This window comes from Halomonas sp. HMF6819 (genome assembly GCF_044335525.1).
Lineage (GTDB): Bacteria > Pseudomonadota > Gammaproteobacteria > Pseudomonadales > Halomonadaceae > Vreelandella.
On the sequence record NZ_JBIQVY010000001.1, the window covers coordinates 453,032 to 565,578 of the forward strand.

The 112,547-nt window shown below is 62.9% G+C and carries 107 protein-coding genes (1 of these 107 cut by a window edge); 43 read left to right on the top strand and 64 right to left on the bottom strand.

What is annotated here, in order from left to right; genetic code table 11:
* Window positions 1–599, bottom strand: partial view of a cell division protein ZapE gene (gene zapE, locus ACGLWX_RS02125; RefSeq protein WP_396236916.1) — the 5' portion only. The gene continues 583 nt to the left of window position 1, outside the view; only the first 599 of its 1,182 coding nucleotides appear in the window; it begins with the start codon at window positions 597–599; its stop codon lies off the left edge, out of view.
* 222 nt (window positions 600–821) lie between these two features.
* Here zapE and ACGLWX_RS02130 point away from each other — a divergent pair, with 222 nt between their 5' ends.
* Entirely contained in the window at window positions 822–1,337 is a 516-nt protein-coding gene (locus ACGLWX_RS02130; protein ID WP_396236918.1) for a ZapG family protein, read from the top strand.
* Between the two features lie 68 nt (window positions 1,338–1,405).
* On the opposite strand, the gene ACGLWX_RS02135 is transcribed toward ACGLWX_RS02130, so the two are convergent.
* Window positions 1,406–2,167 (bottom strand): Nif3-like dinuclear metal center hexameric protein, encoded by a 762-nt coding sequence (locus tag ACGLWX_RS02135; RefSeq protein ID WP_396236919.1) that lies wholly within the window; start codon window positions 2,165–2,167, stop codon window positions 1,406–1,408.
* Between the two features lie 198 nt (window positions 2,168–2,365).
* Between ACGLWX_RS02135 and ACGLWX_RS02140 the strand changes: the two genes are divergently transcribed.
* Window positions 2,366–3,607: a S1C family serine protease gene (locus ACGLWX_RS02140; RefSeq protein ID WP_396236921.1), complete on the top strand. Its 1,242-nt coding sequence runs from the start codon at window positions 2,366–2,368 to the stop codon at window positions 3,605–3,607.
* Between the two features lie 54 nt (window positions 3,608–3,661).
* Here ACGLWX_RS02140 and hisD read toward each other — a convergent pair whose 3' ends face one another.
* From hisD to ACGLWX_RS02185, 9 genes are all read right to left on the bottom strand, one after another.
* Window positions 3,662–4,975, bottom strand: a complete 1,314-nt coding sequence (gene hisD, locus ACGLWX_RS02145; protein ID WP_396236923.1) for a histidinol dehydrogenase — start codon at window positions 4,973–4,975, stop codon at window positions 3,662–3,664.
* A gap of 10 nt (window positions 4,976–4,985) precedes the next feature.
* Window positions 4,986–5,642: an ATP phosphoribosyltransferase gene (gene hisG, locus ACGLWX_RS02150; RefSeq protein WP_252107526.1), complete on the bottom strand. Its 657-nt coding sequence runs from the start codon at window positions 5,640–5,642 to the stop codon at window positions 4,986–4,988.
* Window positions 5,643–5,669: 27 nt separating this feature from the next.
* The gene (gene murA, locus ACGLWX_RS02155; RefSeq protein ID WP_396236925.1) at window positions 5,670–6,932 is read right to left on the bottom strand and encodes a UDP-N-acetylglucosamine 1-carboxyvinyltransferase; all 1,263 of its coding nucleotides are present in this window, start codon (window positions 6,930–6,932) and stop codon (window positions 5,670–5,672) included.
* 10 nt (window positions 6,933–6,942) lie between these two features.
* Complete coding sequence (locus ACGLWX_RS02160; protein WP_263584305.1) at window positions 6,943–7,194, bottom strand: BolA family protein; 252 nt, start codon at window positions 7,192–7,194, stop codon at window positions 6,943–6,945.
* A gap of 103 nt (window positions 7,195–7,297) precedes the next feature.
* Window positions 7,298–7,636: a lipid asymmetry maintenance protein MlaB gene (locus ACGLWX_RS02165; RefSeq protein ID WP_396236927.1), complete on the bottom strand. Its 339-nt coding sequence runs from the start codon at window positions 7,634–7,636 to the stop codon at window positions 7,298–7,300.
* Window positions 7,633–8,292 carry a phospholipid-binding protein MlaC gene (locus ACGLWX_RS02170; RefSeq protein ID WP_396236929.1) on the bottom strand — a complete coding sequence of 220 codons (660 nt, stop codon included), beginning with the start codon at window positions 8,290–8,292 and terminating at the stop codon, window positions 7,633–7,635. Before ACGLWX_RS02170 ends, ACGLWX_RS02165 begins: the two co-directional genes overlap by 4 nt.
* 62 nt (window positions 8,293–8,354) lie before the next feature.
* Window positions 8,355–8,819, bottom strand: a complete 465-nt coding sequence (gene mlaD, locus ACGLWX_RS02175) for an outer membrane lipid asymmetry maintenance protein MlaD (protein WP_396236931.1) — start codon at window positions 8,817–8,819, stop codon at window positions 8,355–8,357.
* 15 nt (window positions 8,820–8,834) lie between these two features.
* A complete protein-coding gene (gene mlaE, locus ACGLWX_RS02180) occupies window positions 8,835–9,635 on the bottom strand; it encodes a lipid asymmetry maintenance ABC transporter permease subunit MlaE (RefSeq protein WP_396236933.1) in 801 nt (266 codons plus the stop codon).
* Entirely contained in the window at window positions 9,635–10,456 is an 822-nt protein-coding gene (locus tag ACGLWX_RS02185) for an ABC transporter ATP-binding protein (protein WP_396236935.1), read from the bottom strand. The genes mlaE and ACGLWX_RS02185 overlap by 1 nt, the downstream gene beginning before the upstream one ends.
* Window positions 10,457–10,726: 270 nt before the next feature.
* Here ACGLWX_RS02185 and ACGLWX_RS02190 point away from each other — a divergent pair, with 270 nt between their 5' ends.
* From ACGLWX_RS02190 to ACGLWX_RS02240, 11 genes are all read left to right on the top strand, one after another.
* On the top strand, window positions 10,727–11,713 hold the full coding sequence (locus ACGLWX_RS02190; protein WP_396236937.1) for a KpsF/GutQ family sugar-phosphate isomerase: 987 nt from the start codon (window positions 10,727–10,729) through the stop codon (window positions 11,711–11,713).
* A gap of 36 nt (window positions 11,714–11,749) precedes the next feature.
* Window positions 11,750–12,280: an HAD family hydrolase gene (locus ACGLWX_RS02195; protein WP_252107517.1), complete on the top strand. Its 531-nt coding sequence runs from the start codon at window positions 11,750–11,752 to the stop codon at window positions 12,278–12,280.
* 83 nt (window positions 12,281–12,363) lie between these two features.
* Window positions 12,364–13,002 (top strand): LPS export ABC transporter periplasmic protein LptC, encoded by a 639-nt coding sequence (gene lptC / locus ACGLWX_RS02200; RefSeq protein ID WP_396236939.1) that lies wholly within the window; start codon window positions 12,364–12,366, stop codon window positions 13,000–13,002.
* 2 nt (window positions 13,003–13,004) lie between these two features.
* A complete protein-coding gene (gene lptA, locus ACGLWX_RS02205) occupies window positions 13,005–13,496 on the top strand; it encodes a lipopolysaccharide transport periplasmic protein LptA (RefSeq protein WP_396236941.1) in 492 nt (163 codons plus the stop codon).
* A gap of 10 nt (window positions 13,497–13,506) precedes the next feature.
* On the top strand, window positions 13,507–14,256 hold the full coding sequence (gene lptB, locus ACGLWX_RS02210; protein ID WP_396236943.1) for an LPS export ABC transporter ATP-binding protein: 750 nt from the start codon (window positions 13,507–13,509) through the stop codon (window positions 14,254–14,256).
* Window positions 14,257–14,361: 105 nt separating this feature from the next.
* On the top strand, window positions 14,362–15,774 hold the full coding sequence (locus ACGLWX_RS02215) for an RNA polymerase factor sigma-54 (protein WP_396236945.1): 1,413 nt from the start codon (window positions 14,362–14,364) through the stop codon (window positions 15,772–15,774).
* Between the two features lie 81 nt (window positions 15,775–15,855).
* Window positions 15,856–16,164 (top strand): ribosome hibernation-promoting factor, HPF/YfiA family, encoded by a 309-nt coding sequence (gene hpf, locus ACGLWX_RS02220; protein ID WP_396236947.1) that lies wholly within the window; start codon window positions 15,856–15,858, stop codon window positions 16,162–16,164.
* A gap of 4 nt (window positions 16,165–16,168) precedes the next feature.
* Window positions 16,169–16,639, top strand: coding sequence for a PTS sugar transporter subunit IIA (locus ACGLWX_RS02225; RefSeq protein ID WP_396236949.1), 471 nt, complete (start codon window positions 16,169–16,171; stop codon window positions 16,637–16,639).
* Between the two features lie 85 nt (window positions 16,640–16,724).
* Window positions 16,725–17,672 carry an RNase adapter RapZ gene (gene rapZ / locus ACGLWX_RS02230; protein ID WP_396236951.1) on the top strand — a complete coding sequence of 316 codons (948 nt, stop codon included), beginning with the start codon at window positions 16,725–16,727 and terminating at the stop codon, window positions 17,670–17,672.
* 19 nt (window positions 17,673–17,691) lie between these two features.
* The gene (locus ACGLWX_RS02235; protein WP_396236953.1) at window positions 17,692–17,961 is read left to right on the top strand and encodes an HPr family phosphocarrier protein; all 270 of its coding nucleotides are present in this window, start codon (window positions 17,692–17,694) and stop codon (window positions 17,959–17,961) included.
* Between the two features lie 71 nt (window positions 17,962–18,032).
* The gene (locus ACGLWX_RS02240; protein WP_396236955.1) at window positions 18,033–18,572 is read left to right on the top strand and encodes a hypothetical protein; all 540 of its coding nucleotides are present in this window, start codon (window positions 18,033–18,035) and stop codon (window positions 18,570–18,572) included.
* 68 nt (window positions 18,573–18,640) lie between these two features.
* On the opposite strand, the gene pmbA is transcribed toward ACGLWX_RS02240, so the two are convergent.
* Entirely contained in the window at window positions 18,641–19,981 is a 1,341-nt protein-coding gene (gene pmbA / locus ACGLWX_RS02245) for a metalloprotease PmbA (protein WP_396236957.1), read from the bottom strand.
* Between the two features lie 93 nt (window positions 19,982–20,074).
* Between pmbA and yjgA the strand changes: the two genes are divergently transcribed.
* A complete protein-coding gene (gene yjgA, locus ACGLWX_RS02250; protein ID WP_396236959.1) occupies window positions 20,075–20,605 on the top strand; it encodes a ribosome biogenesis factor YjgA in 531 nt (176 codons plus the stop codon).
* A 21-nt stretch (window positions 20,606–20,626) separates the two neighbouring features.
* Here yjgA and tldD read toward each other — a convergent pair whose 3' ends face one another.
* From tldD to ACGLWX_RS02285, 7 genes are read right to left on the bottom strand one after another with little or no spacing between them, the layout of a single operon-like run.
* Window positions 20,627–22,078: a metalloprotease TldD gene (gene tldD / locus ACGLWX_RS02255; RefSeq protein WP_396236961.1), complete on the bottom strand. Its 1,452-nt coding sequence runs from the start codon at window positions 22,076–22,078 to the stop codon at window positions 20,627–20,629.
* Window positions 22,078–25,920, bottom strand: coding sequence for a YhdP family protein (locus tag ACGLWX_RS02260; RefSeq protein WP_396236963.1), 3,843 nt, complete (start codon window positions 25,918–25,920; stop codon window positions 22,078–22,080). Before ACGLWX_RS02260 ends, tldD begins: the two co-directional genes overlap by 1 nt.
* Window positions 25,920–27,383: a ribonuclease G gene (gene rng / locus ACGLWX_RS02265; protein WP_396236965.1), complete on the bottom strand. Its 1,464-nt coding sequence runs from the start codon at window positions 27,381–27,383 to the stop codon at window positions 25,920–25,922. Before rng ends, ACGLWX_RS02260 begins: the two co-directional genes overlap by 1 nt.
* A gap of 54 nt (window positions 27,384–27,437) precedes the next feature.
* A complete protein-coding gene (locus ACGLWX_RS02270; protein ID WP_396236967.1) occupies window positions 27,438–28,040 on the bottom strand; it encodes a Maf family protein in 603 nt (200 codons plus the stop codon).
* Window positions 28,037–28,531, bottom strand: a complete 495-nt coding sequence (mreD, locus tag ACGLWX_RS02275; protein WP_396236969.1) for a rod shape-determining protein MreD — start codon at window positions 28,529–28,531, stop codon at window positions 28,037–28,039. Before mreD ends, ACGLWX_RS02270 begins: the two co-directional genes overlap by 4 nt.
* Complete coding sequence (gene mreC / locus ACGLWX_RS02280; RefSeq protein ID WP_396236971.1) at window positions 28,524–29,465, bottom strand: rod shape-determining protein MreC; 942 nt, start codon at window positions 29,463–29,465, stop codon at window positions 28,524–28,526. The genes mreD and mreC overlap by 8 nt, the downstream gene beginning before the upstream one ends.
* Before the next feature lie 23 nt (window positions 29,466–29,488).
* Entirely contained in the window at window positions 29,489–30,526 is a 1,038-nt protein-coding gene (locus ACGLWX_RS02285) for a rod shape-determining protein (protein WP_018915723.1), read from the bottom strand.
* A 238-nt stretch (window positions 30,527–30,764) separates the two neighbouring features.
* On the opposite strand from ACGLWX_RS02285, the gene gatC reads away from it, so the two are divergent.
* From gatC to gatB, 3 genes are read left to right on the top strand one after another with little or no spacing between them, the layout of a single operon-like run.
* Window positions 30,765–31,052, top strand: coding sequence for an Asp-tRNA(Asn)/Glu-tRNA(Gln) amidotransferase subunit GatC (gene gatC, locus ACGLWX_RS02290; RefSeq protein WP_252107500.1), 288 nt, complete (start codon window positions 30,765–30,767; stop codon window positions 31,050–31,052).
* 58 nt (window positions 31,053–31,110) lie between these two features.
* Window positions 31,111–32,571 (top strand): Asp-tRNA(Asn)/Glu-tRNA(Gln) amidotransferase subunit GatA, encoded by a 1,461-nt coding sequence (gene gatA / locus ACGLWX_RS02295; protein ID WP_396236973.1) that lies wholly within the window; start codon window positions 31,111–31,113, stop codon window positions 32,569–32,571.
* On the top strand, window positions 32,571–34,025 hold the full coding sequence (gatB, locus tag ACGLWX_RS02300) for an Asp-tRNA(Asn)/Glu-tRNA(Gln) amidotransferase subunit GatB (protein WP_396236975.1): 1,455 nt from the start codon (window positions 32,571–32,573) through the stop codon (window positions 34,023–34,025). The genes gatA and gatB overlap by 1 nt, the downstream gene beginning before the upstream one ends.
* A gap of 75 nt (window positions 34,026–34,100) precedes the next feature.
* On the opposite strand, the gene sixA is transcribed toward gatB, so the two are convergent.
* From sixA to ACGLWX_RS02320, 4 genes are all read right to left on the bottom strand, one after another.
* Window positions 34,101–34,580, bottom strand: a complete 480-nt coding sequence (gene sixA, locus ACGLWX_RS02305; RefSeq protein ID WP_396236977.1) for a phosphohistidine phosphatase SixA — start codon at window positions 34,578–34,580, stop codon at window positions 34,101–34,103.
* Window positions 34,570–35,640, bottom strand: a complete 1,071-nt coding sequence (locus ACGLWX_RS02310) for an NAD(P)H-dependent glycerol-3-phosphate dehydrogenase (protein WP_252107496.1) — start codon at window positions 35,638–35,640, stop codon at window positions 34,570–34,572. The genes sixA and ACGLWX_RS02310 overlap by 11 nt, the downstream gene beginning before the upstream one ends.
* A gap of 136 nt (window positions 35,641–35,776) precedes the next feature.
* Window positions 35,777–37,681, bottom strand: a complete 1,905-nt coding sequence (gene htpG, locus ACGLWX_RS02315; protein ID WP_396236979.1) for a molecular chaperone HtpG — start codon at window positions 37,679–37,681, stop codon at window positions 35,777–35,779.
* Between the two features lie 123 nt (window positions 37,682–37,804).
* Window positions 37,805–38,137 carry a YkvA family protein gene (locus ACGLWX_RS02320; protein ID WP_252107494.1) on the bottom strand — a complete coding sequence of 111 codons (333 nt, stop codon included), beginning with the start codon at window positions 38,135–38,137 and terminating at the stop codon, window positions 37,805–37,807.
* Window positions 38,138–38,272: 135 nt separating this feature from the next.
* Between ACGLWX_RS02320 and ACGLWX_RS02325 the strand changes: the two genes are divergently transcribed.
* Complete coding sequence (locus ACGLWX_RS02325; RefSeq protein ID WP_396236981.1) at window positions 38,273–40,237, top strand: transglycosylase SLT domain-containing protein; 1,965 nt, start codon at window positions 38,273–38,275, stop codon at window positions 40,235–40,237.
* A gap of 30 nt (window positions 40,238–40,267) precedes the next feature.
* Here the strand turns inward: ACGLWX_RS02325 and ACGLWX_RS02330 are convergent, their stop codons facing one another.
* Window positions 40,268–40,936, bottom strand: a complete 669-nt coding sequence (locus ACGLWX_RS02330) for a LysE family translocator (protein ID WP_396236983.1) — start codon at window positions 40,934–40,936, stop codon at window positions 40,268–40,270.
* A gap of 132 nt (window positions 40,937–41,068) precedes the next feature.
* Between ACGLWX_RS02330 and ACGLWX_RS02335 the strand changes: the two genes are divergently transcribed.
* Window positions 41,069–41,272 carry a cold-shock protein gene (locus ACGLWX_RS02335; RefSeq protein ID WP_252107491.1) on the top strand — a complete coding sequence of 68 codons (204 nt, stop codon included), beginning with the start codon at window positions 41,069–41,071 and terminating at the stop codon, window positions 41,270–41,272.
* Between the two features lie 73 nt (window positions 41,273–41,345).
* On the opposite strand, the gene ACGLWX_RS02340 is transcribed toward ACGLWX_RS02335, so the two are convergent.
* From ACGLWX_RS02340 to ACGLWX_RS02355, 4 genes are all read right to left on the bottom strand, one after another.
* Entirely contained in the window at window positions 41,346–42,683 is a 1,338-nt protein-coding gene (locus ACGLWX_RS02340; RefSeq protein ID WP_396236985.1) for a hypothetical protein, read from the bottom strand.
* Between the two features lie 61 nt (window positions 42,684–42,744).
* Window positions 42,745–43,704, bottom strand: a complete 960-nt coding sequence (gene yegS / locus ACGLWX_RS02345; protein WP_396238166.1) for a lipid kinase YegS — start codon at window positions 43,702–43,704, stop codon at window positions 42,745–42,747.
* 33 nt (window positions 43,705–43,737) lie between these two features.
* Window positions 43,738–46,368 carry an aminopeptidase N gene (pepN, locus tag ACGLWX_RS02350; protein ID WP_396236987.1) on the bottom strand — a complete coding sequence of 877 codons (2,631 nt, stop codon included), beginning with the start codon at window positions 46,366–46,368 and terminating at the stop codon, window positions 43,738–43,740.
* A 144-nt stretch (window positions 46,369–46,512) separates the two neighbouring features.
* On the bottom strand, window positions 46,513–46,998 hold the full coding sequence (locus ACGLWX_RS02355) for a YajQ family cyclic di-GMP-binding protein (RefSeq protein ID WP_263584340.1): 486 nt from the start codon (window positions 46,996–46,998) through the stop codon (window positions 46,513–46,515).
* Between the two features lie 174 nt (window positions 46,999–47,172).
* Here ACGLWX_RS02355 and cobO point away from each other — a divergent pair, with 174 nt between their 5' ends.
* Window positions 47,173–47,772, top strand: coding sequence for a cob(I)yrinic acid a,c-diamide adenosyltransferase (cobO, locus tag ACGLWX_RS02360; protein ID WP_396236989.1), 600 nt, complete (start codon window positions 47,173–47,175; stop codon window positions 47,770–47,772).
* 107 nt (window positions 47,773–47,879) lie between these two features.
* Here cobO and ACGLWX_RS02365 read toward each other — a convergent pair whose 3' ends face one another.
* The 11 genes from ACGLWX_RS02365 to ACGLWX_RS02415 all read right to left on the bottom strand — a co-directional run bounded on the left by ACGLWX_RS02365 (window position 47,880) and on the right by ACGLWX_RS02415 (window position 61,081).
* On the bottom strand, window positions 47,880–49,178 hold the full coding sequence (locus tag ACGLWX_RS02365; RefSeq protein WP_396236991.1) for an adenylosuccinate synthase: 1,299 nt from the start codon (window positions 49,176–49,178) through the stop codon (window positions 47,880–47,882).
* Entirely contained in the window at window positions 49,178–50,371 is a 1,194-nt protein-coding gene (locus ACGLWX_RS02370; RefSeq protein WP_396236993.1) for an ATP phosphoribosyltransferase regulatory subunit, read from the bottom strand. The genes ACGLWX_RS02365 and ACGLWX_RS02370 overlap by 1 nt, the downstream gene beginning before the upstream one ends.
* 194 nt (window positions 50,372–50,565) lie before the next feature.
* Window positions 50,566–51,477 carry a protease modulator HflC gene (gene hflC, locus ACGLWX_RS02375; RefSeq protein ID WP_396236995.1) on the bottom strand — a complete coding sequence of 304 codons (912 nt, stop codon included), beginning with the start codon at window positions 51,475–51,477 and terminating at the stop codon, window positions 50,566–50,568.
* Window positions 51,478–52,761 (bottom strand): FtsH protease activity modulator HflK, encoded by a 1,284-nt coding sequence (hflK, locus tag ACGLWX_RS02380; protein ID WP_396236997.1) that lies wholly within the window; start codon window positions 52,759–52,761, stop codon window positions 51,478–51,480.
* A gap of 117 nt (window positions 52,762–52,878) precedes the next feature.
* Window positions 52,879–54,189 carry a ribosome rescue GTPase HflX gene (gene hflX, locus ACGLWX_RS02385; RefSeq protein WP_396236999.1) on the bottom strand — a complete coding sequence of 437 codons (1,311 nt, stop codon included), beginning with the start codon at window positions 54,187–54,189 and terminating at the stop codon, window positions 52,879–52,881.
* Window positions 54,190–54,222: 33 nt separating this feature from the next.
* Complete coding sequence (hfq, locus tag ACGLWX_RS02390) at window positions 54,223–54,471, bottom strand: RNA chaperone Hfq (protein WP_252107481.1); 249 nt, start codon at window positions 54,469–54,471, stop codon at window positions 54,223–54,225.
* Window positions 54,472–54,677: 206 nt separating this feature from the next.
* Window positions 54,678–55,616, bottom strand: a complete 939-nt coding sequence (gene miaA, locus ACGLWX_RS02395) for a tRNA (adenosine(37)-N6)-dimethylallyltransferase MiaA (protein ID WP_396237001.1) — start codon at window positions 55,614–55,616, stop codon at window positions 54,678–54,680.
* 42 nt (window positions 55,617–55,658) lie between these two features.
* Complete coding sequence (mutL, locus tag ACGLWX_RS02400) at window positions 55,659–57,551, bottom strand: DNA mismatch repair endonuclease MutL (protein ID WP_396237003.1); 1,893 nt, start codon at window positions 57,549–57,551, stop codon at window positions 55,659–55,661.
* A 55-nt stretch (window positions 57,552–57,606) separates the two neighbouring features.
* On the bottom strand, window positions 57,607–59,064 hold the full coding sequence (locus ACGLWX_RS02405) for an N-acetylmuramoyl-L-alanine amidase (protein WP_396237005.1): 1,458 nt from the start codon (window positions 59,062–59,064) through the stop codon (window positions 57,607–57,609).
* A gap of 31 nt (window positions 59,065–59,095) precedes the next feature.
* Entirely contained in the window at window positions 59,096–59,554 is a 459-nt protein-coding gene (tsaE, locus tag ACGLWX_RS02410; RefSeq protein WP_396237007.1) for a tRNA (adenosine(37)-N6)-threonylcarbamoyltransferase complex ATPase subunit type 1 TsaE, read from the bottom strand.
* 9 nt (window positions 59,555–59,563) lie between these two features.
* The gene (locus tag ACGLWX_RS02415; protein WP_396237009.1) at window positions 59,564–61,081 is read right to left on the bottom strand and encodes an NAD(P)H-hydrate dehydratase; all 1,518 of its coding nucleotides are present in this window, start codon (window positions 61,079–61,081) and stop codon (window positions 59,564–59,566) included.
* A 162-nt stretch (window positions 61,082–61,243) separates the two neighbouring features.
* On the opposite strand from ACGLWX_RS02415, the gene queG reads away from it, so the two are divergent.
* Window positions 61,244–62,341: a tRNA epoxyqueuosine(34) reductase QueG gene (gene queG, locus ACGLWX_RS02420; protein ID WP_396237011.1), complete on the top strand. Its 1,098-nt coding sequence runs from the start codon at window positions 61,244–61,246 to the stop codon at window positions 62,339–62,341.
* A gap of 10 nt (window positions 62,342–62,351) precedes the next feature.
* Here the strand turns inward: queG and orn are convergent, their stop codons facing one another.
* Complete coding sequence (gene orn / locus ACGLWX_RS02425) at window positions 62,352–62,921, bottom strand: oligoribonuclease (RefSeq protein ID WP_396237013.1); 570 nt, start codon at window positions 62,919–62,921, stop codon at window positions 62,352–62,354.
* 94 nt (window positions 62,922–63,015) lie between these two features.
* On the opposite strand from orn, the gene rsgA reads away from it, so the two are divergent.
* The 3 genes from rsgA to asd are packed head-to-tail and all read left to right on the top strand — an operon-like array spanning window position 63,016 to window position 65,810.
* On the top strand, window positions 63,016–64,047 hold the full coding sequence (gene rsgA, locus ACGLWX_RS02430) for a small ribosomal subunit biogenesis GTPase RsgA (RefSeq protein ID WP_396237015.1): 1,032 nt from the start codon (window positions 63,016–63,018) through the stop codon (window positions 64,045–64,047).
* 12 nt (window positions 64,048–64,059) lie between these two features.
* The gene (locus ACGLWX_RS02435) at window positions 64,060–64,902 is read left to right on the top strand and encodes a sulfurtransferase (protein ID WP_396237017.1); all 843 of its coding nucleotides are present in this window, start codon (window positions 64,060–64,062) and stop codon (window positions 64,900–64,902) included.
* Between the two features lie 50 nt (window positions 64,903–64,952).
* Window positions 64,953–65,810, top strand: coding sequence for an archaetidylserine decarboxylase (gene asd, locus ACGLWX_RS02440; RefSeq protein WP_396237019.1), 858 nt, complete (start codon window positions 64,953–64,955; stop codon window positions 65,808–65,810).
* On the opposite strand, the gene ACGLWX_RS02445 is transcribed toward asd, so the two are convergent.
* Complete coding sequence (locus ACGLWX_RS02445) at window positions 65,800–66,405, bottom strand: TetR/AcrR family transcriptional regulator (RefSeq protein WP_396237021.1); 606 nt, start codon at window positions 66,403–66,405, stop codon at window positions 65,800–65,802. The genes asd and ACGLWX_RS02445 overlap by 11 nt on opposite strands.
* Window positions 66,406–66,613: 208 nt before the next feature.
* On the opposite strand from ACGLWX_RS02445, the gene ACGLWX_RS02450 reads away from it, so the two are divergent.
* On the top strand, window positions 66,614–67,777 hold the full coding sequence (locus ACGLWX_RS02450; RefSeq protein WP_396237023.1) for an efflux RND transporter periplasmic adaptor subunit: 1,164 nt from the start codon (window positions 66,614–66,616) through the stop codon (window positions 67,775–67,777).
* On the top strand, window positions 67,774–69,324 hold the full coding sequence (locus ACGLWX_RS02455) for a DHA2 family efflux MFS transporter permease subunit (RefSeq protein ID WP_396237025.1): 1,551 nt from the start codon (window positions 67,774–67,776) through the stop codon (window positions 69,322–69,324). The genes ACGLWX_RS02450 and ACGLWX_RS02455 overlap by 4 nt, the downstream gene beginning before the upstream one ends.
* 6 nt (window positions 69,325–69,330) lie before the next feature.
* Here the strand turns inward: ACGLWX_RS02455 and epmA are convergent, their stop codons facing one another.
* Window positions 69,331–70,311, bottom strand: coding sequence for an EF-P lysine aminoacylase EpmA (gene epmA / locus ACGLWX_RS02460; protein WP_396237026.1), 981 nt, complete (start codon window positions 70,309–70,311; stop codon window positions 69,331–69,333).
* A gap of 83 nt (window positions 70,312–70,394) precedes the next feature.
* Window positions 70,395–70,961 carry an elongation factor P gene (gene efp, locus ACGLWX_RS02465; protein ID WP_252107466.1) on the bottom strand — a complete coding sequence of 189 codons (567 nt, stop codon included), beginning with the start codon at window positions 70,959–70,961 and terminating at the stop codon, window positions 70,395–70,397.
* Between the two features lie 123 nt (window positions 70,962–71,084).
* On the opposite strand from efp, the gene epmB reads away from it, so the two are divergent.
* On the top strand, window positions 71,085–72,104 hold the full coding sequence (gene epmB, locus ACGLWX_RS02470; RefSeq protein WP_396237028.1) for an EF-P beta-lysylation protein EpmB: 1,020 nt from the start codon (window positions 71,085–71,087) through the stop codon (window positions 72,102–72,104).
* A 58-nt stretch (window positions 72,105–72,162) separates the two neighbouring features.
* On the opposite strand, the gene ACGLWX_RS02475 is transcribed toward epmB, so the two are convergent.
* On the bottom strand, window positions 72,163–73,242 hold the full coding sequence (locus ACGLWX_RS02475) for a hypothetical protein (RefSeq protein ID WP_396237030.1): 1,080 nt from the start codon (window positions 73,240–73,242) through the stop codon (window positions 72,163–72,165).
* A 100-nt stretch (window positions 73,243–73,342) separates the two neighbouring features.
* The gene (locus tag ACGLWX_RS02480) at window positions 73,343–75,499 is read right to left on the bottom strand and encodes a TonB-dependent siderophore receptor (RefSeq protein WP_396237032.1); all 2,157 of its coding nucleotides are present in this window, start codon (window positions 75,497–75,499) and stop codon (window positions 73,343–73,345) included.
* 170 nt (window positions 75,500–75,669) lie between these two features.
* On the opposite strand from ACGLWX_RS02480, the gene ACGLWX_RS02485 reads away from it, so the two are divergent.
* A complete protein-coding gene (locus tag ACGLWX_RS02485; protein WP_396237034.1) occupies window positions 75,670–76,638 on the top strand; it encodes a helix-turn-helix transcriptional regulator in 969 nt (322 codons plus the stop codon).
* 87 nt (window positions 76,639–76,725) lie between these two features.
* On the opposite strand, the gene ACGLWX_RS02490 is transcribed toward ACGLWX_RS02485, so the two are convergent.
* Window positions 76,726–77,583 (bottom strand): ion transporter, encoded by an 858-nt coding sequence (locus ACGLWX_RS02490; protein WP_396237036.1) that lies wholly within the window; start codon window positions 77,581–77,583, stop codon window positions 76,726–76,728.
* A gap of 501 nt (window positions 77,584–78,084) precedes the next feature.
* On the opposite strand from ACGLWX_RS02490, the gene ACGLWX_RS02495 reads away from it, so the two are divergent.
* The 7 genes from ACGLWX_RS02495 (at window position 78,085) to ACGLWX_RS02525 (ending at window position 84,350) form a co-directional block, all read left to right on the top strand.
* Window positions 78,085–78,300 (top strand): hypothetical protein, encoded by a 216-nt coding sequence (locus ACGLWX_RS02495; RefSeq protein WP_252107457.1) that lies wholly within the window; start codon window positions 78,085–78,087, stop codon window positions 78,298–78,300.
* A gap of 207 nt (window positions 78,301–78,507) precedes the next feature.
* Window positions 78,508–81,333: a monovalent cation/H+ antiporter subunit A gene (locus ACGLWX_RS02500; protein ID WP_396237038.1), complete on the top strand. Its 2,826-nt coding sequence runs from the start codon at window positions 78,508–78,510 to the stop codon at window positions 81,331–81,333.
* A gap of 1 nt (window position 81,334) precedes the next feature.
* Window positions 81,335–81,667: a Na+/H+ antiporter subunit C gene (locus ACGLWX_RS02505; RefSeq protein ID WP_252107455.1), complete on the top strand. Its 333-nt coding sequence runs from the start codon at window positions 81,335–81,337 to the stop codon at window positions 81,665–81,667.
* The gene (locus ACGLWX_RS02510; protein WP_396237040.1) at window positions 81,664–83,175 is read left to right on the top strand and encodes a monovalent cation/H+ antiporter subunit D; all 1,512 of its coding nucleotides are present in this window, start codon (window positions 81,664–81,666) and stop codon (window positions 83,173–83,175) included. The genes ACGLWX_RS02505 and ACGLWX_RS02510 overlap by 4 nt, the downstream gene beginning before the upstream one ends.
* A complete protein-coding gene (locus tag ACGLWX_RS02515; protein ID WP_396237042.1) occupies window positions 83,172–83,669 on the top strand; it encodes a Na+/H+ antiporter subunit E in 498 nt (165 codons plus the stop codon). The genes ACGLWX_RS02510 and ACGLWX_RS02515 overlap by 4 nt, the downstream gene beginning before the upstream one ends.
* Window positions 83,663–83,932, top strand: coding sequence for a K+/H+ antiporter subunit F (locus tag ACGLWX_RS02520; protein ID WP_252107452.1), 270 nt, complete (start codon window positions 83,663–83,665; stop codon window positions 83,930–83,932). Before ACGLWX_RS02515 ends, ACGLWX_RS02520 begins: the two co-directional genes overlap by 7 nt.
* A 31-nt stretch (window positions 83,933–83,963) precedes the next feature.
* On the top strand, window positions 83,964–84,350 hold the full coding sequence (locus ACGLWX_RS02525; RefSeq protein WP_396237044.1) for a Na+/H+ antiporter subunit G: 387 nt from the start codon (window positions 83,964–83,966) through the stop codon (window positions 84,348–84,350).
* 74 nt (window positions 84,351–84,424) lie between these two features.
* Here the strand turns inward: ACGLWX_RS02525 and serB are convergent, their stop codons facing one another.
* The 5 genes from serB to pgi form a co-directional block, all read right to left on the bottom strand.
* Window positions 84,425–85,354: a phosphoserine phosphatase SerB gene (gene serB, locus ACGLWX_RS02530; protein ID WP_396237046.1), complete on the bottom strand. Its 930-nt coding sequence runs from the start codon at window positions 85,352–85,354 to the stop codon at window positions 84,425–84,427.
* Between the two features lie 4 nt (window positions 85,355–85,358).
* Complete coding sequence (parC, locus tag ACGLWX_RS02535) at window positions 85,359–87,605, bottom strand: DNA topoisomerase IV subunit A (protein WP_396237048.1); 2,247 nt, start codon at window positions 87,603–87,605, stop codon at window positions 85,359–85,361.
* Between the two features lie 82 nt (window positions 87,606–87,687).
* Complete coding sequence (locus ACGLWX_RS02540) at window positions 87,688–89,658, bottom strand: methyl-accepting chemotaxis protein (RefSeq protein ID WP_396237050.1); 1,971 nt, start codon at window positions 89,656–89,658, stop codon at window positions 87,688–87,690.
* 139 nt (window positions 89,659–89,797) lie between these two features.
* Entirely contained in the window at window positions 89,798–91,693 is a 1,896-nt protein-coding gene (parE, locus tag ACGLWX_RS02545; protein WP_396237052.1) for a DNA topoisomerase IV subunit B, read from the bottom strand.
* A gap of 148 nt (window positions 91,694–91,841) precedes the next feature.
* Window positions 91,842–93,533, bottom strand: coding sequence for a glucose-6-phosphate isomerase (gene pgi, locus ACGLWX_RS02550; RefSeq protein ID WP_396237054.1), 1,692 nt, complete (start codon window positions 93,531–93,533; stop codon window positions 91,842–91,844).
* 104 nt (window positions 93,534–93,637) lie between these two features.
* Here pgi and cmoA point away from each other — a divergent pair, with 104 nt between their 5' ends.
* Together cmoA and cmoB are read left to right on the top strand one after the other, a co-directional pair.
* Window positions 93,638–94,381, top strand: coding sequence for a carboxy-S-adenosyl-L-methionine synthase CmoA (cmoA, locus tag ACGLWX_RS02555; RefSeq protein ID WP_396237056.1), 744 nt, complete (start codon window positions 93,638–93,640; stop codon window positions 94,379–94,381).
* 1 nt (window position 94,382) lies between these two features.
* Window positions 94,383–95,396, top strand: coding sequence for a tRNA 5-methoxyuridine(34)/uridine 5-oxyacetic acid(34) synthase CmoB (gene cmoB / locus ACGLWX_RS02560; RefSeq protein ID WP_396237058.1), 1,014 nt, complete (start codon window positions 94,383–94,385; stop codon window positions 95,394–95,396).
* Window positions 95,397–95,399: 3 nt separating this feature from the next.
* Here cmoB and ACGLWX_RS02565 read toward each other — a convergent pair whose 3' ends face one another.
* The 9 genes from ACGLWX_RS02565 to ACGLWX_RS02605 all read right to left on the bottom strand — a co-directional run bounded on the left by ACGLWX_RS02565 (window position 95,400) and on the right by ACGLWX_RS02605 (window position 103,262).
* Window positions 95,400–96,074, bottom strand: a complete 675-nt coding sequence (locus ACGLWX_RS02565) for a zinc metallopeptidase (protein ID WP_396237060.1) — start codon at window positions 96,072–96,074, stop codon at window positions 95,400–95,402.
* A gap of 112 nt (window positions 96,075–96,186) precedes the next feature.
* The gene (locus ACGLWX_RS02570; protein WP_396237062.1) at window positions 96,187–97,257 is read right to left on the bottom strand and encodes an App1 family protein; all 1,071 of its coding nucleotides are present in this window, start codon (window positions 97,255–97,257) and stop codon (window positions 96,187–96,189) included.
* Between the two features lie 62 nt (window positions 97,258–97,319).
* Window positions 97,320–97,883, bottom strand: coding sequence for a type 1 glutamine amidotransferase domain-containing protein (locus tag ACGLWX_RS02575; protein ID WP_396237064.1), 564 nt, complete (start codon window positions 97,881–97,883; stop codon window positions 97,320–97,322).
* 210 nt (window positions 97,884–98,093) lie between these two features.
* Complete coding sequence (gene cysN, locus ACGLWX_RS02580; protein WP_396237066.1) at window positions 98,094–99,527, bottom strand: sulfate adenylyltransferase subunit CysN; 1,434 nt, start codon at window positions 99,525–99,527, stop codon at window positions 98,094–98,096.
* A 1-nt stretch (window position 99,528) separates the two neighbouring features.
* Window positions 99,529–100,491: a sulfate adenylyltransferase subunit CysD gene (cysD, locus tag ACGLWX_RS02585; RefSeq protein ID WP_396237068.1), complete on the bottom strand. Its 963-nt coding sequence runs from the start codon at window positions 100,489–100,491 to the stop codon at window positions 99,529–99,531.
* A 183-nt stretch (window positions 100,492–100,674) separates the two neighbouring features.
* Entirely contained in the window at window positions 100,675–101,412 is a 738-nt protein-coding gene (locus ACGLWX_RS02590) for a metallophosphoesterase (protein ID WP_396237070.1), read from the bottom strand.
* Entirely contained in the window at window positions 101,412–101,858 is a 447-nt protein-coding gene (locus ACGLWX_RS02595) for a DUF1249 domain-containing protein (RefSeq protein ID WP_252107437.1), read from the bottom strand. Before ACGLWX_RS02595 ends, ACGLWX_RS02590 begins: the two co-directional genes overlap by 1 nt.
* Window positions 101,851–102,540 (bottom strand): NUDIX domain-containing protein, encoded by a 690-nt coding sequence (locus tag ACGLWX_RS02600; protein ID WP_396237072.1) that lies wholly within the window; start codon window positions 102,538–102,540, stop codon window positions 101,851–101,853. Before ACGLWX_RS02600 ends, ACGLWX_RS02595 begins: the two co-directional genes overlap by 8 nt.
* Before the next feature lie 80 nt (window positions 102,541–102,620).
* A complete protein-coding gene (locus tag ACGLWX_RS02605) occupies window positions 102,621–103,262 on the bottom strand; it encodes a TRAP transporter TatT component family protein (RefSeq protein WP_252107435.1) in 642 nt (213 codons plus the stop codon).
* Between the two features lie 185 nt (window positions 103,263–103,447).
* Between ACGLWX_RS02605 and greB the strand changes: the two genes are divergently transcribed.
* The 4 genes from greB (at window position 103,448) to ACGLWX_RS02625 (ending at window position 106,154) form a co-directional block, all read left to right on the top strand.
* Window positions 103,448–103,981 carry a transcription elongation factor GreB gene (gene greB / locus ACGLWX_RS02610; RefSeq protein WP_252107434.1) on the top strand — a complete coding sequence of 178 codons (534 nt, stop codon included), beginning with the start codon at window positions 103,448–103,450 and terminating at the stop codon, window positions 103,979–103,981.
* Window positions 103,982–104,064: 83 nt separating this feature from the next.
* Window positions 104,065–104,424, top strand: coding sequence for a helix-turn-helix transcriptional regulator (locus ACGLWX_RS02615; protein ID WP_252107433.1), 360 nt, complete (start codon window positions 104,065–104,067; stop codon window positions 104,422–104,424).
* On the top strand, window positions 104,421–104,837 hold the full coding sequence (gene arsC, locus ACGLWX_RS02620; protein ID WP_252107432.1) for an arsenate reductase (glutaredoxin): 417 nt from the start codon (window positions 104,421–104,423) through the stop codon (window positions 104,835–104,837). The genes ACGLWX_RS02615 and arsC overlap by 4 nt, the downstream gene beginning before the upstream one ends.
* A gap of 6 nt (window positions 104,838–104,843) precedes the next feature.
* Complete coding sequence (locus ACGLWX_RS02625; RefSeq protein WP_396237074.1) at window positions 104,844–106,154, top strand: arsenic transporter; 1,311 nt, start codon at window positions 104,844–104,846, stop codon at window positions 106,152–106,154.
* Between the two features lie 6 nt (window positions 106,155–106,160).
* On the opposite strand, the gene ACGLWX_RS02630 is transcribed toward ACGLWX_RS02625, so the two are convergent.
* The 4 genes from ACGLWX_RS02630 to ACGLWX_RS02645 all read right to left on the bottom strand — a co-directional run bounded on the left by ACGLWX_RS02630 (window position 106,161) and on the right by ACGLWX_RS02645 (window position 110,376).
* Window positions 106,161–106,886, bottom strand: coding sequence for an SIMPL domain-containing protein (locus ACGLWX_RS02630; protein ID WP_396237076.1), 726 nt, complete (start codon window positions 106,884–106,886; stop codon window positions 106,161–106,163).
* 84 nt (window positions 106,887–106,970) lie between these two features.
* Window positions 106,971–107,957, bottom strand: a complete 987-nt coding sequence (locus tag ACGLWX_RS02635; protein WP_396237078.1) for a methyltransferase — start codon at window positions 107,955–107,957, stop codon at window positions 106,971–106,973.
* Window positions 107,958–107,995: 38 nt separating this feature from the next.
* Window positions 107,996–108,799 carry a methyltransferase domain-containing protein gene (locus tag ACGLWX_RS02640; protein WP_396237080.1) on the bottom strand — a complete coding sequence of 268 codons (804 nt, stop codon included), beginning with the start codon at window positions 108,797–108,799 and terminating at the stop codon, window positions 107,996–107,998.
* Between the two features lie 59 nt (window positions 108,800–108,858).
* A complete protein-coding gene (locus ACGLWX_RS02645) occupies window positions 108,859–110,376 on the bottom strand; it encodes an amidase (protein WP_396237082.1) in 1,518 nt (505 codons plus the stop codon).
* 137 nt (window positions 110,377–110,513) lie between these two features.
* Between ACGLWX_RS02645 and ACGLWX_RS02650 the strand changes: the two genes are divergently transcribed.
* The gene (locus tag ACGLWX_RS02650; RefSeq protein ID WP_396237084.1) at window positions 110,514–111,515 is read left to right on the top strand and encodes a LacI family DNA-binding transcriptional regulator; all 1,002 of its coding nucleotides are present in this window, start codon (window positions 110,514–110,516) and stop codon (window positions 111,513–111,515) included.
* A gap of 18 nt (window positions 111,516–111,533) precedes the next feature.
* Complete coding sequence (locus tag ACGLWX_RS02655; protein ID WP_396237085.1) at window positions 111,534–112,505, top strand: sugar kinase; 972 nt, start codon at window positions 111,534–111,536, stop codon at window positions 112,503–112,505.
* Window positions 112,506–112,547: the final 42 nt, after the last annotated feature.

Below are 112,547 nucleotides of genomic sequence, written 5' to 3' on the forward strand. Positions count from 1 at the left end.
AGATCGTCCGGCACGATATTGGAGGTCGCCACCAGCACGACGCCGCGCTTGAACAGCGCCTCCATCAGGTTGGCCAGAATCATCGCATCGGTGATGTCCTTGACGAAGAACTCGTCAAAGCAGATCACTCGCGCTTCAGAAGCGAACTTACCGGCGATCAGCTCCAGCGGGTTCTTCTCGCCCTTGTAGTGATTGAGCTCGTTGTGTACCCGCTGCATGAAGCGGTGAAAGTGGGTGCGCATCTTCTCGGAAAACGGGAGCGCCTCATAGAAGGTGTCGACCAGATAGGTTTTGCCACGCCCCACCCCGCCCCAGAAGTAGAGTCCGCTGACCCGCGGCATTGGGGCCTCATTCGGGATTTTCTTCTTGCCGACGAACCCGGCCATGCGCGCCTTGAACCCCTTGTTGGCAACCACGGTCTTGGGCGTGGTCGAGGGTGTGGCCAGTAGGTCGTCGTAGAGGCGCTGCAGGTGCTCGACCGCGTTCTGCTGAGCGGCGTCGTACTGAAAATCATCGCGCTCGAGATCGCTTTTGTAGCGCGCCAGGGGCGTGGGCGGATGCGTGGCGGAAACCTTTGCCGAGGCGGCTTTCGATGACATTCAAACACTCTCCCGATTGGAAGCGCGGGCAGTCACGTAACTGCCGCAAGGCGGCTCATTGGATTAGCTCGCGATGCAACGCGCTGTAAATGCGACCTATTATACCCACGATACCCCCTTGGCGCATCGGCGCATTGACCCATAAGGCCTACAGACGCCTATAATGAAGTTTGCGTGAGCACTGCGCTTGAACTAATCCAACCTGGTTTTAGGGAGAAAACTGTGGAAGCAACCTCACCCTTGTTATTCGTACTTATCGGCCTGGTCATTGGTTTTTTGATCGGCCTTTTGTGCTATCGCCTCATGAGCAAAGGAGAACGCCATCGGGCATCACTGAAACAAACGCTTTTGGAGCGTGAACACCAGATTGCCGAGCTGAAAAAGGCCCAAGGACGTCACGTCAGCGAAGTTCGCCAGTGCCTCGATGCGATTCGCAGCCAAACCGAGGAGCTCGAGGACAAACTCGACGCCGGCACCGAGCAGTGGGAGCTGGCCCACACCACGGCCGCCCCCTTCGATGAGACCACCCAAGTGACAAAGCCCGCCGCCCCGGCAAAACCCTTAAAACCCGCCGCGCCGACGCCGGCTGACGCGACGCCAAAGAATCCGCAAGCGTCAGAGACCCCAACAACGCCACGCGACTACGCCGATGGCAAGGGCGGCACGCTCTCCGAGGAGTATGGCCTGAAAGATGCCAAGCCCAAGGAACCTGCCGTGGATCAGCCGCCACGCTATTAACGGTTTATCGCGGGAAAGCAAAAAAAGCGAGGGCGTCGAGCCCTCGCTTTTTTCGTTTCAAGCGGGTATCACGCCGGGTTATCGATATCCACGAAGCGGTGAGTCAGACCGTACTCGTCAGCCAGCCACTCGCCGAGCGCTTGGACGCCGTAGCGTTCGGTGGCGTGGTGGCCGGCAGCAAGGTAGTGAATACCCATTTCCCGAGCCAGATGCGTAGTGCGCTCGGAAATCTCGCCGGAGACGAACGCCTGAGCGCCCGCATCGAACGCCTGAGTGATCATGTCCTGGGCGCCGCCGGTGCACCAGGCGATGCGCTCGATACTCGCCACGCTCGTTGCCTCGATCACCGTAGGTGCGCGCGCGAGTACGGCTCCGACGCTGGCTGCAAGTGTTTGAATCGACTGCGACTCGGGTAGCCGGCCGGACCACAAGAGCCCCTCGCCCAGCTCGCCGTCGAGACACCCTTCCACCTTCCACCCCAGCCGCCGGGCGAGCTCGGCGTTGTTACCAAGTTCCACATGGGCGTCCAGCGGCAGGTGGTAGGCCAGCAGGTTGATGTCGTGATCGAGCAGCGTCTTGATGCGCCGGTACTTCATGCCGGTCAGCGCCACCGGCTCGTTTTTCCAGAAGTAGCCGTGATGCACCAATACCGCGTCCGCCTGCCAGGCCACGGCCTCGTCGAGCAGAGCCAGGCTTGCGGTGACGCCGGTCATGAGGCGGGTGATGGACTCTCGCCCCTGTACTTGAAGGCCGTTGATGGTGTAATCCTTGAAGCGCGAGGCGCGGAGCTGATGATCGAGGGCACTGGCTAGCTGATCGCGATTAACCACGTCGTCTCCTTTTAGAGCTAAGCTACTGAGGAAGGTGGGCAAAAGTGTTACTCTAACGGTTATTGCAGAGCTTCATGTTGTTTCACAACGTTATGTTGCCGCAAAACCTAATAGTGTAAAGCCCGCGCCGCGTTACCGCGAACCGGCACGTGGCTCCCCTCGAGACCCAGAGACCGCCAACGGCTGAGGATGTACCGCATGCACCGCTACGTGCTGCCCTATATATGGCCTATCGTGACCGGCGTCCTTTTGGCGGCGTTTTTACTGTTCCTTTTTCCGGACCACCTTCCCAACCCGTTTCGATCGACACCCGAGCCCGCGCCGCCGCAAGCGATGGTGCCGACCTCGCAGACCAGTACTGAGGCGCCGGAGCGCCCGCGCCCGGAAATTCGCCAGGCCGGCCCGCTTGATCGCAACCAGGGCCCGGCAAGCTACGCCGACGCGGTGGACCAAGCCGCCCCCGCAGTGGTCAACATCTACTCGTCGCGTATCGTCGAGCGCGATCAGCACCCACTGATGTCCGACCCTTTCTTTCAGCAGTTTTTCCGCGGCGATGACCCGACCGCACACCAGCGCATGCTGTCGAGCTTGGGCTCCGGGGTCATCATTAGCCAGGATGGCTACGTGCTGACCAACCACCACGTCATCAACGACGCCGACCAGATCCAGGTGGCACTGCGCGACGGGCGCGAAACTCTGGCCGACGTGGTCGGCACCGATCCGGAAAGCGATCTGGCGGTACTGCGTATCGATCTGGATGACCTGCCAGTGATCGAGCTAAGCGACTCCCAGGAAGTCGCCGTAGGCGACGTAGCGCTGGCCATCGGCAATCCATTCGGCGTGGGCCAAACGGTCACCATGGGCATCATCAGCGCGACCGGCCGAAGTCACTTGGGGCTCAACGCCTACGAGGATTTCATTCAAACCGACGCGGCGATCAACCCGGGCAACTCCGGCGGCGCGCTGGTCAACGCCGAAGGCGCGTTGGTGGGCATCAATACGGCGATTTTTTCGCGCTCAGGCGGTTCCCAAGGCATTGGCTTCGCCATTCCGGCGAATCTGGCCCATAGCATTTTGAACGAGCTGGTAACGCGCGGGCGGGTCATTCGGGGCTGGCTGGGCATCGAAGCACAGGCGCTTTCGCGGGAGCTGGCGGCGTCGTTTGGGCTGAGCACCCCGCAGGGCGTGATCGTGGCTGGCGTGGTAAGCGGTGGCCCTGCAGCCAAAGCAGGCCTTCAGCCTGGCGACGTGCTGCTCTCCATCGATAACCAGGCCATTCTGGATGCCCGCGCAACCATGAGCGACATCGCCTCGATCGCGCCGGGCACCTCGCTGCCGCTGACCGTGGTACGCAACGGCGAGAGCATCGAATTAACGCTGGAAGTGGGCGAGCGCCCCACGCCTACCGAAATGACCCTCGATCGGCGCGGGGAATCCTAGTAAAAGGCAGCGCCTGGCGCTGCCCAAAACTCCCGGGGTAAGCCTGACCGCTGATCAATCACGAATCCGGTATTCCGCCGAGCGGGCGTGCGCGGTGAGCGACTCGCCCCGGGCAAGCACGGACGCCGTTTTCCCCAGCGTCGAGGCGCCGTCGGCGGAGCAGTGGATGATCGACGAGCGCTTTTGAAAATCGAACACGCCCAAAGGCGATGAGAACCGCGCGGTGCCGGAGGTGGGCAGCACGTGATTCGGCCCGGCGCAGTAGTCTCCCAGCGCCTCGGCGGTGTAGCGGCCCATGAAAATCGCGCCAGCGTGGCGCACGTGCTCGACGAGCCGCTCGGGCTCGGCTATTGAGAGCTCCAGATGCTCGGGGGCAACGCGGTTGACCAGCGTCAGCGCCTCCTGCTCGTTTTGACACAGAATCAGCGCGCCGCGCCGAGAGAGCGACTCGCGCACGATCGCTTCGCGCTCGAGCGTTGGCAACAGCCGCTCGATCGCCGCTTGAACCGCATCGAGGTGCTCGGCGTCCCAGCTGACGAGAATCGCCTGCGCGTCCTCGTCGTGCTCGGCCTGGGAGAACAAATCCATCGCCAGCCACTCCGGGTCGGTCTGCCCGTCCGAGACCACGAGAATCTCGGAGGGCCCGGCGATCATGTCGATCCCAACCTGACCAAACACCGCGCGCTTGGCGGTGGCCACGTAAATATTGCCAGGCCCGACGATCTTGTCGACCCGCGGCACGCTTTCGGTACCAAACGCAAGCGCCGCGACCGCCTGGGCGCCGCCGATGGTGAAGACGTAGTCCACGCCTGCCAGGTGCGCCGCCGCCAGCACCAGTTCGTTGAGCACGCCGTCCGGCGTCGGCACGACCATCACGATCTCGCCAACACCCGCTACGTGGGCGGGTATAGCGTTCATCAGTACCGATGACGGATACGCTGCCTTGCCACCGGGCACATAGATGCCGGCGCGGTCGAGCGGCGTCACCTTTTGGCCCAGTACCGTGCCGTCCGGCTCTTCATACTGCCAGCCGCTGGGCTTTTGGTGCTCGTGGTAGCGCCGAATACGCTCGGCGGCGACGTTGAGCGCCTCGCGCTGATCCGGTGGCAGGCCGTCGAAAGCGGCCTTGAGCCGCTCAGGCGAAAGGCACAGCTCGGATATGTGCGAAACGTCAACGCGATCGAACCGGTTGGTCGCCTCGATTACCGCCTGGTCGCCGCGGGTTTTGACATCGGCGAGGATGGCGCTTACCCGCGCCTGGACCTCTTCGTTGGAGACCCCTTCCCAGTCAAGCAGCGCGTCGAGCGCTGCATCGAAGGTGCCGTCGGCGGTAGAGAGCCGATTGATCAAGGCCGCTTTGTCACTCATCGAACACCTCTCAGGATTGGGCAGACGCTGCCTGGCGCTTTGAAACCGCGTCCTGCAGCCGTGAAAGCAAGGGCTTGATACGATCGTGCTTCATCGTCATGGCGGCCTTGTTAACGACCAGCCGCGTGCTGATCTCGGCGATCAGTTCCCGCGGCTCCATGCCGTTGGCACGCAGCGTGTTGCCGGTATCGACGATATCGACGATCTCGTCGGCCAGGTTCATCAGCGGCGCAAGCTCCATGGCGCCGTAGAGCTTGATCACCTCGGCCTGAATACCCTGTTCAGCGTAGTAACGTCTGGCCACGTTGACGAACTTGGTAGCGACCCGGCGACGCGCTTTCAAGGGCGCCTGCCCGGTGACGCCGGCGGTCATTAGCTTACAGCGAGCAATGTCGAGATCGACGGGCTCGTAGAGCCCTTCGGCGCCGTGCTCGAGCAGTACGTCCTTACCGGCAATACCCAAATCCGCGGCGCCGAGCTGCACGTAAGTAGGCACATCTGTGGCGCGAATGACGACCAGCTTGACATCGCTCAAGTTGGTATCGAATAACAGCTTGCGGCTTTTGCCGAGATCCTCCGCCGGCGTAATGCCGGCGTCGGCCAGAAGCGGCAGCGTCTCTTCCAGAATGCGCCCCTTGGAGAGCGCCAGAATCAGTTGCTTACTCATGGTTTAGGCCAGTGGTTGGTCGCGTGGCTAGCCGGGAATGCGGCGAATCTTCGCCCCCAGCAACTGCATTTTTTCTTCGATGCACTCGTAGCCGCGGTCGATATGGTAGATGCGGTCCACCAGCGTCTCGCCTTCGGCCATCATTGCCGCAATCACGAGAGAGGCCGAGGCGCGAAGGTCGGTCGCCATCACCGGCGCGCCGGAGAGCCGGTCGACTCCGGTGATCAGCGCCGCGTTGCCTTCGAGCGCGATGCTCGCGCCCATGCGGTTGAGCTCCTGAACGTGCATGAAGCGATTCTCGAAGATGGTTTCCACCACCCGCGAGTGGCCCTCGGCCACGGCGTTCATGGCCACGAACTGCGCCTGCATGTCGGTGGGAAACGCCGGATACGGCGCGGTGCGAATATTGACCGCCTTCGGGCGCTTGCCGTGCATGTCGAGCTCGATCCAGTCCTCGCCGCAGGTGATATCCGCCCCCGCCTCCTCGAGCTTGGCGAGCACCGCCTCCAGAATATCGGCCCGCGTACGCGTCACTTTCACTCGGCCGCCGGTCATCGCCGCCGCGACCAAAAAGGTGCCGGTTTCGATACGATCCGGCATGACGTCGTGCTCGCAGCCGTGAAGCGACTCGACTCCTTCGATCACGATGGTATCGGTGCCGTGACCCTTGATATTCGCGCCCATTTTGATCAGACACTCGGCCAAATCCACGACTTCCGGCTCGCGGGCGGCGTTTTCCAGCACCGTTTTGCCCTCGGCGAGCGTGGCCGCCATGAGCAGGTTTTCAGTGCCGGTGACGGTGACGGTATCGAAGTAGATCGTCGCGCCTTTAAGACGGCCATCGACGCTTGCACGAATGTAGCCGGCTTCGACGCGGATGTTCGCGCCCATCGCCTCCAGCCCGCGAATGTGCAGATCCACCGGGCGCGAGCCGATCGCGCAGCCACCGGGAAGCGACACGTCGGCCTGACCGAAGTGGGCAAGCAGCGGGCCGAGCACCAAAATAGAGGCGCGCATCTTCTTGACCAGCTCATAAGGCGCGTGACATTCGGTGACCTGGGAGCCGTCGAGCTGGATGCTCAAACGCTCGCCCATCACCGGCTCGACGCCCATGCGGCCCAAAAGCTCGAGGGTGGTAGTGATGTCCTGCAAGTGCGGCAGGTTGCCGATCACGACCGGCCCTTTCGAAAGAAGACTGGCGCAAAGAATGGGAAGTGCGGCGTTTTTCGCGCCGCTCGCCCACACTTCGCCATCAGCGCGGCCGTTGCCGGTAATCAGGAGTTTATCCATGCGCCGCCTCTTATTGGGCGTTTTCCGGCGCGGTTTGCCACTGCGCCGGAGTATAGGTTTTGATACTGATCGCGTGCAGCGCGCCGGAGGCGATTTCGTCGCTCAGCGCCTGATACACCAGCTGCTGGCGCTTGACCGGCGAAAGCCCTTCGAAGGCCTCCCCCACGGCAACTACCTGAAAGTTGCAACCTTCCCCCTGAATATGAAAGTCACATCCGTCGATGCGGGATTCAAGCAGCGCTTTTACCTCGTTGGGTTGCATGAGACAGAAAACTCCTCTGGGGACGTCGGTGAATTGAAAATCGGTCGTGGAAAAACGGAGCCGACATCATAAAGAAAAGCGCCGCGCTTGGCGATGGGCGGGGTCAGGCGGTCAGCGCGTGATGGGGGTGAGCCACCAGTTCGTCGAGCTCGGCCAGAACGGCGAGCCGCATCAAAGGCTCGGAAAGCGTGATCCGCTCTACATCGAGTTCGCGCTCACGACAGGTACGAAGCCATTCGAGCAGCACGCTGATGGCGACGCTCGAGGCCATCTGTACGCCGGAAAAATCGAAGGCGACCCTGGAGGTCGCCTCGTTTTCGAGCCACTGCGTACCCGCGGCGGCCACGCTGGCCGCCACGCTCATGGTCAGGTCGCCTTCAACGACGAGCTCCTCGCTTGATTGGCTGAGCGTGACGCCGCCGTGCTGTAACAGCTGACTCACGCATCGCCTCCACGCTCGAGCTCGTCGACACCCACTTCCGGCGCCCAGTTTTGAATGACCGCGTCGTAGTCGCGGTTTTGCTGACGCATCGCCTGATCGAACTGATTGCGGAACGTCAGCCCCAGGTTGATGCCGTTGACGATGACGTTGACGACCTTCCATTCGCCGTTGGCAAGGCGCAGGCTGTAGCTGACCGGATAGACTTGGCCGTTGGTGGCGATGACTTCCATATCGACACTGGCCTGGTCGTCGTAGCGCTGGCCGCGCTGGTTGTCGAGTACGCGCAGGTCTTCATAGTCGTAGGTGACCAGACCCTTGGCGTAGGTGTTGATCAGCGTTTGACGAAACACCTGGGCGAAGCGGCTGCGCTGATCCGGCGTGGCGTTCTGGAAGTAGCTACCCATAACGCTGGCGCCGATATAGCGAAAATCCGCCACTTCGTCGAGGGTGTCATCGACGACGTCCTTGAGCTCGTCGATGTTGTTGGCGTAGTAGTCCTTGCGCCCTTCCAGGCGCGACATGAAGCTTGTGACGTTGTCACGAATCATGGCCTCTGGCGACTGGCTTTGGGCGCTGGCGGTCAGCGGAAGTGCAAAGACTACCGCCGCCAGCAGCGCGGTTAGCCAGTAACGGAGCGGATGTTGGATCGTTTGCATGGCACTTACCTCTTTGTGAGTGTCGATCTTTTGAGTGTTGATCTGCCTGCACGGTTCAGCCGTTAGCTGCCCGCCATGTTGGAAACGAACTGCTGGATGAGCTCCTCGAGCACCAATGCCGACTGAGTATCGCGGATCACGCCGCCATCCTCGAGCATCTCCGGGGAGCCGCCGACGCTAAGCCCAATGTACTGCTCGCCCAGAAGCCCCGCGGTCAAGATCGCCGCGGTCGAGTCCTGGGAGAGCTGGCCTTCCAGCTCGCTGTTTAAGCTAAGCACCACGCGGGCATCGTACCAGTCGGTATCGAGATCGATGGATTCGACCCGGCCGACGGTCACCCCGGCCATGGTGACGCGGGCCCGCGGTTTTAGACTACCGATATTGGCAAAGTTGGCTTCAAGCTGAAACGTTTGCGTCGGCGCTGACAGCGACAGCCCGCTGACCCGAAGGCCCAGGAACACCAGCCCGACAATGCCCGCAAGCATGAACAGCCCCACGCCGAATTCCATGGTTTTACTGCGTTTCATCAACGTGCTCCGCTATCAAAGGCCGCCGAACATCACGGCGGTAAGTACAAAATCGAGCCCCAACACCGCTAGAGACGAGTACACGACGGTGCGGGTAGTGGCGCGGGAAATCCCCTCGGAGGTGGGCACCAGGTCATACCCCTGGAACACCGCGATCCAGGTCACCACCAGCGCGAACACCAGGCTTTTGATCATGCCGTTGCCTACATCGACGATGAAGGAGACGCTGGCCTGCATGTTGCTCCAGTAGGAGCCCTCGAACACGCCCAGCCACTCGACGCCAACGAGGTAGCCGCCGTAAATGCCCACGACGCTAAACCCAACGGTGAGAATGGGCAGTGCGACGAACCCGGCCCAGAGTCTGGGCGCGACCACGCGCTTGAGCGGGTCGACGCCGATCATCTCCATGCTGGTGAGCTGCTCGGTCGCCTTCATCAGGCCAATTTCGGCGGTCAACGCCGAGCCCGCGCGCCCGGCAAAGAGCAAGGCGGCCACGACCGGGGCCAGTTCGCGCAGTAGTGACAGCGCCACCATCTGCCCCAGCGCCTGCTCGGCGCCGAAATCGACCAGAATAGTATAGCCCTGTAGCGCCAGCACCATGCCGATAAAGAGCCCGGAGACGAGCACGATGGCAAGCGACAGCACGCCCACGAAGTGCATCTGGCGAAGCCATAACGAAAACCCTTCCCTGGAAGGGACGCCGATGCCTGCCTGGGCGAGAAACGTGCCGGCCCGGCCCAATGCCTCGACGGTTTCGCACACCTTGCGGCCGAAGCGCGTGATGCGGCGGCTGGCTTGCGTTAGTAGTGACCGCATCATCCTGTCCTTTTGGGGTGCGACTGCCCCAGCATGTCGCTATAAAATCCCGGCGCCGGGTAGTGAAACGGCACCGGGCCGTCCGGCTGGCCGTGAACGAACTGGCTCACCCGCGGGTCTTCGCTGTTATCGAAGGTGTCCGGCGTGCCCTCGGACACGACCTGGCCGTCGGCGATCAAATAAAGGTAGTCGGCAATGCTCAGCGTCTCCTTGATATCGTGAGACACCACCACCGACGTCAGCGCGAGCGCTTCGTTGAGCCGTTTGATGAGCTGCACCAGCACGCCCATCGAAATCGGGTCCTGGCCAACGAAGGGCTCATCATAGAGCACCAGCTCCGGGTCGAGTGCAATGGCGCGCGCCAGCGCCACGCGCCGGGCCATGCCGCCGGAAAGCTCGGCAGGGGTTAAATTGCGGGCGCCGCGAAGCCCTACGGCCTGCAGCTTCATGAGCACCAGATCGCGAATCATGGCATCCGGCAGGTCCGTGTGAACTCTTAGCGGAAACGCAACGTTTTCGAACACGTTCAGGTCCGAAAACAGCGCCCCGCTTTGAAACAGCATGCCCATGCGCTTTCGCAGTGTAAACAGTGCCTTGCGCGACAGCCGATGCACGTCCTGGCCATCGATCAAAATCCGTCCGCGATCAGGGGTGAGCTGCCCGCCAATGAGCTTTAAAAGCGTTGTCTTGCCCGTGCCGCTTGGCCCCATGATGGCGGTGATCTGACCGTGCGGAATACGAAGATTCACGCCGCGAAAGATGTCGTGGTCACCGCGGGAGAAGTGCAGATTGTCGATTTCAATGAAGGGCGCGGGAGTCATGGGTGGATAAACCCTCCTCTTGGGGCGGATAGCTGACCAACTAACCGCAAACGCAGGAACGCGGGCTCATCAGGACCGGCTTGCTAAAAAAACAGTGTTTTCGAATAGTAGCGAACATTGTACCTTAACGCTACCTGTCGCCGCTTTAGCCAACGCGCAAATCCTTGACGTCAAAGGCGCTAACGCCTTGTTAAAATGGCCGTACCAGTGCGCCAGCGCAAAATGCTATTCTAGAGCGCTGCCCCCGACATCTTTTCTCAAGAGGCCCTCATGCCCGCGTTTCACGGCACCCCCGGCGCTTTACGCGAAAGCGCTCTGCGCACGCTTCAGATCGAGCAGGCCGCCATTGGCGAGCTCCAGGAAAAACTGGACGAACATTTCGACCGGGCCTGCGCCCTGATTCTCGCCTGCCAGGGGCGCGTCGTGGTGACTGGCATGGGTAAATCCGGCCATATCGCCGGCAAACTGGCCGCCACGCTTGCCAGCACCGGAACGCCGGCGTTCTTCGTCCACCCAGGCGAGGCCAGCCATGGCGACTTGGGCATGATTACTCGTGCCGACGTGGTCATCGCGCTGTCCAACTCCGGCGAAACCGCTGAGGTCACGGCATTGCTGCCGCTTTTGAAGCGTCTGGGCGTGCCCTTGATCAGCATGACCGGCCGGCCAGACTCCACGCTTGGCACCCACGCCGACGCCCATCTAAACAGCGGCGTTGCCCGCGAGGCGTGCCCGCTGGACCTCGCCCCGACCAGTTCGACCACCGCCGCCCTTGCGCTGGGCGATGCGTTGGCGGTGGCGCTTTTGGAAGCGCGCGGCTTCACCGCCGAGGATTTCGCGCTGTCCCACCCCGGCGGCAGTCTCGGCAAGCGCCTGCTTCTGCGCGTTAAGGATTTGATGCACAGCGGCGATCGCCTGCCGACAGTGGCGCTCGGCAGCCCGCTGCGCGATGCGCTGCTAGAGATCACCCGCCAAGGGCTCGGTTTTACCTGCGTGGTCGACGACCAGGGGCGCCTTGCCGGCGTCTATACCGATGGTGATCTGCGCCGCACCCTCGACGAGCATCATGATCTTCGCGACGTCAGCGTTGATGAAGTGATGACCCGGCCGGGCAAGCGCGTAGGGCCCAACATGCTCGCCGCCGAAGCGGTGCGCCTGATGGAAGATAGCCGTATCACGGCGCTGGCGGTCGTGGATGAACACGAGCGCCCGATCGGTGCCTTACACATGCACGACCTGCTCTCTAGCGGCGTGATTTGATCGACGCTTTTTTCTACTGATGATAACGGAGTTCCCATGGCCGTACCCGACGCTCTCAACGACCGCCTTCGCAACGTTCGCCTGCTCGCCATCGATGTGGATGGCGTGCTGACCGATGGACGCCTCTATTTCCAGGCCGACGGCATCGAGATCAAGGCGTTTCACACCCAGGATGGGCACGGGCTGAAGCTCTTGAAACGCGCAGGCTTCCACGTCGCGCTGATTACCGGGCGCGACTCTCCCATGGTCAGCCAGCGCGCCGCCGCGCTCGGCATTACCCACGTCCACCAGGGGGTCGAGGACAAGCTCGCCACGCTCAAAGCGCTCTGCTCGCGGCTATCGCTGGATATCGATCAGGTGGCCTACTGCGGCGACGACCTGCCGGATCTCAAGTGCATCAAGCGCTCAGGCGTCGGCATCACCGTTCCCAACGCGCCGGACTACATGCACACCCACGCCGACTGGATCACCGATTCGCTCGGCGGTCACGGCGCGGTACGCGAAATCTGCGACACGCTGCTGATGGCTCAGGGCCATTGGGACGCGGTGATGGATACCTATTTATAATCCTTCGGCAGCGAGTATCACACGCGCCATTCACCGGCTCTCCTCGACGGAGGCCGCCCTTGAAACGACCCTGAGGTAACGCGATGCCGGGCTCGACGGCAAGACGGATCAAAAAGCGCCTTTGGCTTCCCGCCCTGGTCATCGCCTTGGGCGCTTGGCTTGTGTGGCTGGACCCGGGCGGCCCGGCCACCGTCGCGGTCGATCCGGACGTGCAGCGCGAAGAGCCTGGCCACGTGCTCGAAAACGCAAGGCTGACGCTTTTCAACGACACCGGCGGCGTCTCCCAGCGTCTTGACACGCCGCGCCTGGTACACACGCCCCAGCGCGCGCTGACCGAGATCGAGGCGCCGCGGGCAACGCTTTATGACAGCGAGCAGCGCCAGTGGCTTGCCAGCGCCGATCACGGCACGCTGCAAAACGAGCGTCAGACGCTGATCATGGAGGGCAACGCCCGGCTGCTCGCCCCGGACGAAGGCTGGCAGCTCGATACCGAGCGCCTACACTACGAGGGTCTCGAGCGTCACGCCTATACCGAGGCGCCGGCGCTTTTGCAGCAGCCGCCCCAGCGCATGAGCGCAGAGCGCATGGATGTCTGGCTCGATGAAAGCCAAGTACGCATGAGCGACAACGTGCGCGGCACGCATCCGCCGGTTCAAGCGCGACAAGCCGCCGACCCGACACCTCAGGACCCTACCGTTTCGGATTCCACCTTGCAGGAGTAGTTATGCACGCTTATTTACGAATCGCACTGCTGAGTCTGGCCCTGCCGCTGACCGCCCAGGCGCAAACCAGCCAGGCGCCCGTCGAAGTGGAAGCCGACCGGCTCGACCTCGACCAGCGTGCGGGCACCGCGGTCTATTCCGGCAACGTCAATATTCGCCAGGGCGAGATGCAGATTCGCGGCGATCGCGTAGAGATCACGCGCAACGATGCCGGCGAGCTCTCCCAAGCCACCGCCACCGGCGAGCGCGCCTACCTTCGCAACCAGCTCGAAGGCGAGCCGGCGCCAATGGAAGGCTGGGCGCGGCGAATCATTTATCACGTCAGCGAGCGCCGGGTCGAGCTGATCGACCAGGCCGAGCTCACCCAGCGCAGCGACCGCTTTCAGGGCGGGCGGCTCGAGTATTTCATCGATCGCGAAGTGGTTCAGGCGCGCTCTGACGTCAGCGGCGGTGAAAACCAGCGCATTCGCATGACGCTGCAGCCGGCGCAATAGGAGAGTCACCGTGTCGAGCACCCAACCCGAAGCGGTCAAAACGCTTCACGCCCGCCATCTGGCCAAGAGCTACAAACGCCGCCGGGTGGTCAAGGATATCAACCTGGAGATCACTCAGGGCAGCGTCGTGGGGCTGCTCGGCCCCAACGGGGCGGGCAAGACCACCTCGTTTTACATGATCGTCGGGCTGGTCAAGGCGGATGCCGGAAGCGTAGGTATCGACGAGCTGGATTTGACCCGAGCACCGATGCACGAGCGCGCCATCGCCGGTATCGGCTACCTGCCCCAGGAGGCGTCGATCTTTAGAAAGCTCTCGGTGGCCGACAACATCATGGCCATTCTGGAGACGCGCAAGGAGCTGGACCGAGCCGCCCGCCAGGCGCGTTTGGAGCAGCTGCTGGAAGATTTTCACATCACCCATATTCGTGACAATCTGGGTATGAGCCTTTCCGGCGGCGAGCGGCGCCGAGTAGAAATCGCCCGGTCGCTGGCCACCGATCCGGCCTTCATCCTGCTCGACGAACCCTTCGCCGGGGTGGACCCGATTTCGGTCGGCGAGATCAAGTCGATCATCCTCGCGCTCAAGGCGCGCCATATCGGCGTGCTGATCACCGACCACAATGTCCGCGAGACGCTGGATATTTGCGACATCGCCTATATCGTCGGCGACGGCCACATCATTGCAAGCGGTAACGCCGAGGCGATTCTAAACGACCAGAAGGTGCGCGAGGTCTATCTGGGGGCGGATTTTCGTCTCTAACTCGGTGACAACCATAAAGTTCCGGTTAGTGGCATATTTATTGCACTTGCGTCGAACTCCGTCTCGCTCTAGTGTGGAGCTTTACGAGTAACGAGTGGTTCTTCGATGGTCATGAAAGCTTCTCTACAGCTGCGCGTCGGTACGCAGCTGACCATGACACCGCAGTTGCAGCAGGCCATCGCCCTGCTGCAGCTCTCGACGTTGGACCTGCGCCAGGAGATCCAGCAGGCGCTCGACGCCAACCCGCTTTTGGAGCAGGAAGACGAGTTCGGCGAAGAGAAAACCCTGGAAACGCCGGAAACCGAGTGGGAAGAGAGCATCCCCCAGGAGCTTGCCACCGACAGCGAATGGTCCGACACCTACCAGGACATGGCCGCAGGCGGTAGCGGCGAAGGCCCGGATTTCGAGCGCCAGGCCGCAGGGCAAAGCCTCCAGGGGCACCTGTTGTGGCAGTTGGCGATGACGGATACCAGCCCCCGGGACTACGCCATTGCCGAAAGTCTGATCGATGCGCTGGACGCCAACGGCTATCTGACCCAACCGCTTAACGACATTCGCGAAGGCCTCAAGGCCCAGGGTCTCGATGGCCTGAGCCAGCGGGAGGTGGAAAACGTCCTGCTGCGCGTGCAGCAGTTCGAGCCCACTGGCGTGTTCGCCCGCGATTTGCGCGAGTGCCTGTTGCTTCAGCTGGCGGCACTCGCCGACGACACCCCGCTTCTGATGCAGGCGCGGCGCCTGGTGCGTCAGTTTCTAGAGGCACTAGGCAAAAACGACCTGCGCCTATTGAAACGCCGCCTGAGCCTAGACGACGAGCAGCTCGACGACGTCGTCCGGCTAATTCGAAGCCTCGACCCGCGCCCGGGCAGCGCCTTCGGCGCCACCAACCAAAGCTACATCACCCCGGATCTGGTGGTTCGCCACGACCAGGAAGGCTGGCATCTCGAGCTCAACCCGGAGGCGCTGCCCAAACTGCGTGTGCAGCCGGACTACGCCAGCCTCATCAAACGCGCCGACAAGAGTCAGGACAACCAGTTTTTGAAGGAGCACCTGCAGGAGGCGCGCTGGCTGATCAAGAGTCTGTCGAGTCGAAACGACACCTTGCTTCGCGTTGGCCGCGAAATCATCACTCGTCAGATCGGCTTTCTCGAGCGCGGTGAAGAGGCGATGAAGCCGCTGATTCTCGCCGATATCGCCGAAGCGGTGGAGATGCACGAATCGACGATCTCGCGGGTAACGACGCAAAAATATATTCACACGCCCCGCGGCGTGTTCGAACTCAAGTACTTTTTCTCGAGCCAAGTCAGCGGACAGGATGGCGGCGACAGCCATTCCAGCACCGCGATCCGCGCCCGGCTCAAAAAGCTGATTCAAGAGGAAACGCCGGGCAAACCGCTGTCGGACAGCCACCTGGTCACGCTGCTTGAGGCCAACGGCATCAACGTGGCCAGACGTACCGTGGCCAAATACCGCGAAGCGATGGGCATTCCCTCCTCCAGCGAGCGGCGCCGTTTACGTTAAACGGGAAACTTGCCGGCAGGGCTTTGCAATGACGGAAAAAGGGTTACAATCGAAGAACAGTCCTGGATTAGGAGCACGTCGATGCAAGTGAACATTACCGGTCATCACCTGGAACTGACAGACGCCCTGCGTGACTACGTCAACGAGAAACTCGAGCGTATCGAACGCCATTACGACAACATCACCACCGTGCACGTGACGCTGTCGATCGAAAAGGAGCGTCAGCAAGCCGCCTGTACGCTGCACGCTTCCGGCGCCGACGTACACGCCGAAGCTCAGGACAACGACATGTATGCCGCCATCGACGCCCTGGCCGACAAGCTCGACCGCCAACTGGTAAAACACAAGGAAAAAGCACAGGCCCGCGCCCAGGGCGCTGGCGTGCGTTAATTCAATGACCCTGGAAACCATACTCCCCCCGGAGCGCGTGCTGTTCGACGTCCCCGGGGGCAGCAAAAAGCGTGTGCTGGAGTTCTTCAGCACGTTCATCGCCCAAAACACACCGAGCCTGGATAGCCAGGAAGTCTTTAGCCGCTTGATCGGCCGCGAGCGCCTTGGCAGCACCGGCATAGGGAACGGGGTCGCAATCCCCCACGCCCGAAGCCCACACTGCAGCGCGCCGATCGCCGGCTTTTTAAAGCTCGCCGAGCCGGTGGATTTCGACGCCATCGACGGCGACCCGGTCGATTTGGTGTTCGTGCTGCTGGTACCGGAAGAGGCGGACGATACGCATCTGACGCTTTTGGGGCAGGTCGCCACCATCATGAACGACGCCACGACCCGCGCGCAGTTTCGTAAGTGTGAAAGCCAGCGCGAGCTTCTAGAGCTGGTCACCGCCCGCATTCGCGAGCAGGAAAAGCGGTAACCACCGCCCTCGTTTTCCCGGCCCCTTCAATTGTGCTTACGCCCGGCGTGCCGATTAATGCGCTCACTGACCGAAGAGAGACACGATGCAACTTGTGATCATCAGCGGCCGCTCCGGGTCGGGGAAGTCCATTGCGCTGCAAGCGCTGGAAGATTTGGGCTACTACGCCATCGACAACCTGCCGGCAATGCTATTGGGCTCGCTGGTCGAGGAGCTTGGCCAGCAGGGTGAGCGCACGCACTTGGCGGTGAGCATCGATGCACGCAACCTGCCTACCGCACTTGAGCGCTTTCCGGCGCTGCTCCAGGACATCAAAAGCGGCAGCACCCGCGTTCAGGTCATTTACCTGACCACCGATGCGCGCACGCTGCTCGAGCGCTACTCCGCCACCCGGCGGCGCCACCCGCTTACTCGCGACAGCGACATGACCCTGGAAGAGGCGATCTCCCAGGAGGAGCAGACGCTGTTCGGCATTCGCGAGCTGGCCGATCTGATGATCGACACGTCGCGGCTCACGGTCCACGACCTGCGCCGACGCATCACCGACCAGCTCGGGCACCAGCGCCAAAGCCAGCTTACGCTGACGCTTGAGTCCTTTGGCTACAAACGCGGGGTGCCGCTGGACGCCGATATCGTCTTCGACATTCGCTGCCTGCCCAACCCCTACTGGGATCCGACGCTGCGCCCCCACACGGGTCGCGATAGCGAAATCATCGGCTTTCTGGAGACCTACTCGGTGGTCGGCGACATGCGCCAGGACATTCTCGACTGGCTTGAGAAGTGGCTGCCCGCCTACCAGAATAGCCAGCGCAGCTACATGACCGTCGCGATCGGCTGCACCGGCGGCCAGCACCGCTCGGTCTACATGGTCGACCGGCTGGCCGAGGATCTGGTCGCCTCGCGTGGCGGCGTTCAAGTGCGTCACCGCGAGCTGGGGCTTCACTTTAGCCTGAACGACACAATGGATTCGCCCGCGGCCATTGATACCACCTCACCAACATCGCGCCAGGGCCGGACGCCGGGGCGAGAATAAGCAACAAATAGGGAAACAGGTGCCAGAAAGACGTTTGACACTGACCAACCAGCGCGGCCTGCACGCCCGCGCCGCCACCAAACTCGTGACCTGCGCGCAGCGTTTCGAGTCGAAAGTGCACGTCTACCGGCAGACTCAGAAAGCCGACGCCGCCAATATCATGTCGCTTTTGATGCTGGCCGCGCCCTGCGGCACCCAGCTCGTTGTCGAAGCCACCGGTGACGATGCCGAGGCGGCGCTGGACGCACTTCAGGCGCTGTTCGAGGCGCGCTTCGACGAAGACGCCTGATCCCTTCCCTGGGCACCACACCTTTCATCGATCGGTTCGCAGCGGCCGATGCTCATCTATCGGGCCCAATTATGCAGCTCATTCAAACCGGCAAGTACTCACGGGTTTATTTCGACCCGGCCCGCGATCACTTCATCAAGACCTTTCATCCCAAGGCCTTCGACCGGCTGCGCTATCTAACACGCGTTCGCCCTTACCCCGGGCACAACTTCGCCCTGGTTGCCGCGCGTCTGGAGGCGCTGGATATCGCCACGCCGCGCATCGTCGAGGCCAGCTCCTACCGGCTGGTCACTGATAACGTTCACGGCGAGCCACTCAGGGCTCACATTCTCGACTATCCAAATCTACAGGAACAGTATCTCGACGCGCTGGTCGCCTTCGATCGCGAGGGTATTCACTGTCGCGGCCTGCATACCGAGAATTTTTTGGTCCATGAGGGGCGCATAGTGGCCATCGACCTCGACGCCTATAAGCTGCCGCGCTGGCGGCGCTACCCCCGGCGGGAGTATCTGGACTGCCTCAGCCGCTCGCTCGCCGGGCCCGAGTACTTTTTGTTCGAGCGCCTGCTCGAGCGCCTGAACCTCGATGCGCAGTATCGCTCCAAAAGCTGATTTTAAAGGCCGCCCATAAAAAAACCCGCGACACCGCTCGGGCGGTCGCGGGCTATCATTGCCTTTGTCTAGTCGCCGGCGACGGTCATGGCATCGACCAGCCAGCTGCCGGTGTGGATGCTGCCTCGGGTATCGATGTCGTCGCCCAGCGCCTGGAGGCCCTTGAACATCGTCATCAGATTACCGGCGATGGTGAACTCTTCGACCGGGTACTGAATCTGACCGTTCTCGACCCAAAAACCCGCGGCGCCGCGAGAGTAGTCGCCGGTCACGCTGTTCACGCCCTGGCCCATCAGCTCGGTCACCAGTACGCCGCGCCCCATGCGCGAAAGCAGCGCCTCCGGGCTTTCCTGCGGTGCCGCGAGACGGATATTGCGCGCTCCGCCGGCGTTGCCGGTGGTGGTCATACCCAGACGCCGCGCGCTGTAGGACGAGAGCATATAGCTTGCGATGCGCCCGTCTTCGATAAAGCGGTTATGACGGGTTTGCACGCCTTCACCATCAAAAGGTGAGCTTGCCATGGCGCCGACTTCCAGCGGGCGCTCCTCGAGGCTGAACCACTCGGGAAACAGCGGCTCACCGAGCTTATCGCACAAAAAAGACGCTTCGCGGTAGAGCGCGCCGCCGGCCAGCGCCCCCATCAAGTGACCCACCAGCCCTGATGCCAAGGAAGGGTCGAACAGCACTGGGAACGTGCCGGTGGGCGGGCGTTTGGCGCCAAGCCGGCGCAGGGTACGCCGGGCCGCTTCGCGCCCCACGCTTTGCGGGTCTCTCAGCGCGCGCGGGTCGCGGGCACTGGTGTAGTCATAGTCGCGCTGCATGCCGTGCTCGTCCTGGGCGATCAGCATGCAGGAGAGCGAGTGGCTGCTGCCCTTTTGCGTACCCACGAAGCCGTGGCTGTTGGCGTAAACCCGTACGCCCTCGCCGCTTGAAAGCGAAGCGCCTTCGGACTGATGAATACCGGCCACTTCGCTTCCGGCGCGCTCGCAGGCAAGCGCAAGTTCGGTGGCGCGCTCGGTATCCAGCGCCCAGGGGTGGTGCACGTCGAGATCCGGCAGGTGGGTGGCCATCAGCGAGGCCTCGGCGAGTCCCGCCGCCGGGTCCTCGCCAGTATAGCGCGCAATCGACAGCGCCTTCTCGACCGCCGCTTTAATCGAAGCGGAACTTGCGTCACTCGACGACGCGCTACCTTTGCGGCTGCCCACGTAAAGCGTGACCGCGATGCCCTGATCGCGGGAAAGCTCGACGGTTTCGACCTCGCCTTGACGCACGCTCACCGACAGCCCCTGGTCGACGCTGGCGCCTACCTCGGCCTGGTCGGCGCCCAACTTTTTGGCCAGCGCCAAAGCCTCTTCGGCCCGCGCGACGAGCTCTTGCTGCTGCGCGGCCGCGTCGAATGCCTGTGCCATAACGTTCTCCTTATCGCCGCTGTCGCGGGCGGATCAATGTAAGGGTCGCAGCTGGTATACTAGCCGGCGACAAATCTATCAAGTGAGTGACGTATGCCTAAAAAACGCCCTGCGGTCGAGTCTTTCGAGGAGCTCGACGACGCCCCGGAGCGGCCCAGCAAATCCCAGCTCAAGCGCGAAATGCACGAGCTGCAGGCGCTGGGCGAAACGCTGATCGCGATGCGGCCCGCCGAGCGTGCGCGCTTTCCGCTCTCCGACGACATGCTCGCCGCCATCGATGAAACCTCGCGCATTCGCTCCCACGAAGGTCGCCGACGCCACATGCAGTACGTGGGCAAGCTGGTGCGCAAGGAGGATCTCGAGGCGATCCAGGCGGTATTCGACGCCATCGAAGCGGAAAAGAATCAGCGCGATCACGCCTTTCACCGCCTCGAAAAGTGGCGTGACCGGCTGATCGACGAAGGCGACCCGGCGGTCGATGCCTTCATGGCGGAGCACCCCACCGCGGATCGTCAGGTCATTCGCCAGCTCGTTCGCAACGCCCGTAAGGAGCGTGAGCAGGAAAAGCCGCCGGCCAGCGCCCGCAAGCTTTTCAAACACCTTCGCGAAACGCTCGTTCTCTAGCTTCCTCTAAAACCGGGCGCGTCAGGACTGGGTACCGCCCACGGTCAGCTCATCGAGCTTAAGCGTGGGCTGGCCCACACCCACCGGCACGCCCTGGCCTTCCTTGCCGCATACGCCGACGCCGGTATCCATCGCCATATCGTGGCCGATCATCGACACCCGGCCCATCGCCTCGGGGCCGTTGCCGATCAGCGTTGCACCCTTGACCGGCGCGGTCACCTTGCCGTCCTCGATCATGTAGGCCTCGCTTGCCGAGAACACGAACTTGCCCGAGGTGATATCTACTTGGCCGCCGCCAAAGCTCACCGCGTAAATACCGCGCTTGACGCTTTTGATGATCTCTTCCGGGTCGTCCTGGCCTGCCAGCATCACTGTATTGGTCATGCGCGGCATGGGCACATGCGCAAACGACTCGCGCCGGGAGTTGCCGGTCGGCGCCATGCCCATCAGCCGCGCGTTGAGCTTGTCCTGCATGTAGCCGGTGAGAATACCGTCCTCGATCAGCGGCGTGTTCTGGCCAGGCGTGCCTTCGTCGTCGACGCTCAGCGAGCCGCGCCCGTCCATGATCGTCGCATCGTCCACCACGGTCACGCCCTTGGCCGCCACGCGCTCGCCCATGCGCCCGGAAAACGCCGAGCTGCCCTTGCGGTTGAAGTCACCTTCCAAGCCGTGGCCGACGGCTTCGTGGAGCAAAATGCCCGGCCAGCCCGCGCCCAGCACCACCGGCATCTGGCCTGCCGGGGCGTCGATTGCCTCCAGGTTGACCAGCGCCTGGCGTACCGCCTCTTTGGCGTAAATCGCCGGCGCGCCCTGCTCTTTTAACGTTGCCATGGAGTAGCGCCCTCCGCCGCCGGCACCTCCGCGCTCGCGGCGCCCGTTTTTGGCGGCGATCACGCTGACGTTGAAGCGCACCAGCGGGCGAATATCCGCGGCGAGCGTGCCGTCGCTTGCGCGCACCAGCACCACTTCATAGGTGCCGGAAAGCGAGGCGCTGACCTGGCTGACGCTCGGGTCCGCCGCTCGCGCTACGCGGTCGGCCTCCATCAGCATGGCGACCTTCTCTTCGGCGCTAAGCCCTGCCAGCGGATCGATCCCGGCGTAGAAATGCTCGGCGTGAGTGATTGCTACCGGCTGGCCGGCGCGCTTTTGACCGCTGCGCACGATGCCCGCCGCGGTACGCCCGGTATCCAGCAAGGCGCTTTCGTTAATCTGGTTGGAGTAGGCGAAGCCGGTCTTCTCGCCGGCCAAAGACCGTACGCCCACGCCGCCGTCGATGTTGTAGCTGGCCTCTTTTACGCGGCCATCTTCCAGCACCCAGCCCTCCTGCCAGGTGCGCTGAAAGTAGAGATCCGCGTAGTCGATGCCTGCGCCGAGCGCGACGTCGAGCCCGGTGTCCAGCGACTGTAAATCCAGCCCCCCGGGCGTCAACAGGATAGAGGCGGCAAAATCCAAATCACTCGTGTGTGCGGTCATTAGGGGCCTTTTAGCGTAACCCGCGGCGAGGTCCAGGGACCCTGCACGCGAAAATGTAAAGTGGTCGCTCGGTTCAGCGTCTCGCCAAACAGCTGGTCGGCAACGAACAGCGCCGCGCCCGCCACCGGCGCGCCCACCGCGAGCGCAGCGATGGGAAGCGTCTGGCTAACGGGCAGTGTGACGCCAAGCTGCTGGTCGAGTTCACGTTGGAGCAGGTTAACATGTCCATTGAATCTTAACGTGGCGGCCGGCGCCTCGATTTGCAAGGGCTCGCGAAGCGTCAAACGCCCGCCTGCCACCGTGGCGCTGCCGCTAATGTGATCAAACGCCATGCCTTCGCCGGTCACGTCGGTAAAATCGAGCCGTAGCCGCCGCAGCAGGTTGTCGAAATTCAAAAGCCCGACGAGTTTGGCCGAGGGCGAGTTCATCGACACGAAGCGGCCATCGCGAATATCGGTATCGAGCTCGCCGGTCGCGCGGGCCAGATCGACCTGCCAGGGAGCGCCGGGCCACTCGAGCGACGCGTTGGCGCGGGTCACGCGACTAGTCATCGGCACCGGCTGATCGAGTTCCTCGAGCGCGGTGCCAAGGTCCCCGCCGCGCACGGCGATGTCCGCCTGGGTCTGATGTTCCTGCCAGAAAAGCTCGCCGGTCAGCGACAGCTCGCCAAGCGTGAGCCCCACCGGCGACAGCGCAAAGCGCCGCGCTCCGGTTTGCCAGTAGGCGGTGAGAGGGCCGATGCGGTGATCGTTCAGGCTGATGCCGGCAAGCCTCAGGCGCCCGTTGGGCACTTCGGAAAGCCAAGCCGGCGCGCTGAACGCCTCGGGCTGCGAGGTCTCGACCGCCGCAAACCAGGAGTCCGGCGCCGAGACTGGTTCATCATCCTCGAGCGAAAGCCCCATCAGCCGATCGGCGTCGAGCGAGGCCACGGTAATCTCCAAAGGCCGCTCCAGCTCGGGCTGGTACGCCACCCGGCCGGAGACGATATCGCCGCCAACGCGAGCGTCGAGCGCTCGATCGGCCAGCCGCGCCGAGAGGCTCAGCGCCCCCACGCAGCGCTGATCGACACTCAGACACGGGGTATCGAACATCATACTCACCGGGGTATCGAAGCGGGGAATCTCCGGCGGTCCATCGCTTTGCCCACTGCCCTCGGTCAGCGGGGCGAGCGCACGCTGCCAGTCGAGCACGTCGAGCCGCGCAAGATCCGCCTCGAGCGTAAGCCCGTCGCCGGGACGCACCTCGGGCAGCGTCGCCGTGCGGCCAATGGCCACCGCCCCTTCGACGGCGTCGTTCAACAGCAGTCGGGCCTCGAGCACCTCGCCCAGCCGAGCGTGGAGCGCGCCATTCTCGACATCGCCTTCGACTTGGAGCGGCCAGGGCGTACCGCGGGATTTGTTAAACGGTGAGGGTAAGCGGCTTTCGACGCCGATCAGATCGCTTTGAAACCCTAGCCACACGCTGGGCTCCAGACGGATGCGGCCGTTCCAGTCGGCGCGGCCATTCAAAAGCGCTCCGGCGCGCTCGCCATCCACCCCGGCCAAGGTGAAAAGCGCGGCGGTATCGACCGCGCCGCCAAGCGAAATACCGCTTTCCGGCACGTCGAAATCGGCGCGAACGGGCCCATCGAGCAGCCGCCCTTGGGCGCTGCCCAGCAGCGCAAAGCGCTCGCCGCGCTGCTGCCAGTTAAGCTCGCCGCCGATGTCGGTCAGCGGGGCCTGTTCAAAAGCGGCGTGGCTTAGCCGCGAAAGCGATGGACGTGCATCGATGTCGAGCGCGAGCGTGTCGGGTTCGTCGAGCTCGAGGGTAAGCTGCAGGTCGCCATCGATTTCGCCGCTGGCGCGCACGTCGCTTAGAAAAGACGTGTCGACGTCCGGAATGGCCTGAATGAAATCGATCATCGAGGCCGCGCTGCTGGCGAGCTTGCCATCGACCGCCAACCGGTCATCCTCGAACGTCACCTCGCCATCGCGTGCCTGAACCCCCAGGCTCTGGGCGCGGTCGACGCGAGCGCTGAGCGTCTGGCCTTTAAAGCTCAGCCGGCCGGCGGCGTCCTCGATCATCGGCCAGCCCTCACCGATCGGCAAGAAACCCTGCTCGATATCAAATGCCAGCGCCACGGTAGGTGGGTTGCCCGCGCGGTTTTCGCCGATGGGAAGCCCTAGGCGCAGGGAGCCGCTGGGCACGAACCCGCCCACGTCGTTTGAAAGCCACTCCAGAAGGCCCTCGTCCAGCGTTTTGACCGGCAGCCACTGGGGCAGCGGCGTAGCGATGGCGTCGACGTTGGCGAAATCGATGTTGAGGCCGAACTGCCCGCGGCCCTGGCCGTTAATCAAGCCAAAGCCTCCGGTGATCTCGGCGCCGTTCCAGTCGATATCGAGCTCGCGGCCGCTGACCATGGTGTTGGGGCCATCGTAGACCCACTCCACCACGCCCCGGGCGTGGCGAAGCGCCATGGGTTCGGCGAACACCTCGGGAAAATTGAGCTGGCTTTCGCCGTCGCTTGAGAACGTCACCCGGCCGCGCCGGTCCCGCGCCTGTACCCAGGCATCGAGCGGTCCACCCCCCGGCGCCTGCTGCCAGGGCTCGACGCTGACGTCGTTGAGCGCGACGTCTACGCCCCAGTGGCCGTCACGCTGACCGAGGGCAATCCCCTTCACCTGGCCGCTGGGCGATAGCGTTTGCAACACCCGGGTCAGCGACTCGGGCAAAAAGGCGTACTCGCGCCAAGCGGTCAGCGAGGCCAGTTCAAAAGCGCTGGTGCGCATAGCCCAGCGGCCGGGCTGGTGGGTGAAATACCAGTGGCGCGGCAGCGCCGGACCTTCGCTGACGTTGTCCGGCTGCGCCCACTCGACGCTTTTAGCGTCGCCGCTAAGCCAAGCCTCGCCGCCGTCGCCGTCGCGCTCCCACTCGCCGCTGGCCTGAATGTCGCGGAGCACGGCGAACTGCTCCTGCTGTCTGAGCGTCAGTTGGGGAATACCGACGCCGGCGCGCACCCGATCAAGACGTCCCCCGAACCACTCGCCCCAGAGCCGCACGGACCCGCCGGCCTGCTCGATGTAGGGCATGTGATCGGCACGAAACACGTCGCCGAGCGCCACCAGATGATCGAGCTGAAGCTCCAGCTGTACCGCGGCGGAGAAGTCGCTCGGCCCGCCGGGGCCTGGCTGCATTTCCGCCTGCACGATCAGCGCGGGCCGGGCGCTCTGGTCAGACGGCGTCTTCGCATCGAGAATATTGACCGTGCCCTCGAAGCGGGCGAGTTCCTCGCTACCGCCGAGCAGCAAACGCGGCGCGGCCAGTGTCAAGTTGTCATCGCGCCCGTGCAGGGTAAGCTGGCTATCGCGCAACCAAAGCCGCTGCTTGAGCACCAGCTCAGTCCAGCGATCGATCCGGTTGAGATCAACGTTGGGTTCCTGAGCGAACAACAGCGGAAGCGTTGCCGGGTCGGGCCATCCCCAGCTGCCATCATCGAGCTGATAGAGATGAGCGTCGAGTTCGCTTACCCGCACGTCGCTGAAAATCGGCGCCAACGCCTTGAGCGAGGCCCAGGTGTCAAGGCGCAGATAGGCACTCGGCAGCGTCAAAAGCGGCGCCTGATCGGTGCTGGCCGTAAGTCCTTCAAGGCGCAGCACCGGATCGTTTCGCTCGAGCGACAGCGCCAGATGCTCGATGGTCACCGGCGCGCCGATCTTTGCCTCGAGCAGGGATTCGATCGAAGGAATCAGGCTGTCGGCCTGGCTGAACAAAAGCCGCAGCACCAAAAGGGCTACGGCGATCAGGGCAAGGAGCGCGGCTACAAGCATTAGCAGCCCGCGTAGTAGATAAGCCACTGGCGTCATTACATCAGCACGATATCGTACTGTTCCTGGGAGTAGTGCTGCTCGACCTGAAAGCGAATGGTCTTGTCGATGAACGCCTCCAGGTCCGCGACCGCCGCGGACTCTTCGTCGAGCAGCCTATCGACCACCGGCTGGGAGGCCAGCACACGGTAGGTATCGGCGCTATAGGCGCGCTCTTCGCGCAGAATCTCGCGAAAGATTTCGTAGCAGACGGTTTCCGGCGTTTTCAGCGTGCCGCGCCCGCCGCAGGTCGAACACGCCTCACAAAGCGTCTGCTCGAGACTTTCACGGGTGCGTTTGCGAGTCAGCTGCACCAGCCCAAGCTCGGTCACGCCGGTGCACTTGGTCTTGGCGTTATCGCGCTCCAGCGCCTTCTCCAGCACCCTGAGGACCTGGCGCTGGTGCTCGACGTCCATCATGTCGATGAAATCGATGATGATGATGCCGCCCAGATTTCGAAGGCGCAGCTGGCGGGCGATGGCCGTGGCCGCCTCGAGGTTGGTCTTGAAGATGGTCTCTTCGAGGTTACGATGGCCCACGTAGCCGCCGGTGTTGACGTCGATGGTGGTCATCGCCTCGGTCGGGTCGATTACGAGATACCCGCCGGACTTGAGCTGCACCTTGCGCGCCAGCGCTTTTTGAATTTCGTCCTCGACGCTGTAGAGATCAAAAATCGGCCGCTCGCCTGGGTAGTACTCGATGCGATCCACCGCGTAGGGCATGAACTCTTCGGCGAACTCGACCAGCTTGACGAAGTTCTCTCGCGAGTCGATGCGCACCTTCTCGATGTCGTCGCGCATCACGTCGCGCAGAATACGCATGAATAGCGGCAGGTCGTCGTAAATGACGCTTGGCGGCGCCGCACTCACCTTGCGCTCGCTCACCTTGCGCCAGATGCGCAGCAGAAAGTACATGTCGCTTTCGAGCTCATCATCACCCACGCCTTCGGCGGCGGTGCGTACGATGAAGCCGCCGGTGATCTCGAGACTTTGCGCTTCGATGCTTTTGTCGAGCAGGGCCTTGAGCCGCTCACGCTCGCCTTCGTCCTCGATGCGCTGGGAGACGCCGTGGTGGAGCGAGTCCGGCATATAGACCAGATAGCGCGACGGAATGGAGAGATGCGTGGTCAACCGCGCGCCCTTGGTGCCGATCGGGTCCTTGGTGACCTGCACTACCAGCGCTTGGCCCTCGTGCAAAAGCGCGCCGATCGGCGGGTGAGGCTCGCCGGCGCTCGCCTCGGCCATGACTTCGTGGGCGTGAATGAAGGCGGCGCGCTCGAGGCCAATATCGACAAAGGCAGCCTGCATTCCAGGCAGAACACGCACCACCTTGCCTTTGTAGATATTGCCTACGATCCCGCGCCGACGCGAGCGCTCGATGAGCGCCTCTTGCAGCACGCCGTTTTCGACCAGCGCCACGCGGGTTTCCATGGGGGTCAAATTGATCAGGACTTCACCGCTCATGCGCTCTTCCTTATGGGCTCGCTGGCCTCAAGGGGGTTCCATGTCCCAACCACTTTACAGGCGAGCCGACCAAACGGACACACCCTGACGCGAAAGTAACGCCGCCGTCTCAAAAAGCGGAAGCCCGACCACCGCGGAGTGGCTGCCCCGAATTTCCTCGACGAATACGGCGGCCAAACCTTGAATCGCATAGCCCCCCGCCTTGTCCTGGGGCTCACCGGTTTCCCAATAGCGCGCGATTTCAGCATCACTGATCGCTCTCATGCGCACCTCGGTGGTGACTACCTCTGTGAGCGTACCCGCGGGGCCGATCACGGCGACCCCGGTCATGACCTGATGGGTGCGGCAGGAAAGTGCGGCGAGCATCTCGCGACCGTGAGCGGCGCTTTCAGGCTTACCCAGCACTCGGCCATCCAGCACCACGGCGGTGTCGGAGCCGAGCACGGCAAGCGAAGTCGCACCAGCGCATGCCCGGGCCTTGGCGATGGCCAGCCGCTCGACGTAGTCGTGGGCCGACTCGTTTTTCAAAGGCGTTTCGTCGATGTGGCTGGCGCGCACCTCGACCGCCACGCCAATGGATTCCAAAAGCGCCTTGCGCCGGGGCGAGGCGGAGGCCAGGCAAAGCGCTGGGGTGTTGTGAGCGCCGCCAACGCTCACGACGTGCCTCCATCCGCTCGGCGCTCGAGCGCGACGAGCATGGTGGCAAGCCAGGGCCACAGCACGCCGCTGATCAGCGCCGAGATCAAAAACGTGAGGTGGATGGTAAAGTTGCCGTTCAGCACGCGAAGCCACTGCTCGATGAGCTGCACGAGCCCCAGCAGCACCAGCACCAGCACCGCCTGCTGTACCAGCGAGTAGGCGCGAAAGCGCGGATATACCAGGGCGGCCAGAAACGCGAGCGTGGTGTACACCAGCGCGTGCTGACCCAGCACGCTACCCTCGATCAGATCCAGCATCAGCCCGATCACGAAGCCGTGCAGCACGCCCACGCGGTCCCGCACGCGCATGCACCAGTAGATCAGCATCAAACCGATCCAGTCCGGGCGAAAGGCCTGCCAGCCGTCAGCCAGCGGCATGACCTGCAGGCAAAGCGAAAGCAACAGGCTTAACCATACCACCACCAGCGGAATCACCGGCGCTCTAGCCATTGGGCACCTCCGAAGAAGCTGCGTCGCCAAGGCGCTCTGAGGCGTGGATCGCCGCCGGCGAAATCGTCATCGAGGCGTCCCACAACAGTGACTCGTCCTCCTGCTCCAGCGGCGGCGGGAACAGCAGCAAGAAGTGGCGCGAGCGGGTCAACTGCGCCGACGGTACCGCGCTCACTTGGGCAAAAGGCTGGCCCGGGTCGTGATAGACCTCGGTAACTCGCGCCACCGGGTAGCCCGGCGGAAAGCGCCCGGCAAGCCCGGAGGTGGTCAAGAGATCGCCTTCACGGATATCGGCGGTATCCGGCACGTGAAGCACGCTGACACTGTCGTAGCGCCCGGTACCCTGCACGATGAAGCGCAGCCCGTTACGATTCACCTGCACCGGCAAGGCGTGGCTGGCATCGGCCAGCAGCAGCACCCGGCTGGAATAAGCAGAGACCGCCGTGACCTGGCCGACCAGCCCGAAGGCATCGATCACCGGCTGGCCGACGTAGGCGCCGTTGCGGTGGCCGCGGTCGATGACCATTTGGTGGCTGAACGGATCGTTATCTAGCGATAACAGCTCCGCCGACATGTAGGGAATGTCGGTACGTTCGGCGGCGCTCAAAAGCTCGCGCAGCTCGGCATTTTCGGAGGTCAGGTTGGCCAGGCGCTGGCCGCGGTGGGAAAGCGTCAGAATCTGCTCGCGAAGAAGGCGGTTTTCATCCACCAGCGCCTGCTGATCGGAAAGCACTAGGGAACCCCAGTTCAGCAGGTCGCTTGGAAGGCTAACGACCCACTGAACCGGCGCCACGACCATGGTGAGCTGAGCGCGCACGTCTTCCATGCGTGTAAAGCGCTGGTCGACAAACATCAAAGCACTTGCCGCCAGCACGCAAAAGAAGAACCGGTAGCCCGGAATGGGGCCGTGCGAAAATAGCGGTTTAATAGGCAACCCCTCGCAGTAAACCGCTGGAATCAGTCGCTCGAGAGCAGCTCAAAAGTATGCTGATCGATCATTTCCAGCGCTTTACCACCGCCGCGCGCCACGCAAGTCAGCGGGTCTTCGGCGACGATGACGGGAAGACCCGTCTCTTCGGCGATCAGCTTGTCCAGATCGCGCAAGAGCGCCCCACCGCCGGTCAACACCAGACCGCGCTCGGCGATGTCCGAGGCAAGCTCCGGCGGCGACTGCTCGAGCGCGCTTTTGACCGCGGCAACGATCGAGCCCAGCGTCTCCTGCAGCGCCTCAAGAATCTCGTGGGAGTTGAGCGTGAAGCTTCTGGGAATGCCCTCGGCCAGGTTGCGCCCGCGAACGTCGATCTCGCGAAGCTCACCGCCGGGGTAGGCGCAGCCGATCTCTTCCTTGATACGCTCGGCGGTGGCTTCACCGATGAGGCTGCCGTAGTGGCGGCGCACGTACGCGGTGATCGCCTCGTCGAAACGGTCACCGCCTACGCGGATGGACTCCGAATACACCACGCCGTTGAGCGAGATGATCGCGATTTCGGTGGTACCACCGCCGATGTCGACGACCATAGAGCCTTGCGCTTCCTCGACGGGGAGCCCGGCGCCGATCGCGGCGGCCATCGGCTCTTCGATCAGAAACACTTCGCGGGCGCCCGCGCCTTCGGCAGATTCACGAATGGCGCGGCGCTCGACTTGGGTCGACATGCACGGCACGCACACGAGAACGCGGGGGCTGGGAGTCAAAAAGGTGCTTTGATGCACTTTACGAATGAAGTGCTGGAGCATCTGCTCGGTCACGGTGAAGTCGGCGATGACGCCGTCCTTCATCGGACGGATCGCCGTGATGTTGCCCGGCGTGCGGCCCAGCATTCGTTTGGCATCGGCGCCGACGGAGGCGACGCTTCGCATATTGCCCGATTGGCGAATGGCGACAACGGAAGGCTCGTCCAGGACGATGCCACGACCGCGTACATAAATCAGTGTGTTGGCCGTACCCAGATCGATCGACAGATCGCTGGAAAACAGCCCCCTCAAGCGTTTGAACATGGATGTTGTTACCTAGTGCAGACCGGGAACCCTGTGCGGATGCAAACGGTATCACCGCAACCCCTTGGCAGCAAGCACGAGTCGCTCCCCTGCCCGTTGTGCGGATTGTGTGGTACCTTTTGCGGCTATTTTATAGGCGTCGTCGATCGCGCTTGGCTGACCGACGACGTCCTGTTGACCGTACGTATACCGCCCAACGCGAAATACGTTCCATTACGTTTGTGAGGAAACCGCGATCATGGCACTTGAAGAATCTCACGTGCGCCGGGCCGCGCACTTGGCGCGGCTGGCGATCAGCGACGACCAGGCCGGCCGTTTTGTGGACGATCTCAGCCAAATTCTGGACATGGTCGACCAGCTTCAGCAGGTGAATACCGACGGCGTCGCCCCACTCGCGCATCCGCTCGACGCCACCCAGCGCCTGCGCGCCGACGAGGTCACCGATACCAATCAGCGCGACGAGTATCAGCGCTGCGCGCCGGCGGTGGAAGACGGCCTGTACCTGGTGCCCCGCGTGGTGGAATGAGGCCACCCCTCCCGCCCTTTCGACTTTTCATATTCGCCCCGAACGGAGCTTTTGGGTCATGCATAATCAAACCGTAACCCAGCTGGCGGCCGCCTTGAAAAGCGGCGAGCTCTCGAGCCGAGAGATCACCGCCCACTATCTACAGCGGATCGAGCGGCTCGACGGCAAGCTCAACAGCTTTATCAGCGTGACCGCCGAGCAGGCGCTAAACGGCGCCGAGGCCGCGGACAAGGCGCGCGCCGCGGGCGACACCCACGCTCTTACCGGTATTCCGCTGGCGCTCAAGGACATCTTCTGTACGAAAGGCGTGAAAACCAGCTGCGGCTCGAAAATGCTGGATAACTTCGAAGCGCCTTACGATGCGACCGTGGTCGAGAAACTGAGCGCCGCACACACCGTAAGCCTTGGCAAGACCAATATGGATGAGTTCGCCATGGGCTCTTCCAACGAGAACAGCCATTACGGTCCGGTGAAGAACCCCTGGGATCTAACGGCCGTGCCCGGCGGAAGCTCCGGCGGCAGTGCGGCGGCGGTCGCGGCAGGGCTGGTGCCGGCGGCGCTTGGCACCGACACCGGCGGCTCGATTCGTCAGCCCGCGGCGTTTTGCGGCATTACCGGCCTCAAGCCCACCTACGGGCGCGTTTCGCGCTTTGGTATGATCGCCTACGCCTCGAGCCTCGATCAGGCCGGCCCCATGGCGCGCTCGGCCTCCGACTGTGCACATCTTTTAAACGTCATTGCCGGCCACGACGTGCGCGACTCCACCTGCGCCACCCGCGGCGTGCCGGACTACACCGAGCAGCTCGATGCGCCGCTTTCCGGGCTCAAGATCGGCCTGCCGAAGGAGTACTTTGGCGAGGGCCTGAACGCAGACGTCGAGCGCGCGGTGCGTGAGGCGGTGAAGGTGTATGAGTCGCTCGGCGCGACCGTGCGCGAGGTGAGCCTGCCGCACACCCACTACGCCATTCCCGCCTACTACGTGATCGCCCCGGCAGAAGCCTCGTCGAATCTGTCGCGCTACGATGGCGTGCGCTTTGGCCACCGCTGCGAGGATCCGAAGGATCTGATCGACCTTTACACCCGCACCCGCGCTGAAGGCTTCGGTGAAGAAGTGAAGCGGCGCATCCTGATCGGCACGCATACGCTTTCGGAAGGCTTTTTCGACGCCTACTACATCAAGGCGCAGAAAGTCCGCCGCCTCATCCGCCAGGATTTCCTCGATGCGTTTGAAGACGTCGACGTGCTGATGGGTCCGGCCGCGCCGACCACCGCGTTTGACCTAGGCGCGAAAAAGGACCCGGTGTCGATGTATCTGCAGGACATCTACACCATCGCCGTCAACCTGGCAGGCATTCCCGGCATGAGCGTACCGGCTGGCTTCGTCGACGGCCGCCCGGTCGGGCTTCAGATTCTTGGCACCCACTTCGCCGAGGCGCAGCTTCTGAACGTGGCTCATCAGTTCCAGCAGGCCACCGACTGGCACCTTCAACGTCCCGCACTCGCCGAGGAGAACGCCTAATGCAATGGGAAACCGTCATCGGGCTGGAGGTTCACGTTCAGCTCGCCACCCGCTCCAAGATCTTCTCCGGGGCGTCGACCGCGTTCGGCAGTGAACCCAACACTCAGGCAAGCGCGGTGGATTTGGGCCTGCCCGGCTCGCTTCCCGTGCTCAACGAGCAGGCCGTGGCGATGGCCGTTCAGTTCGGCCTGGCCGTGCACGCCGGCATTCCTGAAGTGTCGGTATTCGATCGCAAGAACTACTTCTACCCGGACCTGCCCAAGGGCTACCAGACCAGCCAGATGTATCACCCCATCGTGGGCCCGGGCGAGGTCGAGATTACCCTGGATGACGAGGTGACCAAGCGCATCCGCATCCACCACGCGCACCTGGAAGAGGACGCAGGCAAGTCGCTGCACGAAGATTTTCAGGGCATGACCGGCATCGACCTGAACCGCGCCGGCACACCGCTTTTGGAGATCGTCTCCGAGCCGGACATGCGCAGCGCCAAGGAAGCGGCGGCGTACCTCAAGGCGATCCATTCGATCGTCACGTATCTCGGCATTTCCGATGGCAACATGGCGGAAGGCTCGATGCGCTGCGACGTCAACGTCTCCGTACGGCCCAAGGGTCAGGAGGCGTTTGGCACCCGCGCCGAGATCAAGAACGTCAACTCGTTCCGCTTCGTCGAGCGCGCCATCGCCTTCGAGGTCGAGCGCCAGATCGAGCTGATCGAGGACGGCGGCGAGGTCGTGCAGGAGACGCGCCTGTTCGACCCGGAGCGTGACGAGACGCGCAGCATGCGGACCAAAGAGGAAGCCAACGACTACCGCTACTTCCCCTGCCCGGATCTATTACCGGTGGTGCTCGACCAAGCGTATCTCGACCACCTGAAAGGCCAGCTGCCGGAACTGCCCGCGGACAAGCGCGCGCGTTTTCAAAACGAGCTGGGGCTTTCCGCGTACGACGCCAACGTGCTCTCGGCGAGCCGCGAAATGGCGGAGTTTTTCGAAGAAGCCCATCAGGTCTGCGGTGATGCCAAGCAGGCGGCCAACTGGGTTCAGGGCGAACTCTCCGGGGCTCTCAATCGGGAAAACCTGGGCGTTGTGCAAAGCCCGGTGTCGGCTCAGCAGCTGGGGCAGCTCATCAAGCGCGTGGTCGACGGCACGATCAACGGCAAGGCTGCCAAGGAGGTCTTCCAGGCGCTGTGGAACGGCCAGGGGCGCGACGCCGACGAGGTGATCGAAGCCAAGGGCCTGAAGCAGGTGACCGATACCGGCGCCATCGAGGCGATGATCGACGAAGTGATCGCTGAGAACCCGGCCCAGGTCGCCCAGTACCGCGACGCCGAGCCGGAAAAGCGCGGCAAGATGATCGGCTACTTCGTCGGCCAGGTGATGAAAGCCTCGCGCGGTACCGCCAACCCGCAGCAGGTCAACGGCCTGTTAAAGGAGAAGCTCGACGCGCTGCTTTGATCCTTTTGCGCGGCAGATGCTTAACCCTAAAACGGCGGCCCTCGGGCCGCCGTTTTGGTCTCTGGCGCTGCCGCGCTAAAGCTGGCCGGGCTCAGTAAAGCGAATAAGCCTTGCAAGCCCCGCCGCCCATACCGGCGCCTCGAGCTCGGCGAGCGCGGCGGTGGCAAAGCCGGGGCCACGAGTTTCGAGCCCCTCGACCAGATAGCCGCACAGCGCGCCGACCAGCGGCATGTGGCTTACTAGCATGATCGTCTCGCCTTCCGGCTGCGCCAGCAGCCAGTCGCTGACCGCCCGCGGCGTATCGTCGGGCGTGATGTTTGATAATGTTTCGACCGGCACGCCGAGCGCGTCGCTCACCGCGGCCGCGGTTTGCTGGGCGCGCCGGTAGGGGCTCGCGCAGAGCCTGACCGTGCCTAAATCGTTCTGAGCGGCGAGCCAGCCGGCCATGCGCGCCGCCTCCTGCTCGCCGCGCGCGGTCAGCGTGCGCGCGTGATCGACCCGCCCAACCCCCGCTTCGCCGTGGCGCATGATCAGAAGGCGGCTATCACCGGCCATGGTCGCCTCCGGTTTCGCTATGGGCCTGATGGACGGCCTCGCGGGGCAGCACGAACTCCACGTCGCTGCTGTGTTCGTTCATCATCAGCATGCCGGCCATCTCCTTGGGCGCCACGCCTTCGAACAGCACCCGGTTGAGCCCTTCGGCAAGCGGCATGTAGACGTTCATCTCCCGCGCCTTGTCGCGCACGAGCCTGACCGTGTTGACGCCTTCCGCTACCTGGCCCAGCGCGTCGATCGCCTCCTGTAGCGTGCGCCCTTCGCCCATGGCAAAGCCCACGCGGTAGTTGCGCGAAAGCTTCGACGAGCAGGTCACGATCAGATCACCAACGCCGGCCAGGCCCAGAAAGGTCATCGGGTTCGCCCCCTGGGCGACGGCGAAGCGGCCCATTTCCGCCAGCGCCCGTGTCATCAGCATGCTGCGGGTATTCTCGCCCATGCCAAGCGCAGCCGCCATCCCGGCAGAAATGGCGTAAATGTTTTTCAGCGCCCCGCCAAGCTCCACACCGTGGCGGTCGTTGCTGGCGTAAACGCGAAAGTAGCTGCAGCCCAGCAATTGCTGAACGCGGGTGCGGGTCTGCGGGTCCTGGCTTGCCACCACGGTGGCGGTCAGCTGCTTGTCGGCAATTTCCGAGGCAAGATTGGGGCCGGCGATCACGCCGACATGACCGGAGCCGGTCTCCTCCTCCAGCACCTGGCTCATTAGCAGAAAGCTTTCCTGCTCGATGCCCTTGGTGGTGCTGACGAGAATTTGCTCTTTTTTGAGCCACGGTTTGGCCTGGCGAACGACCTGGCGAAAAGCGCTTGAGGGAATGGCGACCAGCACCAGCGCCGCGCCTTCGACCGTTTCACGAATGTTGGTCGAGGCGGTGACCGCCTCGTTGATCGCGTAGTCGGGCAGGTAACGCCCGTTTCGGTGCTCGGTGTTGATCTGCTCGACCAGCGCCGCGTCGCGCATCCACTGACACACGCGGGCACCGTTGTCGGCGGCGATACTGGCAAGCGCGGTGCCGAAGCTTCCGCCGCCGAGCACCGCAACCTTGATCTGCTCCAAAGCCATGACGTTGTCCTACTCTTTCGGGCGATCCGGCTACTTTATCACTTATCGCTTTGACCGGGACGTTGGATAACGGCCTGTTTTCTACCGCTAAAAAAAACGGCCCGCCAAAAGGCGGGCCGCGTTACGCGAAAGCCGATCAGGCGGTGAGAACGCTGTTCAACCGCTTGACGTAGGCCGCCGGGTCATCGAGATGGCCGCCTTCGGCGATGATCGCCTGGTCGAGTAGAATGTGCGCCAGCTGAGTGAACTGCTCGCCGTCGGCACCTTCCAAACGCGTTACCAGGGCGTGATCCGGGTTAAGCTCGAGAATCGGCTTCACCTCGGGCATCGGCTGGCCAGCGGCTTCCATGATGCGGCGCATCTGGTAGCCCATTTCGTGCTCCGGCAGCACCACGCAGGCCGGGGAGTCGGTCAGGCGGTGGGTGATTTTCACTTCCTGAACGCCGTCGCTCAGCGCTTCTTTTACCCGCTTGACCAGCTCCTCCTTCGACTTGGCAGTCTCTTCTTGGGCCTTCTTCTCCTCTTCGTCTTCCACATCGCCAAGATCGAGCTCGCCCTTGGCCACATCGGCAAACGACTTGCCGTCGAACTCGGTCAAATGGCTCATCAGCCACTCGTCGATTCGATCAGATAGCAGCAGCACTTCGATGCCCTTCTTGCGGAAGATTTCGAGGTGCGGGCTGTTCTTGGCCGCGTTGAAGCTATCGGCGACCACGTAGTAGATCTTCTGCTGGCCTTCCTTCATGCGCTCAATGTAGCCAGCCAGCGACTGATCCTGAGCGGCGGTATCGGTATGGGTCGAGGCGAAGCGCAGCAGTGCCGCGATGTTTTCACGGTTGGAGGGATCTTCGCCCGGGCCTTCCTTCAACACGCTGCCGAAGGTGTTCCAGAACGTCTGGTACTGCTCGCTGTCCTTGGAGAGCTTCTTGAGCATGTCCAGCGCGCGCTTGGTGAGTGCGCCCTTGATCTTCTCGACCTTCGGGTCCTGCTGAAGAATTTCACGCGACACGTTGAGCGACAGATCGCGGGTATCCAGCACGCCCTTGATGAAGCGCAGGTAGAGTGGCAAAAACTGCTCGGCGTCGTCCATGATGAACACGCGCTGCACGTAGAGCTTCACGCCGCGGGCACCGTCGCGCTCGAACATGTCGAAAGGCGCACGGCCGGGCACGTATAGAAGGCTCGTGTACTCGAGCTTGCCTTCGACCTTGTTGTGGCTCCAGGTTAAGGGGTCGCTGAAATCGTGGGCAACGTGCTTGTAGAACGCCTTGTACTCGTCCTCACTCACCTCGGATTTCGGACGCACCCACAACGCGGTGGCTTCGTTGATGGTCTCCCAGGTCGTAACTTCGCTGCCTTCAATCTCGTTGCCTTCATCATCCTTGGCGGTTTCGACCTTGGGCATGCGTACCGGCACTTCGATATGATCCGAGTACTTGCGCACCAGCCCCTTCAGGCGGTAGTCGTCGGCGTACTCCTTGGCATCCTCTTTGAGGTGCAGAGTAATTTCGGTACCGTGGAAGTCGAGCTCAAGATCGGCGACGCTGAACTCGCCTTCGCCTTTGGAGCGCCACTCGACGCCTTCGCCTTTCTCGCTGCCCGCCTTGCGGGTGCGCACGACCACTTCATCGGCGACGATGAAACCGGAGTAGAAGCCGACGCCGAACTGGCCGATCAGCTTGGCGTCCTTTTGCTGCTCGCCGGTGAGCTGCTGCATGAACTCGGCGGTGCCGGAGCGAGCGATAGTACCCAGATTCGAGATCACGTCGTCGCGATTCATGCCGATGCCGTTGTCGCGCAGCGTCACGGTGTTGGCGGCGGTGTCGTGCTCGATTTCGATACGCAGGTCGCTGTCGCCTTCGTACAGCGCGTCGCTGTCGAGCGCGGCATAGCGAAGCTTGTCGCAGGCATCCGCGGCGTTGGAAATCAGCTCGCGGAGAAAGATCTCCCGGTTGGAGTACAGGGAGTTGATCATCAGGTTTAGAAGCTGTTTGACTTCCGTTTGAAAACCAAGCGTTTCTTCTTGGGTTGCCGTGCTCATGCGTAGCCCTCTATTGCCTGTTGCTGCGTTACCAATGCGCTCTGCTCAGCGCGAACGTTTATGTGAAGGTCAATATGGGGCCAGGCCGGATGATTTCAAGAACACATCGATACCAAGCAAGCGCTAGGCGTCCACGGGCTCCGGGTCGCCGTACTTCCACGCTCGGTAGCCGATCAGGCGCCGGTCGATACGATCCAGAAGCCAGCCGATGATCAGCGCGTCATCGACGACGCCGATGAGAAAGAGAAAATCCGGAATCAAATCGAAGGGCATGATCAGATAGCCAATCGCCAGCGCCATCATGCCAAACGCCGACCAGGGCACCGGGCGGTACCGGCCGCTTAGAACATCGCGGGTCATGGGGAAGAACAGTTTCAACGCCCGCGCGATACGCTTAAACGCCCCCACGCGGCCTTTCAAGCGTGCGAGCCACCACCCTTTCATCCATCGTGCCATGTGTATCCATCCCTGTTAAAAATGCAGATCAACGCGTCACGTCCTTTGATTGTAGGGGCAAGCGGCGCCGTTATGGTCCACTATAGACGCTCAATGCCCTAGTAGTCAGCGCCACCCGTTCAAAGAGAGGAAGCCATGCCGGTTTTGCGATTACGTTTTCGCCTTAAAGCGCTGGGCGTCGCCGCGCTCGTCGGTTTAGCCGCCCAGGGAGTTGCCACGCCGAGTCTGGCGGCAACGGACGCCCAAATGAGCGCGGCACTCAACGCCGCCCGCGAGCAGCAGTGGCAGCGCGTCGACGAACGCGCCATCGCCGGCCACGTGCTCGAAGGCTACGTCGAGTATCACCGCCTGCGCGGGCGCCTTCCCAACGTCTCCTCCGGCGAGGTGCAGGCTTTTCTCCAGCGCTACAGCGATTCGCCGCTGTCCGAGTGGATGCGCGGCCAGGCGATCGCCAACTACGGCTACGCCGGGCGCTACAACGACCTGCTGGCTATCGCCGATGGCGTGCCCGACGGCACCGCCCGCCAGTGCTATTACTACACGGCGCTGCTGGACCGGGCGCCGATGGAAGCGCGCGCCGCGGGGCTCGATCTCTGGCGCACCGGCAGTTCCCAGCCCGACGCCTGCGACACGCTGTTCAATCGCCTGCGCGCCGATGGCACCATCGATGACCAGGCGGTATGGGAGCGCAAGATGCTGGCGTGGCAGGCTGGCGATATCGGGCTCTCGAACTATCTCAACGGCCTGCTCGGCGGGCAGTGGCAAAGCGCTATCGACACCGTGGAGGCTACCAACCGCAGCGCCTCGATGATCGCTCAGGCGCCGGCGTGCCTGGGGCCGCAGTGCGCCGGGAGCGCGGCGTTCTATCAGGCCGGCATGCAGCGCTATGTTCAGGAAAACACGCCCGCCGCGCTGAGCGCCTGGCAGAATTTATCGCCCCGGCTGGCGCTCGATAGCGAGGCGCAGCGCGTCATCGAAGAGGAGCTCGCCTTTTACGCGTTGGTTCGAAGCGTGCCCGGCGCGCTTGGCTGGGTGGACAGCGTGTTGCCGTCGCTTGGCAGCGAGCGGGTGCTCGAGCTTCGCGTGCGCCGCGCGCTCGAGGATCGCCAGTGGCAGGACGTCATGCGCTGGATCGCCCAGATGCCGCCGACCCAGCAGGAGAGCAGCCGCTGGCAGTACTGGCTGGCCCGGGCCAACGAGCAGCTGGGTAATAGTGATGCCGCCGAGGCGCGCTATCGCGAGGCAGCCCTGGATCGCAGCTTTTACGGCTTCGCCGCCGCGGAAAAGCTCGGCATTCCCTACCGGCTGAACAACGAGATCAGCTACTTCGACGAGGTTTCGCGCGAGCGCACCGCAAACCTTCCGGTGGTACAGCGCACCGAGGCGCTGCTGCGCATCGGCGAAGACGGGCTGGCCAACAGCGAGTGGCTTTACGCGGCGCGCACATCGACGCCGCTGGAGGCCCGGGCGCTGGCGGACTACGCCGCCCAGCGTCAGTGGTACGCGCGGCTGGTGCAAACCACCATCGCCGGGGAAATGTGGGACGCGCTTGACTGGCGCTTCCCGCCGGCTTACCGCGAAAGTTTCATGCGCTGGGGCAACCAGAACGGGGTCGACCCTTACCTGCTGATGGCGATCACCCGCCGGGAAAGCGCCTACAACCCGGTGGCGCTCTCGCCCGCTGGCGCTCGCGGCTTGATGCAGCTGATGCCGGGCACCGCCGCCCAAGTGGCCCGCCAGCTCGGCCTTGCCGACCCGGGGCCTTATGGCGTGCTCGACCCTGAGCTCAATATTCGCCTGGGAAGCACCTATATTCGCGAGAAGCTCGACCGCTACCGCGGTAACCGCCTGGCAGCGACGGCGGCCTACAATGCTGGCCCCGGCCGGGTCGATCAGTGGCTGGGCAGCGGCGTGGAGTCATTCGACCTGTTCGTTGAGAGCATTCCGTTTCGCGAAACCCGCGACTACGTTCAGGCGGTGCTGAGCTACCGGGTGATTTTCGAAAGCCTGGCCCGGGGCGGCGACAGCCAGGGCGTGACGCTCTTGAGCGATAACGAGCAGCAGATGCGCTACGACCGCGCCTTGCTCACGCTTCGCTAACCGCACCTTTCCCCGTTCTTCAGCGCCCGGTTAGACCGGGCGCTGCTCGAGCGCCAGGCGCAGGCCGAAAATCACCAGCACCGCCCCGGTCGTGGCATTGAGCACCCGCGCAAAACGGGCGCTGGCCAATAGCCGCCCAGCACTTCCCACCAGCAGCACCACGCCAATTTGCCAGACGTTCGCAATCACGAAATGCACGCCGGCAAGCCACAGCGACTTTAAAAGCGCGGGCTCGGTGGGGGCGATGAACTGCGGCAAAAACGCCATATAGAACACCACCGTTTTGGGGTTGAGCACGTTGGACAAGAGCCCTTCGCGAATCGGCTTCCACAGCCTTACTTGCGAGTGCGGTGGTGAGCGCGGCTGATCAAACGCCCCGACGGGCAGCGCCACGCCGCGTTTTGCCGCCAGCAGGCTGCTGATGCCCAGCCACACCAGATACCCGGCGCCAGCGAGCTTGAGCAGGTTGAACGCCATCGCGGACTGCAGCAGGATCAGCGAGATACCGAGCGCGGAAATCGTGGCGTGCACAAAAAGCCCGCAGCAGATCGCAAGGCTGGTGACGACGCCGTCGCGCACGCCGCCGCGGGCGGTATTGCGAATCACCAGCAGCGTGTCCACGCCGGGGGTGATCGAGAGCAGCGTGATCGCGATCAGAAAGGGAATGAATTGGGCATCCACCAGCGTAACAGGGCTCATAAAGCGGCGCTCTTTGCGTTAAAAGAATCCTTGCGTCGTCACTGGACGACCCGTTTTTTTACTTCTACAGTAATTTTTGTAGGCTCTAAAGAAGCCTATCTAATTATTAAAAGCTCGTTAAGGAAACGAAAGATGGCAACTGGTACCGTCAAGTGGTTCAACGACACGAAAGGTTATGGCTTCATCTCCCCGGATGACGGCGGTGACGACCTTTTCGCACACTTCTCAGAAATTCAGGCTGAAGGCTTCAAGACCCTGCAGGACGGTCAAAAAGTCACTTTTGAAGTCACGCAAGGTAAAAAAGGCCTTCAGGCTTCCAACATTCGCGTTTCCTGATCGGCGCGCGAAGAGAAAGGCCCGCTCTTGCGGGCCTTTTTATTGCCTAAATATCGGTTCATGAGCCGCCGCATCACTGCGCGGCGCTTGGCTCTTCAAGCTCGCTTTCGCGCTCGTCACCTTCCGCCTCGGTGTCGTTTGTTTCTCCATCGTCCATTTCGCCGGCTTCATTTGATTCCAGCGCGGCGGCGGCTTCTTCGTTCTCGGCCGCAGTTTGCGTCGCCTCGGCGCCTTCGTTACTGGCAGGCGCTTGCGCCGTGTCGTCGCTTGGCGCGTTCGAGTCACCCTGCTCTTCACCGGCGGCGTCCTGAGCCGTAGTGCCACCCGGGGCCGCCGCGGCTTGCTCGGTTTGCGCCGCGGGGGTATCAGCACTGGCCTCAGTATCGGTTTTACCCGCACCAGGCAGCTCAGTAGGTGCCGGCGCGTTCGCCTCGCTTTCGCTTGACGGGGCGGCATCGCTTGCCGACTCGCTCGAAGAAGCGGCATCGGCGTTGGTGCTCTCTGCCCCGTCGCTCATCGGGGCATTGGATGACGAATCGACATCCGGATCGGACGCCTCGCCTTGAGTCGCGCTTTGCTGCGCGGCGGGTCGGTCGTCGTCATCGTTATCGTCGCCGCCGCGGTTGGTGATGAGCGCGGTAGCTACCGCCGCGGCGCCGGCGATCGCGGCGGTGCTGAGCATCGAGTTGTCGCTACCCGGCTGGCGGGCGCTGCTACCCAACGTCGCAGCGCTCGTTGCGCCGGCGCTACGCTCGCGCTCCATCTCCTGGAACTGCTCGTTCAAGCGCTGCTGCGCCTCTTCGAAACGCCGCTCGGTATCCTCGATCATGACATCGACGTCGGTTGCGTCCAGGTTTTCGCCCTGGCGCTCGCTTTCGGACAGGCTGCTTTCGACTTTCCAATCGCTTGAGAAGCTTTCGCTCTCCATGGGCTCGAGTTCCGGCGTCTGATTTTCCACTTCCTGGAACTGCTGCTCGAGCTGACGCTGAGCCTCCTCGAAGCGGCGCTCGGTTTCGGCGATCACCTCGTCGACATCGGAGCGGGTGGTTTCACCGGGCATAGCGCTCTCTTCATTGAGCGCCTCTTCCGGGTCGGCGGCCAGAGTATCCTCGCCGGCCTGCACCTCTTCGCCGACCGTCGGCTCGGCGCCTTCGGCGTCGAGCGCCTCGGCCTGTTCGAGCTCCTCGGCGGCCTGGCGCGCCTCTAACTCGTCCTCCATTTCGCCGGGGTCGGGCATGTTGGCGGCGTTCTCGGCGGCCTGGGGCGCCTCTTCGTTCTCGATGACCTCGTCATCGGAAACAGCGCTATCCGTCGATTCCGGCTCGACGGTTGGCTCTTCCTGGCTATCACCGCAGGCGCTCAGCACGAGCGCCAAACTTGCCAGCAGCGGAATCCACATGCGATTTACCATCGGGCTACTCTCCTTTGGTGGCCATGCGTGATGGCGCTATTGATAGGCTCAATATGGGTTATCAGGGGTGGTCGTTGGCGGCCAGCAATGTGCAGCCCTCGGGTAACAAAACGCTTAGCGCCAGCGGCACGACCTCGACGCTAAAGCGCTCGTGGTGGCGGGCCTCGCCGTCCAGGGTCAAGGGCCAGGGCGCATCGTCGGCTTTGGTCGTGACCGAGAGCTTCGTCGCGGTGAAGTAGCGCACGTAGCGCCCTTCGGCGGGAAAACTCTGCAGCTCACCGATCAGCGTGGGCAGCTCCCATACCGACGAAAAATCCTTGACCAGCAGCACGTCGAGGCGGCCGTCGTCGAGCCTGGCGCGTGGAGCCAACACCTGGCCACCGCCGGACTGGCGGCCGTTGCACAGCGCCAACAGTAGAAGCGACTCGCTCTGTTCGTGCTCCTGCCAGTGCAGCGTGCCGCGATAGCTCTGGTGGCGCCAGGCCTTGAGCGCCCCCATCAGTGAGTAGGCGCCGCCGCCGAGCATACGCTTGAGCATCTTAGGCGTGGTCGAGGTGATTTCGGCGCCGAAGCCGCCGGTGGTCATATTGATATAGTAGCTGATCTCCGCCTCGCCGCCCTGGCCTGCGGTCATACGCACCACGTCGATCGGTGAGGCGTCAAAAGCGAGCGCTGCCGACAGCGCCGGGCCCGGCTCCAGCGGCAGCCCTACGGAGGTGGCGAAGTCGTTAGCGCTGCCCATCGGCACGATGCCCAGCGCCGGGCGGCGGTCGTGAACCACGCGCATCAGCCCGTTGACCACCTCGTTGACCGTACCGTCACCGCCGGCGGCGATCACGTGGGTCATACCGTCATCGACGGCTTTTTCGGCGAACTCGGCGGCGTCACCGCCTTCCCAGGTCGCGCGCACCGTGATCTCTTTTCCCGCCTTCCGCTCGGCTACGACCGCCTCGCGAAGCATCGGATCACCCGAGGATTTACCGTTCACGATCAGTAAGTAACGCTTTTGCGAGTCTGTCACCGGCGGTTTCCTTTCCATGGTTGGTTCGCCCTTTTAGGCCAGTGCCTTCTCCACCACTTCGAACACGTTGGAGGAGAGCGGCTCCCTGCTGATTCGTTTGAGCTCGTCGCGCATCAGTACCTTGCGCGGCTCGTCGAAACGCTGCCACCGCGTCAGCGGCGTGATCAAACGCGCGGCGATTTCCGGATTCAGGCGGTTGAGCTCGATGACCACGTCGGCCAAAAGCCGGTACCCCTGGCCGTCGAGACGGTGGAAGTTGATCCGGTTCTGGGTAAACGCGCCGATCAGCGCGCGCACCTTGTTGGGATTTTTGATCGAAAACGCCGGGTGGTCCATCAAATAACGTACGCGATCGAGTACATCGGGCTGCGGGCGCGTGACCTGCACCGTGAACCACTGATCCATCACCAGCGAATCGTGCGCCCACTGCTCGCCGAACGCCTTGAGCGCCGGCGTCGCTAGATCGTCGCGGTCGCTGTGTACCAAAAGCGTCAGCGCTTGGCGCACGTCGGTCATATTGAGCCCCGCCTCGAACTGCGCCTGGCAGAGCTTCACGCCCTTCTCATCCTCGATCGACATCAGGTAGGCAAGCGCTACGTTTTTCAGACTGCGCGTGGCAATCTGCTCCGGCGTCGGCGCGTAGGGCTCGTCTTGGGTGTTCGCTTCATAGGTGGCGATGAACTCGTCACGAAGCGCCAGCGCCAGCGACTGGCGCATGAATTCGCGGGCGTTATGGATGGCGTCGACATCGACGATGCGCTGCTGCTCGGCGATATAGGCTTCGGTAGGCAGCGTGAGCATCTCGGCCAGTACCGCCTTGTCGTTCTGCTCCTCGGTCAACAGCGCGCGAAACGCCTCGACCACCCGCGTATCCATGACCTTTTCGACGCCGTTTCGGTGCGCGGCGATCAAATCGTCCAGCGCCAACATCGACAGGCGCTGGCCGGCGTCCCAGCGGTTGAAGCCGTCGCTGTCGTGGGTCAGCAAGAACGCCAGATCCTCTCGGGAGTACGGGTAGTGCAGCGTGACCGGTGCGGAGAAGTTGCGCAAAAGCGACGGCACCGGCGCCTCGGCCACGTGTTCAAACACGAACGTCTGCTCGTCTTCGGTCAGATGCACCACGCCCTGCTTGCCAAGCGACTCGCCTTCAAGAGTCAGCGTCAGATCCTGGCCGGATTTGGTGCCGACCAGGCCCATCAGCACTGGAATATGCAGCGGCTGTTTATCGGTTTGGCCGGGAGTGGCCGGGGTGCGCTGGCGAAGCGTGAGGTGGTACTCGCCGTGAACGTAGTCGTACTCGCCGAACGCGTCGATCTCCGGCGTGCCCGCCTGGCCGTACCAGCGCATGAACTGCGAAAGATCCTGGCCGGAGACCTCGGCCATGCATCCAACGAAGTCTTCGATGGTGGCGGCCTGGCCGTCGAAGCGCTCGAAGTAAAGATCCGAGCCCTGGCGAAACGCCTCTTCGCCGATCAGGTTACACAGCATGCGCACCACTTCCGCGCCCTTCTCGTAGATCGTCAGGGTGTAGAAATTGGTGATCTCGATATAGTGGTCCGGGCGCACCGGGTGGGCGGTGGGGCCGGCGTCCTCAGCGAACTGGGCGGTGCGGAAAAACGATACGTCCTGAATGCGCTTGACCGGCGCGGAGTTGGTGTCCGCGGAGAAGCACTGGTCGCGAAAGACGGTGAAACCCTCTTTGAGCGAGAGCTGAAACCAGTCGCGGCAGGTGACCCGGTTGCCGGACCAGTTGTGAAAGTACTCGTGGGCGACGATGCTTTCGACGGTTTGAAAAGTCGCGTCGGTAGCGGTATCCGGGTGGGTCAACACCGCCGCCGAGTTGAAGATATTGAGGCCCTTGTTCTCCATCGCGCCCATGTTGAAATCGTTCACCGCCACGATCATGAACAGATCCAGGTCGTACTCGCGCCCGTAAGCCTGCTCGTCCCAAGCCATGGCGCGCTTCAGAGAGGCCATGGCGTGCTCGGTCTTGTTCAGGTTCTCTTCTTCCACCCAGATCTCGAGGGCGACTTCGCGACCACTCAGAGTGGTGAAGGTATCGCTCACCTTGTGCAGGTCGCCGGCGACCAGCGCGAACAGATAGCAGGGCTTTGGGTGCGGGTCTTCCCAGACCGCGAAGTGGCGCCCCCCTTCACGCTGGCCCTTCTCGACCGGATTGCCGTTGGCAAGCAGTACCGGCTCGCGGGTTTCATCGCCGATCACGGTGACCTTGAACGTGGCCATGACGTCCGGGCGGTCCGGGTAGAAGGTAATTCGGCGAAAGCCCTGGGCTTCACACTGGGTGCAGTACATGCCGCTGGACTGGTAGAGCCCTTCCAGGGCGGTATTACTTTGCGGGTCGATCTCGACCTCGCTTTGAAGACAAAACCGCGCCGGCACCTGAGCGATTGTGAGTGTTTCGTCTGTCAGCGCGTAGTCGTCAGGCGCAAGGGCGCGGTCGTCGAGCGACAGCGATATCAGCTTGAGGTGTTCACCATCGAGCACCAGCGGCGCGCTTTCAGCGGCGGTAGCGCTTCGCTCGATAAAAAGGCGGGCTTTGACACGGGTAGCAGCAGGGTCAAGATCGAACGTCAGCTCGGTGTGGGTCACGCTGTAATCGGGCGGCTGGTAGTCGCTTAGATAAACCGGCTGCGGATCGGACATGTTGCATAGCTCCTTGCTTGGTCATATCGCTGTTTTTGGAACATCCAGTATAGACGAGACGCGCTTTTGTGTTGGCGCGGCCCGGCCGACCCGGACGCGAATCAATTGCACGGGTCGGGACTTACAAACCCTCTCTCTTGGATGTTAGTCGCGGAAGTTGTCGAACTGAAGCGGCAGGTCCGGGCCCTCTTCGCCACGCAACAACGCCATGACGGCCTGCAGGTCGTCGCGCTTTTTACCGGTGACGCGAACTTTTTCGCCCTGGATTTGCGCCTGCACCTTGAGCTTGCTCGCCTTGATACGCTTGACGATATCCTTGGTTTGCGCCGCGTCCAAACCCTGCTTGAGCGCTACTTCCTGGCGCGCCTTGACGCCGGAGAGCACCGGGTCTTTCTCTTCCATACAGCGGGCGTCGATGCCGCGGGCGATCAGGCGGGCGCGCAGTACGTCGAGCATCTGCTTGAGCTGGAAATCCACTTCGGCTTCCAGCGCCACGTTGTCGCCTTCCAGGGCAAAGCTTGCATCGACGCCCTTGAAGTCGAAGCGCGAGCCCACTTCGCGGTTGGCCTGATCCACCGCGTTGGCGGCTTCGTGGCGATCGAATTCGGAGACGATATCAAATGAAGGCATGGTGCGTTCCTTAACAAGAGGTTGCCCGCCATTCTAGAGCAGCCAGACGCCGGTTGCGATACGCCGGTCACGATCCATTGCCCACGACACACTCGCTTTGAGGCAGCGACCGCCATACCCAACGCCGCCGCGATCCATTACCCTGACCGGGCCTGACTATCGAAGGAAACGAACATGAGCGATCGCGAAAGCCGCCACAAGGCGTCGATGGAGAAACTCAAGGCCCGTGTGGATGAGAAAGTGGCCAGCGCCGATGAGGAGCGCGGCCTGATCCTGGTCAACACCGGCAACGGCAAGGGCAAGACCACCGCGGCCTGGGGCACGGTGACCCGAGCACTGGGCTACGGCTACAAGGTGGGCGTGGTGCAGTTCATCAAGGGGCTCTGGGAGTGCGGCGAACGCAACCGGCTGGAGGACGACCCCAACCTGAGTGTCGCCATCATGGCGACCGGCTTCACCTGGGATACCCAGAACCGCGACACCGATACCCAGGCGTGCCTCGAGGTCTGGGAAGAAGCCGAGCGAATGCTGGCCAACCCCGAGACCTATCTCGTCGTGCTCGACGAGATCACCTACATGCTCAAATTCGGCTATCTGGAGATCGAACGAGTCAAGACGGCGCTCGAGAACCGACCTCGCGAGCAGACCGTGATCATCACCGGGCGCAACGCCCACCGGGAGCTGGTCGCCATGGCGGATACCGTCACCGAGATGCAGGAGACCCGCCACGCCTTCAATAACGGCCTGAAAGCGCGCCGCGGCATCGATTTTTGAGTCCTTGAGTCGGACTCATCGGCTAAACGCAAAACGCCGCCGGAAAACCGGCGGCGTTATCAAGCGGGCCCTGCGGGCCCGCTTTTCTCTGCGCGTCGCTTTAGACGTTACTGCTCATCGAACGGATTACGCAGTACGATGGTCTCGTTACGATCCGGGCCGGTCGAGATGATGTCGATGCTGGTGCCCACCTGCTCTTCCAGGTAGCTGATATAGGCGCGGGCGTTGGCCGGCAGATCCTCGACCTTCTTCGCGCCGAGCGTCGACTCTTTCCAGCCCGGCAAATCGAAGTAAACCGGCTCGACGGCTTCGTAGCCTTCGGAATCGACCGGGTTCTCCAGCACGTCGCCATCCTTGCTGCGATAGCCCACACAAACGCGGATGTTCTCGAGCCCGTCGAGCACGTCGAGTTTGGTCAGGCAGATGCCGGAGACGGAGTTGATCTGCACCGCGTGGCGAAGCGCGACGGCGTCGAACCAGCCGCAGCGGCGCGCCCGGCCGGTGGTGGCGCCGAACTCGTGACCGCGCTCGGCCAGGTGACGGCCGTGGTCGTCGAAGAGCTCGGTGGGGAACGGGCCGGAGCCGACGCGGGTGGTGTAGGCCTTGGTGATGCCCAGCACGTAGTCGAGATACAGCGGGCCGACGCCGGAGCCGGTGGCGGTGCCGCCAGCGGTGGTATTGGAGCTGGTCACGTACGGATAGGTGCCGTGATCGATGTCCAGAAGCGAGCCCTGGGCGCCTTCGAACAGGATGTTCTCGCCGGCCTTGCGCAGATCGTGGACCTGGCTGACGGTATCGCCGACCATCGGGCGTAGCTCGTCGGCCATCTGCATGGCGCTGTCGAGCACTTCCTGGAAGTCGACCGGTGCTTCACCGTGGTAGTTCACCAGCACGAAGTTATGATAATCGAGCACTTCGCCGAGCTTGGAGGCAAAACGTTCGCGGTGGAGCATGTCGCCCAAACGCAGGCCGCGACGTGCGACCTTGTCCTCATACGCCGGGCCGATACCGCGACCGGTGGTGCCGATCTTGGCCACGCCCCGGGCCTTTTCACGGGCCTGATCCAGGCGCACGTGGTAAGGCAAAATCAAGGGGCACGCCGGTGACAGGCGCAGGCGCTCACGCACCGGCACGCCCTTGTCTTCGAGCTCGCGGATTTCCTTGATCAGCGCTTCCGGCGAGAGCACCACGCCGTTACCGATGACGCAGGTCTTGCCCGGGCGCAGCACGCCGGAGGGAATCAGGTGCAGGACGGTTTTTTCACCGTCGATGACCAGCGTATGGCCGGCGTTATGGCCGCCCTGAAAGCGCACGACCGCCGCTGCCGACTCGGTCAGCAGGTCCACGATCTTACCTTTGCCTTCGTCACCCCACTGGGTGCCCAGGACTACGACATTCTTACCCATTATGCACTCGTCTCTTGTGTCAGGGCCGTTGTCTGCCAACGACCGTCGATAAACTCGAGGCGGCGATCACAATCGTGCTCCGCCGGTTCACTGCGCTGTCCGGGCAGCGCTTGGATCACCCGCTCGCCTTGCTGGCGAAGCGACTCGATCGCCGCTTGAAGCGCCTCGTCGTCCGTTGACGGTGCCCAAATCAACCCCGGCTCCTTCGCCGCCGCTGCAAGCGTTGCCAGCTGCTTTAGATCCATCGAGAAGCCGGTCGCCGGGCGGGCCCGCCCAAAGGCGCGGCCGGTGTCGTCGTAGCGCCCGCCCTTGGCCAGGGCGTGGCCGTAGCCTGGCACGTAGGCGGCAAACATCATGCCGGTATGGTACTGGTAGCCTCTGAGTTCCGCCAGATCGAAATAGAGCGCCACGTCGAAGTGAGCGAGCACCGTTTTGTTGAGCGCTTCGAGCTGATCGAGCGCGGCGGTGACCGACGCCGGCGCGCCGGCGAAGCGCTCGCGGGCCTCGGCCAGAATCGCGGCGTCGCCGTGAAGCTCGCCGAGTGCCAGAAACATCTCGGAAAGTACCGGGTCACTTACGTGCGCGCTCACCTGGCGGGAAAGCTCGCTCGGAGATTTGAGCGCCAGGGCGTCGAAAATTGCGCTTTCCTGGTCGCGGTCGAGGGCAGCGGCCTCGACCAGCGCGCGGAAAATGCCGATGTGGCCCAGCGCCAGATGAATTTCGCTCGCCCCGGCAGCGGAAAGACTCGCCAGCGCCAGCCGGATGATCTCGCTGTCCGCCTCGAGCCCGGCGTGGCCAAAGAGTTCGACGCCGACCTGAACCGGGCTGCGCCCGCCCTGATGCTGGTCGGCCTTGGCGCGCAGGACGTTGGTACAGTAGCAAAGGCGCACCGGGCCCTGGCGCTTGAGCGAATGGGCGTCCATGCGCGCGACCTGCGGGGTCACGTCGGCGGAGGCGCCCATCATGCGCCCGGTAAGCTGGTCGGTCAGTTTGAAGGTTTGCAGATCGAGCTCGGTGCCGGTGCCGGTCAACAGCGAGTCCAGAAACTCGACGGGCGGTGGCATCACCTGGTCGTAGCCCCAGACGTAATAGAGATCCAGCAGCGTACGGCGCAGCTCTTCCATACGGCTTGCCTGAGGCGGTAGCACCTCATCCATGCCGTCGGGCAGCAGCCAGCGGTCAGCGATGGTCATGTGAACAATCCTGCAAGACGATGAAGGCCCCGGGACTCGATGAAATCGTCGTTGGCACCCTGGCCAAAAACGCACCCGCGCCAAATGAGGGCCACAAAAAAACCGGGCGAACGCCCGGTTCAATTAAGTCTACCACGTTTGGCGGTCAGGTGAACCCCGCCGGCTATCCGCCGGCAAGGCGCGACCGCTAACGCTTATTCGTCGCCCGTACCGCCGTTTTGGCTCGCGACATTGCCTTGATCCGGGCTTCGCAGATAGCGGAAGAAGTCGCTATCCGGCTCCAGTACCATCATGTTGCCATCGCCGGCAAAGCTTTCGCGGTAAGCGTTCAGGCTGCGCCAGAAGGAGAAGAACTCCTGATTCTGACCGTACGCTTGTGAGAAGATCGCCGCAGCTTCCGCGTCGCCTTCACCGCGTAGCGTTTCGGCGCGCTCGTTGGCCTGGGCGAGCAGCACCTGACGGCGGCGGTCGGCGTTGGCGCGAATACGCTCGGCCTCTTCTTGCCCCTGGGCGCGCCACTCGCGGGCCTCGCGCTCACGCTCGGAGCGCATGCGCTGGAAAACCGCTGCGGAAACGTCGTCGGGCAGATCGATTCGCTTGATGCGAATGTCGCGTATCGCCACGCCCAGCTCTTCACGCATGAGGTTGTCGAGCTCCTCGGTCGGGCCGATCATCAGGTCGTCGCGCCGCTCGGCGATGATTTCCTGAAGGTTCAGCCGGCCGAACTCGTTACGCAGGCTTTCATCCACGCGGGGCTGAATGAGACGAATCGCCATCATCTCGTCGCCGGCAGTCGCCTCGTAGTAGCGGGTCGGATTGACCACCTGCCACTTGACGTAGGAGTCGACGATCACCGCTTTCTGCTCGAGAGTCAGGTAACGGCTGGTGTCGGTGTCCAGCGTCAAAAGCCGCGTATCGAACTTGCGGATCGTCTGGGCGATCGGCATTTTCGCGTGCAGGCCAGGCTGAATGTTCTCTTCGATGACCTCACCAAAGCGCAGCTTCACCGCGCGCTCGGTCTCGTCCACCACGTAGAGCGTGTTACTGGCAAGCCAGGCGATGGCGGCCAGGCCACCAACGATCAGCAGGGATCGGTTGTTAATCATTTAGCGGCCCTCCCTGCGAATGGTGCCATTGTTCGACGACGAACTATTGCTGCTACCTTGCGTGTTGCGTAGGGTTTCGAGCACCGACGGATCGATCTGCTCGTCGTTTTGGTTCGAAGCGTTGGCGCTTCGGTTGCCCGAGCTGCCGCTACCGCCTCGCAGCTGATCCAGCGGCAGGTACATCAAGGGCGCATTGTCGCTGACGTCCAGCAGTACCTTGGGCGTGTTGCCGTAGACTTCTTCGAGAGTGTCCAGATACATACGCTCACGCATAATCTCGGGGGCATTCAGGTACTCGCCCACCAGCGCGGTGAAGCGGTTCGCCTGACCCTGGGCTTCGGCGACCACGGATTCGCGATACCCCTGCCCCTGCTCGACGATACGCTGCGCCTGGCCCTGAGCCGCCGGAATGATGGCATTGGCGTAGGCCATGCCTTCGTTGATCGTACGCTGGCGATCCTCGCGGGCACGAATGACGTCGTCAAAGGCGTCGATGACCGGCGCCGGCGCGGTCGTCGATTCGATGTTGATGGTCTGCAGACGAATACCGGCGCCGTAGGCGTCCAGGTAGGTTTGCAGGCGGCTGGCCACGGAACTGCCGAGAATCTCACGGCCCGAGGTCAGGATATCGATCATATCGGTGCCGCCGACGACGTGACGCAGCGACGAATCCAGCGCGTTTTCGATCGAAAGCGACGGGTTACGCACGTTGAGCACGAAATCGCGCGGATTGGAGACCTGGTACTGCGCTGAGATCTCGACCTCAACGATGTTCTCGTCGCGAGTCAACATCGACTGGGTTTGCGATACCGACCGCACGCGGGTCACGTTGACCATACGCACGTCGTCGATCAAGGGCGGATTCCACTGCAGGCCCGGCTCGACGATGCCCTGATACTCGCCAAAGCGCAGCACAACGCCGCGCTCGGACTGATCCACGAGATAAAAGCCCATGGCCGCCCAGATCGCCAGCGCCAGCACAATCAAAAGCCCCGGCAGCGCTAAGGAGTTGCGCGGCTTGCCGCCGCCGCTATTACCGCCGTTGCCGCTTTTCTTGCCACTTCCGCCCAGCATGCCGTTGAGCTTTTGCTGGAACTTCTTTAGCGCTTCGTCCAAATCCGGCGGTCCCTGGTTGTTTCCGCCATTATTGTTGCCGCCGTTGTTGCCCCCATTATTGCCACCGTTGCCTCCCCCGTTCGGGCCACGGTCATCCTTGCCACCGCGTCGGCCACCGCCGCTCCAAGGGTCATGCTGGTTGCCACCACCAGGCTCATTCCAGGCCATACTTCGTCTCCACTAAGGTGTTCACCTGCACGCGGCCCCGCGTGAGAGCGAGGCCGCCGTGCTTATAATATTATTGCTTTAAAAATCCTTGTGCCGTGCGTGGTGTCTATCAATACGCTACCACTCATCGGTCTCTTGTAGCGACTCAGGCAAGTAGGTATTGGCACGCTCACCAAGCTGCGCCATCAACTGATTAAAATCGCGCCTGGGCAGGCGAACATCCAATACCGAGCGCCCGCTTTCATCAAACGCCTCTTCGCGTACGGCGTTGAGTTCGTGAAGGCCCGCTCTGAGCTTACCCTGCTCTGGCGAAAGCGTCAGCGAAAACCCGATGACATCATCAGCCAAACGCTCCGAGAGCGCTTCGTGCAAAAGATCGAGCCCTTGGCCGTTTTGCGCGGAGAGCCAGACCACTTCCGGGCGGCCACTGTCGTCGCGCTCGATGCGCGGGGCGCTGTCGAAGCGGTCGATCTTGTTCATCACCTTGAGTACCGGCACATCGTCGGCACCGATCTCCTTGAGCACGCGGTCCACCTGCTCGACGCTGAGCTCGCGATCCGGGTCCGCCGCGTCGATCACGTGAATCAACAGTGACGCCTCGGCGGCCTCCTGAAGCGTTGCCTGAAACGCCTCGACCAGCTTGTGCGGCAAATGACGAATGAAGCCTACGGTATCGGCCATCACGATCGGCCCGACGTCGTCGATTTCCAAACGGCGCAGGGTAGGATCGAGCGTGGCGAAAAGCTGATCGGCGGCGTACACCTTAGCATCGGTGAGCACGTTGAAAAGCGTTGACTTGCCGGCGTTGGTATAGCCGACCAGTGAAACGCTGTGAATTTCGGCGCGAGAGCGCGCGCGGCGATTCTGCTCGCGCTGGCTACGCACCTTGTCAAGACGCTTGTGAATCGCCTTGATGCGACCCCGCAGCAGGCGGCGGTCGGTTTCGAGCTGGGTTTCACCCGGGCCGCGAAGACCGATACCGCCCTTTTGGCGCTCGAGGTGGGTCCAGCCGCGCACCAGGCGGGTGGACATGTATTCAAGCTGGGCAAGCTCGACCTGCAGCTTACCTTCGTGAGTACGGGCTCGTTGAGCGAAGATATCGAGAATCAAACCGGTGCGGTCAAGCACGCGGCATTTTAGCTCATGCTCGAGGTTACGCTCTTGCGAGGGGCCCAAGCTGTGGTTGAAGATCACAAGCTCCGCCTCGTGGGCGGCGAGCATGGCTCTTAGTTCGTCGAGCTTGCCCGACCCGATGAACGTGCGCGGGTCGGGGCGCTGCCGGCTGGCCGTCAGCAGTGTCGCGGGTTCGGCCCCGGCAGAGCGTACAAGCTCGAGGAACTCACCCGGGTCTTCTCTGGCCTGTTCGTCATAAAAATCAACGTGAACAAGCACCGCCGTTTCACCGGCGTCTGGGCGTTCAAAAAACAATCAATACCTCATGTCTTTCAGGCTATCCACCGCTTAGAGGTCGCCTTCAGGGGCGGCCGGGTCTTGTGCCGGCAAACGTACGTTGCGCGACGGCACCACGGTGGAAATAGCGTGTTTATAAACCATTTGGCTGACGGTATTGCGCAGAAGGATCACGAACTGATCGAAGGATTCGATCTGACCCTGAAGCTTGATACCGTTGACCAAAAAAATGGAAACCGGAATACGTTCCTTGCGAAGGATATTCAGGTACGGATCCTGGAGTGACTGCCCTTTGGACATGCTGCTTCTCCCTAAACTGTCTGGAGTGGGTTATTAAATGGCGCGCCAAGGCGCTACCGCAATCTTATTGCCCGAAAGGCTGGATGTTACAACTAAATGTTACCACCAGGTGCTACCGCTAACTGCTACAACCGGGCATGACAACCAGGCGTTACGAATGTCGTCGGGGCCGCTTAAAAACACGCCCACGAAAACACTATCTTACGCTAAGCACCGCTTTCGCGCACGATTTTCAGCACCTTATCGTCAAGGCTCGAAGCGCTCGAATCGATCCAGTGAAGCGACGGCCAGCTTCTCAACCAGGTTAGCTGACGTTTGGCGAGCTGGCGAGTGGCAATGATGCCGCGCTCGCAAAGCGTGTGCCGGTCGTACTCACCGTCCAGGTGCTCCCAGGCCTGCCGATAACCGACGCTTTTCATCGCCGGCAGATCCTTGTGTAAGGTACCCCGCTTTCTGAGGGCGGCCACCTCGTCTATCAAGCCCTCGGACAACATTGTTTCAAAACGCCGCGCGATTCGCTCGTGCAACACGTGGCGTTCGGCGGGCGCGAGTGCTATCGACACTACCCGGTACGGAAAGTTTTCGACGCGCTGCTCGGCCCAAAGCGCGCTCATCGGCCGGCCGGTAATGCGGTGCACCTCCAGCGCGCGCAAAAGCCGCTGGGGGTCGTTGGGGTGAATGCGCGCCGCGGAGACCGGGTCGACCTTTTCGAGTAGCGCATGAAGCCCGCCGGGGCCGAGCGCCTCGTGTTGCTTGGCAAGCTCGCGGCGCACGGCTTCATCGGCGGCGGGCAGATCCGCGACGCCCTCGAAAAGGCGCTTGTAGTAAAGCATGGTGCCGCCGACCAGCAGCGGCACGCGCCCTGCCGCGGTGATTTGTCGCATCTCGCTCAGGGCATCGTCGCGAAAATCCCCCGCCGAATACGGCGTTTCCGGCTCGCGGATATCGATCAGGCGGTGCGGCGCGCGGGCAAGCTCCTGCTCACTGGGTTTGGCACTGCCGATATCCATGCCGCGGTACACCATGGCCGAGTCGACGCTGATGAGCTCGCAGCCCAGGCGTTCGTGCAAGGCGATCGCGGTGTCCGTCTTGCCCGCCGCGGTCGGACCCATCAAAAAAATCGCCAGGGGGCGTGTATCGACCATGACCGAAAGACTCCGTATCGAGGGCAGCTGGCTGAGTAAAGGCTATTGGCCGCGCAAAAAGAGTTTGTCCAGCGCCTTCATGCTCATTTGCGTCCAGGTGGGCCGGCCATGGTTGCACTGATCGCTGCGCTCGGTGCGCTCCATGTCGCGCAGCAGCGCGTTCATTTCATCGAGTGTCAGCCGGCGATTGGCGCGCACGCTGCCGTGGCAGGCCATAGTGGATAGAAGCGCGTGAAGCCGCGCCTCGACCTGGTGACTCTGGCCAAAGCTTGCAAGCTCTTCGAGCACCTCGCGAATCAGCCCTTCCGGGTCGGCGCCGCTCAAAAGTGCCGGCAGGCTGCGCACCAAAAGCGTCTCCGGGCCGGCGACATCGAGCTCAAGACCCAGCGAGGCAATTGCCTCGTGCTCGCTCTCCACGGTGGCCACCTCCTGGCCACTTGCGGCAAGCGACACCGGCACCAGCAGCGGCTGGGTATCCACGCCCTGGCGTGCCATCTGGTTTTTCATGCGCTCGTAGACGATTCGCTCATGGGCGGCGTGCATGTCCACCAGCACCAGCCCGTGAGCGTTTTGGGCCAGAATGTAGATGCCGTGAAGCTGGCCCAGCGCAAAACCGAGCGGCGGCGCGCTGGTCGGGTCACTTTCCGGCATCGCCACCGGCGCTTCGCGCACCTGGTAAGGCTGTGGGCTCTGCTCGGCGGGCGGCTGCGGCGTTAGCAGGCTCTCTTCGTGGTCCGGGTGTAGCGCCTGATACCCCTGCATGAAGCGGCGCACGCGCTCGGCGCCGGGGTGGCGCGCCGGCCCTTCGCCCAGCGCCATGCCCTGCTGCTGCCAGCGCGGCGTCGGCTCATCCGGCGCGGCATCAGCGCCGGCAGTGGGCGCTTCGACCGCCGGCGACGCATCGTCAGCAGGCCTGGAGGCCGCCAAACAGTGGTGCAGGCTCGAGTAGAGGAAGTCGTGCACCATGCGCGAGTCGCGAAAGCGCACTTCGTACTTGGTCGGGTGGACGTTGACGTCGACCACGTCCGGGTCGAGCTCGAGATAGAGCACGAACACCGGGTGGCGGCCGTTGTAGAGCACGTCGCGGTAGGCCTGACGCACCGCGTGGGCCACCAGCCGGTCGCGTACCACGCGCCCATTGACGAAAAAGTACTGCTGATCCGCCTGGGCGCGCGAATGCGTAGGCAGCCCCACCCAGCCGCTCATCTTGAGCCCGCCCGCCTCGCGCTCGATATAGCGGGCGTGCTCGATGAAGTTCTTGCCCAGAAGCGAGGCGATACGCCGCTCCCGGGCGGCGGCGGAGTCGCCGGCGGGCAGCTGATGCACGGTTTTTTGATTGTGCCGCAGCACCCAGGTAACGTCGTAGCGGGACAGCGCCTGGCGGCGAAACGCCTCCTCGACGTGGGCGAACTCGGTTTTTTCGGTGCGCAGAAACTTGCGCCGGGCGGGCGTGTTGAAGAACAAATCGCGCACCGCCACGCTGGTGCCTTTGGGGTGCGGCGCCGGGGCGACCCGTGCTTCCATGCCGCGCCCTTCGGCCACCACGCGAAAGCCGCGGGTCGGGTCGTCGCTGGCGTTGGAAACGAGCTCCAGGCGCGACACCGAGCTGATTGAGGCCAGCGCCTCGCCGCGAAAGCCGAGCGAACTCACGCCTTCCAGATCCTCGAGGCTTTCGATCTTGCTGGTGGCGTGACGCGCTAGTGCCAGCGGCAGATCATCCTCACCGATGCCGATGCCGTCGTCACGCACGCGCACCAGGCGCGTACCGCCCTGCTCGATCTCGATTTCGATACGCCGGCTGCCCGCATCGATGGCGTTTTCCATCAGCTCCTTGGTCACCGACGACGGCCGTTCGACCACCTCGCCCGCGGCGATCTGGTTGGCAAGCCGCGGGTCGAGCACGTGGATCCGCGGGGTTCGACCTTGTTCAGACACTCATCACCTCACGTTCTCAAGCCATGCTCTCGACTGACGTTTTCACGTCGCTGTCTCAGGAGCCGGGAATGCGCAGCACCTGCCCTACGCGGATGACGTCGCCATTCAGGTCATTGACCTGTCTAAGCTGACTCACCGGCACGCCGTGGCGAAGGGCGATCGTCGAGAGCGTATCGCCGGATTGAATGCGGTATTCGTTCCCGGTCGGCGCGCGCTGGTTGTCGCGCTGCCAGGCAAGCAGGCTCGCCGGCGGCGGGTTACGCTCGAAGTGAGCGCGCAGGCCGCCGAAAATCGCCTGGGAAAGCGTGTGCTGGTAGGTCGGGTCGCGCAGCTTTCGCTCCTCGTCCGGGTTGGAGATGAAGCCGGTCTCGATCAGAAGCGACGGGATGTCCGGCGACTTCAGTACCATAAAGCCCGCCTGCTCGACGCGCGACTTATGCAGCCGGTTGATCCGCCCGAGCCGGTCGAGCACCTCGCCGCCGATGGCGAGCGAGTCGTTGAGCGTCGCGGTCATGGTCAGATCCAGCAGCACCCCACGCAGCACCTGATCCTTGTCACGCAGCGACAGCGACCCGTCCACCCCGCCGATCAGATCCGAGCGGTTTTCGCTGTCGGCGAGCCACTGCGCGGTTTCCGAGGTGGCTCCACGCTGAGAAAGCGCGAATACCGAGCTTCCCTGAGGGCGCGGGCTCGAAAAGGCGTCGGCGTGAATCGAGACGAAGAAATCCGCCTTCTGCTCGCGGGCGAGCTGGGTGCGCTGGCGCAGGCCGATGTAGTAGTCGCTGTCGCGGGTCAGCACCGCCTTGAAGCCTTGGGTTGCGTTGATGTCTGCAGCCAGCCGCCTGGCGATATCGAGCACGACGTCCTTTTCCCGGGTGCCGCTGGGGCCGATCGCCCCCGGGTCTTCGCCGCCGTGACCGGCATCGACGGCGATGATGATGTCGCGACGCGGATGGGGCTGGGCGGGCTGGACCGCGACCGGGGCACGCTCGGCCACTGGCGCATCCGGCGGCGCGATGGCCTCAGCTTGGGCGGTGGCGCGCTGGGCCTGGATCTCCTGCTCGCGGATCATCGCCTCGATCGGGTCGATCGGGTTTTCGACCGCGCTTTCGCCGGGGTACTCCAGATCCACCACCAGCCGGTGGCCGTACTGGTCGTTTGGCGCCAGCATGAAGTGGCGCGGGGTGATCGCGCGGTTGAGCTCGAGCACGACCCGCAGGCCGCCGCCATCCAGCCTTCCCGTGCGCACCGCGTCGATGGCGCTGTCATTCAGTGGCAGCGTCGAGGCGTCGGTGTCGAGCTGGGTGTCGTCGATATCGATGACCAGCCGTGACGGGTTATCCAGCGGAAAAACGTCGGCGGTGGCGGCGCCGGACAGATCGAACACCAGCCGCGCGTGATCCGGCGCCGCCCAAAGGCGCATGCTTTCGACCGTCGCGGCCTGAATTGACGCCGACAGCGCCAATACGCCGAGCGCGGCCGCCTTGAGCAGACGTTTGAATGGGCCACTCATTTCCATTGACTCACACCACTGTTGCGGTTTATCACGTAAAAGCCTTCAGGTTGGCGAGCACCTGCTCGCCCCAGGGGCTCTTTGCCGTTAGCGTGGCCGTGCGTCCCTGAACGGCCACGCTTAATTCGATACGCACATCGGCGTCTGGCAGCCAGCCGGCGCCGCGGCTGGGCCACTCGATCAAACAGAGCGCATCGTCACTTAAAATGTCGCGCCCGCCGATGAACTCGAGCTCTTCGGGGTCGCCAAGACGGTACAAATCGAGATGGTACACGCGCCGGTCGTCGAACTCGTAGGGTTCGACCAGCGTGTAGGTCGGGCTTTTCACCGCACCCTGATGGCCGTAGGCGCGCAGGATGCCGCGGGTGAGTGTGGTTTTCCCCGCGCCCAGCTCGCCTTCGAGATACACCCGCCCGCAACCTTCGAGCGCGCGCCCAAGCGCCTCGCCAAAGGCGACGTGGGCGTTTTCGTCATTCAACTGCACCTGCATGGAAGGCCTTCACGGGTTGATCAAAATGCGTGCATAGGATGCCAGATCGCTTGCCAGCAAGCCACGCTCGCCGTGCTCTTTTGCCGCCGCGTCGCCGGCCAGGGCGTGCACCATGACGCCAAGGCGCGTCGCAAGCTCGAGATCGTCGAACTGGGCGACGAGCGTGCCGAGCATGCCGCTGAGCACATCGCCCATGCCGCCACAGGCCATACCGGGGTTGCCGAACGGGCAAACGACCAGGCCCCCTGGCCCCGCGATCAGACTCCCCGCGCCCTTGAGCACCACGACCCCGCCCCGGCTTCGCTGCAGCGCGCGGGCGGCCTCTGGCCGGTTGGCCTGCACCTCGGCGGTGGAGCAGCCCAAAAGCCTTGCCGCCTCGCCCGGGTGCGGTGTGAGCACCCAGTTGTCGCGGGAAAGCCCCGGCCAGCGCGCGGCCAGCACGTTGAGCGCGTCGGCATCGACGACCAGCGGCGCATCCGTCTTGAGCGCGGCCTGCAGCACCGCCTGCCCCCAGGCGCCCTCGCCCATGCCGGGGCCGACCACGATGACATCCGCGCTGCCCGCAAACTCGAAGGCGTCGGCGCCGCCGGTCACGCTCCGGGCCATGACCTCCGGGCAGCGCGTCAGGCTTGCGCTAACGTGCTCGGCGGCGGTGGCCAGGCTCACCTTGCCGGCGCCCAGGCGCGCGGCCGCCTGGGAGGCCAAAAGCGCGGCGCCGCCAAAGCCAGGCGCGCCGCCCATTACCAAAACGTGGCCGAAAGCCCCCTTGTGTCCGGCCCGAGGCCGGGGCGTAAAGGCCGGCGCCAGCCAGCTCTCGTCCAGGCGCCAAGCGGCGGGGACGATATCGAAAAACGCCTGAGCCTTGACCCCGAGCGGACGAAAGTCGATTTCGCCGGTGTAACCCGGCGCGTCGCCGGTGTGCAGGCCGACCTTATCGCCGATGAACGTTACCGTGCAGTGGGCGTGCACCGCAGTACCCTGCACCGCGCCGGTGTCCGCGGCGATGCCCGAGGGCACGTCCAGCGACAGCACCGGCTGTTCGGCGCGGTTGATGTCATCGATCACCGCGCGCGCCTCGCCTTCGACCGGGCGCGAAAGCCCGGTGCCGAACAGCGCATCGACGATCACCTCGCCCACAAGCGTCATGCCCTTGCGATAGCGCTCGCAGTCCACGCCGGCGGCGCTGGCAAGCTCGGCGGCGCGGTAAACGTCGTTTTCAAGCGACTCGAGCGCCCGGGTCGACACCCGCTGCACCTTGAGCCCGGCCTGCATGGCGAGTGCCGCCAGCACGTGGCCGTCGCCGCCGTTGTTACCGCTGCCGCACACCACGGTGACGCTTTTTGCCTGAGGCCAACGCGAGCGGAAACTGTGCCAGGCACTGGAAGCGGCGCGCTGCATCAGCGCAAAGCTTTCGATACCGCCGGCGATGGTGCGCCGGTCGAGCTCTCGCACCTGGGCGGCCTTGTAAAGCGGGCGCAGGGCCTCGACGGTAAGCGCGGGGTTGAGCGTTTGGCCTGAAATCGACACGAAAGCTCCTTGTGCTATCGGTAAAGGGTCGGTGGACGGTGCCTGGCCCACAGTATGGATCGAAATGCGGCGCCGTGTCGTCAAAACGTCTTATGGGGTAGCATAGCGCGCCCGCACGCTGGCGTTTTACTCACCGGCTTCACTTATCTGCGTTGATCCACCATGGCGACATCTACCGCTTCACTATCTAAAGATGAGCTCGAGCGCCTGGCGTCGCTGATCAAGACCTGGGGGCGTGAGCTCGGCTTTCAGCAGATCGGTATCACCGACACCGACCTTGGCGAGCACGAAGCGCACCTGAAAGCTTGGCTCGATAACGGCTACCAGGGCGAAATGACCTACATGGCCAAACACGGCACCAAGCGCACCCGCCCCGCCGAGCTCGAACCCGGCACCCGGCGGGTCATCAGCGCGCGCATGGACTACCTGCCGCCGGAGGTCGAAACCACCAGAGTGCTCGGCCAACGCCAGCTCGCCTACGTCTCGCGCTACGCCCTGGGGCGGGATTATCACAAGCTGATCCGAAAGCGCCTGGCGACGCTTGCCAAAAAGATCGAGCAGGAGGTGGGCGCGTTTGGCTACCGGGCGTTTGTCGACTCGGCGCCGGTGATGGAGCGCGCGCTGGCGCAGAAGGCGGGGCTTGGCTGGTTCGGCAAGAACGCCATGCTGTTGAACCCGAAAGCCGGCTCGCTGTTCTTTCTCGGCGAGCTCTATACGGATCTGCCGCTACCCGTCGATGCGCCTTTCGATACCGAGCACTGCGGTCGCTGCAACGCCTGTCAAACGGCCTGCCCCACCGGCGCCATCGTCGATGACAAGATCATCGACTCCAACAAGTGCATCTCTTATCTGACCATCGAGCTTCACGGCGCGATTCCGATAGAGTATCGCCGCGCGATGGGCAACCGGGTCTACGGCTGCGACGACTGCCAGCTGGTCTGCCCCTTTACCCGCTTTACGAAGGCGAGCGCGGAGGAGGATTTCGCCCCGCGCCACGACCTGGACCGCGCCTCGCTGATCTCGCTGTTCGCTTGGAGCGAAGAGGAGTTTCTCGACAAGACCGCCGGCAGCGCCATTCGCCGCATCGGCTTCGAGCGCTGGCTGAGAAACCTGGCGGTGGGACTGGGTAACGCGCCCTGGAGCGCGCAGGTGGAAGCCGCGCTCAAGGCCCGGCGCGCCTACCCAAGCGCGCTTGTGCGCGAGCACGTCGCCTGGGCACTCGATGAGCAGCGCCAAAAGCGCGGCGCGCGCATTGCTTAGTATTCAAGGATCACTGGTCGCCGCCGGCTTTCAAAAACGTCTTGCGGTAGTGGGCAAGCTCGGCGATCGACTCCTTGATGTCGTCCATCGCCAGGTGCACGTTTTTCTTGCCGAACCCTTCGAGCGCCTTCGGATTCCACCGCTTGGCCAGCTCCTTCACGGTGGACACGTCCAGATTGCGGTAGTGGAAAAATGCCCAGAGCGAGGGCATCTCGCGCTCCAGAAAGCGCCGGTCCTGGTGGATGCTGTTACCGCACATCGGCGAGGTGCCAGGCTCGACATAGCGGCTTAAAAACGCCAGCGTTTCGCGCTCGGCCTGGGCGGTATCCACCTGGCTCTCTTTCACACGGGCGACGAGACCGGACTCGCCGTGGGTCTTCTGGTTCCAGTCGTCCATGGCGGCAAGCAGGCGCTCACTCTGATTCACCGCGATCACTGGGCCTTCGGCGACCACGTTCAGGTCGGCGTCGGTGACGAGTGTGGCCACTTCGATGATGCGCTCCTTGTTTGGGTCCAGCCCGGTCATTTCCAGGTCGATCCAGACGAGCAGGTCGCGGCGCGGGGCAGTCGTGTCAGGCATGGTGTTCTCCAAAGTGGGCATCAGGGCGGCGGGGTCGTTACCCGCGCCACGTTAACAGGTACACTAGCGCCATTGTACCGATCATCGGGTGGTCATGAGCAAACGTAAATTAAGCCGCCAGCAGCGCTGGCGGGTCGAGAAGATCCAGGCCGAGCGTGCCAACCGCGCGCAAAAGCGCGAAACCGACGACAGCGAAAAGCTCGCCGCCGGCGAATACGGCGCTGAGCAGCCCGGGCGCGTAATGGCGCACTTCGGCCGCACGCTCGAGGTTCGCGACAGCAATGGCGCCCCGGTGCGCTGCCACCTGCGCGCGAACCTCGAGGGCCTGGTCACCGGCGACCGGGTGATCTGGCGCGCGGGCCAGGAGGGCTCCGGCGTGGTGGTCGCCCGCGAAGAGCCTGACAGCGTGCTCAAGCGCCCGGACGCTCGCGGGCTCCTGAAACCGGTGGCGGCCAATATCGACCAGATTTTGATCGTCTTCGCCGTCGAGCCCGCCCCGCACCCCAATCTGATCGACCGCTACCTGGTCGCCGCCGAGGCCACCGGGATCGCCCCGGTGCTGGTGCTCAACAAGACCGACCTGTTACCCGACGACGGCGGCGAGCTCGGCGCGCTGCTGGAGCGCTACGCGGGCCTTGGCTATCCGGTGGTACGCACCACCACGGCCAATGACGCGGGCCTGACCGCGCTTCGCGAGCAGCTCAATGGCCGCACCTCGGTGTTCGTCGGCCAAAGCGGCGTGGGCAAATCGTCATTGATCGATTTACTGCTGCCCAAGGAGTCGCTGCGTATCGGCGCGCTCTCCGAGGATTCGCGCAAGGGCACGCACACCACCACCACCGCCAGGCTCTACACCATGAACATCGACGAGGTGGAGAACGGCGAGTTGATCGACTCCCCCGGCATTCGCGAGTTCGGGCTCGTTCACCTGACCGAACAGGAAGTGACCGAGGGTTTCATCGAGTTTCACCCCTTCATCGGCCACTGCCGCTTTCGCGACTGCCGCCACCGTCAGGAGCCCGGCTGCGCTTTACTTGGCGCCGTCGAGGCAGGCAAGATTCACCCTGAACGTTTTTCAAGCTACCGGCGCATACTCGACAGCCTAAGCGCGCCAGGCGCCCAATGACAGGAGCGGTTCATGAGTGCTGAACACCCATCCAGCGAAGCCAACGTGTTGCCCTTGATCGTCGAGCCCGGGGAGCTTGCGGCCAAACTGGACGCCCCCGAGCTTTTGATCATCGACGTGCCGGCCAACCCGGACAGCTACCGTGCCGGCCACGTGCCCGGCGCGGTGTATCTCGACTTTCGCTACCTGCTGCGCGGTGAGGGCCCGGTGCCCAACGACGTGCCGGACGTGGGCTTTCTCTCGCAGCTTTTCAGCGCCCTGGGCCTGACTCGCGATACTCACGTGGTGGCCTACGACGATGAAGGCGGCGGCTGGGCCGCGAGACTTCTCTGGACGCTGGAGCTGATCGGCCACACCCGCTACTCGTACCTGAACGGCGGCATCCACGCCTGGCGCGACGAAGGCCTGGATGAAAGCAGCGAGCAGACCCGCCCCGCGCCTTCCGAATACCACGCAGAGATTCTCAACCCCCAGGTGCTGATCACCTGCGAGGAGATCAAGGGCAAGCTCGAGAATCGCAATTTCGCGGTATGGGATGCGCGCTCCAAAGGCGAGTACGACGGCGAGAAAGGCAACAACAAGCACCTGGGCCATATTCCAGGGGCTGTGAACATGGACTGGGTCGACGCCATGGACCGACACCGCGCGCTTCGCATTCGCGACTACGCGGAGCTAATCACCGAGCTCGAAGCGATGGGCCTGACCCCGGACATGGAGATCGCCACCCACTGCCAGAGCCACCACCGCAGCAGCTTTACCTGGCTGGTCGGCAAGTCGCTCGGGTTCAACATTCGCGGCTACGCCGGTTCCTGGGGCGAATGGGGCAACCGCGACGACACGCCAATCGAAAAGTAGCGCCCCGCCTCGCGCCGGGACTCAAGAGCCTCTGACGAAAAGAACGCCACGTGACGCTATCTCAAAAAGCTTTTTCGCTGATTCAATACCCCTTGCCGCACCACGCGATCTCGCGGCTGACCGGCGCCTTCGCCCGCAGCGAGACGCCTTGGCTTAAGAACGCGCTGATCAAGGCGTTCATCAAGCGCTTCAACGTCGACATGAGCCAGGCGCTCGAACCCGACCCGACGGCCTACCCACACTTCAACGCGTTCTTTACTCGCGCGCTCAAGGATGATGCACGCCCGCTCGGGGAAGGTCTTTTGAGCCCCGCCGACGGCGCGCTTTCACGCCACGGGCGTCTCGAGCAGGGGCGGTTGATCCAGGCCAAGGGTCATCGCTACTCGGCGCAGGCTTTATTGGGCGGCGACGCCGCGCTTGCCAGCGAGTTCGACAACGGCAGCTTCGCCACGGTGTATCTGTCGCCAAGCGACTACCACCGCGTGCACATGCCCATGGCAGGCACGCTTCGCGAGATGATCTACGTGCCCGGACGCATCTTCTCGGTCAACCAGGCCACGGCGCGCTACGTGCCGAACCTGTTCGCGCGTAACGAGCGGCTGGTGTGTATTTTCGACAGCCCCCAGGGCGCGTTCGCCATGGTGCTGGTCGGCGCCATGGTGGTGGCCGCCATCGAAACCGTGTGGGCGGGTCAGATCACGCCGCTGGCGGGCACGCCTCAGCGCACCCGCTTCGAGCAGCCGATTACGCTTACGCGCGGCGAAGAGATGGGGCGTTTCAAGCTGGGCTCGACGGTGGTGATGTGCTTCGAGGACCCGGTCGACTTTGACGACCTGGCGCCAGAGGCGCCGGTGCAGATGGGCCAGCGCCTGGGCGATACGCCCGCCGGCGCGCCGGTTAGCGCCTGACGCCTTCCAGAAAGATCGCCGCACAGCGCCTGGCCCGGGCGCTACAGCGCGCCTCGTCGATGTCCAGGTCCCGGCCGAGCAGCGCATTGATGTGCCACTCGCCCATCAGCATGCCCATGAAAATACCCGCGGCCTCTCGAGGCGCTTCAAACGCCAGCCTTCCCTGGTCGACCTGGTCGCTTAGATAATCTGCCAGCGCCTCGCGGGTACGGTCCGGGCCGCGCACCAGAAACAGCTCGCCAAGCGCCGGGGCACGCTCAGCCTCGAAGGCAAGCCCGCGCACCAGCCGAATGACGGCGGGGTCGAAGACCAGCATCAGCATGCGCCGGCCGAGCTCGAAAAGCACCTGCTCTGGCGCTTGGCGGTCCCGCCGCCCCTCCTCGATCACCGCCCAGGCGGTTTCGATATGGCGCTCCATCGCCGCGGTAAAAAGCCCCTCCTTGCTGCCGAACTGCTTGTAGAGCGTGGCCAGCGACCCACCGGCGCGAGCAACCACATCGTTAACGCTGGCCCCAGCGTAGCCCTGCTCCAAAAACACGTCCCGCGCGGCGTCCAGCAGCCGCTCGCGCCTTGCCACACCCCGGGGCGTCCGCATGTCACACTTTTCCTGTTCTTCCACTGCCCTTCCCACTCCCATCAATTTACCCTTTTTTCTACCTTCGATTGGTGCGCCAACACGTCCCTACGCCACCAATAAAATTCACGCTAGATCTTCGGCGCTGGATATGTAGTGTAGCATTCATTACACTATCGAGCTTTACCCTTTCGGCATATGCCCGAAACGTTCCAGCGCAGGAGTAGCCATGGCTCAGGGCGACATTCAAGGCGATACCGCCAACCTTACCCCCGATGCGCCTACAGCGCAGGCCAAGCCTAAAAAGCGTGGGCGCAAGTGGCTTCTGTTGGTGATCGGTCTGATCGGGCTGGCCGCGCTTGGCTGGTGGCTCGTCGGCTGGTGGCAGGTGGGGCGGTTTATGATCGACACCGACAACGCCTACGTGCGCACCGACAGCGTGGCGCTAAGCGCAGAGCTCTCGGCGCGGGTAGTCGATGTGGCGGTGATCGAGAACCAGGCCGTTCAACAAGGCGATCTACTCGTGCAGCTCGACGATGCCGGCTACCGCGACCAGTTGAACCAGGCCCGAGCACAGCAAGCCGTGGCCGCGGCGTCGTTTGCCCAAACCCAGCGCCAAGTTGCACTGCAGCAGGCCGCCATCGATCAGGCGCGCACCCAGGTGGACGCCGCCCAGGCTGACGTCGATCGCGCTCGCGCGCATCTTGAGCGTTCGTCGTCGCTGGCTGCCAACAACTATGGCTCACGCCAGCAGCGTGAGGACGACCAGAGCGCGCTACGCGTGGCCGAGGCCAATCTGGCCAGCCGCCGCGCCAGCGTGGTTTCTGCCGAGCGCCAGCTGGCGGTGGCCGAAAGCGACGTCACCCGCGCCGAGGCAAGCCAAGAGGCCGCCGCTGCGGATCTGGCCTACGCCCAGCACCAGCTCGACAAGACGCGCCTCACTGCCCCGCGCGACGGCGTCATCGGCAACCTGCGGGTGAAGGCCGGCATGCTTGCACAGCCGTCGCTGACGCTGATGCAGCTCGTACCTATCGAGTCCGCTTATGTCAGCGCCAACTACAAGGAGACTCAGCTCGAACGCATTCGTTTGGGGCAGCCCGCCACCGTTCATCTGGACGCCTACCCGGACATCGCCTTTGATGGCGTGGTCGAGAGCCTGTCGCCGGCCACCGGCACCGAGTTCAGTCTGCTGCCCCAGGACAACGCCACCGGCAACTTCAACAAGATCGTGCAGCGGGTGCCGGTGCGCATTCGCGTGACCGGCCCTCGAGAGTCGCTAGGCCTTTTGCGCGCCGGCCTTTCCGCCGTGCCCGAGATCGACACGCGCGACCTTGATCCCGAGCACGACGACCGGCAAGCAAGCGCCGCTCCCCACACCCAAGCGACCCCATGAGCACGACCGCCCCACCAGGTAGCCAAGGCGTCAGCGACATACCGCCCTGGCCGCAGCGCATCGGCTTCATCGCCGCGGTGTTCGGCATGTTCATGGCCATTCTGGATATTCAGATCGTCGCCAGCTCGCTCAACGAGATCCAGTCCGGGCTCTCCGCAAGCCAGGATCAGATCTCCTGGGTACAGACCTCGTATCTGATCGCCGAGATCGTGATGATTCCGCTCTCCGGCATGCTGATGCGCATTCTCTCCACGCGGGTCGCCTTTACCCTCTCCTGCGCCGGGTTCACCCTGGCGAGTTTGGGCTGCGCGCTGGCGGGCTCCATCGAGCAACTGATCGTGCTGCGCGCCATCCAGGGCTTCATGGGCGGGGCGATGATTCCGATCACCCAGGCGATCAGCTTCTCGATCTTCCCGCGGCGGGTGATGGGCAGCGTGCAGGCGGTGATTGGCATGGTGGTCACCATGGCGCCGTCGATCGGGCCGACGGTGGGCGGCTACATTACCGAAACCCATAGCTGGCATTGGCTGTTTCTAGCGAACGTGATTCCCGGCATTCTGGTGTGCTGGGCGGCCTGGAACTTTCTGGATATCGACAAGCCCAACCACGCGCTCGCGCGCCGACTCGACGTGTTGGGCCTTACGCTAATCGCGCTGTTTCTCGGCTCGCTGGAGTTCGTGCTCGAAGAAGGCCCGGGGGATGACTGGTTCGCCAGCCACGAGATCGTCATGTTCAGCCTGATGTGTCTAGTAACGGGGGTCTGGTTTTTCACTCGAACGCTGAGAAGCCCCCACCCGATCGTCGATCTGCGCGCTTTCGCCAACCGCAACTTCGCGATCGGGGCCGGCATGGGCTTCATCATCGGCATCGCGCTTTACGGGCTCGTCTATATCATGCCGCTGTTCTTTGGCTACGTGCGGGGCTATTCGAGCTTGCAGATCGGCCAGGTGATGTTCGTCACCGGAATGACGATGTTCTTCTGCGCGCCGCTGGTCGGCAAGGCGACCAACCATCTGGATTTGCGCCTTTTGCTGTTCTTCGGCTTTTTGCTGGTCGGCGTCGGTACGATGATGAATTCGAATCTCACCGTGGAGTCCGGCTTCTGGCAATTCTGCTTGCCGCAGATCGTACGCGGCATGGGCCTGATCATGTGCATCATCCCCGCCTCGCGTATCGCGCTCGGCACGCTGCCGGCCCATGAAGTCGGCAACGCCAGCGGGCTCTTTAACGTGATGCGCAACCTCGGCGGCGCCGTGGGGCTGGCACTTCTGGACACGGTGCGCGACATTCGCGAGGACTTTCACTGGAACCAGCTGATTCCGGCCATCGATACCAGCCGCGAAGTGGTGGTGGCCGAGATCGCCCGATACGAAGCGCTGCTCTCAGGCGCCGTCGCCGACGCCCACCAAGCGGCGGTGGGTTTGATTGCTCAGCGCGTCGCGCAGCAGGCCCAGGTGCTCGCCTTCAACGATATCTTTACCTGGCTGGGGCTCGTTTATATCGCCACGGTTCCGCTGGTATTTCTGCTCAAGCGCATTCGCGCCTAAAAAGGATTAACAGCGTGGGGTAGAGAAGGCCAGTACTTCTTCCAGGCGCGCCTTGCCAAGCGCAAGCTGAATCAGCCGGTCGATCCCCAGCGCCACGCCGGATCCATCGGGCATGCCGTGTTCGAGCGCAGCCAGAAGCCGCTCGTCGATGTCTACCGGCTCGAGCCCCTGGCGCGCGCGCTCGGCGTTGTCCTCAACAAAGCGCGCGCGCTGCTCGAAGGGGTTCGTCAGCTCGTCATAGCCGTTGGCAAGCTCCATTCCTGCCACATAAAGCTCGAAGCGCGAGGCAACCCACTCGCCCTCCTCGTCCTGGTGACGCCGGGCCAGCGCCGCTTGGCTTGCCGGATAATCCACCACGGCGCTGATTTCACCGCGACCGAGCGTGGGCTCGATCACCACGCTCATCAACAGATCCAGACAGGTTTCCCGCGGCTCATCGGCCAGACTTTGCGGCGCCATCTGGCCGCGCTGCTCGGCCAGGTGCCGGAGCGCCTCGAGCGGCGCGGTGAAGGGGTCGATCGCCAAGTGCGTTTCGAACAGCGAGCGGTAGCGGTAGCGCTTCACCACTTGAGGCGCGCCCGGCATCAGCGCGTTCACGAGTGCGGCAGTTTCGTCGATCAGCGCAGGAAGCGTCATTGCCGGCCGGTACCACTCGAGCATAGTGAACTCGATATTGTGGCGCCCACCTACCTCGCCATCGCGAAAGCTTCTGGCCAGCTGGAAAATCGGCCCGCTACCGGCGGCCAGCAAGCGCTTCATGTGAAATTCCGGCGAGGTTTGAAGCCAGAGTCGGCGCAGGCCCTTGTCGGTACGCGTGAGGGCAGAAAGCGAAGCCAAGTGCACGTCGGTACTACCGCCCTGGCCAAGCGTTGGGGTTTCCACCTCCAGCACGTCTCGCTTGGCAAAGAACTCGCGCACTCGGGCCAGCAGGCGCGCGCGCGCCTTGAGCGTTTCGATCTCCGCGCTGGGGCGCCACTCGATGGCCATTGCCGTATCCTCAAAAAATAAAAGCCACGCATCGGCGTGGCTTTAAGGTGGGGCTCGGCGAAGGGACGACGAGCCGGTCAAGATCACGCGCGCGAGACGTACTCGCCGGAACGGGTATCGATCTTCAGCACTTCGCCCTGGTTGATGAACAGCGGCACGCGTACCACGGCACCCGAAGAGAGCGTGGCCGGCTTGGAGCCGCCCTGAGCGGTGTCGCCTTTCAGGCCCGGGTCGGTCTCGACCACTTCAAGCTCGATGAAGTTCGGGGCCGATACGGCAATCGCCTTGTCGTTCCACAAGGTAACGGTATAAGCCACCTGCTCTTTTAGCCACTTGCCGGTATCGCCCAGTGCTTTCTTCTCGACCGCGTACTGCTCGAAGGAGCCGTCGGTTTTCATGAAGTGCCACATGTCGCCATCGGTGTAGAGATACTCCATCTCGAGCTCCATGACGTCGGCGCCTTCAAGGGACTCGCCTGACTTGAAGGTCCGCTCCCAGACGCGGCCGGTCATCAGGTTGCGCAGCTTCACGCGGTTGAAGGCCTGGCCCTTGCCCGGCTTGACCAGTTCATTGTCGACGATCGAACACGGGTCGCCGTCGAGCATTACTTTCAAACCGCCCTTGAATTCGTTGGTAGAATAGTTCGCCATGATCTCTCTCACTAATCGGTTGCTGAATAACGCACTTCAAAGCTGCGATGAGGCACTCTTTGAACGATGCCTTGAACAAGTGCGCGCATGATAACCCGAAGGAGGACTTTTTTGCAGGAGAACATGAGGATCCCGGCCGCCCGCGCCGACGACGCCCAGGAGAACGCCACACCCTCTTGGCAGCGCCAGCTCTCCCGCGCGATTCGGGACCCAAGCGTTTTACTCGAACGCCTGGGGCTGGACGATCGGTGGCTATCCGGCGCCCGCCAGGGCCACGAGCTTTTCGAGGTGCGTGTGCCCGAGGCGTATCTGTCGCGCATCAACTACAACGCCCCGGATGATCCGCTGCTGCGCCAGGTGCTGCCGCTGGGTGACGAGGCGCGAACGCTTGAGGGCTTCGTTCAGGACCCGCTCGAGGAAGCCGAGCACCGCCCCGCCCGGGGGTTGATCCACAAATATCAGGGCCGAGTGCTCCTGATCGCAAGCCCCGCCTGCGCGATCAACTGCCGCTACTGCTTTCGCCGCCACTTCCCTTACGCCGACAACGCGCCGTCGCGCGCCCAGTGGCAGGAGGCGCTCGACTATTTGCGCCAAGCCCCAAGCATCCATGAAGCGATCCTCTCCGGCGGCGACCCGCTCGCGGCAAGCGACCGCCAGCTTGCCTGGCTGACCGGCGAGCTCGAGGCGATCCCCCATATCAAGCGCCTGCGTATCCACAGCCGCCTGCCGGTGGTGATCCCTGATCGCATCGACGACGCCCTGCTCGCCTGGCTCTCGACCACGCGCCTGCAAACAGTGATGGTACTGCACATCAACCACGCCAACGAAATCGACCAAGCGGTGGTCGACGCCTGCGCGCGGCTCAAAAAGGCCGGTGTGACGCTTTTAAATCAGAGCGTGCTGCTACGCGGCGTCAACGACGCTGTCGACACACTCGCCGCGCTTTCGGAACGGCTATTCGAGGCGGGGGTGCTGCCCTACTACCTGCACGTGCTCGACCCGGTCCAGGGCGCGGCGCATTTTGATGTGCCGGACGATGAGGCTCGCGCGCTCGTGAGTGAGCTGCGAAACCACCTGCCCGGTTTTTTGATGCCGCGGCTGGTACGGGAAATCCCGGGGGAAGGGAGCAAGACGCCGCTTTGAGAAGCTGCCTGAGCGATGATCAAAAATCGTGAAAGTTGGCCAGATGGGCGGTCTCGATCTATTCGATCAGGCGTTTCGAATGACGCAACAGGCGCGTGGCGCTCCATAAAAGCGGCGCCAGCACGAAGCGCCAGAAAAAACGCCCCACGATCAGTACCGGCAGCAGCACGATCAGCCAGAGTGCGAACTGCCCCACCCAAGCGGGCAGGCCAAGCCAGCGGGCGACGTTGGCGCCCAGCGCGCTGACCAGCGACGGGTGGCGGATCACGACGTAAGCGGTCGCGGTGAGCGCGGCGAATTTGGCGGTGCGTGAGAGCGTGGCGAAGCGGGCGCCGCCGGAAAGTAACCCCGTGCGTACGCCTGCCTGGGCGCTGCGCGCTTCCACGCTTGTCACCCGCGTGCCGCGGGCAAGCCGACCGGCGCGCAGCACCTTGACCGTACTTGCCATCAAGAGGAGATCGACCCCGGCCCAGCCGATGTCCGCCGCGCCGATCGCCTCGTCGCGGCGCCACTGCCCTTCCAGCCCGCGTACGCCGCTGGTGAAAAAATCCCCCACCCCGGTAACGATACGCTCGCCTTGCAGCCAGTGGATGTCGCCGCTCGCGTCCACCGCAAACTGATTCAACAGCGCGTGGCCCTCCTCGCTGAGTAGTGCGATGCCCATCAGCCCACGCTGGTCGGCGCTCCATTCGCTGGCGTTCTCCGGTTGCGACTCTTCATCGTTCCACCAGCGGCTAGCCGCCTGATAGCGCTCGCCGAGCCAGTGCCGGGCTCTGAGCGTGGCGATGTCGTGCTCGCGGTAGTAGGCAATCGGCAGTACGGCGTCCGCGCCAAAGCGCGCCAGCACGTTCTGAAAGGCGGGTAGATAGGCGTAGGCGAGCAGCGCCTCACGGGCGGCAGGGCCATGACGTTCGAGGGCCAGGTGCGCGTTCATCCAGAGCACGGGGGTGTCGGCGTAGTGTAGAAACACCGCGTTGATCTCGGCGCTCTCTTCGGCCAGCGAGGCGTCGATCGAGGGTAACACGCGCTGCGCTTCGAGCCGTACCAAACGCGGCTCGAAGGCTTCCGTCGAGGCCAGCGCGGTCAGCAACCCGGCCAATCCCACGGCCAGTGCAAGAATGATTCGTGCCGGGCGCATGGGCTCTCCTGCAGCATGGCAAAGAGCCCATTAAAGACGAACGCGGTAAAAACTCAAGATGAAAGGCGGCGCGCGACCACGAGCCGCCTTGAGGGTGGGCTTAGAAATCGTAGCTCAAGGTCGCCATCACGTTGGCAGGTGCGCCCGGCATGTTGAAGGTGTTAACGCCGCCAACGCGGTTGTAGTACTCGCGATCAAAAACGTTGTTGAAGTTCAGCTGGCCGCTGACGTTGTCATTGAAGTCGTAGCCGATCATCGCGTCGAACACGGCGTAGCCCGGGGCATCGACGCCGGCGCTCGAATTAAAACCGCTCATCGCTGTCATGCCGGCACCCACGCGCAGCCCATTAAGCGTCTCGCCGGCGAAGTCGTACTGGGTCCAGAGATTAACGACGTTTTGCGGCATCAGCAGGAAGATGGCGTCGTCGCGATCATCACCGCTTTGCTGAATCTCGGTATTGAGATAGGTGTAGCCGGCGATCACGTCCCACTGGTCGGTGACGCTGCCGGTGACCTCGAACTCGGCGCCCTGAATGCGCATCTTGCCGATCGGCACCGCGTAGCTTACGCCGGTGTCCGGCGGGGTGCCCGCGCGGTTGTCGTCGTAAAGGCGAAAGGCGCTGAGTCGGGCATTGAGGCCGCCGTTCAGATAGCTGCCCTTTACGCCGACTTCGTACTGGTCGCCTTCGCGCGGCTCGATCACGTTGCCGTCCGGGCCTTCGGCGGTCTGCGGCTTGAACACCTGGGAGTAGCTGGCGTAGAGCGAGTGGTTCTCATCCACATCGAAGACCACACCGGCGTAGGGCGTCACCCTGGTGTCGCCACGATCCTGGTAGGTATCGGCGGCCAGATCCTCGAAGTCGATATCGTAGTGGCTCACCCGGGCGCCGGCGATCAGCGCGAGCGGGTCTACCGGGCGTAGGGTCAGCTTGCCGTAAAGGCCACTCTCTTCCAGCCGGGTATCGGTGTGCGAGTAGCCCCGGCCGGTGGCGCGCGCCGCACCCAACACGTCGACATAGCTTAGCTCGTTGAGTTCGTCGCGGGTCACGCGGCTGCCGGTCAGGCTGCGCGAGCGCCCGGACTCGGTGTCGGTATCGAAGCGCTTGTAGTCGGCGCCGAGCACGAACTCGCTAACGCTATCGAAGGCGGCGAAGGGCTGGCTGTAGCTGGCGTCGAGTGCGACCGACTGCTGGTCGATGCGGCTGCCGATGCCGGCGACCGTCAGGCGGTCGTTGTCATCCAGAGCGCTGCCGCCGAAGGCGTAGTTATAGCTGGCGTTACGATTGGAGTAGCGCGCCGCGACTCGCCCGAAACCGCCGGTATCGAAGCGGTGGGTCAGCTCGGCGATCCAGTCGTTGGAGTAGCTGTCGAAATCGTTCCAGTCGGCGCCGTAGAAATCCGAGCGGGAGCCGTAGAGCAGCTCGTTGTTGGGCCCGACCGGATGGCCGTTGTTGACGCGGATGTCCTTGCTGTTGTGAATGTAGCCAAGGCCCAGGGTCGTCGAATCGTCGAGATCGACATCGATCGCCGCGTAAATATCGTTTTGGCGGTTGGTGTTGCGATCGACGAACTCGCCGTGGTGGGTGCGGTCAATCACCAGTCGCCCGCGTACGCGGCCGTCGTCGCCGTCGATGGGGCCAGAGACATCCACCTGGGCGGAGCGCTGCTGGTCGGTGCCGGCGCCGACGCTAATTCGCCCTTGGTGATCATACGTCGGGCGCTTGCGCACCAGATTGACGATGCCTCCCATTTCGCTGGTGCTGTTGAAGAGCCCGGAAGGCCCGCGCATGATCTCGACGCGATCAAAGGCCGCAAGCGAAGGCACCGAGCCCGTGATACTGGTCATCGGCGCGGGCAGTCCGTCGATGTTGTACTCGTCGTACTCGAAACCGCGGGCATAGATCGAGGAGCGGCCGTTGTCGTTGGAGAGCACGCGAAGCCCCGGCGTGCGCCGGCCCAACTGATCGAGGGTAGTGAAGTTCTGATCCTCGATGGCGTCTCGCGTGACGACGCTGACCGACTGCGGAATGTCGCGCAGTGACGCCGGCGTCTTGGTCCCCACGGTCGCCGCATCGACGCTATAGCCGCCGGTGACTTCAGAAGGCAGCATCTCGTAAAGCCGATTGCCCTCGACCGTGACGGTTTCCAGACGCGACGCCTCGGCGGTGGCCTGAGCCAGCACGTTGGGTGCAAACCCCATCAGTGCCGCGCTCCCCACCGCGATCACGCCTTGATATGTACGCGCCTTGCTTAACATTGTTTCAATCCCCTGTGATCTCTTGTCGTGCGCCCACTTTGCGAATGAGAATCCATTGCAATAAAATTCGAGGCAGCGGATTATGTCACTCCCCGCACTCGTCGACCTTTGCAAACGCGGCGCGTTACTGTGCAAAGAGAGCAAACAGCGTAAACACCATAAGCAGGCTCATGATCACGACCGACACTCTAAAAAAACCGTGTGATGACGGCGCGATCAGCGCCACGGAACTGCAAAGGCTGTCGGCGAGGCTTGTCGAGAAACAGCGCTTCGAGGCGCCCGAGTGGGACAAGCGCTACCCGCCGCTGAACGGGCGCATGTGGGTCAGCGACATCGCGCCGGGCATGCAGTTAAGGCTTGCGGATATCGAGGACCGCTTTGGGCTCAAAAGCCAGGCCGAACTGCCCGAAGGGATCAAAATCGCTTTAGTGATGAAAGGCTGCGCCCGGATCGGCTACGGCAACACGACCGCGCGGTTGGGGCCTTCAGAGCCGCACCGCGCGCTGCTCGCGCTGCTGCCGAACAAAACGCCCTTCACCCGCACGGGCCAGCCCGGTACCCGGGAGCGCACGCTTACGCTGTCGCTTTCGCCGGGATGGCTCAAGCGCCAAGGGTTCGAGGCGCTCGCGCGCGGCATCCGACACACGGTTCAGCTCCACTACTGGCGCCCTTCAACAGGCCTTTTGAGCTTGGCCGAGGCGCTGTTCGAGCGCGGTGACCAGCAACCGCCCCTGCGCCTGGCGCTGGAAGGCTTTGCGATGCTGCTGGCCGGCGAGGCGCTCGCCGTGGCACCAAGGGCGCCCCTGGCCCCTTCGGTTTCGCCGCGGCTAGCAAAGTTAATGGCGCTGATCGACCGCGGTGAGGCGCGGGGCATCACGCAACGAATGCTGGCCAAGCGCTTGGGGGTGAGCCTGAGCGCGCTGCAGCGCAGCTTTCAGCGCACCTACGGCGAGGCGCTGGGCCCCTACCTTCGCCGCTACCATCTGGAGCTTGCGCGAAAGGCGCTGACGCGCGAGTCGATCAGCATCGAACGCGCGGCGAGTCTGGCCGGCTACGCCAGCGCCACCAACTTCGCCACCGCTTTCAAGCGCGAGTTCGGCATCGCCCCGCGAGATTTTCGCCGCGAAGCGTCAACGTAGTATTGCCTGTACGATGCAAACGGGCGCCAGATAGAGGGTCGACTTAGCCCTCGCCGTTACCCTTATATAGGGTTTTCGAAGTAGCGGTCAGGACTCTCGCGTCGGCGTAGTCGGCGCATCCTCTGATTTTGTCAGCGCGGCTTCCATCCGGTCGAGCTGGACCTGAAGGTTTCTCACGTCGCCTCTGAGCGCCGAGAGCTCCGCCTCTTCGCCTTCGCCGTTATCCAGCGCCATCTGCGCGCTCTCCTTTTGCATGACGTCCAGCACGATGCCGATCATCATGTTCAGAAACACGAAGGCGTTCAAAAAGATGAACGTGAGAAAGTAGATCCAGGCGTAGGGAAACTGCTCCATGGTCGGGTAGAGCACCGCCGTGGCCCAGCTCTCGAAGGTGGCCACCTGGAAAAGCGTGAGCATGGCGAGGGCAATATTGCCCCAGAGCTGCTCATCGACCGTGTGAAACAGAAAGCTTCCGATCGCGGCGTAGATGTAAAAGATGATGAACATCAAAAGCGCCACGTAGCCCATCCGCGGGATCGACTTCACCAGCGCCGAGAGCAGCATCTGCAGCTCGGGAATCATCGACACCAGTCGCAGCACGCGGAAAATGCGCAATAGCCTGGCCAGCAGCACCATTTCCGACTCGTCCATCGGAATCAAGCTCGCTGTGACGATCAAAAAGTCGAAGACGTTCCAGCCCTTCTTGAAGAAGTCGCGAAGGCGCGGCTCGGCGGCCATGCGAATCAGCACCTCGACCAGAAAGAAGATCGTGACCGCTACATCCAGATAGCCCAGCCACCGCTCGAACTGGCTGACCTCTTCATAGGTACGCGCCCCAATCACCAGCGCCGACACCACGATGATCGCGATCACGAACGTCTCGAAAATCTTGTTACTGCGCAGCTGCTCGAAACGCGCCTGCCAGGTAGTCAGAGAAGCACTCATCTAAACCTATACGCCTTTAAACCGGGGAAAAGGAGCACGCGCTAGGCGCGAGCGCTGGCATTCTACCCTAAAATGCGGGTTCGATAGAGCAGACGATAACGAGGCGGCGTTGGAATCCATAGCGCTTGGTGTCGCAAAAACGCAACGAAAAGGCGCCAGAATAGGCTTGCGAGAAAAAGGAGGGAAGACGTGCCAATGCCGGCGTGTGGTGGGTGTTGACGTAGCTTCGGCCCGGGCAAAAAAAAGCCCCCTTGCGGGGGCGACGGGCTGCCATCATGGCAATGTGCACTCATCCATGAATGCGATATCCGTATCCAAAGCGGCATCCTGCCGCGAACGACTTAAAGTTATACCAGCCATGTACAGAATGCAAGAAAATGCGTAAACGAATGGCGTAAAAACGCGTTGGCGAATAGGCGTGCGATTACTATAATCCGCCTCGATCGTTTAAATGATGCTTATTCATTCATCTAACATCATGCTTTGGCTAAGGAAAGCCCCGTGACCAGACACCGCGACGTGATCGATACCACGCAACGAATACCTCGCAAGGAGCTCGAGGTTCTCGTCAACGCCCGTATAAGCATGGGCGACGTCGTCGCGATCCCCACCGGCCTTTTCCCCGTCGACCGCGCTCACGGTTGCGGCGGCTACTCCGTCGAGGTGCTCGAACTCGACGACAGCGACTACAGTTTCAGAGTCATCGGCACGCTTTAAAGCATTTTGCCCGCCGCGGTTGAATGGACGTAATTGACACCAACGGAGGCGGTCATTTTAAGTGTGCGTCTCAGACTAAAGCCGCAAGCTCTCCCGTTAGTGGTATCCTCTTTCGGTTTGTTTACACTGAATTGGCTTAAAAGCCCGAGTTCGTTCGAAAGCGCCCACGGCGCTCGCCACGTTTTACACCTTGTGCTGGATGCCCCGATGACATTGCTCTGGATTGCTTTACTTCCGCTTTTGGGAGTGTTGGTGCCTCTCATGGCGGGACGGCGCTCCCGCTTGACGTGTTCGCTCGCCACCATGGTCGCGCCGGCGATCGCCCTGGGCCTGTCGCTCTGGCAGATCCCTTCGCTCAACGCCGGGGAGTCGCTTCGTTTTTTCGCCGACTGGCTGCCGGAGCTGGGCCTTGCGCTGGCGTTTCGTCTCGACGGGCTGTCGCTGCTATTCAACCTCTTGATTCTCGGCATCGGGCTTTTGATTCTGCTTTACGCCCACTTCTACCTCTCCGAAGAAGAGCCGGTGGGGCGCTTTTACAGCTTTTTGATGCTGTTCATGGCCTCCATGGTCGGCATATCGCTTTCCAACAACCTGCTTCTACTATGGCTATTCTGGGAGCTGACGAGCCTGTCGTCGTTTCTGCTAATCGGTTTTTGGTCGCACCAGAACGATGCGCGCAAGGGTGCGCGCATGGCGCTGACCGTGACCGGCGCCGGCGGCCTTGCGCTACTGGCGGGGATTTTGTTGCTGGGCGATATCGTCGGCAGCTTCGATATGGACCAGGTGCTGGCAAGCGGCGCGCTGATCGTCGAGGATGCGCGCTATCCGGTCATGCTCACGCTGGTGCTATTGGGCGCGTTCACCAAGTCCGCGCAGTTTCCGTTTCAGTTCTGGCTGCCTAACGCCATGGCAGCCCCCACGCCGGTATCGGCGTATCTGCATTCGGCGACCATGGTAAAGGCGGGCATTTTTTTGATGGCGCGCCTGCATCCGGCGCTCTCCGATAGCGCGCTTTGGCAGCTCGTGGTGCCGATCGTTGGCATGATCACGCTGCTTTACGGCGCCTGGTTCGCGTTTTTAAAAACCGATCTCAAGGGCATTCTCGCGTTCTCTACGGTCAGTCATCTGGGGCTCATTACGGTGCTTTTAGGGATCGGCACGCCCATGGCGGTGCTGGCAGCGCTTTTCCATATTCTCAACCACGCCACCTTCAAGGCGGCGCTGTTCATGATTTCCGGCATCATCGACCACGAAGCGGGCACCCGCGAGCTCAAGATGCTCGGCCGGCTTAGAAAAACCATGCCGATCACCGCCCTTCTGCTGACGCTGGCCGCCGCGTCCATGGCCGGGGTGCCGCTTTTCAACGGCTTCCTTTCAAAAGAGATGTTTCTCACCGAAACGCTGGAATCACCGCTGCTGGGCGGGCTGAGCTGGCTGATGCCGGTGCTGGCGACCATCGCCAGCATCCTGTCGGTGGGTTACTCCGTGCGTCTGGTCATCGCGGTGTGTGTTAAAAAGGGCCGCCAGCCCTCGCCCAAGGCGCCCCATGAGCCGCCGCGGATGATGCGTTTGCCGGTCGAGATTCTGGTGGGCCTGTGCCTGCTGGTGGGTATTTTGCCCGCGTTCATGGCGACCGGCCTTTTATCGCTTGCAAGCCAGGCGGTACTGCAGGAGCCGCTCGATTTCCATCTCTCGATCTGGCACGGCTTCAATTTGCCGCTACTAATGAGCGTGGTCGCCCTTGTCATCGGTGGCGCGCTTTACTGGCAGCACGCGCACCTGCGCAAATTCAAGGAGTCCTTCGCGCCGGTCGATGCCGCCCGCGTTTTTGAGCGCGCTCTGGTGAGTCTGGGGCAGCGCTGTGAGCAGCTGATTGCCGTCTGGGATGGTCAGTCGCTGCAGCGCTACATGGGCTGGCTTTTGCTTGCAACGTTCATCATGGGCGCCATCGGCCTTTCGCAAATCACCGAGCTGACCGGAGATCTTGGCAATCAGCCGGTGGATGGCATCGTAGTGCTGGGCGCGGTGATGCTGATTTTCGGCGGTTTGGCCACCGCGATCACCCACCGCTACCGCCTGATCTCGCTTCTGATGCTGTCGGTGGTGGGTCTTTTCGTGGCGCTGACCTTCGCGCGCTTCTCGGCGCCGGATTTGGCCCTGACCCAGCTCTCGGTCGAGGTCGTTACGATGATTCTTCTGATGCTGGCGCTGTTTTTCCTGCCGCAAAAGACCCCGCCGGAGTCGAGCCCCAAGCGTAATTTGCGCGATATCGTGCTGGCCGGCGGGCTCGGCGGCGTGGTGGCGAGTCTCAACTACGCGGTCATGACTCGCGAGTCGTTTTCAATTTCGCAGTTTTTCATGGACAACAGCGTGCCCGGCGGCGGCGGCCATAACGTGGTCAACGTCATTCTGGTCGACTTCCGCGGCTTCGATACGCTGGGCGAGATCACCGTACTGGCGCTGGCCGGGCTTGCCATCTTCAAGCTGTTGAACCGCCTGCGGCTATTCATCCCCCACAGCGATAGCGAAGGCCGCATCTGGTCGCCAGACCGCTACCCGGCAATTCTCACCTCGATCTCCCTGGCGCTTCTGCCGCTGGCGCTGTTGGTGTCGGCGTTCATTTTCCTGCGTGGGCACAACGAGCCCGGCGGCGGCTTCATTGCCGGGCTGATCACCGCGGTGGCCTTGATTCTTCTCTACATGGCCCGCGGTGTGGAGTGGACCCAGCAGCGTCTCGACTTCCCCTTCCAACCGGTCGCCGTCGTGGGGGTAGCGGTGGCGACGCTAACCGGGCTCGGCAGTTGGCTTTTCGGCCATCCGTTCCTGACCTCGGCGTTTGGTTATTTCAGCCTGCCGGTGGTGGGCAAGTTCGAACTGGCCACGGCGCTGCTGTTCGATCTCGGGGTGTATCTGGCGGTGGTCGGCGCCACGCTGATGATTCTCGCGAACCTGGGCAAGGTCACCACCGCCCACCGTCCGGCTGTGAACGCGACCAAATCCGACGACGCCGGCACGAACAAGGAGAGTCTCTGACATGGAAACGCTTTACGCGGTGACCACCGGCGTGCTGAGCGCCTGTGGCCTCTATCTGACGCTTAGAGGGCGCACCTTTCCGGTAGTGGTGGGGCTGACGCTGCTTTCTTATGCGGTGAACCTGTTTCTGTTTTCGATGGGCGGGCTCACCACCGACGGCCCGGCGCTGGTGCACGGCGAAGGCGTCTACGCCGACCCGCTGCCCCAAGCGCTGGTACTGACTGCCATCGTCATCGGCTTTGCCATGACGGCGTTCGTGGTGATCCTCGCGATGCGTGCGCGAAGCGAGCTGGGCAATGACCAGGTCGACGGCAAGAAGGAAGACCGCGAATGATGCAACACCTTGTAGTTTTTCCCATCGTGGTGCCGCTGGTCGCCGGTATTCTGCTGCTCTACCGCCGCGAAGGGTTGATCCGCTTCAAGCGCGCGGTCAGCGTCGTGGCCACTCTGGCGCTAATGGCGGTGGCCATCACTTTGGTCGGGCGTGCTTCGAGCGGCGAGATTCTCTATTACGCGCTGGGCGACTGGCAGCCGCCGTTCGGCATCGTGCTGGTACTGGACCGGCTCTCCGCGCTGATGCTGCTGCTCACCTCCGTGCTCGCCCTGGGCGCGGTGGTGTTCGCCTGCGCCGGCGACGACGAAAAGGGCAGCAACTTCCACGGCCTTTTTCAGTGGCAGCTTTTAGGCATCAACGGCGCCTTTCTGACCGGCGATCTGTTCAACCTGTTCGTCTTCTTCGAGGTGCTGCTGCTCGCCTCCTACGCCCTGCTGCTTCACGGCGGCGGCAAGGCGCGTATCCAGTCCGGCGTCTACTACGTGGTGATGAACCTGGCCGGCTCGTCGCTGTTTCTGATCGCCGCCGGTATTCTTTACGGCGCGTTAGGTACGCTGAACCTGGCAGACATGGCGATTCGAGTGGCCGAGCTGCCCGCCGACCGCCAAGGGTTGGTCACCGCCGGCGGTTTGATTTTGCTGGTGGTGTTCGGGCTAAAATCCGCGATTCTACCGCTCTACTTCTGGCTGCCGCGGGCCTACGCTGCGGCCCCTGCTCCGGTGGCGGCGCTGTTCGCGATCATGACCAAGGTGGGCATCTACGCCATCCTGCGCGTGTACCTGTTGATCTTTGGCGACGCCGCCGGCCCGCTGGCCGCCCTCGAACAGGCTTGGGTGTGGTGGCTGGGCTTGGCAACGCTTGCAGCCTCCGCCGTGGGCATTCTCTCCTCGCGCGATCTTCGCCTGCTCATCGCCTATCTGGTGCTTTTATCGGTGGGTACGCTGCTGGTGTGCGCCGGCATGCGAAGCGAGGTGTCCGCCTCGGCGCTGCTTTACTACTTGATTCACACCACTCTGATCACCGGCGGGCTCTTTTTGCTCGCCGAGATGATCGGGGTGCAGCGCGGCAAGGCGGGTACGCGGCTGGTCAAGGCGCGCCCGCTGGTGCAGGGCAAGGCGCTGTCACTTTTGTTCTTCATCGGCGCGATTGCCGTGGTCGGCGTGCCGCCGCTTTCCGGGGCGATCGGCAAAGCGTTGGTGCTGGCCGCCGCCGACGACGCCCAGCGGCTGTGGCTCTGGCCAACGCTGCTGCTTGCAAGCCTTGCCTCGCTGATCGCGCTTTCCCGAGCGGGCTCGACGCTTTTCTGGCGCAGCGCCCACGGTAGCCCGTCGGGTAGCCGGCTGCCGGCGCTGCAGTGGTTCGGCGTGATCTGGCTATTGAGCGCCGCCCCCCTGCTGGTAGTGTTCGCCCATCCGGTCAGCGTCTATACCCAGGCCACCGCCGAGCAGCTCGCCAATCCCGAGCGCTTGACCGACACGCTTCTTTCACCATCGCGAGGCCAACTATGATTACCCCGCGTAAATGGCTGCCTACACCGGTTCTGTCGCTCTTGCTGCTGTTCGTATGGCTTTTGATGGCGCGCAGCTACGCCCCGGGGCAGATACTGCTTGGCGGTACACTGGCCATCCTCATACCGCTGGTGACCTACCGCTTCTGGGACGGCCACATGCAGATCAAAAAGCCGCGGCTTCTGGCGCGCTTCATTCTGCGCGTGCTCAAGGACATCGTGATCGCCAACTTCGAGGTGGCAAGGCTTTTGATCAACCCGTGGAAGCGGCTCAACCCGCATTTCATCGAGTACCCCTTGATGCTGGAGGAGCGCTTTACCATTACGGTGCTGGCCAGCACCATCAGCCTGACCCCGGGCACGGTGTCCGCCAACCTGCGCCTGGACGGCAAGTCGCTGTTGATTCACGTGCTGGATATAGAAGATGAGCAGGCGCTGATCGAGCAGATCCGCGAGCGCTACGAGCGCCCTCTCAAGGAGATTTACGAATGCTGAGCGTGGCCTTGACTATCACCTCAACATTAGTGGTGATCGCCCTGATTTTGAACCTGTACCGTTTGGTGATAGGGCCGGATTTGCCGGATCGCGTGCTGGCGCTGGACACCATGTACGTCAACTCCATTGCGCTGATCGTGCTGCTCGGGCTTTGGCTCGGCGGCAAGACCTACTTCGAGTCGGCGCTTTTGATCGCCATGCTCGGCTTCATCAGTACCGTCGCGGTGTGCAAATACATTCTGCGGGGGGATATCATCGAATGAGTGTTCTTTCGACGTTACCAGGAGCGCTGATATGGCCTTTTTAACCGAAGCGCTGGTGTCGCTCATGATGGTGACAGGTGGCGTGTTCGTATTCATCGGCTCGCTTGGCATGGCGCACCTGCGCGATTTCTACATGCGCCTGCACGGGCCGACCAAGGCCTCGACGCTGGGCATCGGCTGTATGCTGGTCGCCTCGATGGGCTACTTCTGGAGCATGGACGGCCACATCGACATTCAGGAGTTGCTGATAACGCTGTTTTTGTTCATCACCGCGCCGGTCAGTGCCCACCTGCTGGCCAAGACCGGCCTGCATCTGCGCCTGAAGCACGCCAAAAAGACCGGCGGCGTGCCATTCGAGCTGCGCGACGAGGAAGTGGGTAAAAAGCCGGTACCACATCCGGACAAGGGCCACGGCTAGAGGACTTCCTCCTTTCGCAAAAACGAAAAAGCGGCGCTCTAAGCACCGCTTTTTCATGGGTCATTCAGCGTTGGCTAGCGTACCAGCGCGTCTTCCGCGTGGCCCAGCAGGTATAAAAGCCCGTCGAGCCCGGCCGTCGATACCGCCTGCCGCGCCTCGGCGCGCACCAAAGGCTTGGCGTGATAGGCCACGCCCATGCCGGCCTGGGCGAGCATCTTCAGGTCGTTGGCGCCGTCACCCACCGCCACGGTTTGGGCAAGCGCCAGCCCCTCGCGGTTGGCGATCTCTTCCAGCAGTACCGCCTTACGCTCGGCATCGACGATCGGCTCGCTCGTTTCTCCGGTCACCAGGCCATCGCGTATTGCAAGTTCGTTGGCGTGGATCTCATCAAAGCCCAGCCGCGTTTGAAGATGACAGGCGAAGTACGTAAAGCCACCGGAGAGAATCGCGGTGCGATAGCCCAGGCGCTTGAGGTTCTTCATCAGCCGCTCGGCGCCGTCCATGAGCGGGAGTTCCAAAGCGATGCTTTCGAGCACGGTCTCGGAAAGCCCCTCGAGCTTGGCCATGCGCTCGCGAAAGCTCGCCTTGAAGTCGAGCTCGCCGCGCATGGCGCGCTCGGTCACCTCGGCGACGAGTTCACCCACGCCGTGGCGCTTGGCCAGCTCATCGATCACCTCGGCCTTGATCAGGGTCGAATCCATGTCGAAACAGACGAGTTTGAACGAGCGCTCGCCGGCCTCAAACAACACAATATCCACCGGGTGCGCCTCGCTGACCTTGAGCGCGGCGTGGCGAAGTGCCTGCCACTGCGGGTCATCCTGCGCCACGGGAGCCTCTACCACGTATTCGACAGCGTCCAGCGCGGCGCCATCTTCCTGACTCGCCAGGCGGGTGACGCTTTGTTCCGTGAGGTCGAAGCGAGCCATCAACGCGGCCACTTCCGATTCGATGGCCGGTGTCAGTACCGGCGCCAGTACGGTCAGGCGTTTTTCGCTACGTGCCATGTGGCTACTCCCCTGCCTCTAGCCGATCCACTTTTTGAAAACCACGGGGGAGCTTGCTGCCCCGGCGCCCGCGTTCGCCGCGGTAGTATGCCAGATCGGCGCTCTTCAAGGTGAGCTTGCGCTTGCCGGCGTGGATGATGAGCTCGGCGGTATCGTTGAGCACCACCACGTCGCGAACGAACTCTTCGCGCCGCGCGGCGCGGGCGCCGGGAATATCGAGCAGCTTGTTGCCCTTGCCCTTGCTCATCTGTGGTAGCTGCTCCAGCGGGAACAGCAGCAGCCGCCCTTCGTTGGAGACCAGCGCCACCCACAGCGCCTCGCCTTCCGGCACCGCCACCGGGGGCATGACGGCGCAGCCCTTGGGCAGGCTGAGCACCGCCTTGCCGGCCTTGTTCTTGCCGGTGAGATCATTAAGCGTTGCCACGAAGCCGTAGCCGCCGTCGCTTGCCAGCACGTAGCGCTGGGTCGGCGGGGCGAGCATCATGCCGGCCATCTGCGCGCCGGCGGCGACGTTGGCGCGCCCGGTGATCGGCTCGCCCTGGCCACGAGCGCTGGGTAGATTGTGGGCGGAGAGCGTGTAGGCGCGCCCGGTATCATCGAGTAGCACCAGCGGCTGGTTGGTCTTGCCTCGGCTGGCCAGTTGGTAGCGGTCGCCGGCTTTGAACGAGAGCCCGGCGGGGTCGATATCGTGGCCCTTTGCGGCGCGAATCCAGCCCTTCTCGGACACCACTACGGTGATCGGGTCAGCGCCCAAAAGCTCTACTTCAGAAAGCGCTTTCGCCTCGGCGCGCTCGACCAGCGGCGAGCGACGGGCATCGCCGTGCTCCTTGCCGGCGGCGCGAATTTCCTTTTCGATCAGCGTGGTCATTTTGGCGTCGCTGCCCAGCACGCCGGTGAGCGTCTTACGCTCTTTTTCGAGCGCGTCCTGCTCGCCACGAATCTTCATCTCCTCGAGCTTGGCCAGATGGCGCAAGCGAAGCTCGAGAATCGCCTCGGCCTGGCGCTCAGTCAGCGCGAACGCTTCGATCAGCGCGGCCTTGGGCTCGTCCTCCTCGCGGATGATGCGAATCACTTCGTCCAGGTTCAGGTACGCGGTCAAAAGCCCTTCGAGAATATGCAGGCGCTCTTCCACCTTACCCAAGCGGTGCTCGAGCCGCCGTCTCACGGTGGCGCGGCGAAAGGTCAACCACTCGCCAAGCATGTCCGGTAGCGGCATCACCCGCGGGCGGCCGTCGAGACCGATCACGTTCATGTTCACCCGAACATTTTTTTCGAGGTCCGTGGTGGCGAACAGGTGCGCCATCAAGGATTCGACATCTACCCGGCTCGAGCGCGGCTCGATCACCAAGCGTGTGGGCTCCTCATGGGTCGACTCGTCGCGCAGATCCGCCACCATGGGCAGCTTTTTGGCCTGCATTTGGGCGGCGATCTGCTCGAGCACCTTGGCGCCGCTCACCTGGTACGGCACCGCGGTGATGACGATGTTCGCCTCTTCGCGAACGTAGCGCGCGCGAAGCTTCACCGACCCGCGGCCGGCCTCGTAGAGCTTACGCAGATCCGCCGCCGGGGTGATGATCTCAGCGTCGGTGGGAAAGTCAGGCGCGGGGATGAATTCCATCAGGTCCGCGGTGGTGGCTTTCGGATTGCGCAGCAGATGGCAGGTCGCCTCGACCACTTCACTAACGTTGTGCGGCGGAATGTCGGTGGCCATGCCCACGGCAATGCCGGTGCCGCCGTTGAGCAGTACATGAGGCAAGCGCGCCGGCAGCACCACCGGCTCCTGCATGGTGCCATCGAAGTTCGGCGCCCACTCGACGGTGCCTTGGCCAAGCTCCGAGAGCAGCACGTCGGCGAATTTGGAGAGCTTCGCCTCGGTGTAGCGCATCGCGGCAAAGGATTTAGGGTCGTCGGGGCTACCCCAGTTGCCCTGGCCGTCCACCAGCGGGTAGCGGTAGCTGAACGACTGCGCCATGAGCACCATGGCCTCGTAACAGGCGCTGTCGCCATGGGGATGGAACTTGCCGAGCACGTCGCCCACGGTGCGGGCAGACTTCTTGTACTTGGCGTTGGCGTTGAGAGAAAGCTCGCGCATGGCGTAGATGATACGCCGCTGCACGGGCTTCATGCCGTCGCCGATATTCGGCAACGCCCGGTCGAGAATCACGTACATCGAGTAGTCGAGGTACGCCTTTTCGGTGTAGTCGCGAAGGGAGAGGCGCTCGACGTCGCCTTCCGCTACCTGAATATCCATATGATTCATACCCTGGCTGACAACAAGGCCGCCCTGCTCAGGGCGGCAAATGAGCGTGAACGTCGCCGGGTAAACCGGCGCGTCATGTTAATTGATAATGTCGAGCAGCGCCGTCCGCGGCGTCATCGTCGTGACCCAACGCCTGAGTGGCGGTGCCGTGAAACTCGTCAAGCAGGGCTTTTAACCGCTGCGCCTGGCCTGAAAGCTCGTTGGTCGCGCCGGCTGCCTGATTGACGAGACCCGCGTTTTGCTGAGTCACGCTGTCCATCTGCGTTACTGCTCGATTGATTTCGTCGATCCCATTGGTCTGCTCGCTCGATGCCTGGCTGATTTCGCTAATCCGCGCTGACACTTCGTCGATGGCGATAATGATCTCGTTCATCGCCGATTCCGCTTCGCGGGCGTAGCCACTGCCCGAGGCAATTTGCTCGGAGGTATTCTTGATCAACGAGTTAATGCTTTTCGCTGACGCGGCGCTGCGCGATGCCAACTGGCGCACCTCGCTTGCGACCACGGCAAACCCTCGCCCGTGCTCGCCGGCGCGCGCGGCCTCGACCGAGGCATTCAGCGCCAAAATATTGGTCTGAAACGCGATGTTTTCGATCACCTCGACAATCGAGGCAATTTCGCCGGAGCTTTCGTTGATCGACTGCATCGAGTTCGCCAGCCGCGATACCTGTTCACCGCCGCGTTTGACCCGGGTGGCAGACTCTTTCACGCGCTCTTCGGCTTTGCCTGCGTTGTCTGCGTTGCGCTTCACGGTTTCCGCCATCTCTTCCATGGTGGACGAGGTTTCTTGCAACGATGCCGCCTGCTGCTCGGTGCGGCTGGAAAGCTCGACGTTGCCTGCGGCGATCTCAGTGGACTCGCTAGCAATGGCGTCGGCGACGGTGCGTACATCGCTAAACAGATGCTGAAGCTTCTCAGCGTAGCGGTTTACCGCGTGGCGAAGCTGACCTATTTCGTCTTCACGATGAATCGTCAGCGCGCGATTCGCCCCCTCTTGCCCCAACTGGTCGATCTGGCGGGTGGTACTGCGGATCTGAGCGATCAGCGCGCGCCCGCCCAGCCAGCCGGCGAACAGCAACAGCGCCAAAAGCGGCATGATAAACAGCAGCAAGTCACGCGTTAGCGTGCGCGAAAGCGCCGTCACGCGCTCGCTCGGCGTCACCAGGCCCAGCGTCCAACCGGTGTTGGGCATATCGAATAGATGAATATTGGCCGGTTCATCGACCATGCCCGCCTGCTCAACGCTGATTTGCGTTTCGCCGCTATCGAGCGCGGTCGAAACCGGCGCCAACCACGGCATGCTGGAGGCGACGTCGCGTAAATTTTGCATCTCGGGCGAGGTCTGCTGCATACCGGGCAGGTCGATGATGTTGCGCTCTTTATCCAGCACGAAAGCGTAGCCGCCGGTGGCGCCCCCCGTTTCTGACAACAGTGCGGCGACACCGCCGAGCTCCATGTCGAGAGTCGCCACGCCGGCGAACTCACCCTCCAGATAGTAAGGGATGCTACAGGTTACCATCGCTACGCCGCTGGCCGGGTCACGATACGCCTCGGACCATACGCAGCGACCCGGGGCCGCGTCGCGCGCACTTTCATACCAGGGCTCACGCTGGTAGGGCGAAGCAGTTGGCGCATTGTAGTCATTTAGAAAATCAAGCCCCCCGCTTGCATTGCGCGCCCAGAAAAAGCTGGCCCGCTCGATACCGGGTAAAAAAGCGTTGGGCTCGGGCCACACGCCGCCCCCGGCGATGGCCTCGTTGCCGTTATCGTCGATCACGTTGGGAAGCGCCGCCTGGTATAGGCTTTCGTCCCGCGGTAGCGACTCGGCAAGGGCGGCGAGGCTCGCCGTATTGCCCTCTACACGGGCAAGCTCTCCGGAAAGCGCGTTGACGATCGAGCCCCCGGTTTGATCGATCAGTGAATTACTCGCCTGCATGGCCAGCGGCTGCCCGCGCCACGCCATCACGCCATAAATCCCCGCGGCCATCAGGAGTGTGAGTACCACCGCGGCAAACGTTAGCTGCCTGGAAATCGTCTTAAGCAAAGCTGTTCCCCTTATTTCCCGCCAATATCGTTGGTATGCGCCCCCATACTTTCGTATGAGCACCCAGCCGTATTCTATATTGGTGGATGGCTCGCTTACCCAAGAGGATCAAGCATTAACACGTCCATTTTGAGCGATATCACACATCGATCTCGGCAAGATTGCCGTAATCTTCCAGCCACTTCTTGCGATCGCTGGCGCGCTTTTTGGCCAGCAGCATGTCCATCATCTCAAGCGTGCCGTCGCCATCAGTCAGGGTGAGCTGCACCAGCCGCCTGGTCTCCACCGCCATGGTGGTTTCACGAAGCTGCAGCGGGCTCATCTCGCCCAGGCCCTTGAAGCGCTGAACGTTCGGCGTACCGCGCTTTTTGGCAAGGCTTTTAAGAATGGCGGCCTTCTCGCTCTCATCCAGGGCGTAGTGCACCTCCTTGCCCAGATCGATGCGGTAAAGCGGCGGCATCGCGACGAACACGTGGCCGGCGTCCACCAGCGATGGGAAGTGCTTGACGAACAGCGCGCATAAAAGCGTGGCGATATGCAGCCCGTCGGAGTCGGCGTCGGCGAGAATGCAGATCTTGTGGTAGCGCAGCTTCTCTAGATCGGCGCTGCCGGGGTCGGCGCCGATGGCCACGGCGATGTCGTGCACTTCCTGGGAGCCGTAGATGTCGTGGGTCTCGACCTCCCAAGTGTTCAGGATCTTGCCGCGCAGCGGCAAAATAGCTTGGGTTTCGCGGTTGCGCGCCTGCTTGGCGCTGCCGCCGGCGGAGTCACCCTCGACCAGAAACAGCTCGCTTAGTGACGGATCCTGACCGGAGCAGTCGGCGAGCTTGCCGGGCAGCGCCGGGCCTGACGTCACCTTCTTGCGCGCGACCTTCTTGGCCTTTTTCTGGCGGCTTTGGGCGGCGCTGATGACGAGCTCGGCGAGCTGCTCGGCTTGGTCGACGTGGTGATTGAGCCACAGCGAAAAGGCGTCCTTGACCACGTTGGAGACGAACGCGGAAATGGTCCGCGACGAGAGCCGCTCCTTGGTTTGGCCGGCGAACTGCGGGTCGAGCATTTTGACCGAGAGCACGAAGGATGCGCGCTCCCAAAGATCGTCGGCGGTGAGCTTGATGCCGCGCGGCAGCAGGCTTCGGTACTCACAGAACTCGCGCAGCGCGTCCAAAAGCCCGGAGCGAAAGCCGTTGACGTGGGTGCCGCCCTGGGGCGTGGGGATCAGGTTGACGTAGCTTTCCAGCAGCGCCTCGCCGCCTTCCGGCAGCCACTGGATCGCCCAGTCGACGCCGTGCTCGTCGTCGCTGAAGTGGCCCACGAAGGGCTCACCCGGAAGCACCTCATAGCCATCGGTGGCTTGGGCGAGATAATCACGCAGCCCATCCGCATAGGCCCACTCGGTTTTGGTGCCGTCGGGCTCGACCAGCGTTACCGCAAGCCCTGGGCAGAGTACCGCCTTTGCGCGCAGCAGGTGCTTCAATCGGCCAAGCGCGAGTTTGGGGCTATCGAAGTAGCTTTCGTCGGGCCAGAAGCGCACGAGCGTGCCGGTGACGCGTTTGGCGGCCTTGCCGATCTCGTGAAGTTCCTCGGCCTTTTCGCCGTGCTCGAAGGCGATGGCGTGGCGGGCGCCGTCGCGGGTGACTTCGACTTCCAAGCGCCGCGATAGCGCATTCACCACCGAGACCCCTACGCCGTGCAAACCGCCGGAGAAGCGGTAGCTCGACGCCGAGAACTTGCCGCCGGCATGGAGCTTGGTGAGGATTAGCTCGACCCCGGAGACGCCGTGCTCCGGGTGGATGTCGATCGGCATGCCGCGGCCGTTATCCTTGACCTCGATGGCGCCGTCGCTCGAAAGCACCACCTCGATGGCCGTGGCGTGGCCCGCCAGCGCCTCGTCGACGCTGTTGTCGATGACTTCCTGAGCCAAGTGGTTGGGTCGCGAGGTGTCGGTGTACATACCGGGGCGCTTGCGTACCGGCTCGAGCCCGGAGAGAACCTCGATCGAACTCGCGCCGTACTGAGAGCCGTCAAACTGGGTCATGGTGCATCAATTCCTGGGAAACGGTACTTGGGCCGCGCAAGGGTGAACGGCGCGGCGAAAAAGGCACAGGATAGCGTAAAAGAAAACCACTGTATATCCAGCCATGATTGACCAACGACCCCGCCGGCCACTTGCGCTATCGAATGGGTCAGGGGTCGCTCTGCTCGGCGGCCCAGAAGGCGCGAATCAGCCCCTGGCTCGAGGCGTCCAGCCGGCTCAAGTCGCCCTTGCCTTCCATCAGCGCGCGGGTCTCCTTGGCGATCTCCTTGCCAAGTTCCACCCCCCACTGATCGAACGGGTTGATGTCCCAGATCACCGCCTGTACGAACACCTTGTGCTCGTAGAGCGCGATCAGCGCGCCGAGGGTATGCGGGGTGAGCTCGTCCATCAGCACCGTGGTCGAAGGCTGGTTGCCGCGATAGCGCTTGTGCGCCGGCGGCGCGCCCTCTTCGTCGACGGCGTCGTCGCCAAGCATCAGCACCCGCGACTGGGCAAAGCAGTTGGCCAGCGACAGCCGGTGCTGCGCTTTCAAGTGGCGCCGGGTGTCCGGGTCCTCGACGTCGTCGTAGCGCTTGAGCGGGGCGATGAAGTCGCACACCACCGGCTGGGTACCCTGATGAAGCAGCTGATAAAACGCGTGCTGGGCGTTGGGCCCGAGCTGCCCCCAGAGCACCGGGCAGGTCGAATAATTCACGCGCTCGCCCCGCCCCGTGACCGACTTGCCGTTGGACTCCATCTCGAGCTGCTCGAGATACGCTGCAAAGTACTCCAGGCGCCCATCGTAGGGCAGAATCGAATGGGCGCGAATGTCGAGAAAATTGACGTTCCAGATGCCGGCCAGGCCCAAAAGCACCGGCAGGTTCTGTTCAAGCGGCGCCTCACGAAAGTGGTTGTCCATCGCGTGCGCACCTGACAACAGCGCGCGAAAGTGCTGCATGCCGACGATCAGCGCGATGGGGAGCCCGATGGTACCCCAAAGCGAATAGCGCCCGCCCACCCACTCCCAAAACATCAGCTGATGATCTTTAGCGATCCCCCATTCGCACATTTTCTCCGGGCTCGCCGAGACGCCGATGAAGTGCTGACGAACGATGAGCTCCGCGCTCACCGGTTTGGCGCCGGCCATGTCATCGTGCTCGGAAAGCCGCCCCAGCAGCCAGTCCTTCGCCGTGTTGGCGTTGGAGAGCGTATCGATAGTGGTAAACGATTTCGACGACAAAATGAACAGCGTGGTTTCCGGATTGAAGCGGGCCAGATAGTCGGCGAGCTGCGAGCCGTCCATGGTCGAGGCGAAGTGCACGTCCACCGGGTGGATATCCGCGGGCCGGTAATCCGCCAGCGCATGGGTGACCATCAAGGGGCCGAGATCCGAGCCGCCAACGCCCAGATTCACCACGTGGCGAATCGGCTTGCCGGTTGCTCCGCGCCACTGGCCGGCGTGGAGGCGCTGAACCAGCCGCTCCATCTGATTCAGGCTTTCATGAACACAGGCCACGACGTCTTCTCCCTCGACGTCGAGCGTGGCCTCTACCGGTAGGCGCAGCGCGGTATGAAGCGCCGGGCGGTTTTCGCTAAGGTTGACGCGTTTACCGCTCAGCAGCGCCTCGATGGCACTGGGCACGCCCGCCTCTTCGGCTAGCGCAAGCAGGTGCACCAGGGTGTCATCGTCAAAGCGCTGTTTTGAAAGATCGAGCGTGAGACCGTGCACTTCGTGACGAAACGTCTCGAAGCGGTTGGGGTCGCCGAAAAGATCTTTCAGATGCATCGTTTTCAGCGTTTGCGCGTGCTGCTGGAGCGTTTGCCAGGCGGGCAGCGTATCGGGTGTGTCGTGTTGTGCCAAAGCCGTTTCCCTCTTTTTGGCGGGTATCCGAAAGCCCAGGACTGTCGCCTCAAAGCGCGGGGGCGTAAACTACGGCCCCTTCCACTTTTGATCCTGGCTTGCCCATGAGTACCGCATCTTACCGTGACGCCATCTTTTCGACACCCCTTGACCGCGTGGCGCGTTTCTCTTTCGACGAACAGGTAGTGGCCTGTTTTCCCGACATGATTCGAAGGTCAGTACCGGGGTACGGCCAGATTCTGGGAATGCTTGGCCTGATCGCAAAGCGCCACCTGCGCCACGGCGCCCACGTGTATGACCTGGGCTGCTCGCTGGGAGCCTCGGGCCTGGCGCTCGCCGGTGCACTGCCCGCCGATGCGTTTCGCTATACCGGCGTCGACGTGTCGCCGGCAATGGTGGAAAAGGCGCGCCAGACGTTCGAAGCCGAGTGTCCCGAACACGCCATGACGGTGCTCGAAGAGGATATTCGAACCCTCGAGTATACAGGCTCGGGCATGATCATCCTGAACTTCACGCTGCAGTTTCTGCCGCCTCAAGATCGCGACGCGCTGCTGGCGCGCCTCTATGCGGCGCTCGAACCCGGCGGCGTGCTCATATTATCCGAAAAAACCGTCGACCCGGACGAGCGCGACAACGCCTGGCGGGTCGAGCGCTATCATGATTTCAAGCGCGCCAACGGCTACTCGGACTTGGAAATCAGCCAAAAGCGCACCGCGCTCGAGAACGTGCTGATTCCCGACAGCCTCGACGGCCTGCACGAGCGGCTTTCCACGGCGGGCTTTCCCCGCTCGGTGACCTGGTTTCAGTACCTGAACTTCGCCTCCTTGATCGCGTTCAAGGAGGGCTAACGTGGCCACCCCGCTACCCGACGACCACCAGGCGCTCTACCGGGCATTTCTCGACCAGGCCGCTCAAAACGACGCTCTACTCCCTTGGCTTGCGCGCCTGCCCGAGCAGCTCGCCCAGGGCCTGGATAAAAAGCGCCATGGCGACCTTTCCGCTTGGGAAAAAGCGGTCAAAAAGCTGCCGCCCCTGCCCCAAATGCGAACGGTCGATCTCAACGCCGATTCGCTCACCGTGGACGTGGCGCTCGACGAAAGCCAGCGCCGCCAGTGCTTTAACCTTTTAAAGAAGCTCGCCCCTTGGCGCAAGGGCCCGTTCACGCTTGGCGGCATCGACATCGACACCGAGTGGCGCTCGGACTGGAAATGGCAGCGCGTGGCGCCGCACCTGTCGGATCTTCAATATCGCAAGGTGCTGGATGTCGGCGGTGGCAGCGGCTATCACGCCTGGCGCATGGCCGGCGCAGGAGCGACCTTCGTGCTGGTGATCGACCCATCGCCGCGGTTTTACTGGCAGTTTCAGGCGGTGCGCCACTTCGTTGGCGATGCCGATGGCAACCGCACCCACTTTCTACCGGTGGGCATCGAGGACGTGCCGGAAAACCTGGGGTTTTTCGATACCGTCTTTTCCATGGGGGTGCTGTACCACCGCGCCTCGCCCTTCGAGCATCTCAACCAGCTAAAAGCCGCGCTGGCTCCCGGCGGCGAGCTGGTGCTGGAAACCCTGGTGGTGGAAGGCGACGAGCAGACGGTGTTCGTTCCCGGCGAGCGCTACGCGGCGATGCCCAACGTCTACTTTCTCCCCTCTTCGAAAGCGTTATGCCACTGGCTCGAACGCTGCGGGTTCACCAACGTGCGTGTCGTCGATGAATCGCCGACGAGCCTCGATGAGCAGCGCTCCACCGAGTGGATGACCTATCAGTCGTTGGCGGATTTTCTCGACCCCGAGGACCAAACGCGCACCATCGAAGGCTACTCGGCCCCGCGTCGTGCGGTGGTCATTGCCAATAAGTCAGGCTAACACTCAGCGGCGTAGAATCATTAGCCAACGGCCCAGATTCAGGATACTGGCGAGCGAAGCCGCCACGTAGGTGAACGCGCAGGCGGTGAGCACGTGGCGGGCGCCATTCATGTCAGAAGGCGGGACATACTCTTTTAGAAGCGGCAGGGCCCGGTTGAAGCTGGCGTCGAACTCCACCGGCAGCGTAACTAGATGCACCACCGCGGCGGTGCCAAAGCTGATCACCGCAACGACAATGACGGCGGCGAGCCCGCCGGGCAGGCGCGTGAGAAGAAACAGAAACGGCGCGGCCATCATCAACAGCGCGCCGAGTTTCTCGGCTTTTTGCGCTACGCCGACCATACGGCTTCGGGCAATCAGCGGCGCATAGCCCTCGGCATGTTGTAGGGCGTGGCCTACCTCGTGAGCGGCCACCGTCACGGCGGTAAGCGAGCGGCCGTTGAAGTGATCCGCCGAGAGCCGCACCACGCGGTCGATCGGGTCGTAGTGATCGCCCTGCTCGCTCACTTCCACACCGACACCGTTCAAATCGAAGCGGCGCAAAAGATGGCTGGCAAGCTCGGCGCCGGTGCCGGGGTAGTCATCGCGCCCTTTGGTGTGGCGCTTCAGTACCCATTGCGCCCAGAGGTTGGGCAGGAGAAAAATAGCCAGCGCCAGCGCGATCAGCAGTACGATCATGGTCGGATTTCCAGGTCAGCCGCCGGGTGATTGACCGTTGTACCATGACCGCGCCTGGTGTGCACTGGCGGTGGTTAGTGTGCAAAGCTGCTGCGACATTTACTGACGGGGATTACAGGCTCGCTTCCTGCGCTTCTTCCTTGCGATGCTCGCGCACGTCGCGCTTGACCGCCTCGAGCCCGCGGGCGGAGATGCGGCCCTGCTCGTAGGCGTGCTCCGCCATCAGCACGCTGTCGGCGGCTAGGATCAGATCACAGTCGCTGCCCTTGAGCTCGTCGCGCAGGCGCTGGATCGCTTCCTGACGCTTGGGGTCCTTGTCCACTCGGCGAATATAGACCGCCTTGATGCGCCCTGGATAGGCCTTGACCACCTCGGTGTAGACTTCCGGATCGTGCTGGCCGCTGTCGCCGATCAGCACGCAGGGCATGTCGTCATAGAGCGTAAGCATGCGGTCGATCAGGTCGCGCTTGTGATCCTCGGCCTTGCGCGGCCAGGGTTTGCGCCAAGAGATACCCCATTCGCGTAGAAACAGAATCGGACCGACCGGAATGCGGTTGAGCTGAAAAAAGGTTTCGAGCATTTCGTAAATCGCCCAAGGTCCGCGGGAAACGTACAAAATGGGCCGTTCGGCCTTGTCGCTTTTGCCGCGATAGAGCGACTGATAGAGCGACGCGACGCCGGGAAACGCGGTACGACGGTGGGGTTTGCGCACGAACAGCCGATAAAGCATCTTCAGCTTTTCCGCCACGCCGGTAAACATGACGGTATCGTCGATATCGCTGATCACCAGCAGATCCGCTTCCGGCGGCGGCACGTAAACTTCCGCGCTAGTACGCATGGGCGGGTGCCCTTCGGCGCGCACGAGAATATCGGCGCGATGCCAGGACACATCGATGGGAAGATCGTGTTCAATGGGAATATGAGCGTCGAAATAGCCATCGCGATCGGTGATCAGCGACAGCGCGTTTTCACCGATACAAATTTCGACCTGCGCCTCCTTGAAGCCGCGGCGAAAAATGCGTCGAGCCACGTCAGCGGTATCACGTAAAATGCCGCGCCGGGGAATGGCGCGGCCGAGTGCCGCCTGTCGAAAGACGCGGCCCATGACGAAGACTTCCTTTTGCGAACCGTAGCCGCGGTAAGGATGAACGACCATCCCCCCGCGGCCACTATCGCGCTTCATGGGCTTGGCGACGACGTGGACAAGCCGCTTAACGAAGCTTGCCCACGGGCTATACCATGGCATCAGGCGTGCTGGCCCGAGTGCTTGCCTTCCTGAATTTCTTCGAGAAGCTTGGAGCAGAAGGCGTCGAGGTCTTTCGGCGTACGGCTGGTGACCAGCGCTTCGTCGCAGACGACGGCTTCGTCGACCCAGTTCACGCCGGCGTTTTTCAGATCCAGAGCGATGCTGGGTACCGAGGTCATCTTGCGACCGTCGACCACGCCTGCGTTGATCAAAATCCAGGGTGCGTGGCAGATCGCGCCGACCGGTTTACCGGCCTGGAAGAACGCCTTGACGAAGCTCAACGCGTCGTCGTTGGTGCGAAGCTCGTCCGGGTTGAACAGACCGCCCGGCAGCATCAGGGCGTGGTAGTCGGACTCGGAAACGTCCGATAACGCCTTGTCGGCCTCGTAGGTATCGCCCCACTCGGTTTCGGCCCAAGCACGGATGCCTTTGCCGTCCGGCGTCACGATGTGAACTTCGATGCCATTTTTTTGCAGCGACGCGCGCGGCACGCTGAGCTCGGACTCTTCGAAACCGTCCGCGGCCAGAATCGCGACGCGTTTAGCATTCAGTGCTTGACTCATCGTGCTCTCCTTTTCGTGATGAACGTACCTTGGTGACACTGCGTTGCGCCATCTCCTACAACGCCTATCAAGTGTGGCTTATTCTGTACAATCGTCAAGCGCTCAAACCACTTAAACCGCGCCACCACCTCGTTATAAGTTGTACAAAAAAAGCCGGCCCTGTGCAAAAACGGGGCCGGCTTTAGCGCCTGAAACGAGCGCCTGCTTGCGTTAAAACAGCTTGCTGACGTCGCGGGCGTCCCAGTGCGGGAAGTGTTTACGCACCAGCGCGTTCAAATCGCGCTCGAAGGCGGCCCAGTCGGTGCCCTGATCCTGCTCGTTTTGGGCAGCCACGCCGCGAATCATGCCAGCCCCGACGGTGACGTTGGTCAGCCGGTCGATGATGATGAAGCTGCCGGTACCCGGGCTTGAGCGGTAGTCATCGAGCGGAATGCTCGCAGTGAGCTCGACTTCGCAGCGGGCGATCGCATTGAGTTCGAGCTGCTCGGCCGGATACTGCGCCAGCGTATTGACATCGACCTGATAGTCGATCGCGCGCACCTGGCCCGAGAGATCTCGGGTGGCGAGCTTGAAGTCATAAAGCTTGCCCGGCGTGAGCGCGTCTTCGTGCATCCACACGATGTCCGCCTTGAACGCGTTGGAAAGCGCGATATCGGCGTGCGCATCCACCAGCCAGTCGCCGCGGGAGATATCGATCTCGTCGTCGAGTGTCACGGTGATCGCCTGGCCTGGGTAGGCGGCGCTCAGATCGCCATCATATGTGACGATGCGCTCGACAGACGATGTCTTGCCCGAGGGCAGCACCTTCACTCGGTGGCCCGGGCGCAAAATGCCTGCGGCGAGCGTGCCGCAGTAACCGCGAAAGTCGAGATTGGGCCGGTTGACGTACTGCACCGGCAGGCGCAAATCGGTCAGATTCTGGTCCATGGTCAGCTCGACGCTTTCCAGAAGCTCGATCAGCGTGCGGGACTCGTAGCCGGGGCCGAAGTACCAGGGCGTCTGCTCGCTTTTGTTAACCACGTTGTCACCGGTCAGCGCCGACAGCGGCACGAAGCGGATGTCCGGGGCGTTCAGGTTGGTGGCAAATTGCTGGTACTCGCGCTTGATCTCGTTGAAGCGCTCTTCGGAGAAATCGACCAGATCCATCTTGTTGACCGCAATCACCAGGTGCTGAATACCGAGCAGGTCGGCAATGAAGCTATGGCGCTTGGTCTGGGTCTGCACGCCGTAGCGAGCGTCGATCAAAATCACCGCCAGGCTCGCCGTGGAGGCGCCGGTGGCCATGTTGCGGGTGTACTGCTCGTGACCCGGCGTATCGGCGATGATGAACTTGCGCTTGTCGGTGGAGAAAAAGCGGTACGCGACATCGATGGTGATGCCCTGCTCGCGCTCGGACTGCAGCCCATCGACCAAAAGCGCCAGGTCCACGGTATCACCGGTGGTGCCGCTGGTTTTGGACGCCTGGGTGATCGCGGCGAGCTGGTCCTCGAAAATCATCTGCGAGTCGTGAAGCATCCGCCCGATCAGCGTGGACTTGCCGTCGTCGACGCTGCCGCAGGTGATGAAGCGCAACAAGTCCTTGTTCTCGTGCTCCTGCAGGTACTGCTCGATGTTGTCGGCGATCAAATTCGACTGGTGTGCCATGTTAGAAGTACCCCTCGCGCTTTTTCTTCTCCATCGACCCGACCTGGTCGCGGTCGATCGCCCGGCCGCTGCGCTCGCTGGTGCGGGTCAGCAGCATCTCCTGGATGATCTCGGGAAGCGTGGCCGCCGTGGACTCCACCGCCCCCGTCAGCGGGTAGCAGCCCAGCGTTCTGAAACGGACGGATTTCTGCTCCGGCACTTCGCCCGGTTCCAGCGGCAGGCGCTCGTCATCGACCATTACCTGCATCCCGTCGCGCTCGACGATCGGGCGCGGGGCGGAGTAGTAAAGCGGTACGATCGGGATCGACTCCAAATAGATGTACTGCCAGATATCGAGCTCGGTCCAGTTGGAAAGCGGGAAAACGCGAATCGACTCGCCCTTGTTGACCTTGGCGTTATAGGTGTTCCAAAGCTCCGGGCGCTGGCTCTTGGGATCCCAGCGGTGGTACTTGTCACGAAACGAGTAGACCCGCTCTTTCGCCCGCGAGGCCTCTTCGTCACGGCGCGCCCCGCCGAAGGCGGCGTCGAAGCCGTACTTGTCCAGCGCCTGCTTGAGCGCCTGGGTCTTCATGATGTCGGTGTACTTGGCGCTGCCGTGATCGAAGGGGTTGATGTTCGACGCCCGCCCCTCTTCGTTGGTGTGCACCAAAAGCTCCATACCCGCTTCACTGGCCATTCGGTTGCGAAACTCGATCATTTCGCGAAATTTCCAGGTGGTATCCACGTGCAAAAGCGGGAACGGCGGCGGGCCCGGGTAGAAGGCCTTGCGCGCCAGGTGCAGCATGACCGAGGAGTCCTTGCCGATGGAGTACATCATTACCGGATTGCTGAACTCGGCGGCGACTTCGCGAATGATATGGATCGATTCGGCTTCGAGCTGTTTGAGGTGCGTCTGGCGCGCACTGTCGATCGCCACGGTGGGCGTGCGCCGTTCATCGACCGGCGCAGCGGTAATCTGGGTCATTGCCTACTCCCTCTCTAAGCACCGGGGTGCTCGCTAACGGTGCCTGCAAACGGTGTTTGCCTGATGATCGTCACTGCGGGTAGGGTAACGCCGAAAAGTAATAACCTGAAAGAATTAATAACTATCTTTTTATTCTTTAAAACACTATAGGAGCATAAAAAGAGGTGCGCTTAACGCAGTGATCTACATGCCGACCCGCTCGATCCAGGTCTGCCACTCGCCGCCGGTGCGAAGCTCCACTACCCGGTACCCGGGTCTCGAGGCTTGGTCGACGGCGAACTCGAGGGCGCCGGGCATGAACTGATCCGCCAGCGCCGGGCAGCCATACACCGACACCGAGTGATCGACAAGCGTACGCGTCTGCGCGAAGGCCTGATGGGCGTGGCCAAACAGCACGAGGTGAACTTGAGGAAAGCGCTCGAGCGCCTGCCAAAAGGCGTCGCGGTCGGACAACCCGATAGCATCCATCCACGCGGCGCCCACGTCGACCGGCGGGTGGTGCAGGCCGATCACCGTGGGCTGCTCGCTCGATTCGAGCCGCTCGACGAGCGCCTCGAGCTGCTCGGCACCCAGCTCCCCGTGCGGTTTGCCCTCGACGCGCGTATCGAACAGTAGAAGCCTCCACTCGCCAAGGTCGACTTCGCTCAAAAGCGGGTGGCACTCGGCCATGAACTCGACTTGATCGTGGTTGCCGGGAATCCAGAACCAGGGGCACGGCAGGCGCGCCAGTGCGTTGCAGGCGTGCTGGTAGGAGGCCAGCGTTTCGTCCTGGCTAACGTCGCCGCTTAAAAGCACCACGTCCGGGCGCTCACGGATAACCGCCTCCAGCACGCGCTCGAACTGACGCCAGGGGACGCCGGTGCGCGAGCGCGCGCGTTTATCGGCGTAAAGGTGGGCGTCGGTGATCTGGATCAGGCGCATCAAGGATACTCGGGGATATCGTAGGCGTGGCCGTGGGTCAGCCCGTGGGCCAGCCACTCGCCCAGAAAACGGTTGAGCTGCAGCTTCTCATCCGGCTGGTGCATTTTGGCATTGGGGTAGCGGTAACGCCCGTTGAAGTGGCGCTCGCGCTGAAAGTCGGTGACCTCGGCCATGCGCACGTCGTGATAGAGGTGCACGCGCATTTTGGGCCCGTCCAGCACGCCGTCAAGCGGCCCGCTCTGGGTTACCTCGACCATCGTGGTGTAAGGGGCCTGCTCCAGCACGGCCAGGTGCAGCACACCAAGCTCCCGCCCGTCGCTGTGCAGAGTGATATCGCGCTGCTGGCCGGCGTCCATATCGCCCACCAGCCGCAGCAGGCGCGCGTAATTGGCGCTGCACTCCCCTTGCAGAGATTTAAGGTCGGTGACGTAGGCGGCTCTAGCCATCTTCGCTCCTTTCGAATTCTTGGGTCGCGGGGGCCTTGGCGGTGGCGCGCAGCGAGGCGCGCTGGCCATTCAGCCAGTGAAGCCCGATCAGGCACATGGCATTATCGAGTCGGCCCTGCTCCAAAAGCGCCCAGGCATCGGTAAAACTGACCACGTGAACGCGGATATCCTCGTGCTCTTCATCAAGGCCATGAATACCGCCCATGCCGGCGGTGTCGACCAGCCCGCAAAACAGCGTTACCCGCTCGTTGCAGGCGCCTGGGCTTGGATAGTAGGTGTGAAGTTTGGTCAGCGCGCCCACTTTGCAACCCGCCTCTTCCTGGGATTCACGCCGGGCCACGTCCTCGAGGGACTCGTTCTTTTCGACCAGCCCCGCTACCAGCTCGAGCTTCCAGGGCGAGCGCGGATCATCGATGGCGCCGGCGCGAAACTGCTCGACGAGCACCAGCGCGTCGCGATGCGGGTCATAAAGCAGCACGCCCACCGCGTCGAAACGGCTATGAATCTCGCGGCGCATGGCGGTGCTGTAGCCGCCCTCGAAAAGACGGTGGCGCAGCGTCAGCTCCTCGAGCCGGAAAAACCCTTGATAGAGCGTTTCCCGCGTCTCGAGCTCAACATCGGCACGTGTGAGTTCGGGGGCCGCAAGCTTGCTCGCCTGCGGCGACGTAAGGCTGGACGCCATAAGGCACTCCCGGTTGGCACAATCGCTCTATTATCAATGCTCGGTGCCGGGAATGCCAATTTGGGCGAGTTAGCGCGGGCTTACAGCGTCTGGAGAAAGGCCTGAGCTTCGCGGCGCAGCGCCTCATCGGAAAGCTGGCGGTTTTCGCGGGCGGTGCCTTCTACCGCGCGGGTGGCGTACTCGCGGGCGCCCTGGGTGTCGCCCTCTTCTTTCAGAAACGCCGCGTAGTAGAAGTTGACGTCGATGCCGTCCGGGCGGATTTCGAGCGCGCGCTGGAACATGCGCTCGGCGGTGTCGCTGTTACCGAAACCCAGCGGCCTGCCCGGCGCGCGGTCATAGAGCGCGCCCAGCGTCACGTAGGCCGAGGCGTTGCTCCCTTGGGGGTCGAGCTCGATGGCACGCTCGAGCACGGCCCGCGCCTCTTTGGCGGTGCCCAGCGCCCCGAGCCCACCGCGTTCGCGCGCGTAGGATGCCAAAATGATGCCCTGCCACACCAGCACATCCGCCTCATTGGGGTTTTGGCTTGCGAGCGTCTCGGCTTCATCACTCAAAGCCTCCAGCGTGCTCTGGCGCTGGTTCGCCGGAAGCTCCGTCACGGTATGCTCCCAGCGGTTCTTGAGCGAAAAGAGTTCGTCCTGGTAGGCGCTAACGGTGAGCGGCGAAAGCGCGAGCGCCCCGCCAAGGGTCAATGCCAGCAGCCAGCGAGAAGTATGCGTGCGCATGAAAAGCTCCTTGGTTGTTTTTATTGCCTGATCGAGGCAGCCATCGGGCGGCCCAAACGGGCGCCCTGTCGAATAATGTAACGAACGTTTGAATGACTCGCCAGCGCTTTGCCTAGGATAATGCGATTGGGCGCATCAACACTTTCGATTAAGCTTGGGCACTAACACGCAAGGAGTGAATCGCGATGAAAGGCCGCAACATGACCCGCTGGCGCGACCCGGCCAAGGACCCGCGCCAGGAGCCCAAGAGCAACCTGATCACTGCTCAGGGCGCCGAGCGCCTGCGCGGTATTCTCGACCACCTTTCGCGGGTGAAGCGCCCGGCGCTTTCGACCAAAGTGGGCGAAGCCGCCGCGCTTGGCGACCGTTCGGAAAACGCCGACTACACCTATAACAAGAAAGAGCTCAACCGGGTGATCGCGCGCATCCGCTACCTGACCAAGCGCCTCGACGAGCTGCAGGTGGTCGACCGCCTGCCGGCGAACACCGACAAGGTCTTCTTCGGCGCCTTCGTCAGCCTCGAAGATGACGACGGCGAAGCGCTCGATATTCGTATCGTCGGCCACGACGAGATCGACACCCAAAAGCGCTGGATCAGCGTCGACTCGCCCATGGCCAAGGCGCTGCTGGGCAAGGAAGAAGACGATGAGATCACCGTCCAGACGCCCACCGGCGAGGCGTTCTACACCGTGACTGGCGTTCGCTACGCCAACCCCTGACTACAAACGCGAACCGCGCCATCGGTTCGTGAACATTCAATGACATGCTTGCCAACGCATAATATGTCCATAATACTGGACACATGGAAATAAACGATGCCACCTCAAGTTTTAGCGCGCTCGCCCAGCCCACTCGGTTGGAGGCTCTGCGTCTGCTGCTACGTCACGAGCCCGAGGGCCTAGCGGCGGGAGAACTCGCCCGGCGGCTGAACGTGCCCCACAACACGCTCTCAGCCCACCTTGCGATACTCGGTCGGGCGGGCTGGGTCAGTTCGCACCGCGAAAGCCGTTCGATCATCTATCGCGCAAGCCCTGGCCATATGCAACGCGTGGTCGCTTTCCTGATCGGCGACTGCTGCAACGGCGACCCCGCCCTCTGCGCGCCGCTCATCGATACCCTGACGACCTGTTCATCGCCCTCAACGAAGGAGCCAACACCATGACGTCCCTGATCTACCATAACCCCGCTTGCGGTACCTCGCGCAACACGCTGGCCATCATGCACGCCAGCGGCGAACACCCCGAGGTGATCGAGTATTTGAAAACGCCGCCCAGCCGCGAACGACTTTGTGATTTGATCGCTCAGATGGGCATTTCTGCGCGCGAACTGCTGCGTGCAAAGGAGACACTGTGTAAAGAGCTTGGCCTGGACGACCCCGCCCTCGATGACGCGGCGCTGATCGACGCCATGATCGAACACCCCCTTTTGATCAATCGCCCCATCGTCGTGACCGACAAGGGCGCGCAGCTTTGCCGCCCCTCCGAGCGCGTTCTGGCGCTTCTCGCGCGCCCCGTCGCTTCCTTCACGAAAGAGGACGGCGAGCGAGTGACCACCTCTTTCAAAGCCAGCGAGTAGGCCCATATGGTGGCACTTGCGATTTTTATCGCCACGCTGATTCTGGTCATCTGGCAGCCCCGGGGGCTTGGCATTGGCTGGAGCGCGCTGGGCGGGGCGCTGGTGGCGCTGGCGACCGGTGTGGTTGGGCTAACGGACGTGGGTGTCGTCTGGGCCATCGTTTGGGATGCGACGTTCACTTTCGTGGCGCTGATCATCATTTCGCTTTTGCTCGACGAGGCCGGCTTCTTCGCCTGGGCGGCGCTTCACGTGGCGCGCTGGGGCAATGGCCGGGGGCATCTGCTGTTTCCGCTGGTGGTCGTGCTGGGCGCGTTCATCGCAGCTTTTTTCGCCAACGATGGCGCGGCGCTGCTGCTTACCCCCATTGTGATCGCGATTTTACTGCGCCTTGATTTTTCGCCCCCCGCGGCGCTGGCCTTCATTATCGCCACCGGGTTCGTCGCGGACACCACGAGCTTACCGCTGGTGATCTCCAATTTGGTCAACATCGTCACCGCCAACTACTTCGGCATCGGTTTCGACCGCTACGCCCAGGTCATGGTGCCGGTCAATTTGGTATCGCTTGCGGCCACGCTGGGCGTGCTCTGGATCGCGTTCGGGCGCCGGATACCGGCCAGGTATTCAGTGGAAAAGCTCGAAGCGCCGCACGCGGCGGTGAAGGACCCGCTGGTGTTCAAGGCCGCGTTTCCGCTTTTGGCGCTGCTCATGGCGGCCTATTTCGTCACTGCGCCGCTCGGCGTGCCCATTGCGCTGGTCACCGGCGCGGCAGCGCTTTCGTTGATGGTGTTGGCCGGGCGCTGGTGGCGAGGCGGCCAGGGAGCCAGCGTGTCCGTTACTCACGCGCTGCGCGGCGCGCCGTGGCAAATCGTGCTGTTTTCGCTGGGCATGTATCTGGTGGTGTACGGGCTGGGTAACGCGGGTCTCACTGACTACGGCGTACAGGCGCTGGAGTGGCTGGCGCTGCAAGGCCATTTAGTGGCTACGATCGGGACCGGCTTTTTGGTCGCCCTCGTGGCGTCAGTGATGAACAATCTGCCCTCTACCCTGGTGGCGGCGCTGGCGATCGACCAGGCCGAGCTTCCAGGACTGACCCAGGAACTCATGATCTACGCCAGCGTCATCGGCAACGACCTGGGACCGAAGTTTACGCCCATCGGTAGCCTCGCGACGCTGCTCTGGCTGCACGTGCTCGCGGGCAAGGGGTACCGGATCGGCTGGGGGCAGTACATGAAGGTAGGGCTTTTGATCACCCCGCCGGTGCTGTTGGCAACGCTTTTGGCGCTGGCGCTGTGGCTGCCAAGGCTACCGGCGGGCTGATGCTAGCTACTCAAGGGCGTAGTCGACGGTGGTGACCACGCGCACGCGCTTGATCTGCGGGGTGTAGCTGTCGAGATCTTCGATCGAAAAGTAGCCCTGGGTGGCGCTGGTGATACCGCCCACCGCGCTTTGGGAGTCCTCGGCGAACTGCTGAGCGGCGCTTCTGGCATCCGCCGTGGCCGCTGCGATCATCTCCGGCTTGATCGCGTCGAGCCCAGTGAACAGAAACTCGGTGCGGTACTCGTAGCTCGGCGAGAGCAGCACGCCGTCGCGCACCAGTCGCGTCGCCTCGGGTACCGCCTCGATGACCTCCTCTACCCGCTCGGTGCGAAGTAAAAGCGTCGCCTCGGCGCTAAAGCGCTCGTCCGGGCGCTCGCCGCCGTAGGTGTTGGCGTACTGGTCGGTGATGCGCGCCGGCGTCATGCTGATGTCGCTCGAATCGAAACCGCGCTCAGCCAAAAAGTCACGCACCCGCGCCTCGTCCTCGGAAAGATGATGTTCGAGTTCGGCCAGGGTGTTGGCGGTAACCGTATAGTTGAGCGGCCAGAGCACCAGGTCGGCGGGCACCTCCCGCTCGGCGAGTCCACGTACGGTGACGCTGCGCGACGAGTGCTGCCACACCTCGGCGGCGCTTTTCAGGTAGCTACCGCCCCAGCCAAGGCCCAAGGCCACGAGCCCGCCCAGCGCCACCGCGCTTGCCAGCGCTCCGATACCGCGCGTTTTCAACGCCATGCGTCACTCCTTACAGGATTAAACACGTTACGATCGCTCTTGGACCGCAGAATGACCCAAAAGCGCCGCGCAGGCCCCTAAAAATCACGCTCCCGCACGGTAGACTCTGAAGCGGCGGTTATCCGCCAGCGTCTCGAACTCGCCCATCGCGCGCTTTAAAAGCTCCGGGTAAGGCAAAAAGCCGTTAGCCACCAACACGAGCTCGCCGCGCGGGTTAAGGTGCTCGCGGGCCTTTTCGATCAGACGGGCGCTCGGCCCGTAACTGATATCGCGCTCCTGGTGAAACGGCGGGTTGCTGACGATCAGATCGAAACGCTCGCCGCCTATGGCCGAGTAGACGTCGCTTTCGAGCACTCCCGCCGAGAGCGTATTGGCCGCAAGCGTCCGGTCGGTCGCCTGAACCGCGAAGGCGCTGACGTCGACGGCGGTCACCTCACAGCCGCGCTTGGCAAGCCAAGCGGTGATGATGCCGTCGCCGCAGCCCATGTCGAGTACGCGCAGCGGCGTTTTGAACCCGCGCGCATCGAGAGCTTCGAGCAGCAGCGTGGTGCCCTCGTCCACCTTGCCGTGGCCGAACACGCCTGGGTGGCTAGCAAGCGTCAGCTCACCGGCGGCGAAGGTCGTCCAGGCGGCGTCCGGATCATTGAGCATCTTGGTGCGCGTGGAGTAAAGCGAGCAGCGCCGGGCGTTATCGAGTTTGTCCCACGTCAAGCCACGCTCATCGAGCCACTTGGGCACGCGCTTGATGCCGCCCTGATGCTCGCCGACGATATCGACGGCGGTGCCTTCGGGCAGCACCTGGCAGAGCCAGTCGAGCCACCAAAGTCCAAGCTGATGCGCCTTGGGCCAGAACAGCACTACCTGGCCGTCGAGTTCGATATTTGGCGCGAACGGGCTAAACGCCGCCTTTTGGTGGGCCTGCCAGACATCTCGCAGGGCGACGCTGTCGCTGACCATGCTGGCGCTTTGCTGAACGAGCCACTCGTCGCGCCCGGGAGCAACCGGGCACAGCGCGGTTTGATCGCCGTAGTAGCGCTGTAGAAGCTGGCAAGCGGGAAGTTGGGCACTCATGAATCGGCCTCGGGTTGGGTCAATGGCTTGATCACTGATTAGGTCAATGGTTTGGTCAACGTGTAGAGCAAATAGCGCCCCAGCCGCCAGTGCGGCTCGGCGCGGCAGTACGCTTTTTCCAGCGCCAAAAGCGTGGCCTGCTCCGCCTCGTTGACCGGGGGCTTGCGCAGGTAGTCCTGAAAGATGCGGATACCCGCCGCCTGTGAGAGCGAAAGGCCGTTCTCTTCGGCCCAGGCACTGATTTGTTCGTGCGTCACCGGCGAGATCGGCGTCAGCCGCTGGCGCTTGCCTTTGCCTTCGAGCCGGTCGCTGAGCGCCTTTTCCAGGTTCCCCTTCACGGCGTTGGAAAAGCGCAGCGCGTCGCGGTTGAAAACCATGAGACTCAGCTGGCCGCCGGGGGCCAGCAGCCCGGCCAGCGTTTTAATCGCGCCTTGCGGCTCGCCCAGCCACTCGAGCACCGCGTGGCAAGTGATCAAAGGCCAGGGGCCGGGCGCCTCGAGCGCCAGCGCCTGAAGCGGGGCCTGAAGGTACTGGATGGCGCCGTCAAAAATCGCGTCGCGCTCGGCGTGCCAGCGCCGGGCGTAGTCGAGCATGTCGCCGGAAGGCTCGGCCAGCGTTACCCGGTGGCCGCGCTCGGCGAACCAGGCCGCCTGCTGGCCAAGGCCGCCGCCGACGTCAAGCACCGGCTGGGCATCGAGGGTCAACATCTGCGGCAGCAGGTGATCGAGCATTTTCAAGCGCAGCTCGCCGCGCGGGGCGTGATAGAGCGCGCGGGAGAACTTCTCGGTCATGCCGTCGAAGTAGCGATCGCCCGCCCCGGTCAATTCATAATGTGAGTGCATAGTCCAAGTACATAGTTTGACTGCATAAATTCCGACGAGCCGATTCAAAGCGGTGTAGTTTACGCTTGTTGCGCTGAAAACGCCTGGCATGGCAGGTGGCGCTGCCAGTTTTCGCACTCCTCGAGGTCATGAGCGAGCTGCAAAAGCGCCCTGTCATCACCAAAGCGGCCAACGATTTGCACGCCGATGGGCAGGCCCCCGGCATCGCGATGAAGCGGCAGCGACATGGCGGGCTGGCCGGTCAAATTCGCCAGTTGAGTAAACGGCGTGCGCGCGAGCGCTTGGGCTGCCAGGTGCTTCAACGCACCGGCTCGTAGCGCCAGTCGGGAAAGCCCAGGTACCGCCAACAGCGTCAAAAGCCGCTCTCTGGTAGCGGAAGGATAAAGCTCGCCAATACGCGGTGCGCTTGACGCTGTCACCGGCATCACCAGCGCATCAAAACGCTGGTGAAATGCGCTCATTTGCTCTGCCGCCACGAACCACTCGCGCCGTCCACGCTCGTACTCTCTGGCCGAGAGTTTGGTGCCAAGGCGGCCGATGGCCCGGGTGGCCGGCTCGATATCGAGCCGGCCAAGCGCTACTCCGGTTTCCCGGCTTACCCACTCCAGATCCGCGGCGACTTGGCCGAGATAAAGCGTCAGGTAGCTGCTGGCCAAACGGGCGCCGTCGACCGGCGGGTCGCACCAGCTCACCTCGTGGCCCATATCGGCCAGCGTTTTCGCGGCGTGTTCGACGGCCTTTCGCGTTTCTGGATCGAGCCGTGTGCCGAGGCTTTGGCTTAATGGGTCGCCAAAGGAGACCGCGATGCGCCGCCGCGGGCTGGGTGATGGCAGCGCTGCCAGGTAGCCGGTTTCTCGAGCCACCGGGTAAGGGCCGCAGGGGCCTGAGCCGTTGATGTGCTCCAACAGCGCGGCGCTGTCGCGCACGCTTTTGGTGATGGCGTGCTCGACCACCGCGCCCTGCCACACCTCGGCCTGAGCGGGTGGAAGCGGCGTGCGCCCGCGGGTCGGCTTGAAGCCAAACAGACCGCAGTAGCTTGCCGGAATGCGGATCGAGCCACCGCCGTCGGCGGCCAGCGCCAGAGGCACCAGACCGCCGGCCACCGCCGCGGCGGCGCCGCCACTTGAGCCACCCGGCGAATAGCCGGCGCGCCAGGGGTTGTGCGGGTGGGGAAACGCTTTCGGCTCGGTAATGGCCATTAAGCCAAACTCCGGCGTGGCGGTTTGCCCCAACACCACGAGCCCCGCCTGCCGCGCCCGTGTGATGAGCGGCGAATCCTCAAGGGGGCGCCACCCGGCAAGCGAAGCGCTTCCCGCCGCCAGCGGCTCACCGGCGATCGCCATCAACAGATCCTTGCCAAGAGTGGGCACGCCCGCAAAACAAGTGTTTTGATCCACGGCGCGGCTTTCGCGACGCGCCTGCTCGAAGCGGGTACGCACCACCGCGCGCAGCGCCGGGTTGCGCTGCTCGATCGCCTCGATGGCCACCTCGCAAAGCTCTTTACGGCTGACCTCACCGCGACGAACGAGCTCGGAAAGCCCCGTGGCGTCGAACCCCTGGTACTCCTCTACCCTCACCGAACGCCTCCCGGACCGGCCCGTTCACTTAAAAAGGCTACTCTACCACCATTGGCGATATTGCCCAGGGCGGGCGAACGCGATAACGTTAGCGCCATTAATGGGAACGTTCCCACACCCCTTTAACGGCCTTACGAATGACGATTCCCCGCGCTACGCTCATTGAAGTCGCCCGAGCGGCGAATACCTCGAAAACCAGCGTTTCGCGCTTTTTCGGGCCGGAGCGCGACAAGTTATCCCCAACGCTCAAAGCGCGTATCGACACCGCCGCGAGGGCGCTTGGCTATCAGCCCAACCTGATGGCACGCGGGTTGAAAGGCGGCGGCACCCGGCTTTTGGGCATGCTGGTGGCCGACATTCGAAATCCGTTTTCCGTCGCCGCCGTGCACGGCGTCGAGCAGGCCGCACGCACTCGGGGCTACTCGCTCATCGTCTGCAATACCGGAAATGACCCGGCCCAGGAGCAGCGCCACTTGGCGCTTTTGAGCGCCTACCAGGTGGAAGGTTTGGTGGTCAACGCCGTGGGCGCCCCTAACCAGGTGCTCGACTCGCTCACTCAAACCGACGTGCCGGTAGTGCTGCTGGACCGAGAAATTCCCAGCGTCAGCAGCGCCGTGGTCGGGCTGGACAACGCGCTTGCCATCGATACCGCCCTGGATCATTTGGTCGCGCGGGGCTACCGCCAGGTACTCTACGTCACCAACGACCCGGCCACCGCTAGCGCCCGCCGGGAGCGCCTGGAGCGTTTCATCGACCAAAGTGCCAAGCGACAACTGACTGCGCACGTCCAGTCGAGTCTCGATCCTGCACGCCTTTATCCGGCGTTGAAGGCGCTCAAGACGCCGCCAGCGCCCACCGCGGTGCTCTGCGCCAACGGCACCGCGACGCTTAGCGCGGTGCAGGGCTTTCAGGCGCTGGGGATCACCCTGGGTGCCGTGGGCCTGATGGGGATCGACGAGCTCGACTGGTGCGCCCTGGTCGGCCCGGGGATCACAACCCTCGCACAGCCATTTGACGCCATCGGCGAGGCGGCGATCGCGCGCCTGCTCGCCCCGTTTGGCACACGCATTACCGATCGCCACGCGCCGCATCTACTCGCGCGAGGCAGTACGATCCATCCCGATTTCCCTCTTTTCTGATCCTTTGGAGACTCCCCCATGTCGACCCAACCCTCTGCGCTTTCCGTTCTCACCTTTGGCGAGGCCATGGGCATGCTCGTGGCCGACTCAACCGGGCCGCTGGCTACCATCGAGCACTTTCACCGCCGGCTGGCCGGCGCCGACAACAACGTCGCCATCGGCCTTTCGCGGCTCGGCTTTCAGGTCAGCTGGCTAAGCCGGATCGGCCGCGACAGCTTCGGCGAGTTCGTGCGCCAGACGCTGACCGCCGAGGGCATCGATGATCGCTATATCGTCACCGACCCGGAGCACCCCACCGGGCTGATGTTCAAGGAGCGCGCCGAGCACGGCGCCGACCCGCGGGTGGAGTATTTCCGCCGGGGGAGCGCGGCGAGCCATCTAAGCACTGTCGACGCCGACGCGGTGGATTTCGCGAGTCTCGACCATCTACACGTGACCGGCATTACCCCGGCGCTCTCGGATAGCGCCCTCGCGCTCACCCGACGGCTGATGGAGCGCGCCCGCGCCAACGGCGCCACCATCTCGTTCGACCCGAACCTTCGCCCGACGCTTTGGCAAAGCGAGGCGCAGATGCGTGATACGCTCAACGAGTTGGCGGGCCTGGCCGACTGGGTACTGCCGGGACTGGCCGAAGGCGAGCGCCTGACCGGCGAAAAGACGCCGGAGGCCATCACGGATTTCTACCTCGAGCGCGGCGCCAGCGCGGTCGTCATCAAGCTCGGGCCGCAGGGCAGCTACTATCGTGGCCGCCTGGGCGGGACGCTGGAAAGCCTGGACGTGCCCGGTCAGCCGGTAGCCCACGTGGTCGACACGGTCGGCGCAGGAGACGGCTTCGCCGTGGGTTTGATCAGCGCGCTGCTCGAGGGGTTATCGCCGGCACGGGCGCTGGCGCGCGGCAACCTGGTCGGCGCCCAAGCGGTGCAGGTCGTCGGCGACATGGAGGGGCTGCCCTCTCGCGAACGACTGCAAGCGCTCGAGGGTGACGTTTAAAAAATCGTTTACGAAAACGGTTTATAAAATCAATAGTCAGAT

Coding starts and splice junctions, on each gene's coding strand:
- ACGLWX_RS02595 (WP_252107437.1), bottom strand. CDS start 101,858: ATGGCTAGAGCCGCCTACGTCACCGACCTTAAATCTCTGCAAGGGGAG.
- ACGLWX_RS02340 (WP_396236985.1), bottom strand. CDS start 42,683: ATGGTAAATCGCATGTGGATTCCGCTGCTGGCAAGTTTGGCGCTCGTG.
- ACGLWX_RS02445 (WP_396237021.1), bottom strand. CDS start 66,405: ATGCGGACGCCCCGGGGTGTGGCAAGGCGCGAGCGGCTGCTGGACGCC.
- hfq (WP_252107481.1), bottom strand. CDS start 54,471: ATGTCCAAAGGGCAGTCACTCCAGGATCCGTACCTGAATATCCTTCGC.
- ACGLWX_RS02160 (WP_263584305.1), bottom strand. CDS start 7,194: ATGCAACCCAACGAGGTAAAAGCGCTGCTTGAATCCCGCATCGACGGA.
- miaA (WP_396237001.1), bottom strand. CDS start 55,616: ATGGTCGATACACGCCCCCTGGCGATTTTTTTGATGGGTCCGACCGCG.
- ACGLWX_RS02510 (WP_396237040.1), top strand. CDS start 81,664: ATGATGCAACACCTTGTAGTTTTTCCCATCGTGGTGCCGCTGGTCGCC.
- rsgA (WP_396237015.1), top strand. CDS start 63,016: ATGAGCAAACGTAAATTAAGCCGCCAGCAGCGCTGGCGGGTCGAGAAG.
- ACGLWX_RS02190 (WP_396236937.1), top strand. CDS start 10,727: ATGCCCGCGTTTCACGGCACCCCCGGCGCTTTACGCGAAAGCGCTCTG.
- cysD (WP_396237068.1), bottom strand. CDS start 100,491: ATGACCCAGATTACCGCTGCGCCGGTCGATGAACGGCGCACGCCCACC.
- parC (WP_396237048.1), bottom strand. CDS start 87,605: ATGGATATTCAGGTAGCGGAAGGCGACGTCGAGCGCCTCTCCCTTCGC.
- ACGLWX_RS02600 (WP_396237072.1), bottom strand. CDS start 102,540: ATGGCGTCCAGCCTTACGTCGCCGCAGGCGAGCAAGCTTGCGGCCCCC.
- yjgA (WP_396236959.1), top strand. CDS start 20,075: ATGCCTAAAAAACGCCCTGCGGTCGAGTCTTTCGAGGAGCTCGACGAC.
- hpf (WP_396236947.1), top strand. CDS start 15,856: ATGCAAGTGAACATTACCGGTCATCACCTGGAACTGACAGACGCCCTG.
- lptC (WP_396236939.1), top strand. CDS start 12,364: ATGCCGGGCTCGACGGCAAGACGGATCAAAAAGCGCCTTTGGCTTCCC.
- ACGLWX_RS02650 (WP_396237084.1), top strand. CDS start 110,514: ATGACGATTCCCCGCGCTACGCTCATTGAAGTCGCCCGAGCGGCGAAT.
- ACGLWX_RS02260 (WP_396236963.1), bottom strand. CDS start 25,920: ATGACGCCAGTGGCTTATCTACTACGCGGGCTGCTAATGCTTGTAGCC.
- ACGLWX_RS02605 (WP_252107435.1), bottom strand. CDS start 103,262: ATGCGCACGCATACTTCTCGCTGGCTGCTGGCATTGACCCTTGGCGGG.
- rapZ (WP_396236951.1), top strand. CDS start 16,725: ATGCAACTTGTGATCATCAGCGGCCGCTCCGGGTCGGGGAAGTCCATT.
- orn (WP_396237013.1), bottom strand. CDS start 62,921: ATGCCTGACACGACTGCCCCGCGCCGCGACCTGCTCGTCTGGATCGAC.
- pmbA (WP_396236957.1), bottom strand. CDS start 19,981: ATGGCACAGGCATTCGACGCGGCCGCGCAGCAGCAAGAGCTCGTCGCG.
- cysN (WP_396237066.1), bottom strand. CDS start 99,527: ATGGCACACCAGTCGAATTTGATCGCCGACAACATCGAGCAGTACCTG.
- ACGLWX_RS02405 (WP_396237005.1), bottom strand. CDS start 59,064: ATGAGTGGCCCATTCAAACGTCTGCTCAAGGCGGCCGCGCTCGGCGTA.
- ACGLWX_RS02435 (WP_396237017.1), top strand. CDS start 64,060: ATGAGTGCTGAACACCCATCCAGCGAAGCCAACGTGTTGCCCTTGATC.
- cmoA (WP_396237056.1), top strand. CDS start 93,638: ATGAGTACCGCATCTTACCGTGACGCCATCTTTTCGACACCCCTTGAC.
- rng (WP_396236965.1), bottom strand. CDS start 27,383: ATGAGCGGTGAAGTCCTGATCAATTTGACCCCCATGGAAACCCGCGTG.
- ACGLWX_RS02490 (WP_396237036.1), bottom strand. CDS start 77,583: ATGAGTGCTTCTCTGACTACCTGGCAGGCGCGTTTCGAGCAGCTGCGC.
- tsaE (WP_396237007.1), bottom strand. CDS start 59,554: ATGCAGGTGCAGTTGAATGACGAAAACGCCCACGTCGCCTTTGGCGAG.
- epmA (WP_396237026.1), bottom strand. CDS start 70,311: ATGGCCATCGAGTGGCGCCCCAGCGCGGAGATCGAAACGCTCAAGGCG.
- ACGLWX_RS02310 (WP_252107496.1), bottom strand. CDS start 35,640: ATGGCTTTGGAGCAGATCAAGGTTGCGGTGCTCGGCGGCGGAAGCTTC.
- ACGLWX_RS02185 (WP_396236935.1), bottom strand. CDS start 10,456: ATGACTCCCGCGCCCTTCATTGAAATCGACAATCTGCACTTCTCCCGC.
- ACGLWX_RS02455 (WP_396237025.1), top strand. CDS start 67,774: ATGAGCACGACCGCCCCACCAGGTAGCCAAGGCGTCAGCGACATACCG.
- ACGLWX_RS02615 (WP_252107433.1), top strand. CDS start 104,065: ATGGAAATAAACGATGCCACCTCAAGTTTTAGCGCGCTCGCCCAGCCC.
- pepN (WP_396236987.1), bottom strand. CDS start 46,368: ATGTCCGATCCGCAGCCGGTTTATCTAAGCGACTACCAGCCGCCCGAT.
- ACGLWX_RS02365 (WP_396236991.1), bottom strand. CDS start 49,178: ATGGGTAAGAATGTCGTAGTCCTGGGCACCCAGTGGGGTGACGAAGGC.
- ACGLWX_RS02225 (WP_396236949.1), top strand. CDS start 16,169: ATGACCCTGGAAACCATACTCCCCCCGGAGCGCGTGCTGTTCGACGTC.
- ACGLWX_RS02170 (WP_396236929.1), bottom strand. CDS start 8,292: ATGCAAACGATCCAACATCCGCTCCGTTACTGGCTAACCGCGCTGCTG.
- ACGLWX_RS02630 (WP_396237076.1), bottom strand. CDS start 106,886: ATGGCGTTGAAAACGCGCGGTATCGGAGCGCTGGCAAGCGCGGTGGCG.
- ACGLWX_RS02635 (WP_396237078.1), bottom strand. CDS start 107,957: ATGAGTGCCCAACTTCCCGCTTGCCAGCTTCTACAGCGCTACTACGGC.
- gatB (WP_396236975.1), top strand. CDS start 32,571: ATGCAATGGGAAACCGTCATCGGGCTGGAGGTTCACGTTCAGCTCGCC.
- ACGLWX_RS02480 (WP_396237032.1), bottom strand. CDS start 75,499: ATGTTAAGCAAGGCGCGTACATATCAAGGCGTGATCGCGGTGGGGAGC.
- gatA (WP_396236973.1), top strand. CDS start 31,111: ATGCATAATCAAACCGTAACCCAGCTGGCGGCCGCCTTGAAAAGCGGC.
- efp (WP_252107466.1), bottom strand. CDS start 70,961: ATGGCGAACTATTCTACCAACGAATTCAAGGGCGGTTTGAAAGTAATG.
- ACGLWX_RS02450 (WP_396237023.1), top strand. CDS start 66,614: ATGGCTCAGGGCGACATTCAAGGCGATACCGCCAACCTTACCCCCGAT.
- serB (WP_396237046.1), bottom strand. CDS start 85,354: ATGGCACGTAGCGAAAAACGCCTGACCGTACTGGCGCCGGTACTGACA.
- ACGLWX_RS02285 (WP_018915723.1), bottom strand. CDS start 30,526: ATGTTCAAACGCTTGAGGGGGCTGTTTTCCAGCGATCTGTCGATCGAT.
- queG (WP_396237011.1), top strand. CDS start 61,244: ATGGCGACATCTACCGCTTCACTATCTAAAGATGAGCTCGAGCGCCTG.
- ACGLWX_RS02520 (WP_252107452.1), top strand. CDS start 83,663: ATGCTGAGCGTGGCCTTGACTATCACCTCAACATTAGTGGTGATCGCC.
- ACGLWX_RS02485 (WP_396237034.1), top strand. CDS start 75,670: ATGATCACGACCGACACTCTAAAAAAACCGTGTGATGACGGCGCGATC.
- ACGLWX_RS02240 (WP_396236955.1), top strand. CDS start 18,033: ATGCAGCTCATTCAAACCGGCAAGTACTCACGGGTTTATTTCGACCCG.
- hflK (WP_396236997.1), bottom strand. CDS start 52,761: ATGGCCTGGAATGAGCCTGGTGGTGGCAACCAGCATGACCCTTGGAGC.
- hisD (WP_396236923.1), bottom strand. CDS start 4,975: ATGAGTGACAAAGCGGCCTTGATCAATCGGCTCTCTACCGCCGACGGC.
- arsC (WP_252107432.1), top strand. CDS start 104,421: ATGACGTCCCTGATCTACCATAACCCCGCTTGCGGTACCTCGCGCAAC.
- ACGLWX_RS02525 (WP_396237044.1), top strand. CDS start 83,964: ATGGCCTTTTTAACCGAAGCGCTGGTGTCGCTCATGATGGTGACAGGT.
- ACGLWX_RS02140 (WP_396236921.1), top strand. CDS start 2,366: ATGCACCGCTACGTGCTGCCCTATATATGGCCTATCGTGACCGGCGTC.
- parE (WP_396237052.1), bottom strand. CDS start 91,693: ATGACCCAGTTTGACGGCTCTCAGTACGGCGCGAGTTCGATCGAGGTT.
- ACGLWX_RS02575 (WP_396237064.1), bottom strand. CDS start 97,883: ATGAGTCAAGCACTGAATGCTAAACGCGTCGCGATTCTGGCCGCGGAC.
- ACGLWX_RS02625 (WP_396237074.1), top strand. CDS start 104,844: ATGGTGGCACTTGCGATTTTTATCGCCACGCTGATTCTGGTCATCTGG.
- ACGLWX_RS02355 (WP_263584340.1), bottom strand. CDS start 46,998: ATGCCTTCATTTGATATCGTCTCCGAATTCGATCGCCACGAAGCCGCC.
- ACGLWX_RS02640 (WP_396237080.1), bottom strand. CDS start 108,799: ATGCACTCACATTATGAATTGACCGGGGCGGGCGATCGCTACTTCGAC.
- ACGLWX_RS02590 (WP_396237070.1), bottom strand. CDS start 101,412: ATGCGCCTGATCCAGATCACCGACGCCCACCTTTACGCCGATAAACGC.
- hisG (WP_252107526.1), bottom strand. CDS start 5,642: ATGAGTAAGCAACTGATTCTGGCGCTCTCCAAGGGGCGCATTCTGGAA.
- ACGLWX_RS02195 (WP_252107517.1), top strand. CDS start 11,750: ATGGCCGTACCCGACGCTCTCAACGACCGCCTTCGCAACGTTCGCCTG.
- ACGLWX_RS02475 (WP_396237030.1), bottom strand. CDS start 73,242: ATGCGCCCGGCACGAATCATTCTTGCACTGGCCGTGGGATTGGCCGGG.
- ACGLWX_RS02325 (WP_396236981.1), top strand. CDS start 38,273: ATGCCGGTTTTGCGATTACGTTTTCGCCTTAAAGCGCTGGGCGTCGCC.
- gatC (WP_252107500.1), top strand. CDS start 30,765: ATGGCACTTGAAGAATCTCACGTGCGCCGGGCCGCGCACTTGGCGCGG.
- ACGLWX_RS02655 (WP_396237085.1), top strand. CDS start 111,534: ATGTCGACCCAACCCTCTGCGCTTTCCGTTCTCACCTTTGGCGAGGCC.
- tldD (WP_396236961.1), bottom strand. CDS start 22,078: ATGACCGCACACACGAGTGATTTGGATTTTGCCGCCTCTATCCTGTTG.
- ACGLWX_RS02320 (WP_252107494.1), bottom strand. CDS start 38,137: ATGGCACGATGGATGAAAGGGTGGTGGCTCGCACGCTTGAAAGGCCGC.
- ACGLWX_RS02370 (WP_396236993.1), bottom strand. CDS start 50,371: ATGACCATCGCTGACCGCTGGCTGCTGCCCGACGGCATGGATGAGGTG.
- epmB (WP_396237028.1), top strand. CDS start 71,085: ATGAGGATCCCGGCCGCCCGCGCCGACGACGCCCAGGAGAACGCCACA.
- htpG (WP_396236979.1), bottom strand. CDS start 37,681: ATGAGCACGGCAACCCAAGAAGAAACGCTTGGTTTTCAAACGGAAGTC.
- ACGLWX_RS02215 (WP_396236945.1), top strand. CDS start 14,362: ATGGTCATGAAAGCTTCTCTACAGCTGCGCGTCGGTACGCAGCTGACC.
- greB (WP_252107434.1), top strand. CDS start 103,448: ATGAAAGGCCGCAACATGACCCGCTGGCGCGACCCGGCCAAGGACCCG.
- sixA (WP_396236977.1), bottom strand. CDS start 34,580: ATGGCCGGTGATAGCCGCCTTCTGATCATGCGCCACGGCGAAGCGGGG.
- ACGLWX_RS02330 (WP_396236983.1), bottom strand. CDS start 40,936: ATGAGCCCTGTTACGCTGGTGGATGCCCAATTCATTCCCTTTCTGATC.
- ACGLWX_RS02565 (WP_396237060.1), bottom strand. CDS start 96,074: ATGATCGTACTGCTGATCGCGCTGGCGCTGGCTATTTTTCTCCTGCCC.
- murA (WP_396236925.1), bottom strand. CDS start 6,932: ATGGATAAACTCCTGATTACCGGCAACGGCCGCGCTGATGGCGAAGTG.
- mlaD (WP_396236931.1), bottom strand. CDS start 8,819: ATGAAACGCAGTAAAACCATGGAATTCGGCGTGGGGCTGTTCATGCTT.
- ACGLWX_RS02500 (WP_396237038.1), top strand. CDS start 78,508: ATGACATTGCTCTGGATTGCTTTACTTCCGCTTTTGGGAGTGTTGGTG.
- mlaE (WP_396236933.1), bottom strand. CDS start 9,635: ATGCGGTCACTACTAACGCAAGCCAGCCGCCGCATCACGCGCTTCGGC.
- lptA (WP_396236941.1), top strand. CDS start 13,005: ATGCACGCTTATTTACGAATCGCACTGCTGAGTCTGGCCCTGCCGCTG.
- hflC (WP_396236995.1), bottom strand. CDS start 51,477: ATGATTAACAACCGATCCCTGCTGATCGTTGGTGGCCTGGCCGCCATC.
- cobO (WP_396236989.1), top strand. CDS start 47,173: ATGAGCGATCGCGAAAGCCGCCACAAGGCGTCGATGGAGAAACTCAAG.
- mreD (WP_396236969.1), bottom strand. CDS start 28,531: ATGGCTAGAGCGCCGGTGATTCCGCTGGTGGTGGTATGGTTAAGCCTG.
- ACGLWX_RS02505 (WP_252107455.1), top strand. CDS start 81,335: ATGGAAACGCTTTACGCGGTGACCACCGGCGTGCTGAGCGCCTGTGGC.
- ACGLWX_RS02570 (WP_396237062.1), bottom strand. CDS start 97,257: ATGAAGCGCGATAGTGGCCGCGGGGGGATGGTCGTTCATCCTTACCGC.
- ACGLWX_RS02335 (WP_252107491.1), top strand. CDS start 41,069: ATGGCAACTGGTACCGTCAAGTGGTTCAACGACACGAAAGGTTATGGC.
- ACGLWX_RS02515 (WP_396237042.1), top strand. CDS start 83,172: ATGATTACCCCGCGTAAATGGCTGCCTACACCGGTTCTGTCGCTCTTG.